The sequence below is a fragment of the Nonomuraea sp. NPDC005650 genome (genome assembly GCF_040605375.1).
Lineage (GTDB): Bacteria > Actinomycetota > Actinomycetes > Streptosporangiales > Streptosporangiaceae > Nonomuraea.
Map to the genome: position 1 here is coordinate 1 of NZ_JBEXCR010000054.1, position 90,157 is coordinate 90,157.

The window sequence follows — 90,157 nt, forward strand, 5'->3', positions numbered from 1 at the left end:
GCCGACAGATCCAAACAAGGACACCATGGTCTGCTCTCACGCGGGTCAAGCCGAGGCTCGAAGCGGCACACCCTCATCCTCACAGTTCTCACGGACGAGCCGAGTCGAAAGCTTGTGCAGATGGTCCCGGCGCCGGTCGGCGATCCGGGCGTACACCTTCGCCACCCGCAGCCGGGCCTTGGCCCGGTTCTTCGATCCCTTCTCCTTGCGAGCGAGCGCCCGCTGGGCCTTGGCCAGCTTGCGCCGATCGCGGCGCTCGTGACGCGGGTTGACGATCTTCTCACCGGTCGAGAGCGTGGCCAGCGCCGTGACGCCCGCATCCACGCCCACGTTCTGCTCGACCGGCGCCAGCGGCGCGATCTTCTCCTCGACCAGGACGGAGACGAACCACCGCCCGGCCGCGTCCCGGGAGACGGTGACCGTGGACGGCTCGGCCCCCTCGGGAAGCGGACGCGACCACACGATGTCCAGCGGCGCGTCCATCTTCGCCAGCGTCAACCGGCCCTCGCGCCAGCGGAACGCCGAGCGGGTGTACTCCGCCGACAGCCGCGACTTCTTGCGCGACTTGAACGTGGGGTACTTGGCGCGTTTGGCAAAGAAGTTCGCGAACGCCGCCTGCAGATGCCGCAGCGCCTGCTGCAACGGCACCGACGACACCTCCGACAGGAAGTCGTACTCGCCACCGCGCTTCCACGCCGTCAGCGCGGCCGACGACTCCACGTAGGAGACCCGGCGCCCTTCCAGCGCGTAGGCGCGGGTGCGCTCTTCCAGCGCCTTGTTGTAGACCAGACGCACACAACCGAACGTCCGGGCAAGCTCTTCAGCCTGCTCGGGGGTCGGGTTGAAGCGGTACTTGTAGGCCCGCTTCACGGTCTGCGCCACGCCTCACATTCTCACACGATCAGGCAATTCTCGCCCGGATGTTCGATACAGCGGTCCGCCTGGCAACCAATCGCCTCACCCTGCCCTGCTCCGCAGGAGTCCAATTCCTCCTCCGCCTGAAGGCGGAGGTCTCCTTGGAGGTACCCGATGACGGTCACGGAGCTCACCGCCGCACTCGCCGCCGGCACGCGTGCCGCGCAGGGCATGGACGCCCGCTGGGTCCCCGTACGCGCGGGGATCCTCAACGTGTGGCGCTACTACGACGAGGTGTTCGAGTTCCACCGGGGCCGGCTGCTGCTGCGCGGGCCCAACGGCAGCGGCAAGTCCAAGGTGCTGGAGCTGCTGCTCCCGTACGTGCTCGACGCCAGTCTCAAGCCGAGCAGGCTGTCCACGTTCGGCGGCACCGAGCGCACCATGCACTGGAACCTCATGGGCGACGGCGCCACCGGCACCACCCGGGTCGGCTACGTGTGGCTGGAGTTCCGGCACGCCGACGGGCGCTGGTTCACCTGCGGCGCCCGGCTCCAGGCCACCGTCCACACCAAGAACGTCACCGCCGCGTACTTCACGACCGAGGCCCGAGTCGACGCCCCCGACGGCATCCGGCTCACCGGCGAAGGCGGCCAGCCCCTGACCAGGGCGCAGCTCGCCGAGGAGCTCGGCAGCTCGGGCAAGGTCCACGAGTCCGCCGACGCCTACCGCTCCGTCGTGCGCCAGACGCTCTACCGGGCGCTCAACGAGCAGCGCTACGACTCGCTCCTCACCGCCCTGCGCCAGCTGCGCACCCCCAAGCTCTCCGAACGCCTCGACCCCGGCCTGCTGTCCGACCTGCTGTCGAGCGCCCTGCCGCCGCTCGGCGAGGGGGAGATCCACGAGATCGCCGAGGGGTTCGAGCGGCTCGACCGGCAGCGCGAGGAGCTGCGCCTGCTCGACCGCGACGTGGAGGAGGCCGACCGGCTGGCGGGCCGCCAGCGCGGCTACGCCCAGCGCGTCCTGCGCGCCGCCGCGGCCGCGGTGACGTCCGCGGGGCACGCCCTCGACGCGCTGGCGGCCGAGGCCAAGGCCAAGCGCGAGGCGCTCAAGGAGGCCGAGGGCGAGCTGAACGCCACGACCGTGCGGCTCGGGGAGGAGGAGGCGCAGGAGCTGGCGTTGGCCGCGCAGATCGACGGGCTCAAGGAGAGCGAGGCGTACCGGGCGGGCTCCGAGCTGCACCGGCTCCGCACGGAGGCCCAGGCCGCCCACGAGACGGCCGCCCGGCTGCGCGACCAGGCGGGGGCGGCGGCCCGCTCCGCCGCGGCCAAGCAGGAGCTGTCGGCGCGGGCCGAAGCCGTCGCCCGCACCGCCGCCGCCCTGTCGGAACGTTCCAGGATCGAGGCCCGCCACGCCGCCGAACGCGCGGGGCTGCTGGCCGCCCACGAGGAGTCCGAGCGGGCGGGCTCTCCCCAGGAGGCCGAGGAGGGCGATCACGGCGGCGCGTCCCCGGAGGGCGGACGGCCCGGGCCGGGGCCCGCCGCCGACGGTGCGGAAGCCGTGCACCGGGCGCGGGAGCTGCTGCGGGCCGCGGTCACCAGCCGCGCCGCCCAGATCCGGGAGGTACGCGCCGGAGCCGTCGAGCACCAGGAGGCGATCAACCGGCGCACCGCCGCCGAGCAGGACCGCGACCGCGCCCGCGACGACCTCGCCACCGCCCAGACCGCCCACGACGAGGCCGAGCGGCTGCGCGACGAGCGGGCCGCCAACCTGTCCGCCGCCCTGGGCGAATGGGCGGCCGGCTGCGCGCAGCTCAAGCTCGGCGCGGACGAGCTGGCGGGCGCGGTGGAGCGGTTCGAGCAGGCCGACGAGCTGGTCGGCGCCGCGCGTACGGTGGCGGCCGTCAAGCTGGCCGCCCGCGAGCAGCACCTGACCGGCCTGCGCGACAAGCTGCTGGCCGAGCGCTCCGAGCTGACCCGCGAACGCGAGCGCCTCAACGACCGGGCCGTCCTCGACCCGCGCGCCACGCACGCCCGCGACATGGCCGCCAGGCAGGGACGCCCGGGCGCCCCGCTGTGGCGGGCCGTGGCGTTCAGGTCGGGCCTCGACCCCGTCGCCCAGGCGGGCGTGGAGGCGGCGCTGGAGGCGGCGGGCCTGCTGGACCTGTGGCTGCGCCCGGACGGCGGGTTCGACGCGGGGGAGCACGACGCGTTCGCCGTGGCCGCGCTGGCCAAGCCCGCGCCCGGCTACAGCCTGGCCCACGTGCTGCTCACGGAGGCGGACTCCCCGGTGAAGGCCGACAAGGTGCTGGCGGGCATCGCGTTCGCGCCCAGCGCGATCGGCGTCGACCACCCCGCGGTCGTCGGCGCCGACGGCACCTGGCGGCTCGGCCCCGCCGCGGGCCGCTGGGTCAAGCCCGAGCCCTCCTACATCGGCGCCACCGCCCGCGAGCGCGCTCGGCGCCGCCGCGTCGCCGAGCTGGACGACCGGCTCGGCGAGCTGGCCGGCACGGTCGCCGAGTGCGACCACCTGCTCGCCGTGGTCGACGCCGACCGCGACAGCCTGGCCGCCGAGCTGCGGCGCAGGCCCGGCAGGCGGCGGTACGCCGACGCCCTCGACGCGCTCGACGGGGCGGTGAAGAAGGTCGCGCTGCTCGAAGACCAGCTCAGGGCCTACGAGCAGCGCCTGCACGACCGGGAGAAGGAGGTCGGCGGGTCGTTGCGGCGGCTCACCGAGCTGGCGGCCGGCCACGCCCTGCCCACCGCGCTGCCCGCGCTCGACAACCTCGAAGAGGCCCTGCGCACCGCCGAGACGGCCGGCACCGCCTGGCACGACCGCCGCGCCGACGCCCGCGCCGCCGCGGAGCGCGCCGAGCACGTCGCCGAGACCGCGGGCGAGTACCAGGACCTCGCCGTCCGGGCCGTCGAACGCGCCGAGGACGCCGCCGCGGGCGCCGTCACGCTGGCGGAGAAGCTCGCGGCCGTCGAGTCCACGGTCGGCGCCGAGCACCTGCGCGTGCTGGAGCGGCTGCAGGAGACGCAGGCCGCGTACCAGACCTGCCGCCGCCTCATCCGCTCGGTCAACGACGACCTGGCCCGGCTGCACGCCCGGCTCGGCGAGCTCAGGGGCGAGCTGGGCACGGCCGAGGAGAAGCACGCCGAGGCGGGGCGGGCGAGGGACGAGGTGTCCGAACGGTTCCGCGCCCTGACGGCCGGGCACCTGGCGGAGGACGCGCGGGTGACGGCCGAGCTGGCGCGCGACGCCGGGGTGCGGGCCGTGCTGGTGTCGGCGAAGGCCGTGGCCGAGCAGCTCGCGGCGGTGCCGTACGAGCAGAAGAACGTCAAGGAGGCCGAGGCGCGGCTGCAGGACGCCTTCCACCACGCCAGGGAGATCCTCGCCGACCGGGCGGACCTGGAGCTGACGCCCGACGAGGACGTGCAGCTGCTGACCGCCGCCGTCGGCGGCGTCCGGGCGGGGGCCGCCGCGCTCAGCGAGGCGCTGCGCGAGGAGCGCGACGAGCGGCGCTCGGACATCACGGAGGCGGAGCGGGACCTGTTCGACCGGACGCTGGCCGGTGACACGCGGCGGCACCTCGCCGACCGGATCAGGCAGGCGACCGCGCTGGTGGAGGGCATGAACCAGCGCCTCGAACGCGTCCGCACCGCCTCCCGGGTGGCCGTCCGGCTGGTGTGGCAGGTCGATCCCACCCAGTCGCCCGGCACCCGGGCCGCCCGCGACCTGCTGCTGCGTGACCCGGCCGGGCTGGACGAGGCCGACAGGGAGGCCCTGTACGTCTTCTTCAGGGACCGGGTGGAGGAGGCGCGGGCCGACAACTCGTCGGCGAGCTGGGAGGACCAGCTCATGAAGGTGCTCGACTACACGGCCTGGCACCGGTTCGTGGTCAAGCTGGACCGCGGCGACGGGCAGGGCTGGCAGGACCTCACCAGGAAGCTGCACGGGGCCCTGTCAGGAGGGGAGAAGGCGATCGCGCTGCACCTGCCGCTGTTCGCCGCCGTGGCCGCGCACTACCAGAGCGATCCGGGCTGCCCTCGGTTCATCCTGCTGGACGAGGTGTTCGTGGGGGTGGACAAGACGAACCGGGGGCAGGTGTTCGACCTGCTGGTGAACCTGGGGCTGGACCTGGTGCTCACGTCCGACCACGAGTGGTGCGAGTACCGCGAGCTCGACGGGATCGCCGTCCACCAGCTCATCACCGGCGACGGGGACGATGCCGTGACGACCGCCCGCTTCGTGTGGAACGGCTACCGGACGGTCCCGACGGAATGACCGCTACCCGGGCCCACCCGTCGTGAGCTCCGCGGCCCAGGGCGGGTTGGCGCCCGCGACCGAGCACGTCAGCGCCGCCACCCTGGCCGCGAACTCGGCCGCCGCCACCGCCGTCGCCAGGTCCAGGCCGTCCAGGCGGCCCCCCAGGAGCCCCTCGGCGGCGAGGCCGTGCAGGAGGCCCGCGGTGAAGGAGTCGCCCGCGCCGACCGTGTCCACCACGGTCACCCGCGGCGCCGGCACCGACGCCCGCTCGCCGTCCAGGGACACCAGCGCGCCCGCCGCGCCCTTCGTGACGACGATCAGGCGGGCGCCGGCGGCGTGCCAGGCGTCGCAGGCACGTTCCACCGGCACGCCGGGCTGCAGGAAGTCCAGGTCGTCCGCGCTGAGCTTGAGGATGTCGGTCCACTCGCACCAGCGAGACACCGGGTAGTCGGCCCTGGAGGCGAGGCTGGGGCGGACGTTCGGGTCGATCGAGATCGTGGCGCGCCCGGCGGCCTCCCGCGCGAACGCCTCCACCGCCGCCCGGCCCGGCTCCTTGGCCAGGGCGAGCGATCCGGTGTGCAGGCAGGCGACCGGGCCGAGGCGGTCCAGGTCCAGCTCGTACGGGGTCCACTGCCAGTCGGCGGTGCCGTCGGCGTAGAAGGTGTACTCGGCCTGGCCGCCGGTGTCGAGAGCGGCGACGGCGAGCGTGCTGGGCTCCTTGGCGTCGACGGAGGCCGAGAGGTCGACGCCCGAGGCGGTGAGGCGGCGGCGGAACAGCTCGCCGAACACGTCGCCGGAGATGCGGCCGAGGAAGCGGGCGGGGGTTCCGAGCCGGGCCAGCGCCACCGCCGTGTTCGCGGGCCCGCCACCTGGCAGCACCCGCAACCCCAGCTCCAGCGCCTCCCCACCATGTTCGGCCGGGGGGCGGTCGCCGGGGGAGCGGGCGGTGAAACCGTCGGCGACGCACTCGCCCAGGACAGCGATCATCGGGCCTGCCTTTCAGGCACGTTGCCGATTTGTTACGGCATGGGGGCATTGACGTTTCTCGGATGGGAGTCCATCATCACAGCACAGCGGATGTCAACGTTGACATATGTCAACGATGACATCGGGTCCCCCCTGATAGGAACCGCCAATGAACGCAAAGATTTCGGCCGGACTCCTGGTCACCGCCCTTCTCGTCACCGGATGTGGCGGGGGCGGAGGCGGCGGGCAGAGCGCCTCCGCGACGCCCAAGGTCGGCCTCATCACCAAGACCGAGACCAACCCGTTCTTCGTGAAGATGAAGGAGGGCGCCCAGAAGTCGGCCCAGGCCAACGGCATGGAGCTGATGACCGCGGCCGGCAAGTTCGACGGCGACAACGCCTCTCAGATCACTGCCATCGAGAACATGGTCGCCGCCGGGGTGAAGGGCATCCTCATCACGCCGAGCGACACCAAGGCCATCGTGCCCGCCGTCAAGAAGGCCCGCGACGCGGGCGTGCTCGTCATCGCCCTGGACACACCGACGGACCCGCAGGACGCCACGGACGCGCTGTTCGCCACCGACAACCTCAAGGCCGGCGAGCTGATCGGCCAGTACGCCAAGGCCGCCATGGCCGGGAAGCCCGCCAAGATCGCCACCCTCGACCTGGCCCCCGGCATCACCGTCGGCCAGCTCAGGCACGACGGCTTCCTGAAGGGGTACGGGATCGCGGAGGGCGACCCGTCCGTCGTCTGCTCCCAGGACACCAGGGGCGACCAGGCGAAGGGACAGACCGCCATGGAGAACTGCCTGCAGAAGGCCCCCGACATCAACCTCGTCTACACGATCAACGAGCCCGCGGCGCTGGGCGCGTACACGGCGCTGAAGGCCAAGGGCCGCGAGAAGGACGTGCTGATCGTCTCCGTGGACGGCGGCTGCACCGGCACCAAGGCCGTGAAGTCGGGCGAGATCGCCGCCACGAGCCAGCAGTACCCGCTGAAGATGGCCGAGGACGGCGTCAAGGCGGTGTCGGAGTTCGCCAAGACCGGCAAGAAGGCCTCCGGCTACACCGACACCGGCGTCACCCTGATCACCGACAAGCCCGCGTCCGGCGTCGAGGCCAAGGACACGGTCTTCGGCCTGGCGAACTGCTGGGGCTGACATGGCGGTCATGGAAGCGACGCTGCCGCGCCGCCTGATCTCGACCCCCGTCGCGGGTCCGCTGGCCGCGCTCGTCCTGGCCTGCGCGTTCTTCGCGCTCAGGACCGACCAGTTCCTCACCGGCCCGAACTTCTCGCTGATCATCCAGCAGGTCATGGTGGTCGGCACGCTGGCCATCGGCCAGACGCTGATCATCCTGACCGCGGGCATCGACCTGTCCAACGGCGCGATCATGGCGTTCGGCGGCATCGTGATGACCAAGCTGGCCGTGGACAGCGGCCTGCCGCCGGTCCCCGCGATCGTCGCCGGGCTCGCCGTCTGCGCGGGGTTCGGGCTGGTCAACGGGTTGCTGGTGACCCGGATCTCGCTGCCGCCGTTCATCGTGACGCTCGGCATGCTGAACGTGGTCTTCGCCCTGACCCACATCTACTCCAACGAGCAGACGGTCACGGACCTGCCGCCGCTGCTGACGTTCCTCGGCCAGACGTTCCAGGTCGGGCAGACGAACGTCACCTACGGCTCGCTGCTGACGATCCTGCTGTTCCTGCTGTTCGCGTACCTGCTCGGCTCCACGGCGTGGGGCCGCCACGTGTACGCGCTCGGCAACAGCCCCGAGGTGGCCCGCCTGACCGGCATCAGGACGAGCCGCCTGACCATCGGCGTCTACACGCTGGCCGGCTTCGTGTACGGCATCGCCGCCCTGCTGCTGGTCTCGCGTACCGGAGTGGGCGACCCGCAGGCCGGCCAGACCGACAACCTGGACAGCATCACCGCGGTCGTCCTGGGCGGGACGAGCCTGTTCGGCGGCCGCGGCCTGGTGATCGGCACGCTCGTCGGAGCGCTCATCGTCGGGGTGTTCCGCAACGGGCTGCAGCTGATGGGCGTACCGTCGATCTACCAGACGCTCATCACCGGCGTCCTGGTGATCCTCGCCGTCGCCGTCGACCAGCTCTCCCGCAGGAGGAACCGATGACGACCCCCGTCCTCCAGACCCCCGTTCTTCAGGCTCGGGGCCTGGTGAAGCGGTACGGCCACGTGACCGCGCTCGACGGCGCCGACTTCGAGCTGCTGCCCGGCGAGGTGCTCGCCGTCATCGGCGACAACGGCGCCGGCAAGACCAGCCTCATCAAGGCGCTCACGGGCGCGCTCCAGCCCGACACCGGCGAGATCCTGCTCGACGGCGAGCCGGTGCGCTTCCGCGACCCGCTGGAGGCGCGCAGGAAGGGCATCGAGACCGTCTACCAGGACCTCGCGGTCGCGGCCTCGCTCGACATCGCCACGAACATGTTCCTCGGCCGCGAGCTGCGCAAGCCCGGCATCCTCGGCAGCGTCTTCCGCCTGCTCGACAAGAAGCGCATGCGCGAGGAGTCCGCCCGGCACATGGCCGACCTCAAGATCGGGCTGCGCTCGCTCACCCAGCCCGTCGAGTCGCTGTCCGGCGGCCAGCGGCAGGGCGTGGCCGTGGCCCGGGCGGTGGCGTGGGCCACGCACGTCGTGGTCATGGACGAGCCCACGGCCGCGCTCGGCGTCAAGGAGTCCGGCCAGGTGCTCGACATGATCAAACGGGTCCGCGACGGGGGCACGCCGGTCGTGCTGATCAGCCACAACATGCCGCACGTGTTCGAGATCGCCGACCGCATCCATGTCCAGCGGCTCGGCCGCCGGGTCGCCCAGATCAAGCCGGGCGACCACAGCATGGCCGAGGTGGTGGCCATCATGACCGGCGCCCTCCAGGTCTCGGAGGGCAAGGCCGTGGTGGCGGATCAGGGCGCGGCGGAGGCGATCGGGTTGTCCTGATGGGCGGCCACTAACATGGGCGCAATGCGGCGTCCGACGATGACAGATGTGGCGCGTGAGGTCGGCGTCACGGCGAAGACGGTCTCGCGGGTGCTCAACGACGACGGCCCGGTCGCCGTCGAAACCCGCGAGCGCGTCATGGCGGCCGTCAGGAAGCTGGGCTACCAGCCCAACCTGATGGCCCGCAACATGCGGGTCGGCGCGCGCGACGCCGCGATCGGCCTGGTCATCCCCGAGATGGGCAACCCGTTCTTCGGCACGGTCGCGGGCGGCATCGAGAGCGCCGTCCGCGCCCGCGGCCTCACCCTCATTGTCGGAAACTCCAGCGAGACCGCCGACCTGGAGCAGTCGCTGATCGCGACGTTCCTGGCCCGCAGGGTGAGCGCGCTCATGGTGGTCCCCTCGGCCACCAGCGACCACCGCCACCTGCGCAACGAACGCGTGGCGGGCCTGCCCATCGTCTTCCTCGACCGGCCCGCCGTCGGCCTGACCGCCGACAGCGTGGTCAGCGCCAACCGGGAGGGCGCCAGGGCCGGCGTCGCCCACCTGATCGCCCACGGCCACCGCCGGATCGGCTTCGTCGGCGACGTGCCCGCCGCCCTCTACACCCGCCGCGAGCGGTTCCAGGGCTACCGCGACGCGCTCGAAGGCGCGGGCCTGCCGTTCGACCGGAGCCTGGCGGAGACGGGCCACGACCAGGAGGCGGCGGCCCGGGCGACGATGCGGCTTTTAGACCTCGACGATCCGCCGACGGCCCTGTTCGCGGGCAACAACCTGGCCGCCACGGGCGCGGTGGTGGCGCTGTCGCGGGCCCGCCGCAGGGATGTGGCGCTGGTGGGCTTCGACGACCTGCCCCTGGCCGAGTGCCTGGACCCGCCGCTGACGGTCGTGGCCCAGGACCCGGCGCGGATGGGGGCCGCGGCGGCCGAGCTGGTGCTGGCGCGGCTCGACGGCGACCGCTCCAAGGCCCGCAGGACGATGGTGCCCACCCGGCTCGTCGTCCGTGGCTCGGGCGAGCTGCCCGCCGCCCGGGGCTAGCGGGGGTAGACGCCGCCGTCCAGGCTGAGGACCTGGCTGGTCAGGTAGCCGTTGCGCAGGACGGCCAGGGCCAGGTCGGCGACCTCCTCCGGACGCCCGAAGCGGCCGACCGGGACACGGCCCGGGCTCGCCGTGGCCGGGAGCATCGCGGTCTCCTCGATCAGGGCGGGCGCCAGCGCGTTGACGGTCACGCCCTGCGCGGCCACGCGGGCGGCCAGGAAGTGGATCAGGCCGTGCAGGCCCGCCTTGGACGCGGCGTAGTGCGGGCCGACGCTGCCGCCGGTGAAGGCCGCGATCGACGACATGAACAGCACCCGCCCGAACCCCCGCTCCGCCATCCCCGGCAGCGCGTGCTGCGCCAGCAGGAACGGGGCGCGCAGGTTGACCGCCATCGTGTGCTCCCACGTCACCGCGTCCACCGCCGTGTACTCCTGCTGGATGGCGTAGCCGGCGTTGGAGATCAGCAGGTCGACGGGGCCGAGCGCGTCGGCCGTGGCGCGCAGCAGGGCGACCGGGACCTGCGGGTCGGCCAGGTCGCCCGGGAGCGCGATCGCGTCCACGCCGGCGGCCCGCCCCCGCGCCACCAGGTCGTCGGCGTGCTCGGAGCGGCTGCCGTACGTGAAGGCGGTCCTGACTCCGGCGGCGATGAGGCGGCGTCCGATCGCCTGCCCGATGCCGCCCGACGCGCCGGTCAGCAGGGCCACCCGGCCAGTGAGTTGGGTCATGTCACCCAGTCTTCCTCGTGACAGAGGAGCTGACGGCAGGTTGGAATGGGGCGTTTCCGTACGTCTTCCACTGTGTGCTCACGCGTAACTCGCGGTCCACCTGGCCGGTCTACGGTGCGCGCATGAGAATGCGCAGGTTACTCGCGAGTGTGCTGGCCGGAGTCGTCGCCGGCGGTACCGTCGCCGTCGTGCTGACCCAGACGACCCCCGCCACGGCCGACCGCCGCGGCGCCGCACCCATCGTGATCGGCCACCGGGGCGCGAGCGCCCACCGGCCTGAGCACACGCTCCTTTCGTACGAGACCGCCATCGCCATGGGCGCCGACTACATCGAGCCCGACCTCGTCTCGACCAAGGACCACGTGCTGGTGGCCAGGCACGAGAACGAGATCTCCGGCACGACCGACGTGGCCGCGCACCCGGAGTTCGCCGGCCGGCGCACCACCAAGACCGTGGACGGCCGGCCGGTCACCGGCTGGTTCACCGAGGACTTCACGCTGGCCGAGCTGAAGACGCTGCGCGCCAAGGAGCGCGTCCCCGACCTGCGGCCGGACAACACCGCGTTCGACGGGCTGCCGGAGATCCCGACGTTCGAGGAGGTCGTGCAGCTGGCCCAGCAGCACGGCGTCGGCGTCTACCCCGAGACCAAGCACCCGACGTACTTCGACTCCATCGGCCTGTCGCTGGAGGAGCCGCTGCTGGAGGTGCTGAACCGGTACCGCGTGCGCAAGGCGTACATCCAGTCCTTCGAGACCGCGAACCTGCGTGACCTGCGCTCCAAGACCCGCCTGCCGCTGATCCAGCTGATCACGTTCGGCGGCGCGCCGTACGACTGGGTCGCCTCCGGCAGCACCCGCACCTACGACGACATGGTCAAGCCGGACGGGCTGCGCGAGGTGGCCGCGTACGCGAACGGGATCGGGGTGGACACGCGGCGCGTGGTGCCCCAGGACGCCTCGGGCAAGACCCTCGAACCCACCACGCTGGTCTCCGACGCGCACCGGCGCCGGCTGCAGGTGCACGTCTGGACGGTACGGAACGAGAACTCCCAGCTGCCCGCCGACTACCGGCTCGGCAACCCGGCCAGCCCCGTCTACCCCCGGGCCACCGGGAACGTGATGGGGTGGCTGTCGAAGCTCGTCGACCTGGGCATCGACGGGGCCTTCTGCGACGACCCCGCCATGGGCAGGGCCGTGGTGAGCGGGCGGTCGGCGTAGGGACGCGAAGGGCGCCGGCCCTATTCCCCACCGGATCAGTGGGTACATTGGTCCGGTGAGGAACGACCAGCACGGCCTGGCGATGACCGGGGCCGGCGCCGCCGCGGTGCGGCACTACGACCGCGCGATCGACGAACTGCTGCACTTCCGGGTGGAGGTCGTCGCCGAGACCAAGGCGGCGCTGGCCGACTCGCCCGACTTCCCGATGGGCAACGTGCTGAGCGCGTACCTCGGGCTGCTCAGCACCGAGGCGGAGGACGCGCGGAAGGCGCGGGCGCGGTTCGGCGCGTTCCAGGACAGGACCGGCTCGGCCTCGCTGCTGCCCCGCGAGCGCGCCCACGTGGCGGCCGTGCGGGCGCTGCTCGACGGCGACTGGCTGACCTGCGGGCGGCTGCTCGCCGAGATCACCGTGGAGCACCCGCGCGACGCCCTGGCGCTGGCGGCCGGGCACCAGGTCGACTTCTTCACCGGCGACGCGCGCTCGCTGCGCGACCGGATCGGTGGGGCGCTGAACGCCTGGCGGGAGGACGACCGGCACTTCGGCCACGTGCTGGGGATGTACGCGTTCGGGCTGGAGGAGGCGGGGCACTACGACCGGTCGGAGGAGGTCGGCCTGCGGGCGGTCGAGCTGAACGCGCGCGACGTGTGGGGCATCCACGCGGTGGTGCACACGTACGAGATGCAGGGGCGGTTCGGGGAGGGGGTGCGCTACCTCGACGCGCGGCTGCCCGACTGGTCGACCGGCACGTTCTTCAACATCCACAACTGGTGGCACTACTGCCTGTACGCGCTGGAGTCCGGCGACGAGGCGCGGGCGCTGGCGATCTACGACGCGGTGCTCGCGGGCGGGGAGTCCTGCATGGAGCTGCTGGACGCCGCCGCCCTGCTCTGGCGCCTCCACCTGGAGGGCTCCGAGCAGCACGAGCGCTGGCGCGCGCTGGCCGACGCGTGGCCGGACAGGGTGGCCGAGCCGTTCTACGCGTTCAACGACATGCACGCGGTCATGTCGTACGTGGGTGCCGGGCTGATCGGGGAGGCGGAGAAGCTGGTCGCGGCGCGCGAGGCGTACGTGCTGGAGCCGCGTCCGGGCGTCACCAACGTGGACATGACCCTCCGGGTGGGCCTGCCGGTGTGCCGCTCGCTGGTGGCCTTCGGGCGGGGCGACTACGCCGCGGTCGTGGATCTGCTCTACCCGATCAGGCACCGGGTCAACGAGTTCGGCGGCAGCCACGCGCAGCGGGACGCCGTGCAGAGGACCTTGCTGGAGGCGGCCCTGCGGGCGGGGCGGGGGGACGTGGCGCGGGTGCTGGTGAGCGAGCGCGTCAACGTCCGGCCGTGCAGCCCGTACAACTGGCTCAAGCAGGCGGCTCTCGCCGACACCCTGGGTGAGCGGGGCGCCGCCGCGGCCGCCCGCCTGCACGCCGGCGAACTGGCCGTGAACGGCGGCCGGCCCTAGCCGTCTGATGGATGGTCCCGGCCTGTGGGCTGGGCTTGGGCGGTGGGCAGCCTCGGCCGGGGAACTGTCGGCGGCGGCGGGTAGTGTTTCCAGCCATGGATCGGCAACTCACCCTGATGGTCGTACACGCCCACCCCGACGACGAGTGCCTGAGCACCGGCGGCATCCTGGCCCGATACACCGACGAAGGCGTCCGCACGGTCCTGGTCACCTGCACCAACGGCGAGCAGGGCGACGACCAGGGCGGCGTGAAGCCCGGCGAGGACGGCCACGACGACGCGGCGGTGGCCGAGCGGCGCCTGGCCGAGCTGCGCGAGTCGGTGTCCCACCTGGGCATCGACCACCTGGAGCTGCTCGGCTACCGCGACTCCGGGATGGAGGGCTGGGAGTCCAACGCCCACCCCGACGCCTTCGCCAACGTGCCGGTCGAGACGGCCGCGGCCAAGCTCGCCGCGTTGATGGAGCACTACCGGCCCCAGGTCGTGGTGACCTACGACGAGACCGGCGGCGGCGGTTACGGTCACCCCGACCACGTCCAGACCCACCGCGTCACGGTGGCGGCGGTCGAGCAGACCGACATTCCCGACAAGTTCTACTACACGGCCATGCCTCGCTCCGGCATCAAGCAGATGTTCGAGATGATGCGCGCCAACGGCGTCGACCTCGGCGGCTTCGAGCCGTCCGACGACTTCGGCACCCCCGACGAGCGGGTCACCAGCGTCGTCGACATCGCGCCGTTCGTCGAGCGCAAGCTCAAGGCGCTGCGGGCGCACGAGAGCCAGGGCGAAAACATCTTCCTGCTCCGCATGCCGGAGGAGGTGCAGCAGCAGGCGTTCTCGCACGAGGCGTTCGAGCGGAAGCTGTGCAAGGTGGACGCGCCCGACCACGAGGACGACCTGTTCGCGGGACTGCGTGACGCCTAGCGTCCCAGAACATTATTCTATGCCCTATGGGCACCCTCGTCGGCTACCGGCTCAAAGACTCCGTCGCCACCATCACCATGGACGACGGCAAGGTGAACGCGATCTCGATCCAGCTGCTGACCGAGCTCGGCGCCGCCCTCGACCGGGCGGCCGCCGACTCGGCGGTCGTGCTGCTGGAGGGCCGGGAGGGGGTCTTCTCGGCCGGGTTCGACCTGAGGGTGCTCGCGGCGGGCGGTGACGGGGCGCTGGCGATGGTGCGGGGCGGGTTCGAGCTGGCGGCGCGGCTGCTGTCGTTCCCGACGCCGGTGGTGGCCGCCTGCACGGGGCACGCGGTGGCGATGGGTGCGTTCCTGCTGCTGTCGGCCGACTACCGGGTGGGCGCGGCCGGGCCGTACCGGCTGGTGGCCAACGAGGTGGCGATGGGCATCACGATGCCGTACGCGGCGATCGAGATCGTCCGGCAACGGCTCACGCCCGCGTGCTTCACGCGGGCGGTGCTGCTGGCCGAGACCTTCTCGCCCGACGACGCGGTGGCGGCCGGGTTCCTGGACCGGGTGGTGGAGCCCGCCCGCGTGTCCGAGGCCGCCCGCGAGACGGCCGAGGCGCTGACCGCCCTGGACCTGAAGGCACACGCGGCGAGCAAGGCACGCGCCCGGCGGCAGACGCTGGAGGCGATCCGGTCGGGGATCGCGAAGGAACTCGGCACGGGGGCGACCTGGCCCCCGGCCTAGCTCGGGGTCGGCTTGCTCGGGGGCGGCCTGGCCCCGGCACTGGCTCGGGGCTGGCTTGCTCGGGGGGAGCTCGCGCCTGGCCTGGCTCGGGGGCGAGGTCGCGCAGTCGGCTGCGTGAGGTGACATTGGGCACGCCGGCGCACGAGCGCTGCACGGGCGGCCCGGCGGACGGGCGTCGGGGGCCTCGGAGGTGCGGAGGGATCAGCGGGCGGTCCGGGTCTCCAAGGTGACGGCGCGGCCGAGGAAGGCAAGGAGCCGCCGGTGAGCGGTGACGCCGTCTGGGCATCGCGCTCCTGCTCCAGCGCCGTCCTCTGCCCCACCACGGCGGCGAGCCGACGGCGCCTTGTCCACGGTCGGCCCCCGGGTGCCCGCGCCGGGCCCGCCATGACGGATCGGCCGCCCCGCTGCGCCCGCGCTGTGTCCGGCGTGACGGATCGGCCGCTCCCTGCGCCCGCGCCCTGCCCGCCGTGACGGACCAGTCGCCCCCGCGCCCGCGCTGGGACCGGTGTCGCGGCTCGGCCACGGATCAGGCGGACGTCGACTGCGAATGCTCTCAATGGGCGTCATTGAGGCGACATCGCGGTGACGGCATGCGTTCATCTGAAGGCATCTTGTGCTTGCGCAACCATTGGGCGGGGGTTTCCACAATGGCTCGGTCAGCGCCTGTGAGCTGGTGCTGACCGAGCTGGAGGAGGTGGAAATCCCGTGACGTTCATGGCAGACCGGGTCGCCGGCACGCCCCCCGATCGCCCGCGCGGGAGCGCCCGGTGGTATCGGCGGCTGTATGTGTGGGTCTTCGCCGCGATGGTCGCCGGCGCCGTGACCGGGCTGATCGCGCCCGATGTCGGCAAGCAGGTGAAGCCGCTCGGCGACGGGTTCGTGGAGCTGCTGACGATGCTTCTGGGGCCGATCGTGTTCTGCATGGTCGTGGGCGGGATCGCCTCGATCGTGGATCTGCGCCGGGTCGGCAGGGTCGCCGTGCGGTCCATCGTGTACTTCGAGGCCGTCACGACCTGCGCTCTCGTGCTCGGCCTGGTCGTGGTGAACCTCGTACGGCCGGGCGCGGGCATGGAGGTGGCGGCGAACTCGCTCATGATCGGCGACGAGGTCGCCGGGAAGGTCGAGGCGGGCAAGGACCTGCACGGCTGGGACTACGTCCTGCAGCTGATCCCGGGCAACGCGGTGGACAGCTTCGCGCAAGGGGCGATCCTGCAGATCCTGGTCCTGGCGGTCCTGTTCGGCGTGGCGCTGTCGCTGCTCGGGCCCAGGGCCGCGCCGATCGTGCGCGGCATCGACCTGCTGTCCGACGTGCTGTTCACCGTGGTCCGCCTGGTGACGTACGCCGCGCCGATCGGCGTGTTCGCGGCGATGGCGTACACCACCGGCACCTACGGGGCGGCCACGGTCGGCTCGCTGCTGAAGCTGATCGCGACGTTCTACGGAACGTCCCTCGTCTTCATGGTCGTGGTGCTGGGCGGCATCCTCCTGCTGCTGCGGATCCACCCGGTGCGCACGTTCCGGTACTTCCGGGATGAGATCCTGCTCGCGCTGGGCTCCTCGTCGTCCGAGGTCGCGATCCCGGGCATCGTCCGCAAGCTGGAGAATCTCGGCATCTCGAAAGGCACCGCCGGGATGAGCGTGAGCGCGGGATATTCGTTCAACCTCGACGGCACCTGCATCTACCTGACGCTGTCGAGCATGTTCATCGCCCAGGCTCTCGGCATCCATCTCACCTTCGGCCAGCAGCTGGTGCTGCTGGCGGTGATGCTGCTGTCGTCGAAGGGCACGGCGGGTGTCACCGGCGGCGGGTTCGTCATGCTCGCCACCACCCTTTCCTCCCTTTCGCTCATCCCGGTCTCCGGCATCATGCTCGTCTTCGGTATCGACCGGTTCATGTCCGAATGCCGCGCGGTCGTGAACTCCTTCGGCAACGCCGTCGCCGGCCTGGCCATCGGCCGCTGGGAGAAGGAGCTCGACCCCGTCGCGGCGCGCGCCATCATGGCAGGCGAACGACCTGGTCACGTCATCGCCCGGCAGGACGCGGACGGCGGTTCGAGGCCCGCCGATCCCGCCGCGGTGCCGGAAGCGACGATGCACCGATGACCGTCTCGTCCCTGCACCAGCTCCGGGTGCTCGTCACCGTCGCCCGTACCGGCAGCTTCTCCGCCGCCGCCCGCGAGCTCGGCCTGACCCAGCCGACCCTGTCCACCCACCTGAAGCGCCTGGAGGCGGAGACCGGCGCGATCCTCATCGATCGCGGCGGCAAGAAGCTCCGGCTCACCCCCGCCGGGCAGGTGCTGGTGGACTACGGCCGGCGCATTCTCGCCCTCGCCGACGAAGCCTCCGATCACCTCCTCCGGGAGAGCTGCCGCCCGCCGGCCGGAATCCTCGCCATCGGCGGCACCGTGACCGCCGGTGAGCACGTGCTCCCCAGCCTGCTGACCGAGTACACCGGTCGCTATCCCGGCATGGAGGTGCAGCTCGTCATCCACAACACCGCCGAGATCACTCGTCGCGTCGTCGACGGCGAGCTCCCGCTGGCCGTCATCGCGGGCGACACGGACCACGGGGCCTTGGAGATCACCACGGTCGCCCACGACCCGCAGATCCTGATCGCGGCCGGTACGCACCCGCTGGCCGGCGCCGAAGCCTCCCCGCAACTGCTGCGCGGCAGCCGGATGCTGCTGCGCGAGCCCGGGTCGACGACCCGGCTCTACCAGGAACGGATGGTGCAACGCTGGCGCATCCCCGGCCTGCACGTGAGCACCATCGCCAGCACGAGCGCCATCGTCGGCGCCGTCGCGCACGGGCTCGGGATCTCCCTGGTGCCCGAGGTCACCGTGCAGGACGCGCTGGCCACCGGCCGCCTGGTCGGCCTGCGCATCGAACCCGGGCCCGAACCGCGGCGACTCGGCCTCATCCGCCGCCGCGACCGGCCGTTGACCGTCCCCGAGGAACTGTTCGTCGACCTCGTCACAGAAAGGACCGGCACATGACCGGCACCGTCATCGTCAACGGCCGCCGCTATCGCATCCCGGCCGAGCCCACCGTCGTGTTCACCGTCGACGGCGGCGACCCGGACTACTTCACCGGCGCGCTCGAACGGGGCCTGATGCCACGACTGCGACGCATGCTCGACGAGGGCGGGGAGTTCCGCCGCGGCGCCTCCGAGATGCCCTCCCTGACCAACCCGAACAACCTGTCCATCGTCACCGGCGTCTCTCCGGCCATCCACGGCATACCCGGCAACTACTGCCGGCTCGAGAACGGCGAGCTGCAACTGCTCAACAGCCCGGAGTTCCTGCGCGCCCCCAGCATCCACGCCGTCCTCCAGCAGGCGGGCGTGCTGACCCTGATGGTCACCACCAAGGACAAACTCCGCCTGCTGCTCGGCAACGGCGGCGTCCCCAGCGTCAGCGTCGAACGCGCGGCGTCGACCGGCCTGCCCGAATACGGCATCGACGACCTCCAGGCCCTGGTCGGGGCGCCGGCGCCGGGCATCTACGACCCCGAGGCCAGCCACTACGCCATGCGTCTCGCGCTGGCCGTCTACCGCGCCCGGCCCGACCTCCGGCTGCTGTACGTCTCCCTCACCGACCGGGTCCAGCACGCCGCCGCCCCCGGAGACCCGCTCGCCGACCGGTTCTTCGCCGCTTTCGACACCCTGCTCGGCGAGTATCTCGACGAGGGCTTCACCGTGGGCATCACCGCCGACCACGGCATGAACGCCAAGCACGACCACGAGGGCAACCCTCGCGTCCACTACCTCGGTGACGTGCTCGCCGCGGCCGGCGTCCCCTTCGACGAGATCGTCCTGCCCATCACCGACCCGTACACCCGGCACCACGGAGCCCTCGGCTCGTTCGCGTGGATCTACCTGCCCGCCCAGGCGCGCCCCCTCGCCCACGAGGTGCTCGCCGCCCTGCCCGGCATCGAGGAGATCTGGGGACGCGAGGATTCCGCCACGCTGTACGAGAACCCCGTCGACCGCATCGGCGACCTCGCCGTCACCGCGTCCGCCGACACCGCCCTCGGCAGCCACGCGCACGCCCATGACCTCACCGGGCTCCACGGACACCTGCGCTCCCACGGCGGCCGCCACGAACAGCCCGTTCCGATCATCGTCAGCAGGCCGCCCACCGGCGACCACGTGGAGCGCTACCGGGCCGACACCCTCCGCAGCCGGGACCTGCACGCCCTGCTCCTCGACGACACCGCCGTCACCGGGCCGCGATAACCGCAGGTCGACGCGCTCTACGATGGCTGGTCATGGGAACGGACTGGGTGCCCGCGGCGGTACGCGACGGTGCCGACCCCGCCGAACTCGAACACCTCGTCCGCACGCACGCCGCCCTCCACGCGCGGGGCGAGCACGCACGCGACGGCGTGGACCAGCGGCTGCGCGACCTGCTGATCATCGACACCGACGAGGACGGCGCCTGGCCGAGCCACCGGGTGGCCGTCATCGGCCGCAACCCCCTGTTCCCGCCCGAGTGGCGGCAGGCCGCCTGGTCGACCCTCCTGCCGGACGGGCTTCAGGAGTGGTCGGTCCGATGGCGGCACTGGTACGACTCCGTCATGGCCGGCCGATACCGCCACTACCTCCACCGGCTGCGCACCTGGGAGGTGAGCCAGGAGCTCGCCCAGGCCCAGGCCGACCTGGTCGCGACGGCACGCGCCACCGAGGGCCGTACGAACGCCTGGGCCCGCAGGCCCGATTTCCGCCGCGCCCGCGACCTCGTGTCCGCCCTCCCGCTGCCGCCTCTCGTACCTGCCCCCGGCCCGCCCCCGGGCACGGATGCCGAGGACCGGGAGACCCCCGGGCAGGCGGCCCGCGAGGAGACGGTGGCCGGGCACCGCGCGGAGCTGGAGCGCGCCGCCCGCGAGTTCGGTCGTACGGTGCCGAGCCGGTTCAGACGCAACCCCCGCTGGTCGCCCGGCGTGGCGGAGCTCATGCCCGACACCTGGCTGGAGGAGTTCTTCGCCTGGCTGGACCCGGTGGTCCGGTCAGGCCGGGGCGTGTACCTATGGTTCTGACCACCTGCCCGGCGGGCGCCGCCGGGCACTGCCGCGGCGGAGAAATTCAGCACTCCCGCATCGCGGCGCGGGTCTGCGCGGTGGACATGGGCGGGGCAGGCAGGGGCCGGGCGGCGACGGCGCGCAGGCCGTCCAGGGCCAGGGCGAGGTGCCGCCGCCAGGCTCCCGGCGCCACCTTGCCGGTGGCCCGGACGGTCGCGGCCACCCCCCAGATCACGAAGGCCAGGTCAGCCAGCGTCACGTCGCCCCGCAGGCCGCCGGATCGCTGGGCGCGTTCGAGGATCTCGCGCATCAGGCCGTGCCCGCGATCCCCGTCCACCGCGGCGGTCCGCGCGGCGAGGTCGTTGTAGCCGAGGTCGGCCGCCTGCAGCTCGCACACCCCGGTCAGGAACGCGACGAACCCCTCCCACGCGTCGTCCATCGCCAGCGCCTGCTCGGCCAGCTCGGCCACGGTCGCCACCCGGTCCGCGAAGACCGCCTCCACCAGGGCCTCCCGCGTGGAGAACCGGTTGTAGAGCGTCCCGATGCTCACCCCGGCCGTGCGTGCGATCTCTTCGAGCGGCACGTCCAGCCCCCGGTCCGCGAACAGCTGCCGGGCCGCTCGCAGGAGGCGCTCGCGGTTCTGTACGGCGTCCTTGCGCATGTCCGCCAGCTTAGCTAACTTGAGGCACACCTTAACTTAGGGAGTACCTCAACTTATGGCCCGCACCATCGTGATCACCGGCGGCACCAGCGGCATCGGCAAAGCCCTCGCCCGCCGCCACACCGAGCTCGGCGACCACGTCATCGCCGTCGGCAGCAGCGAGGAAGGCGGGCGGCGCCTGCGCGAGGAGGCGCCCGGGGCCCGCTTCGTCAGGTCCGACCTCAGCTCCCTGAGCCAGACCCGCGACCTCGTGGAACGGCTCAGCTCCGAGCACCCGGCGATCGACGCGCTCGTGCTGGCCGCGTTCCGGTTCAACCTCGCCCGAACGGAGACCGGCGAAGGGTTCGAGCACACCTTCGCCCTCTACGTGCTCAACCGCTGGCTCATGGCCGAAGGGCTGCGCGGTCCGCTGGAGAACGCGCCGGCACCCGTGATCGTCAACCTGTGCGGCGCCGGGCAGGGCGGCCGGATCCACTGGGACGACCTCCAGCTGAAGAGCGGATACCGGGCCCTCACCGCGACCATGCAGGGCGCCAGGGCCGGCGAGCTGCTGGGGGCGGCCTACCGCTCGGAACGCACGAAGTACGTGCTCTACAACCCGGTATACGTGGCGACCGCCCTGCACGAACCCTTCAGACAACCGCTGCGCGGCCTCGTGCGCCTGGCGTCAGCGATCTTCGCCCAACCGGTCGCCAAAGCCGTACCGCCCATCGCCGCGCTCATCGACCACCCGCCGGCCGAGCCCCTCACGACCTGGAAGAAGGGCAAACCCATCGACCTCACCGTGGACCCGGACGAAGCGCGGCGACTTGAGGAGACCATCCGCACCCTGACCCACTCCGCGCTCTCATGAGGTCAGGAAGGCCACCAGCTCTTTCGCGACCCGCTCCGGCGCGTCGCGGGGCAGCCAGTGGCCGGCATCGGGCACGAGGGCGAACCGGGCGTCCGGGATGAGGGCCGCCGCCGCGCGCACGTCGCCGGGCGGGACCAGCGTGTCCCTGTCCCCGCACAGCAGCAGGGCCGGGCGGGCCAGGCGGGTCAGCTCGTCGCCGAAGCAGGTACGCGGGCCGTTCCAGCCAACCTCGTCGCGCTGGAACGCCGACCACGCGGCACCGGCGTCCGGGCTGGTCAGCGCCTCCCGTACCTTGGTCAGGAGGCCGTCGGTCACCGCGTCCGGGCGGTGGAGCACCGCCCGGAGGCCGGCGCCGAGCAGCCGGTCGCTGCGCCGCATGAGGGCGTTGGACAGGGCCGGCGCGTACGGGGTGTGCACGGCGACGTAGCCCGCCCGGCCGCCCGCCACGGCCGGGCTCACCCCGTACGGCGCGCAGAGCGCCAGCCTGGCGACCCGGTCCGGCCGGTCGAGCGCCACCCGCAGGGCGATGCCCCCGCCGAGGGACAGCCCGGCGATCGCGACCGGGCCGGTGGCGCAGGTGTCGAGGAACTCCTGGAGCCAGGCCGCGTACCCGATCAAGGTGGGTTCGGCGGCACCCAGCCGGGTGCCGCCGAAACCGGGCAGGTCGGGCGCGGTCACCCGGGCGTGCGCGGCGAGCGCCGCCCAGACCGGCCCCCAGGTGAGGCGGGCGCTGTCCAGCCCGCCGCCGTGCAGGAGCACCAGATCGGGGCCGGAGCCCGCGCGATGGGCCCGGACGGGCGAGCCGGACACCGTGAACACCGTCTCGTCATGCCGCATCGGTCCATCTTGCCCGGTACGCCGCCGGCTCGCAGCCGCGACCTCACGCCGGCGACCGGCTCGCCCGCCGCCCGTGCAGCCGTTTTCAGGCCGGGCGAAGGAGGGCGGACGCCGCCTCCACGCTCGCGACGACGTCGAGAACACCCCAGCGGACCGGCCAGGCGAAGCGGCGGTCGACGGTCCAGGCCAGGACGGCGTCGAGGTCGTCCAGGCGGTCCCCGTCGGCGACCACCAGGGCGGCGGCGGGGCCGACGGCGGGGTCGGCGATGGCGCACCACGAGGAGTCCGCCAGGGGGAAGGCGTCCGACCGGAACATCCCGTGCAGCGTCCCGCAATCGTCGTCGAGCGGGCTCCGCTCGCCGTCGAAGTGACGGCCGAACACGAAGTCGCCCAGCACCGCACCGGTGAAGGCGCCGGCGAAGCGGAGCGTCCGCGCGCCGATCAGCGCGAGCACCCCGTCCGCGCCCCACAGCACCGCCTCCGTACCTTCTGGGGCCTCGATCGACCCGACCTGGGCAGGTTCGTCCCCCAGCGACCACACCTCCGCCCGCCCTTCGGCGGTCAGGCACGCGCCGAAGTCCCCGGTGTCGTCCCAGGCCCAGGGGCGCTCCTGGCCGTCGTGGAAGTACCGGCCGACGCGCTTGGTGGTGGCGACGGGCAGGTGGTACCGGTGACGGCCGCGCGCGTCGTAGACGTCGACGCCGCCGCCGTCCTCCACCACGACCGCCAGCCGGGCCTCGGACCCGCGCATGCCCCAGTGCAGCGACCCCTCGGCCTGGCTCACGCGATCGCCCACCGGCTGCCCGGTGTCGGCGTCGAAGACGGTCAGCAGGCGCGGGCGGCCCGGCGTCAGCGCCGCGGCGTACCGGTCGTCCGGGCTCCACGCGACCGGGCCGGCGGTCAGCGCCAGCCAGCGCATCCGCCCGCCCGGGAGGTCGACCACGGCGGCCCAGGTGTCGTTGTCCCCGAGCAGCCGCCCGCCGTCGCGGGACCAGCGCACCCGGCGGAAGGAGAAATAGTCGTTCTTGAGGCGGTTCTTCGCCTCTTCCGGCAGCGGCTCGGTCAGCATGGCCGGCTCGGGGCCGGTGTTGTGGCGGCGGTAGTCGTTGTAGAAGACCCTGCCCTCGTCCAGCGCCGCGACGCAGCCCATCATCTCGTGCTCGCTGCTCATCGAGATGTAGGCCCGCCGGCCGTCGGGGTCCAGGGCGAAGATGGCCGCGGCGTCGTACCCGTCCGTCACGTCCGCGCTCCCGTACGGATTCGTACGCGCGCCGAACGGGTCCCACACCCCGACGTTGTTCGTGCAGAACGCCGCGGCGACCCGGGTGCCGTCCGCCGACCACTGCACGGTGTCGCGGCGGCCGGGCCAGCCGACGCCGTACATGATGTCGACCGTGTTGACCAGGCGCCCCGTGGCCAGCTCCCACACCTGCAGGGGGCCGGTGCCGTCGTAGTCGCCCTCCGCCGAGCCCCGGCCCGTGGCGAGGTAGCGGCCGCACGGGCTGAGCGCGTAGTCCTGGAAGCCGCCCCCGAACATGGTGTACGGGTGACGCAGCCGCGCCCCGCGCTCGCGCAGGCGCTCGGTGGCCAGCCGGTGCGCATCGGTGACGCCGTGCAGCTCCTCCACCTCGGCCAGCAGGGCGCGCAGCGCGAGCAGGTCCCGCTCCGGCTCGAACGCCGGCCAGTCGGCCTCCTCCAGCAGCGCGAGCAGGGCCGCGGGGTCGTCCCGCACCGCTTCCAGACCGGCACGCCCGGGAAAGCCCCCGGACCCCGTACGCGCGGGCGTCGGGGTCAGCAGCTCCGCCATCGGCAACACCGGCACGCCCAGCAGCTCCGCCGCGCGGACGCCGTCGTTCGGGAAACCGGGGTCGCCCCCGTCGAACACGACGTCCACGGCGCGCGACACCTCGTCCACGACGCTCGCCCCGGCCCCCTGAACCAGCGCCGTCAGCTGCGCGACGGACTCGGTACGGAAGCTGCCCGCCACGACGACGGTTTTGCCGCGAAGATCCATAGCTGGGGAGGATAGACGAACCCGGCCCCGTCCTCATACAGGATCGCGACGGAGCGCCTTGCGGGCGACGTACAGGATCCGGTCGTGCTCGTCCTCGTCGGCCCGCTCCCGAGCCGACGTCCCCACCAGCCCGTGGGTGGCCACGACGCGCAGTCCGGCCTGCTCGGCCGCCTCGCGGACCGTCCGTTCTGAGTGGTGCCGCTGCACGTGCCGCATCGACACCCGCTCCCAGCCCGCGCCGTTCCGCTCGAAGAGGTCGAACTGGGTGATCACGACCGCGTCGGGCTCGATCCGCGGGGACACCGCGAACCAGGCCGCGTACCGGTCGCCCCGGTCGGCGACCGCGGGGACGCCGAACGTGCGCCGGTAGTAGCCGATGGTGTTCAGGTCGAAGACCAGCACCCCGTCCTCGGCGAGCTGGTCGCGCGCCGCCGCCAGCGAGCGCCGCAACTGCTCCGTGCCGGTCAGGTACGTCATCGGCACGTCCACGCAGGCGACCACGTCGAACCCGGTCAGCCCGGGAGGGGGCGTCTCCAGCCGGCCCACCAGGAACCCGATCCCCTCGGCCCCGGGCCGGCGCCGGGCCAGCGCCACCATCGCGGGCGACAGGTCGTAGCCGGTCACCTCGAACCCCCGCTCGCCGAAGGCCACGCTGCTGCGGCCGGTCCCGCACCCCGCGTCCAGCAGCCGCCGCCCGCCCGACCCGTACCGATGCGCCGCCTCCACGAAGCGGTCCACCAGGCCGGAGGTGTCCATCCGCGCGTTCAGCTCGTCGTACCTGGCCGCGACGCTCTCGTACGCGGCCAGCGTCTCGTCCACATGCGACATGCGCGCCTCCTGTTCGCGGGTGTCCCGTCGGCCGCGCGTCGCGTCAGGTGCCGTGCCGGGTGGTGAGGCCCGGCACGGCCGACGGGAGATGGACTACCAGACGAACCATGCCTGCCGGTTGATCCGGCGGCCGGTGACGCGGCGCAGCAGCTTCCTCATGGTGCTCACCTCCTTTCCTGACGACCGTCTTGGTGGTCAGGCCTGGCGCGGGGTCCGGCGGAGCTGGAACGAGGGAGGGGTGATGATGCCCGCGACATGGGGGTGTCCGCGGCCGCCGCGTACCTCCAGTCGGGCGTCCTCGGTCACGGCGGCGAGCAGGTCGGTGGCCAGGGTCCGGGCGACGACGGCGCCGGCGCAGGTGAACGGGCCGCCCCCGAAGGGCAGGTAGGGGCCGCGGGGACCGGGGCCGTCCCACCTGCCGGGCCGGAACCGGGTGGCCTGCGGCCAGTGCCGCTCGTCGCGGTGCAGCAGGTAGGCGCAGACCGACACGCTGTCCCCCGGCTCCAGCCGTACCCCGCCGACCTGGTGGGGGCGGCGGACGGGGCGGCCCATCAGCCACGCCACCGGCCACAGCCGCAGCGACTCCCGTACGGCCGGCTCCGCGGGCACGGCCGCCAGGTCGACGCCGTGGGCCGCGGCCGCCAGCAGCGTCCAGGCGACCACATGACCCACCGGCGCCACCGAGGTCCGGAACAGCAGCAGGTACACCTGGGCGAGCTGCGGGGCGGGCGTGCCGGGCGGGGTAACCTCGAGGACGGCGTCCAGCAGGTCGCCGGGTCCGCCGGGCCCCGGGCCGGCCCGGCGGGCGCGCACCTCGCCGGCCAGCGCCCGCACCACGCGCGCCCACAGCGCCCGCCGCGTTAGGCGCGCCAGCCGGCCGCCGGGGCGGATCAGGACATCCTGCCGCACCACCTGCGCCATCAGCTCCCGCAGGGCCGGCGGGCTGTCCGGCCGCAGCAGCGCCTCCGCCAGGAACCGGTACGCGGCGGCGCGCCCGGCCGCGGGCCACTCGCTGACCTCCCCCATCTCCGCCACCACGGCGGGCAGCCGCTCCCGGTGGGCGGTCAGGTGGGCGCGTAACGTCGCGCGGGCCGCCCGCCCGATCGCGACCTGCGTCTCCCTCGGCCCCAGCCGGCCGCCGCGGACGTGGAAGAAATCGGACACGTCGTCGTAGTGGCCCTCCTCGTCGTGCAGCACCCGCAGGGCCTCCGCCGGGTCGGCCACGCACAGTGACCCGTCGTCCGGCAGCCGGAACACCGGGCCCCGCACGCGGGCCGCGTGCTCGACGAACCCCAGCGGGTCCCGGCGGTACCACCGCGCCGCCCCACCCGCCCACGCCGGTTCCGCAACCGTCGTCATCCCACCTGCCCCAAACCAGGAATAGTGCTGGTTATTAAGTTAACAATGGGAGGTATCTGTGCTGAATTTACATAGTCAGTGGAATCTCGGCAATGCGGATATTGAAAGCTGATTTCCTTGCTGACGGTACCCGCTTCGCTTCTGTTTGTGCACGGGAGTGGTGCCGCTGGTCGCGAGGCGGAAGGAATGGCGTGAACACTCTTTCTCGCGCATACTCGCCGTCGTCATGTGCTCTGGTTGCGTAGTCATTCAGAAGAATTACGTCGTGCCGGGCAGGGCCGCGGCGGACGCCGAGAAAGCGCGGGTGAAATGGGCGCGGGGGCGGTTGAGGCCGTACCACCGCCGGGCACCGCCTACCGTGGGTGCATGCGCCTGACCGCCTTCACCGACATCTCCCTGCGCATCGTGATGCGGCTGGCCGTGGCGGATCCCGACGACCTGCTCACGACGCGGGTCGCCGCCGAGCTGCTCGCCGTCCCGTACACCCACGCCGCCAAGGCAGTGGCGAGGCTGAGCGAGCTGGGTGTGGTGGAGGCCAGGCGCGGCCGGGGCGGCGGGTTGCAGCTCACCTGGCGCTCACCGGCGACACCCGCCGGGTCCTGGTGCTGCACGCCGACCGTTCCCCGGCCGCCCACGCCCTGCGCGCGGACATGGAACGCCTGGCCGACACCCTCCCCGGCGGGGAGCGCGTCTTCTGGTACGAGGAGGGCCACGCCGACGCCGGGAGAATGGACCTGGACGGGGTGGACATCCCGGCGGGCGCGGTCGTCTACATGTGCGGCCCCCTGCCGTTCATGCGCGCGGCACGCGGCGAGCTCATCGCGGCCGGGGTCGCGCCCCGCGACATCCACTACGAGGTCTTCGGCCCGGACCTCTGGCTCGGCGCGGCCTGAAAGCGGGGCGGCTCGGAGGCCGCCCCGCCGATCCTCGGACAGGGCTCAATGGCCGACGCTCTGGTAGTGGTCGAGCTGACGCCGCCAGACGAGGTACGCCAGCGCGATCAGGACCACTCCCAGCAGCGGGGCGGCCAGGGCCCAAGGGGTGTCGAGCTTGCCCAGCACGACGCCCGCGGGCACGTACGCCACGAAGGCGACCGGCAGCACGAAGGTGAGCACCCACTCCACCACGCCACCGAAGATCCTCATCGGGTACGAGCCGAACTTGCTGAAGACGTCGTCGACGAAGACCCGCAGGGCGAAGGTGTCGATCATGCGCAGCGACAGGGAGCAGAGCGCGAGGAAGAAGGCGGCCTCGATGAGGGCGCCGCCGACGATCGCCATCAGGCAGAAGGCGATCAGCCAGGGGCTCCACCGGACCTGCGCGTTCTGGCCGGCCACGGCGAGCAGCGTCAAGCCCACGAGCAGGTCGCCGAACTGGGCGATGCCCATCCTGTTGCCCATGAGCTGGACGAGGGGGTTGAGCGGGCGCAGCAGGAAGCGGTCGAACTCGCCGTTCTGGACGAGCCACTGGATGTCGTTCACGCTCATCAGGGGGATCATGGCCAGGGCGTGGGCGGTCAGGCGCAGGCCGTACAGGAAGGCGATCTCCGCCAGCCCCCAGCCGGCCAGCGACGGGAAGGTGTGCATCACCACCCAGACGAAGGCGAACCCCGTGCCCTGCCAGATCGCGCCGCTGAGGATGCCGATCACGGTGTTCATGCGGTACTGCATGGCGCCGCGGGCGGAGGCGCGCTGGAGCAGGACGTACAGCCGCAGGCCGCGCAGGATCTCAGCCACCCTGGATCACCACCCTTCTGTGGGCTCGGGACCAGGTCAGCCTGAGCAGGCCCCACAGCCCCGCGATCCAGGCGAGCTCGACCACGACGGGACCCGAGACCTCGGAGATGTGGCCGACGTAGACCGCCGCGGGCACGTAGCCCATGTACTTGAAGGGCAGGAGGTCGGCCACCGTGCCGAGGAGGCCGGGGAAGAAGGCGAGGGGCACCATCGTCCCGGCGAAGAACTGGCTGACGAGCCGGTAGAGCAGCGAGATGGCCCCGATCTCCATGGTCCAGAAGCCGATCAGGCTGATGAGCAGCGCCAGCTGTACGGCGATCACGTATCCGAGCCCCAGGGTGATCACATAACCCGTGCCGTTGACCGGCACGGTGATCGAGCCGACCAGCAGGACCACGGGGACGACCGGGGCGAGCAGCAGCAGCCCGCCCACGGTGTTCCCGACCTGGAAGGCGGCCATCTGCCGCAGGTAGCCGACCGGGCGGGCCAGGTCGAAGAAGACCATGCCGGAACGGATGCGTTGATGGATGATGCGGGCGACGATGGTGTGGGTGGCGAAGGCCTGCAGGTTGGCCAGGGTCAGGTAGGCCAGCAGCGCCTCCAGCGTGAGCCCGGCGGCCGTGGGGCGCGAGCCGTATACCGAGGTCCAGATCATGCGCAGCAGGAACACCTGGGCGACCAGCGTCACGCAGGTCATGAAGAGGTTGCTGCGGTAGGCCAGGGCGAGGCGGAAGCCGATGCGCGTCATCGGGTGTAGATCCCCTTGATCACGCTCTCCAGGTCGGGTTCCTCGATCGACAGGTCGCGGATGGTGTGCTCGGCGGAGATCGAGGCGATCACGCCCGGCAGATCGTCGTGGATCTCGAAGACGTGGCGTCCCTCGGCGTCCCGCGACACCCCGCGGACCTCCTCCGGCCCGGATTCGAGCAGGACCACCAGCCGCCGGGGCTGGTTCACCAGCGCGTCGATGGGGCCGTCGAAGAGCACCCGGCCGTGGTCGATGAGGATGATCCGCTTGCACAGCGCCTCGACGTCGGCCAGATCGTGCGTGGTCAGGACGACGGTGGTGCGGCCGGCGCGGTTGGTCTCCACGATGAACTCGCGTACGGCCTCCTTGGCCAGCACGTCCAGCCCGACGGTCGGCTCGTCGAGATAGAGCAGCGGAGGTTCGTACAGCACGGCCGCGGCCAGGTCGCCCCGCATCCGCTGGCCCAGGCTGAGCTGGCGCACCGGGGTGTCGAGGAACTCGTCGAGCCCGAGCAGGTCGCGCAACTTCTTGAGGGACGTCTCGAAGCGCGCGGCGGGTACATCGTAGAGCGCGCCGACCAGTCGTAACGACTCGATCAGCGGCAGGTCCCACCACAGCTGGCTGCGCTGGCCGAAGACCACGCCGACGTTGCGCGCGTTGGCCGAGCGGTCACGCCAGGGCACCAGGCCGTTGACCCGCACGGTGCCGCTCGTCGGGGTGAGGATGCCGGTGAGGACCTTGATGGTGGTGGACTTGCCCGCGCCGTTCGGTCCGAGGTAGCCGATGACCTCGCCCTCGTCGATGGCGAAGCTGACGTCGTCGACGGCGGTCTTGTCGTCGTACTGGCGCGTGACCAGCGTGCGTAACGCCCCGAAGGGGCCGGGAAAGGTGCGTGGCCTGCGGAATACCTTGGTTAACCCCTCGACCCGGATCATGCAAGGATACTTTCCGCGGGGCACGCGTGCTGCAACTTATTTTCATGATCAGGGGATCTCCGGGCCCGGCGCAGGGGCGTCGCGACCGGGCCCGAGCTCGACGCGCCCCTAGCCGGAGGTGGCCGCGACCCAGATGGTCCACCCCTGGCGGCAGGTGTCGGAGGGGAACTTGTTGTCACAGCCCATGACGGTGAAGCTGACCCGCTTGCCCGCACCGGGGTAGACCACGAGCCGGCCGCGCGTACGCGGTTGGTCCTTCAGCTTCAGCTCGCCCCTCAGCCCGCCGCTGAGCGTCACCTTGTAGTAGTCGTAGTTGAAGGGCGTGGACGGCCCCCAGCGGAAGACCAGGCCGTTCCTGCCGTTGATCTTGGCGGAGTAGGCCGCGACCATCATCTTGGGGCCCTGGTCCGGCGACCAGGCGATCTGGCCGTCGTCGAAGTTCTGTCTGCGGCCGTTGCGGTTCGGCACGCCCCGCTCCTCGTCGGTGGCGCAGCCGATGATGGCGCTCTCGCCGCCGAGCGAGCGCCAGTAGTCGCCGATCAGTCCGTACGGCTGGATCTCGCACGAGCTCGCGGAGGCCGGCTGGGCGACGAAGGCCGACCCGGCCACGACCATCGCGGCGGTCGCCGTCACGCGAAATGTCTTGTTCATGCCTTGAAGGTAGGCAGGACCGGGCAGGGGGGCATGAGTATGGCCTACTCATTTGTCGAGGTACGCGCCACGTGGACGGCGCCCGCGTGGTCTTGGACAGCGCCCACGACGTCGGCCTGCTCGGTGCGACCGGCCGGGGGGCGGCCGAGCAGCACGGGCTGGAGGGCGCGGTCGATCTGCAGACCATCACCTTCTCCAAGGCGCTGGGCAGCCTCGGGGGCGCGGTGGCCGGCCCCGAGGAGATCATCGCCTACCTGCGGCACTACGCGCGGTCCATGGTGTTCACGGCCGCGTTGTCCCCGGCGTGCGCCGCGGCCGCGCTCGCCGCTCTGGAGATCATCGCCGCGGAGCCGGAGCGCCGTCACCGCCTGCGGACGGCGGCACGGCGGTTGAGCGGGGAGCTGGCCGCGATGGGCTACGCGGTCGTCCCCTCCGATCGGCCGGTCATCGCGGTGCCGGTCGGCGACGACCTCCTGTGCTTCCGGCTGTGGCGGGAGCTGTTCGACGAAGGCGTCTTCACCACCGCCATGATCTCGCCCGGCGTCCCGCCCGGCCAGGCGCTCATCCGGGTCAGCATCACCGCCGCCCACACCGAGGCCCAGGGGGAACGCATCGTGTCGGCGTTCGCCACGGCCGGAAGCCGCCTGCGGCTCTAGCGGCAGGTGCCGGACCTCAGGGGCGCGTCAGCGACTCCTCCGTCCCGGCCGCGGCGGCGTAGCCGGCGAGCATGGCGAACGCGACATCTCGTACGGCGTCGTCGGAGGGCAGGAAATCGCTTCCGTGCAGCCGCGCGCCCGGCCCGCCGTCCACCCCGACGAACATCATCAGCCCGGGAAGCGCCGCCGCGAGGTAGGAGAAGTCGTCCGCGCCGTAGGAGATCATCGGCAGGGAGACGCTCAGCCCGAGCTCGGGGAGCAGCGCGCCCGCCCGGACGGCGAGTGCCGGGTCGTTGTCCAGGACGGGCTCGCCACGGGTGATCTCCACCCGCGCGGTGCACCCGTGCGCCCGGGCGACCAGCTCGGCGACCTCCACCAGGCGCCGGTGCACCTGGTCGCGGGTCGCTTCGCGCATGGTCCTGACGGTGCCGGCGGCGCACGCCTCGTCGGGGACGACGTTCGGCGCGTTCCCCGCCAGGAGCGTGGACACGCCGAGCACCGCGGAGCTCGTCGGGTCGACGTCCCGGCTGACCACCCGCTGCAGGGCGACCACCACGTGCGCGAGCGCGACCACGGGGTCGTCGGTCAGATGGGGGTAGGCCGCGTGCCCGCCGCGCCCGCGCACCACGACGCGGAACTCGTCGGCGGCGGCGTTCACCGCGCCGGGCGTGGCCGCGACGTGGCCCCGCGCCAGGGTCGGCTGCACGTGCGCGCCCACGATCGAGGTGATCCGGTGGTCGCGCAACAGCGTGGACTCGGCGATGTCCCGCGCGCCGGACGGGTAGGTCTCCTCACGCGGCTGGAGCACGGCGACCAGCGGCGCCGATCCCTCGGTGGCGTGGACCGCGCGGGACAGCGCGACCAGGGCGGCCAGGTGCACGTCGTGCCCGCAGGCGTGCATGCGGCCCGCGCGGGCCGAAGCCCACGGCACGCCGGTCTGCTCGGTGACCGCGAGCGCGTCGAGCTCGGCCCGCACGCCCACCGCGGGTCCGGGGCCGCCGATGCGCACCAGCGCGCCGGTGCCGCCGGCCGCGTCGACCTCGCCGCCGGGCAGTTCGGCCAGGACCAGGTCACGGGTCGGGCCTTCCATCCCTGACAGGTCGGGGGCCGCGTGCAGCCTGCGCCGCAGCTCGACGGCGCGGGGGAGCTCACGTTCGAGCGCGGCACGGATGCGGGCGAGCGGGACGGCGCCCCCGGCGGGGGCGGCGGGGGTGGCGGTGTGTTCGATCACGCGGAGGACCTCAGGCCGTAGACGCGCAGCGCGTTGTCCGAGCCGATCATGGTGGCCACCCGGATCGCGTCGGACTCGGTCCATTCTCCCGCCTCCACCCATCCGCGCAACGCCCTGCCGAGCCCACGCCGGAAAAGGCGGGCGCCGAGCAGGTGGAGCTCGGCCGGTCCCCACGCGTCGGAGGAGAAGAGGATCTTGGCGAACGGCGCCAGCTCCAGCGACTCGGCGATCAGCGCGTCCGAGCGGCTGCCCGTGTAGTTGATCCCGAGCCCGACGTCGAAGTAGACGTGCGGGAAGACCTGCGCCAGATATCCGGCGTTGCGGTGGTACGGGTAGCAGTGCAGCAGGGCGATGTCGACGCCATGGGGTTCCACCAGCTTCAGCCAGCGCGTGAGCAGGAGCGGGTCGCATCGGTGCAGCTCGACGTCCGGGTCGCCGTAGCCGGCGTGGAGCTGCAGCGGGAGCCCGCGCTCGACCCCGGTCCACAGTCCGAAGCGGAGCAGCACGGGATCGTCCACACGGGGGTCCGCTCCCGTCTCCGTCCGGGCCAGCCACCGGCCGGCCGCGTCGATGACCTCCTTGTCGGAGGGGACCGCCGGGTCGAAGTCGAAGCCGTGCCGGTAGGCGACGATGCTCTTGAGCCCGACGGCCGCCGCGCTCCGCGCCGCCAGGGCGGCGCGGAACCGGTCGGGGAAGCTCGCCGCCGCGACGCCGTCGGCGGCGACCTCTTCCATGACCCGCTCGAGGCGGACGATCTCGTGGGCCGGCCTGCCGGACGCCTTCGCCATCTGGGCGGGATCGAGGACGTCGTCGCCCCGGTAGCCCGTCTCGACCAGCCACCTGCCGATGCCGCTGGCCACCAGCAGGCGCCGGTTGACCTCGGCCGGTCCGAGCTCGGCACGGCGGGTCAGGTAGTCGTCGGGGTGCGCGTGCGCGGGCAGGCCGAGCACCGGCGCGCACCATCTGCGGATCGCGAAGCCGACCTGGGAGTCGAACTGCGTCATGAACGACGGGATCGCGCGGTCCGACTCGGTCACCAGGGTCTCGAACTCGGGGCGGGCGAGCTCGCTCGCCGACGCGCCGTGGACGTGGTGATCGACGAGCGGCAGCCCGGCGATGACGGACTCCAGCCCGCCGTGCCCGCCCGCCTCGACAGAGCCGTGCCCGCCCGCCTCGACCGAGCCGTGTCCGCCCGCCTCGACCGAGCCGTGTCCGCCGGTCTCGACGGAGCCGTGTCCGCCCGCCTGAGTGGAGCTGTGCCTGTTCGCCTCAGTAGACACGGGTCACCCTTTCGCACAGATCGCCGTCCGTCAGCTCCGAGACGGCGGCCAGCTCGGCCCGCCGCACGGCCAGGAACGTGCCGAGCAACTCGTCGGGGAACCAGCCGCGGGCGACAGGGTCGGCCTCCAGCGCGGTGAGGGCCTCGCCCAGGCTCGCCGGCAGCGACGGCTCCGCGGCGAGGTCCGCCTCCGTGGCCGTTTCCGGCCAGACCCGCGCGGGCTCCTCCGCCGCCAGGCCGGCCAGGCCCGCTCTGATGAGGACACCCAGCACCAGCCAGGGGTTCGCGGTGGCGTCCGCCGCCCGGTACTCCAGGTGAAGCTGCCCGGCCGGATCGGCGCCGCCGATCTCCACCGTCGGGGCCACGCGCAGCAGCGCCTCGCGGTTGCGCTCGGCGAGGAACGCCCCGCCCGCGCTCCAGCGGTGCGGGGTCAGCCGCAGGTAGGAGGAGGGGTTCGGCGCGGTGACCGCCACCACCGCCGCCGCGTGGCGCAGGATGCCCGCCGCGAACCTGGCGGCGGTGGCGGACAGCCGGCCGGGGGCGTTCGCGTCGTACATGACGGTGTCTCCGCCCGCGTCGCGCAGCGAGAAGTGCACGTGCACGCCGTTGCCCACACTGGCCGGGTCGGCGATGGGCGCGAAGGTGACGGGCAGGCCGCGCCGCCGGGCGAGGTCGCGTACGAGCTCGCGCAGCAGGATCGCCCGGTCGGCCGAGACCATGCCGGGCGCGGGCCGCATGGTGATCTCGAACTGGCCCGGGCCGTACTCGGGCAGCCAGGTCTCGGGGTCGAGGCCCGCCTGCTCCATCGTGGTCACGAGCTCGGTGCCGAACGGCTCGGCCGCGCGCAGGCGCTGGAACGAGAACGGCGGATGCTCGGGCCGGTCGCCCAGCATGAACTCGTGCTCGAAGGAGGCGTACACCTCGAGACCGGTGGAGGTGCGCAGCTCGTCGAGCGCGCTCGAGAGGAAGTCGCGCGGGCAGCCCGGCCACGGGCTGCCGTCCATGCCCGTCTGGCCCGCCAGATAGACGCGCGTGCCGGGGACGTCGCCGTCGGCGGGGATGTCCAGCGAGGCCGCGGGGTCGGGTATCAACCTCAGGTCCCCGACCGACCCGAAGGCGTGGCCGGGGGCGAGCCCGCCGAAGCAGTCGAGCGCGAGGTCGGCGGGCACCCACCCGACTCCGGTGCGCAGCGTCTGGGCAAGCCGTGACGCGGGCACGGCCCGGCCGCGGACCTGCGCGGCGAGGTCGCAGGTGGCGACGAAAACGGTCTCACTCGTCATCGGCCCGCCGCCTCCGCACGGGTACGCGCCTCCTCGACGAGCGAGGCGAAACCGCGGCCGAGCGCCGTGTACTCGTTGGCGACCACCATGCCGCCCGCCCCGTGGGCGACGGCGAACTCCTGCTCCAGCGGGTGCCAGGCGGGCAGGATCCAGTCCTTCGACGCCGCGGCGCAGGCGTCGGCGATGCGCCGCAGGTCGGCGAAGTCCTCCGCGGAGCGGCTGTAGCAGCCTCGGCCGCGGCGGATCGCGAGGTCGGAGGGGCCGGGGAAGACCCCGTCGACGACGTCGAGGGCGACGATCTCCTCGATCTCGTCGAGGGCCGTGGCGTCCTCGATCATCGCGTAGCAGCGGGTCCTGGCGTCCTGCTCGGCGATCCATTCGGGAGTCAGCGCGCCGTAGCCGAGCGCTCGCTCCGCGGCGAGGCTGCGGTCTCCGGCCGGCGGGAACTTCGCGTACCCGCAGACCTCCCGGGCGTGCTCGGCGCCGAGCACGTGCGGAATGATCACGCCGTCGGCCCCGAAGTCGAGCGGGCGCTGCACCGACTCGCGGGTGGGCGCCTTGACCTTGACCAGGACCTCCTGGCCACGTGAGCGCAGGATCGGGATGACGACGTTCAGTCCCGCGTCGTCGATCGCGCCGTGCTCGGCGTCGATGACGACGAAGGCGGTCCCGTACGAGCTGCCGATCTCGGCGGCGGTGATGCTGCCGCTGGCCAGCCAGGCTCCCAGCCTGGGTGGCGTCGCGGCGGTCGTCAGGCGGTCAGACATGGAGTTTCCTGAGTTCGTAGAGGTCGTTGCGGCGGTTGGCGAGCGACGGGACCCGGACGCGGACGTCGTCCTGGTAGCCGAAGTCCAGATCGGCGACGGCCAGGGTGCCCGGCCGGTCCGGGGCACAGGCCAGCACGGTCCCCCAAGGGTCGATGATCATGCTGTGGCCGAAGCTGTGCCCGTTCGGGGCGTACGGCCCTATCTGGCCGGCCGCGACCACGAAGCACTGGTTCTCCACCGCGCGGGCGCGCAGCAGGAGCTCCCAGTGGGCGGCACCCGTGTGGTGGGTGAACGCGGCGGGAAGGGCGAGCAGCCGCGCGCCCGCGAGCGCGTAGATCCGGAAGAGCTCGGGGAAGCGGAGGTCGTAGCAGATGGCCGTGCCGGTCGGCACGCCGTCGATGTCGCTCAGCAGGAGATCGTCCCCCGGGCGGACGGTGTCGGACTCGCGGTAGCTGAACCCGTTGTCGAGCTCGACGTCGAACAGGTGCGTCTTGCGGTAGACGCCCACGCGCTCGCCGTCGGGGGCGAACAGCTGCGCGGTGTTCGCCATGCGGTCCGTGCCGGGCGACCGCTCGTGCACGGAGCCGGCCAGGATCCACATGTCGTGCGCGACGGCCTTGGCGGCCATGCGCGCGGCGAAGTCGCCGTCCAGCGGCGCCGCCACGGCGGCGGCGTCCTCCGCGGGGCCCATGAAGTCCACGGCCTCGGGAAGTACGGCGAGGCGGGCGCCCTGCCGGGCGGCGGCGTCCAGCACGTCCTCGGCGGCCAGCAGGTTCGCCTCCGGGTCAGGGCCTGAGCCGAGCTGGCAGGCGGCGACCCGCAGCGGAGCCGGCGTACTCATGGGTGGGATTCCTCCTGATAGGCGGTTTCGGGTTCGGTGACGGATCGGCCGTGCTCGGCCAGGACGCGGTCCGCGCCGGTCATCTCGGTCAGGGGGACGCCCTCGCTGAATCGGGCCAGGTAGCCGGGCTCGCCCGCTTCTCTGGCGGCGACCAGCGGGGCAAGCCTGCGGGCGAGCTCCACCGGCAGGACCAGGACGCCGTCGTCGTCGCCCAGCACGATGTCTCCGGGGTTGACCCGTTGTCCGCCGATGGTCACCGGGACGTTGACGGAGCCGGGAGCCCCGATGACGCGGGTGGTCAGCGGTGAGACGGCGCGGCAGAAGACGGGCAGCGGGCCGGAGCGCAGCTCGGCGGTGTCGGTGACGGCTCCGTCGACCACCACGCCGGCCGCCGACCGGAGGGCGAGCATCGCGGCGACGATGGCGCCGACGCTCGCCTGGCGGGTGTTCTCGCCCGTGTCCACGACCAGGACGTCGCCCGGCCGTACCAGATCCACGGCCGCGTGGACCGGGGTGGAGTCGGGGCAGCTGATCCGGACGGGCAGCGCCGTTCCGACGAGCTTGACGCCGGGACGCAGGGGGAACAGCCCCGGCAGCGCCCCGGTGGAGATCTCATGGCCGAAGGACGCCGTGCCCAGCGGACGCAGAGCCTCGGCCAGCCCGGCGTCGAGTGCCGCGCCCGGCGGGCCGATCAGGATGGTCATGGCGCGTCCGCGAATCGGGTCGTGTGCGACAGGAAGGCCCGCAGGCGCGGGTTGGCGCTCTCCTTCATGACCTGGTGGGGAGTGCCGGACTCGACGATGCGGCCGTCGGCCATGAAGACGATCCGGTGCGCGATGTCCATGGCGAAGTCCATCTCGTGCGTGACGATGACCATGGTCTGGCCGTCCTCGCTGAGCTGCCGCATCACGGCGAGCACGTCGCCGACCAGTTCCGGGTCCAGGGCCGAGGTCGGCTCGTCGAAGAGCATCACCCGGGGCTCCATCGCCAGCGCGCGGGCGATGGCGACCCGCTGCTGCTGCCCGCCGGAGAGCTTCGCCGGATAGGCGTCGCGTTTGTCCGACAGGCCCACGCGGGCGAGGAGCTCCTCCGCCTGCCGTCGCGCGTCCGCGGGCGCCATCCGGCGGACGTGGACGGGGGCGTGCACGATGTTCTGCAGCACGGTCATGTGGGGGAAGAGGTTGAACTGCTGGAAGACCATGCCGAACTGGCGGCGCTGCCGGGTCACGTCGGCCGGGCGCCGCTCCCGTAGGGAGCCGCGGTGGAGCTCGTAGCCCAGGATCTCGCCGTCGAGCGCGATCTCGCCGCCGCTGATGGGTTCGAGCTGGTTGAGGGTACGGAGCAGGGTCGACTTGCCGCTGCCCGACGGGCCGATGATCACGACGACCTCGCCGGCGTGGATGTCGAGGTCGATGTCGACCAGGACGGTGTGCTCCCCGAAGTCCTTCCGCAGCCCGCGGACGGTGACCAGTGGGGCGGCCGCGGTGGTGGACGGCGGCGGCGTGGGAGTGCTCATGGGCGGTGCCCTCTTCCGAACCGGCGTTCCACCCAGGTCTGACCGAGGTACAGCACGCTCGTCACGGCGAGATACCAGATGCAGGCCACGACCAGCAGGGGGATCGTCTTGTAGTTCTGGTTGTAGACGGCCTGCACGGAGTAGAGCAGGTCGCTCATGGCGATCACCGACACCAGGGAGGTGCCTTTGAGCATGTTGATGACCTGGTTGCCGGTTGGGGGGACGATCGAGCGCATGGCCTGCGGCAGGACGATGTGGGAGAAGATCCGCGTCCGGCTCAGGCCCAGGGTCTGGGCGGCCTCGGACTGGCCCCGCGGCACGGAGAGCAGCCCGCCGCGGACGATCTCGCACATGTAGGCCGCCTCGCTGAGGGCGAGGCCCAGAAGCGAGGCCACGAACGGCGTGATCAGGTCGTTGGTCTGCCAGCTCGCGAGCTCCGGCCCGAACGGGACCGCGATGCTGATCTTCGGGATGAAGATCGACAGGTTGTACCAGAGGATCAGCTGTACCAGCACGGGGGTGCCGCGGAAGAACCAGACGTACGCGTCGGCCGGGACGCGCAGGACCGGGGTGCGCGACATCCGCAGCAGGGCCAGGACGACGCCGCCGGCGGTGCCGAGGACCATCGCGAGGACGGTGAGCTCCAGCGTCATGGCCAGCCCGTGCAGGACGGTCGGGAAGGTGAGATAGCGGCCCACCACCGCCCATTCGACGGTGGGGTTGGTGATGACCCCGTACGCCATCCGGGCGGCGATCACCACGACGACGGCGGTCAGGATCCACAGGCCGGGCCGGGGGCGGCGCACCGCCGCGCCCGCGTCGGTCCGTCCTGGTGCCCACGCCGCCGTTCCGGGTGGGGCGTCCGCGTTCACATGCGCGTTCATGGCTCAGCTCGCGGCGGTGCCGAGGTTGACGCCGATGTCGGGCAGTTCGTTGCCGGACAGGTTCCACCTGCCCATGATTTTGCTGAGCGTTCCGTCCGACTGGAGCTTCTTGAGGCTGTCGAGCAGGACGTCGGTCAGCTTCGAGTTCTTCGGGAAGAACGAGCCCTGGCGCAGCTTGTCGAAGCCGTTGGCCTTTCCGGTGCCGGCCAGTTCGAGAGCGCCTCCGGTCTTGCCCATGAAGTAGGTGAGGCTGGCCTGCGAGGAGAAGTAGGCCTCGATCCGCTTGGACTGGACGGCCAGGATCGCGCCGTTGACGTCCTGGAAGGACTGCACCTTCACCGGGCTCTTGCCGGAGGAGACGCAGGTCGCCGAGTACTTCTGGATGACGGTCTCGGCCGAGCCGCCTCCGAGGACGCCGATCGAGTGGCCGCAGGTGGACTCGAGGGAGTCGATCTTGGCGGGGTTGCCCTTGGGGACGGCGAACACCACGAACTCCTGGATCCAGTCCACGAAGTCGAAGGACTTGGCCGTGTCGGCGTTGTCGGCGTAAGGGCCGAGCCCGAAGTCGTAGCGGCCGCTCTGGATGCCGGTGATCGCCTGCGAGAACGCGGGGACGATCTCGGTCTTGACCTTGACCCCGAGGAGCCCGGAGAGCGCCTCTGCCAGGTCGACGGACGCTCCTTCCAGGGTCTTCCCGTCGTCCTTGTAGTTGATGTACGGCGGGAAGGTGACCATCGTCGCGTTGAGGGTGCCCTTGTCCAGGATCTCCTTCGGCAGCGCGTCGCGCAGCTTCTGGTCCAGGGCGACCTGCGAGGTGGACGCGGCCGCGCTCGCCTGGGGTGCCGCATCGCCGGAACCGGCGCCGCAGGCGCTGAGGGTGAGTGCCGATATGACGATGAGCGCGGCGCCACCTGCGCGTCTGTGCATGCGCGGCATGAAGATCTCCTTGGGGTACGTGCAGCGTGCTTGTGCGTCGGAGGAAGGGGGAGGACGACGCGGTCAATGAAACATACAATTCGGAACGACAGTCAATAGGATGATATGAAATTAACGTTACGAAGTGCTCGGTCGCGACCTGGGCGGACGCCCCAGGCCGGTGCTCCGCGTGACCTGCGCCGATGTGGTGGCGGCAACGCCTGCTCGCCGGTCGCGGGGTGAGAGGATGATCGTCCAGAGAGGAGGGACCATGCTCACCACACCTGAGCCGTCCACGGTCGCAGCCCAGTTGCGCGAGGTGCTCCCCAAGCTGCCCAAGGCCGAGCAGCGGGTCGCGCGGGCGCTGCTCGCGGGCTATCCGACGGTCGGCCTCGAGCCTCTCGCGGCCGTCGCCAAGCTCGCCCGGACCAGCGCGGCCACCGTGTTACGGCTGGCCTACCGGCTGGGGTTCGAGGGTTATCCGGAGCTGCAGCAGGCGCTGAAACGCGAGACCCAGCAGCGTTACGCCTCCCCACTCGCCCAGTACGGGGCCGCGGAGGCCGGCGACCAGGAGTCCGTCGGCGTGATGGCCCGGTCCAGGAGCGTCCTCGTGGACGCGACGACGATGACCTTCGACCAGCTCCCCGAGGGCGAGCTGGCCAGGGCGGCCGAGCTGATCTCCGACCGGAGCAGGCGCGTCTCGGCGGCGGGCGGGCGGTTCAGCGACATGCTCGCCCGCTACCTGGTCGCCCACCTGCACCAGTTGCGGCCGAACAACGCGCACGTCGGCGGGGCGACCTCCGACCACGCCGCCTACCTGCTCGACGTCGGCCGCCGCGACGTCCTGGTGCTGTTCGACTACCGGCGATACCAACGGGAGACCATCATGCTCGCCCGTCAGGCCGCCGCCAAGGACGCCAAGATCATTCTGCTCACCGACCCCTGGCTCTCCCCGGCCGCGGCCGTCGCCGACGTCGTGCTGCCGGCCCAGGTCACCTCCCCCTCGCCGTTCGACTCACTGACGCCGGCCCTCGCCGTGATCGAGACCTTGGTCGCGGCGGTCGTGGAGCAGCTCGGCGAGAGCGGCAGGGAACGGGTCGCCCAATACGACCAGCTCGCCGGCGACGTGCTGCGCGACGACGGCGACTGGGCCGGAGCGTCGGCCACGTGAGAACCGGCGGTCCGCCCTCGGCGCCCGAGATCCGGTGGCGCGGTACGCGAGCCTCACCCGGGCCCGTCGGCGGCGATCCCGGGAAAACGGGTTGCGGGGCGTCGGCCTGATCGTCTTACCTGAACGCCGTGATGACGTCGACAGCGGACTCGTACTTCGTCTGCGCCACCCCGCGCACCGGCAGCTCCCTGCTCCTCGGCCTGCTGGAGTCCACCGGGGTGGCGGGCCGCCCCCAGGCGTACTTCCGGGAGCCCGGCGAGCCGATGTGGGCCGGGCGCTGGGGGCTCCCGAGCACCGCCGGCTACGACGAGTACGTGCGGGCGGCGCTGGCCGCCGGGCGGACGGACAACGGCGTGTTCGGCGCCAAGCTCATGTGGGGGACGCTGGACCTGGTGGTCGACCGGCTCGGCGCGGTGCACCCCGGCCTGGCGGGTCACGACGTGGAGCTGCTGGAGCGGGCCTTCGGCCGCACGCGGTTCGTGTACCTGTGGCGTGACGACGTCCTGGCCCAGGCGGTGTCCTGGCTGCGCGCCGAGCAGACCCGCCTCTGGGAGGCAGACGGCGAGGCCGAGCCAGGCGGGCACGCGCCCGGCTACGACGCCGCCGGCATCGAGGAGCTGGTCGAGCGGATCGGCGAGCACAACGCGGCCTGGGAGCGGTGGTTCGCCTCCTGCGGCGTACAGCCCCACCGGGTGCGGTACGAGGACCTCGACGCGGACCAGACGGGCGTGACGCGCGGGATCCTCGCCTTCCTGGGGCTCGACCTGCCGGAGGGACGCAAGATCGCGCCCAGCCACCGGCGCCAGTCCGACGAGCTGAACGCCGCCTGGATCGAGCGCTACAGCCGCGAGTCGGCCCGATCATGACCGGCCCGCAACCCGCAGAGGCCCGCGCTCTCCGGGTTGCGGGGCTTGCCTGAGGCGGGGTCAGCCGAGCCAGCCGGGCGCCACCAGGAAGGCCCAGGCCGCCAGGGGACCCACCACGACGATCGCCGCACCGTAGGCCAGGAGCTTGCGGTAGAAGGCGTCCCGCTCCATGCCCCTGACGTTGGCCACCAGCAGCGCGCCCGTCGTCGAGAACGGGCTGACGTCCACGATGGCCGACGACACCGACAGCGCCGCGACCATCGCGACCGGCCCGAGGGTGCCCTGGTTCAGCAGGGGCACGGCCAGCGGGACCAGCGCGCCCAGGATGCCCACCGTCGAGGCGAACGCCGACACCACGCCCCCGACATAGCAGATGAGCAGCGCGACCAGCAGCGGGATGCCGATCGCCGCCACCGCCGAGCCCACGTAGTCGACGGTGCCGATTTCCTGGAGCACGCCCACGTACGTGACGACGCCGCAGATCAGCAGCACGGTCGGCCAGGCCACCCGCTCGACGGCGCCCTTGTTCGTCTTGGGAGAGGTGAGGGACAGGACGACGGCCACGGTGATGGCGGTCAGGCCGACGTCCAGCTTGAACACCAGCACCGCCAGGCAGAGGGCGACGATGCCGGTCAGGGTCAACGCCTGGTGCGGGGTGAGGCGCAGGCCGCCGGAGCCGGCGTCGGCCTCCACGGAGACGGACGTGGAGATGGCGGTGGCGGTGGCAGACCCGTCCGAGGCAGGGGCAGGGGCAGGGGAAGGGGAAGGGGAGCGGGCGGGCGCGCCGGCCCGGGAGACGGCGCCGCGGTTGACCAGGTGGCGGCCGCCGAAGATGAAGAACACGACCACGGCCGCCGCCGCGTTGAAGGCGAAGCTCGACAGGAACAGCACCAGGTTGTCGCCGGGCAGCTTGGCGTCCCTGGTCACGCCGTTCACGATCCCGCCCAGCACGCTGATCGGCGAGAACGCCCCCGCCTGCGTGCCGTGCGCCACCATGAGCCCGATGAGCATCGGATGGATCCGGTAGTCGGCCGCGAACCCGAACGCGATCGGCGCCAGGATCGCCGCCACCGCAGGGGCGGGCGCGCCCACGGCCGTCAGCAGCGCCGAGATGGCGAACACCACGATCGGGATGGCGGCCAGCCGGCCGCGCACCAGGTGCACGGCGGCCCGTACGAGCCAGTCGACCGTGCCGTTGTTGGTGGCGATCGCGAACAGCAGCGTCACCCCGACGAGGATCACGAACAGGCTGCCGGGGAAGGCCCCCAGGATGTCGTCCGTGCTCATCCCGGCGGCCAGCGTGCCGACGAGGAAGGCGCCGACCAGGGCCAGCGCGCCCAGGTTCACGGGGAAGACGGTCGCGACGACGAACATGACGATGAGGGCGAGAATGGACAGGAGCTCTGCGGACACTGAGTACTCCGATCTCCCCCGAGCGTTATGGCAGGTCGACCACCTGGTGAAGGAGCTCGACCGGGTGGCGGGCAGCGCGTCCGGCACCGTGGGCGATCTGCTGCCGGCAGGAGACCCCCGTGGCCGCCAGCAGGGTGTCGGGCGAGGATGCGGCGATCGCCGGGAAGAGCCGGAGGCCGCCGATCTTCATGGACAGGTCGTAGTGCTCGCTCTCGAAGCCGAACGAACCGGCCATTCCACAGCAGCCGGCGTCGATCTCCTCCACCTCCGCTCCCGGGATCCTGGACAGCAGCTCGCGCGTCGCCCCGGTGCCGACGACGGCCTTCTCGTGGCAGTGGCCGTGCAGGAGGATCCGGCGCCCGCTCAGCCTGCCGTTCAGCGGCAGCGAGCCGTCGTCGACGGCCTCCGTCAGCAGCTCCGGGACGAGCCTGGCCCGCGCCGCCACCGCCGCCACCCGGGGGTCGCCGGGGAGCAGGGCGGCGTACTCGTCCTTGAGCGTGAGCAGGCAGGACGGCTCCAGCCCGACGATCGGCGCGTCCGAGCCGGCGAGCCTGCCGACCATGGCCTCGGCCATCGCGCGGGCGCGGTCCAGCAGCCCCTTGGAGATGCTCGACCGGCCGCAGCAGCCGTCGGACTCCAGCCGTACCCGATAGCCGGCGCGCTCCAGCAGCTCGACGGCGGCCCGCCCGATGCCGGGCTCGGTGTAGGCGGTGAAGGAGTCCGCGAGCAGGATCACCTCCCGCCGTCCGGAAGAGGCGGGCCGGCGGGCGAACCAGCGGAGCAGGTTGTCGCGGCGGAAGCGGGGCAGGGGCCGCCGCGTGCTCAGCCCGAGCGGCCCGCGCAGGGGAGCGGCCAGCCAGTTCGACAGGGGCGCGGTCGCCGACCCGAGCCGGTTGAGCGTCCTGATCGCCCCGAACAGCCGCGACCGCGCCGGCACGCCGTGGGTCTCCTGGTACTGGTGCAGGAACTCGCTCTTCATCGCCGCCATGTCCACGCCCAGCGGGCACTCCGACTGGCAGGCCTTGCACTCCAGGCACAGGTCGAGGATCCCGTGCAGCCGCTCGTCGCCGAGCGCCCGCCGGGGGTCCTCCGAGGACAGGGCCTTGACCAGGGCGTTGGCCCGGCCGCGGGTGGAGTGCTCCTCCTCGCGGGTGGCCATGTACGACGGGCACATGACGCCCGTGTCGTCCTTGCGGCAGACCCCGACGTTCATGCACCGGTCGGCGGCGGCGTGCAGGCCGTCCGCGAACGCCAGCGTGGTGCGGAGCGGGCGGGGCGCGGGCATCGCGGGGTCGCGCAGGTGCTCCGTCATCGGGGGCGCGTCCACGATCTTGCCGGGGTTCAGCAGCCCGCGCGGGTCGAAGGCGTGCTTGATCCGCCGCATCGCCTCGTAGACCGCGTCGCCGAACAGCCGCCGGTTGAACTCGGAGCGGGCCAGCCCGTCGCCGTGCTCGCTGGAGTTCACGCCGCCGTGCCGGGCGGCCAGCTCGGCGATCTCCTCGGCGACCGCGCGCATGGTGCCGATCTCCCCGGGCACCCGCAGGTCCACGAACGGCCGGATGTGCAGGCAGCCGACCGAGCAGTGGCCGTAGAAGCCCGCCGAGAGCCCGTGCCGGGAGAGGATCTCCGTGAACTCCTCGACGTACGGCAGCAGCCGCTCGGGCGGCACGGCCGTGTCCTCCACGAACGCCAGCGGCCTGCGGCTGCCCACGCTGGAGGCCATCAGCAGCCCGAGCCCCGCCTTGCGGACCTTGAGCACGGCCGCCTGCTGCCCGGCCGTGACGGCCCGCAGGGTGTGGTAGCCGTGGCCGTTCGCCTTCCAGGTGGCGGCGAGCTTGTCCACCCGGTCGGCCACCTCGGCCGGGCTGTCGCCGAAGAACTCGACGAACAGCAGAGCCTCGGGGTCGCCGGACAGGATGTCGCCGAGCCCGGCGTAGTCCACCCGCTGCCTGGACAGGTCGAGGATGGCCTTGTCGATCAGCTCGACCGAGGCGGCCTCGAAGGAGAGCGCGTCCGCGGTGGCAGCGATGGCCGACGGCGTGGAGGTGAAGTGGCCGACGGCGATGGCCTTGGACCGCGGCCGGTCCACCAGCCCCACCGTGGCCTCGGTCACGACGGCCAGCGTGCCCTCGGAGCCGACGACCAGCTTGGTGAGGTCGGGCAGGTCCCGGGCGGCCAGGTCCAGGCGGTAGCCGCCCGAGTGCCGCCAGAACCGCGGGAACCCGGCCAGGTCCACCCCCTGGATCGCCTCGGCGACGGCCGCGCCCAGTCTGGCGTCGGAGCGCAGGTCGGGCGTGGTGGCGTCGGCGAGCACCACGCGCAGCGACTCGACGTGGTCCACGGTGGATCCATAGAGCACGGAGTGGCTGCCCGCCGAGTTGTTGCCGATCATGCCGCCGATCGTGGCCCGGTTGCTGGTCGAGGTGTCGGGCCCGAACATCAGCCCGTGCCCGCGGGCCGCCCGGTTGAGCTGGTCCTGCACGACGCCCGGCTGCACGCGGGCGGTCCTGCCGTCGATCTCCAGGATGCGGTTCATGTGGCGGGAGAAGTCGACGATCACCGCGGCCCCGACCGTCTGCCCGGCCAGGCTGGTGCCCGCCCCGCGCGGCAGCACCGGTGCCCCCAGCTCGCCGCAGGCCGCGACCAGCGCCTGGACGTCGCCGGCGTGCCGGGGGAAGGCGACGGCGAGCGGCTCGATGGCGTACATGCTGGCGTCGGAGGCGTACAGATGCCTGGTGTACGGATCGTCCCTGACGTCCCCTTCGAGCAGCCGGGACAGGGTCCGGGCCAGGGTCATTCGGCTCCCTCCAGGTAGGCCAGCGCGGCGCGCGTCCCGCCCTCCTTGATCGGCACGCCGGCCGCGCTCAGCCCCATCTCGACGCCGCTCAGCGTGCCCGCCAGCGCCAGGTCGTTGAAGTGGCCGAGGTGCCCGATCCGGAACACGCGCCCCGCGAGCCGCCCGAGCCCGGTGCCGAGCGACATGTCGTACCGGTCGAGGATGAGCTTCCTGACCGCGTCGGCGTCGTGCCCGTCCGGCATCACCACCGCGGTCAGCGAGCTCGAATGTTCCCGCTCGTCGGCGCAGAGCACCTCGAGCCCCCACGCCCGCACGGCGCGCCGCGTCGCCTCGGCGTGCCGGTCGTGGCGGCGGAAGACCTCGGCCAGCCCCTCCTCCTCCAGCAGCATGACCAGCGCCTCGCGCAGCCCGTAGAGCAGGTTGGTCGGCGGCGTGTACGGGTAGAAGCCGCCGCGGTTGGCCGCGATGATCGGCTCCCAGTCCCAATACGAGCGCGGCAGCCGCCCCCGGTGGGCCAGCGCCTTCGGGCTGACCGCGTTGAGCCCGATGCCGGGCGGCAGCATGAGCCCCTTCTGCGAGCAGCCGACGGTCACGTCCACGCCCCACTCGTCGTGGCGGTAGTCCATCGAGCCCAGCGACGAGATCGTGTCCACCAGCAGCAGCGGGGAGTGCCCGGTCCGGTCGACGGCCGCGCGGATCTCCGGGATCCGGCTGCGCACGCCGGTCGAGGTCTCGTTGTGCACGACCATGACGGCGGCGTGCCCGGCGGTGAGGTGGCCGGCGACGGCGTCGGGGTCGGCGCCGTGCCGCCAGTCGCCGGGCACCAGGTCGACGACCAGCCCCAGCCGGGCGGCCATCTCGCACCACAGCGTGGAGAAGTGCCCGGTCTCGAACGCCAGCACCCGGTCACCGGGCGAGAGGGTGTTGACCAGCGCCGCCTCCCACGCGCCCGTCCCCGACGACGGGTAGACGATCACGTGGTGGCGGGTCCTGAAGACCGCCCTCAGCCGCTCCAGCACCTCGCCGGCCAGGCGGGCGAAGGCGGGGCCGCGGTGATCGACGGTGGGCTGGGCGATGGCGCGCAGCACCCGGTCGGGAACGTTGGTCGGTCCTGGGATCTGCAGGAAATGACGGCCCACGTCTTTATGCTCCTTGTGCCGTGTCACGGCACGGCGTGCCGTGTTGCGGTTCACTAACATTAAAATCGGTCCGCAGAGGAGTCAATGGATGCAGAACGTGATCAACGCCCTCCGGGTGCTCGAAGAGGTGGCCGCCCGCCAGCCCGCCGGAGTCGGGGAGCTGGCCCGGGTGCTCGGCCTGCCGAAGAGCACGGTGCAGCGCTCGCTGCGGACGCTGCACGAGGCCGGGTGGATCAGGCCCGCCGCGGGGGAGATCACGCGCTGGCAGGTGACGAGCAAGGCGCTGCAGGTCGGCCGCAGGACGGAGCTGGGCCTGCGGGACGCGGCGATGCCGGTCATGGAGCAGCTGAGGCAGCGCACAGGGGAGACGATCCACCTGATGGTGCCGGAGGGCGACGCGGTCGTCCTGATCGAGCGGCTGGAGACCGACAAGCCGCTGCGCATCGTGCTGCCGCTCGGCATCAGGCTGCCGCTGCACGCCTCGGCCAACGGCAAGGCCGTGCTCGCGCACCGGTCCACCCCGCCGCCCGAGCTCGCCTCGTACACCGACACCACGATCACCGACCCCGAGGCGCTGGGCGCCGAGCTGGCGGCGGTCCGCGCGCGGGGTTACGCGGACAACCGCGGTGAGTGGCGCTCCGACATCGCGGCCGTCGCCGCCGCCGTGCTGGGCCCGGACGGCCCCGTCGCCAGTCTCAGCGTCTCCACCCCCGCCAGCCGCATGCCGGAGGAGCTCCGCGAGGAGTACGGCAAGCTCGTCACCCGGGCGGCGCGCACTCTGACGGAGTCTCTGACCTGACGGTTGCCGAACGGCAACTTGCCAGCTGAGTGTCCAGAAACTTTCTGGAAATGTGGCACCGGATGCTGGCCTGACCCCTGCGGTGATCAGCCCGAATCTAGCAGTTTGCACCCTCTTGACACGCCGAAACCTGGACCCATAAGTTGCCGCAATATTAACGGGAATTCTTTGAAAGTTTCGGCAGCGGGCCGGCGATGAGCCGAAAGGGTGGCATGAGGGGCCAGGTACCTATGGACAAGTGGCGGGACGAGCGGCTGTCTGCCGCCGAGCGGGCCGGGGCGCTCATCCCGCTCATGACGCTGGAGGAGAAGGTCGCCCAGCTCGTCGGCGTCTGGGTCGGCGCCGACGCCTCAGGGGGAGGCGTCGCCCCGCACCAGGCCGACATGGCGGGGGTGGAGTGGAGCGACGTCATCGCCCACGGGCTGGGCCAGCTGACCCGCCCGTTCGGCACCGCGCCGGTCGACCCCGTCGCCGGCGCTCGCTCGCTGGCCGCCTCGCAGGCCCAGATCGTGTCCGCCGGCAGGTTCGGGATCCCGGCCCAGGTCCACGAGGAGTGCCTGACCGGCTTCGCCGCCTGGCGGGCGACGGTGTACCCGGCGCCGCTGAGCTGGGGCGCCTCCTTCGACCCCGAGCTGATCGAGGAGGTGGCCGGGCGGATCGGCCGGTCCCTGCGGGCCGCCGGCGTCCACCAGGGCCTGGCCCCGGTCCTCGACGTCACCCGCGACTACCGCTGGGGCCGCACCGAGGAGACCATCGGCGAAGACCCCTACCTGGTCGGCACGGTCGGCGCGGCCTACGTGCGCGGGATCGAGGGCGCGGGCGTCGTCGCCACCCTGAAGCACTTCGCCGGCTACTCCGCCTCCCGGGGAGGCCGCAACCACGCGCCCGTCCACATGGGGGGCAGGGAGCTGGCGGACGTGGTCCTGCCGCCGTTCGAGATGGCGCTGCGCCTGGGCGGCGCCCGGTCGGTGATGAACTCCTACGCCGAGATCGACGGCCTTCCCGCCGCGGCGGACGAGGGCCTGCTGACCCGCCTGCTGCGCGAGGAGTGGGGGTTCGCGGGCACGGTGGTCGCCGACTACTTCTCCATCCGGTTCCTGCACAAGCTGCACGGCGTCGCGGCGGAGGCCGCGGGCGCGGCCGGGCTCGCGCTGCGGGCCGGGATCGACGTCGAGCTGCCCACGGTGGACACCTTCGGCGCCCCCCTGATCGAGGCCGTGAAGTCCGGACAGGTCGACGAGGCGCTGATCGACCGCGCGCTGACCCGGGTGCTGGCGCAGAAGGCCGAGCTCGGGCTGCTCGACGAGGACTGGAAGCCCCTGCCCGGCGAGGCCGCCGACGTGCGGCTCGACGACGAGGAGAGCCAGGAGCTCGCCCTGCGCCTGGCGCGCGAGTCGATCGTCCTGGTGCGCAACACCGGTGTCCTGCCCCTGGCCCCCGGCCGGCGGGTGGCGCTCGTGGGCCCGGTGGCCGACGACCCGATGGCGATGCTCGGCTGCTACGCCTTCCCCGCGCACGTGGGCCCGCATCCCGAGCACGGGCTCGGGCTCGACCTCCCGTCGCTGCGCGAGGCGCTCGGCGCGCTGGTCCCCGATCTCACGTACGAGCCGGGCTGCGGGATCACCGGCGACGACACCTCCGGCTTCGCGGCGGCCGTCGCCGCGGCGGCCGAGAGCGACGTGTGCGTGCTCGCCGTCGGCGACCGGGCGGGGCTGTTCGGGCGCGGCACCTCCGGCGAGGGCTGCGACGCGACCGACCTGCGCCTGCCGGGCGTGCAGTCCGAGCTGGTCCGGGCGGTGCTCGCGACCGGCACCCCGGTGGTCCTGGTGCTGCTGGCCGGGCGGCCTTACGCGCTGGGCCCGGAGTTCGACGCGGCCGCGGCGGTCGTCTACGGATTCTTCCCCGGCCAGCGCGGCGGCCAGGCGCTCGCGGAGGTGCTCACCGGCGCCGTCAACCCGTCCGGCCGCCTGCCGGTCAGCGTGCCGCGCGACGCCGGAGGCCTGCCCGCCACCTATCTGTCGCCGCGGCTGGGCCGCCGTACGGAGGTGTCGTCGGTGGACCCGACGCCCGCGTACCCGTTCGGGCACGGGCTGAGCTACACCACCTTCGAGTGGGAGCCGCTCGACACCGGCGCTGTCGGCTGGCCGGTGGACGGCGAGGTCACCGTCGGGGTGAGCGTCCGCAACACCGGAGCGCGCGCCGGCGCCGAGGTCGTCCAGCTCTACCTGCACGACCCGGTCGCGCAGACCACCAGGCCGGTCGTGCGGCTGCTCGGCTACGCCCGCGTCCCGCTGGAGGCCGGGCAGGCCGCCCGCGTGGAGTTCACCGTCCCGGCCGACGCCGCGTCGTTCACCGGCGTGCGCGGCCGGCGCATCGTCGAGCCCGGCGACGTCGAGCTGCGCTTCGGGCGCTCCAGCGGGGAGGCGACGACGGACGCCGCGGCGACCGTGCCGCTGCGCCTCACGGGCGCCGAGCGCGAGGTCGGGCACGACAGGAACCTGCTGGTCACGGCTCGTATCACACGGGAAGGAGCGGGATGAGCACGACGTCGTTGGACAATCCGCCGCGGGGCGCGCGGGCGGAGAAGCCGGCGCCCGGCCGGCGCAGGCGGGCCAAACCGGGCACGTGGCGGCACGCGATCCGCCGCGACTGGCAGCTGTACTCGCTGGCGATCCTGCCGCTGCTGTTCTTCGCGATCTTCCGGTACCTGCCGATGCTCGGCAACGTGATCGCCTTCCGCAAGTTCGAGCCCGGCGGCAGCATCTTCGGCGAGACCTGGGTGGGCCTGCGGTACGTGAAGATGTTCCTGAGCGACCCGTCGTTCTGGACCGTGTTCGCCAACACGCTCATCCTCGGCGCGCTGACCCTGCTGTTCTGCTTCCCGCTGCCGATCGTGCTGGCGCTGCTGCTCAACGAGGTGCGCAACCGGCGCCTGAAGCGGTTCCTGCAGTCGGTGTCCTACCTGCCGCACTTCCTGTCGATGGTCATCGTGGCCGGCATCATCATGCAGATGCTGGCCATCGACGGGCCGATCAACCAGATCGTGAAGACGTTCGGCGGGGAGCCCACCGCGTTCATCCAGAAACCGGAGTGGTTCCGCACGATCTTCGTCTCGTCGGAGATCTGGCAGACCGTCGGCTGGGGGACCATCCTCTACCTGGCCGCGCTGACCACCATCGACGAGCAGCTCTACGAGGCGGCCCGGATGGACGGCGCCGGCCGGTGGCGGCAGATCTGGCACGTCACGCTGCCGGGCATCCGGCCGACGGCGATCACGCTGCTGATCCTCAACATCGGCACGTTCATGGCCGTGGGCTTCGAGAAGGTCCTGCTGCTGTACAACCCGCTGACGTATCCGACCGCCGACGTGATCTCCACCTACCTGTACCGCATGGGCGTGGAGTCCAGCAACCTGAGCTACGCCGCCGCGATCGGCCTGTTCGAGGCCCTGGTCGGGGTCGTGCTGATCCTCTCGGCGAACCTGATCTCCCGCCGCACAGTAGGGACGAGCCTGTGGTGACCATCGAGAAGACCCGTGGCTACCGCACGTTCCAGGCGGTCAACGCCGTCATCCTGACCGGCGTCGTGATCGTGACGCTCTATCCCTTCCTCAACATCCTCGCCCGCTCGCTCAGCGAGGAGCGCTACATCGTCGGCGGGCAGGTCAACCTCATCCCGCGCGGGTTCAACATCGAGACCTACAAGCTTGTGGTGTCGGACTCGATGTTCTGGACGAACTACGGCAACACGATTGTCTACACCGTCGTCGCCACGGCCATCTCCATGCTGCTGACGACGTGCTACGCGTACGTGCTGTCCAAGAAGAACCTCAAGGGCCGCACGTTCCTGATCTGGGTCGCCGTCTTCACCATGATCTTCTCCGGCGGCCTGATCCCCAACTACGTGCTGGTCAACGGCCTCGGGCTGACCAACTCCATCTGGGCCATCGTCCTGCCGAACGCCATCAGCGTCTTCAACCTCCTGGTCATGAAGGCGTTCTTCGAGGGCCTGCCGCACGAGCTGGAGGAGGCCGCCGCCATCGACGGCCTGAACACCTACGGCGTCCTGTGGCGGGTGGTGCTGCCGCTGTCGAAGGCGGTCCTCGCCACGATGGTGCTGTTCTACGCGGTCTCGTTCTGGAACTCGTGGTTCGGGGCGTTCCTCTACCTGAACAAGACCGAGTTGTTCCCCGTGACCATCTACCTGCGCAACCTCATCGCGGGCGCCACGGGCGCCGAGTCCGCGGGTGCGTCGATGAGCGAGGCGTCGGCCGCGGCGGCCAACATCCAGTCGGTGACGATCATGCTCACCGTCCTTCCCATTTTGGCGGTCTACCCCTTCGTACAGAGGTACTTCGTCTCGGGCGTCATGCTCGGCGCGGTCAAGGGCTGACCCCTGTCCTCCCGAAAGGATCCCCCCATGCAGCACATCTCCCGCCGGCAGGCGCTCCTCGGGCTGGGTGCGCTCACATTCGTCGTCGCCGGCTGCGGTGAGGACGAGGCTCCGAAGAAGGCCGCCGACGTGTCCGCGAACAAGGCGGGCGCGATGGCCAACTACGGCGCCGGCCAGCAGTTCAAGGCCACCGAGCCGGTCTCGTTCGACGCGCTCTACAACAACCACCCGTTCTACCCGGACAAGAGCGACTGGCTGTTCTGGCAGGAGCTGACCAAGCGGACCAACGTGACGATCAAGCCGGTGGAGGTGCCGCTCAGCGACTACGAGAAGAAGCGCGGCCTGCTGGTGGGCTCCGGCCAGGCCCCGCTCATCATCCCGAAGACCTACCACCCGGCCGAGGAGGCGTTCGTCTCCTCCGGCGCGATCCTGCCGGTCAGCGACTACTTCGACCTGATGCCCAACTTCAAGGACAAGGTCGCCAAGTGGAAGATGGAGCCGGAGCTGGACACGCTGCGCCAGGCCGACGGTCGCATCTACCTGCTGCCGGGCCTCCACGAGGAGATCTGGATCGACTACTCCCTGGCCGTGCGGACCGACATCCTCGAGAAGCACAAGCTGGAGGTCCCGAAGACCTGGGATGATCTCTACACCCTGCTCAAGGCGCTGAAGAAGGAATACCCGGACCTCTACCCGATGACCGACCGGTTCGGCGTCCCCACGCCCGGCGGCAACCTGTTCAAGCTCGTCGCCCAGGCCTACGGCGCCAAGGGCGGCTGGCAGTACCAGCACGCGACCTTCGACACCACGGCCGGCAAGTTCGTCTACACCGGCGCGATGCCGCAGTACAAGCAGATGCTGGAGTACCTGAACAAGCTGGTGAAGGAGAAGCTGCTCGACCCGGAGAGCTTCACCCAGCAGGACGAGCAGGCCAAGCAGAAGTTCAACTCCGGCAAGTCGTTCGTGATCAGCGCGAACGCGCAGTCGATCGTCAACGACTATCGCCCGACGCTGAGCAAGCTCGTCCCCGGCGCCAAGGTCGCCAAGATCCCGGTGCCCGTGGGCCCGGTCGGCGAGTACAAGATCGACACCCGGCTCGAGAACGGCATCATGATCTCCAAGAAGGCGCTGGAGAACAAGAACTTCGTCGCCATGATGCAGTTCATCGACTGGCTCTGGTACTCCGACCAGGGCGAGGAGTTCGCCAAGTGGGGCGTCGAGGGCACGACGTACACCAAGGACGCCTCAGGCGCCTACAAGATCGCCAAGGACGTCGACTTCGTCGGCCTCAACCCCGGCGCGCCCAAGCACCTGCAGAAGGACTTCGGCTTCTCCAACGGCGTGTTCGCCTACGGCGGCACCACCAAGCTGCTGAACTCCACCTTCTCCGAGGAGGAGGTGGCCTTCCAGGACGTGATGAACACCAGGAAGGACTGGCCGGTCGAGCCGCCGCACCCGTTCAACGACGAGGAGCGCGAGCAGGCCACGCTGTGGGAGACGCCGCTGAAGGACTACGTCACCCAGCAGACGCTCAAGTTCGTGCTCGGCGAGCGTGACCTGAGCGAGTGGGACGCCTACGTCAAGGAGCTGGAGGGCAAGAACATGACCTCCTACATCAACCTCGTCAACTCCGCCTACGAGCGGTTCAAGAAGGACCACGGCTGATGCGGGTGCCCGTCGCGGACGGGCGCGCGGACCTGGATCCCAGGCTGGACCGGCACGAGGTTACGCTGGTCGGGCTCACGCCGGTGGTGGATCGCACGCCGCCGTGGCGGGACGGCGGAGGGCCGCCCGGCCTGGGAGAGGAGAGCCGATGAGCGAGGTGTCTGCGCGGCGGCGGTTCGGCGAGGGGCCGCTCTCGCGGGCCGCCACGCTGATCTACAGCCTGGCGGTGGTCGAGGGCCTGTTCCTGGTCACGGCCGCCCCGGGCCTGCTCGCGCTGACCCTGCTCGGCGGCGACGCCGCCAACGTGCCGCTGGTGGCGGCCTGCGCGCTGCCGCTCGGCCCCGCGCTGTCCGCCGCCCTCTACGCGCTGCGCCACCGCGGCCGGGACCTGACGGACCTGCATCCGGCGGCGGCGTTCTGGCGCGGTTACCGGGCCAACGTGCGCGGCGTGCTGAAGATCTGGGTCCCGTGGCTCGCGGCGCTGGCCGTCGTGGGGACGAACCTGGCGAACTTCGCCGCCGCCGGCGTGCCGGGGTGGTGGGCGGTGCTGCTCGTGCTCGTCGCGCTGGCGGCGATGTTGTGGGTCGCCAACGCCCTGGTGATCACGTCGCTGTTCGCGTTCCGGGCGGTGGACGTGGCGCGGCTGGCGTCGTACTTCCTCATGCGCCACCCGAAGGCCGCCCTGGGCAACGCCTCCCTGCTGGTCGTCGCGGGCGGCGTCACGATGCTCGCCACCGAGCTGGCGCCCGCGCTGCTGGCCTCGGCGTTCGCCGCGGCGCTGCTGTGGCACAGCCGCCCGGTGATCGCCGAGGTCGAGCGGGACTTCACCGCCTGAGGCGAAGCAGCCGGCGCCCGCCCGGGGCGGGCGCCGGGGCGCTTCAGTGGATGCGCCGTCCGCGCGCGTCGGGCACGCCCGACTTGCGGAAGAAGTAGGCGTTGATCTGGTCGCGCCACTCCTCGGCGCAGCGGACCTGCTCGTCGAGCCGCTCCCTGACGCGGGCGTACACGTCCGGGGCCACCGCGCCGGTGTCCGCGAGCTTCTCCCAGAGCAGCCGGATCTCGGCCGCCTCCTCGGCGCCCGCGAAGTGTGTGTCATAGATGTGCTGGATGACCGTCGAGCCGCTGTGCAGCACGTGCCCGTACGGCACGTGGTGGAAGAACAGCAGCAGCTCGTCGGGGCAGTGGTCGAGCGATTCGTACAGGTCCGACCACGGCTGCGGATATTGGCCGGTGAAGCCGGTGCCGGTGGCGCGCGTGCGGTCGACGCCCACGCCGTCGCGGTCGGCGAAGTGGTACGTGCCCCACGGCGTGTACTCGTACCCGTCCACGTCCGGGCCGTAGTGGTGGCCGGGGCGGACCATGAAGCCGACGCCGAGCGGGGCGGTGTAGCGCTCGTACGTGCGCCACGACCCGTCCATCATGGCGTGCAGGGTGCTCCGCAGCGGCTCGCCGGGCCACCCGAACGTGAGGTCCATCCACTCGTCGAGGACGGCGGCCGGGTCGAGGCGCGGGTCCCAGGCCAGGCGGCCGAACGCGTACAGGTTGGCCTGGGCGAGTGGGTGGCCGGTCCAGTAGCGGTCGTCGCCTGCGTTGGAGACCGCGACCAGGTCGCCCGCCTCGGCGACGTTCTCGAACGCGAGGATCTCGCTCCACATGGGGGCCAGGTAGCAGACGTGCCGCTGCTGGCCGGTGTACTCCTGCGTCACCTGCAGCTCCACCGCCAGGCGGGTGCCCTGCAGGTCCAGGATCACCGGGGAGACCGGCTCGCGCGTCTGGAAGTCCATGGGGCCGTGCTTGACCTGCAGGATCGCGTTGTCGTCGAACCGGCCGTCGAGCGGGGCGAAGTGGTCGTACGCGGCGCGGGCCCGGTCGGTCGAGCGGTCGCGCCAGTCCTGCCGGTGGTTGTAGACGAAGGCCCGCCAGTGCACGACCCCGCCGAAGGGGGCCAGGGCGTCGGCCAGCATGTTCGCGCCGTCGGCGTGGGTGCGCCCGTACGCGAACGGGCCCGGCTGCCCTTCTGAGTCGGCTTTCACGACATATCCGCCGAAGTCTGGAATTGCCGCGTAGACATGCCCGGTGGTCTCCGCCCACCACCGCCGGACATCCTCCTCCAGCGGGTCGGCGGTGGCGAGGCCGCCCAGCTGAATGGGGGAGGCGAAGTTGACCGACAGGTGCACCCGGATCCCGTACGGGCGCAGCTCGGCCGCGATCGCGGCCACCTCGCCGAGCCGGTCGGTCAGCAGGTGGGCCTCGGTGGCGTGCACGTTCACGTTGTTGATCGCGACCGCGTTGACGCCGGTGGCGGCCAGCAGCCGCGCGTAGGCCCGCACCCGGGTCAGGTCTTCGCGCGGCGCGCCGTTGTCCCAGAAGATCGACCCGCCCGAGTAACCGCGCTCGACCTGGCCCATCACCGGGTGCACGTCGATGTTGTCCCAGTGGTCGAGCATGCGCCTGCGCATCGCGGGCCGGTGGTGCTCCGTCTCCCGGTCGGGCCCGAACGCGGCCTCGCCGAGCCGTACGACGTGGAAGAACCCGTAGAGCAGCCCGGCCGGGTCGCCGCCGGCCACGGTCGTCACGCCGTCCCGCCGCGCGATCGCGTACCCGTCCGCGCCCTCGGCCTCGTCCAGGCTCAGCACGAGGTCGTAGGGGCCCGTGACGCCGCCGCCGTACCGGGCGCCGGCCTGCGCGACCTCGTCCCGGATGGTCTCGGCGAGCGGCCCGTCGGCCCGCACGAGCGTACGGCGGGAACCGATCGCCCGGAACGCCTCCAGCGGCAGCCACGCGGCGTGGACGTCGGTCAGTTCAGGAATGGTCACGAGGCTCCTTCGGTAGGGCACCGAGGGATGAATCTATCGAAATGGCGCTGGTTACGGGTGATCAGGGGTGGCGCCTGTCAGGCCCCGTGGGGGGCCGACAGGGTCGCGCCGATGTTGCCGACGCGGCCCTGCCCGTCGAAGTCGACGGCCGCCTCGAAGCCCGGGCCCGTGATCATGAGCCGGTCCCCGTCGAAGGTGGCCCCGAGCCCGCGGCGGACGGCGTAGCCGTGCACCGCGCGCCGGTGGTCCGTCAGCAGCGGCAGGGTGAGCGCCTGCTGGAGGACTCGCATGACGCGGACCGGCTCCGGCGGCGGCAACTGGAAGTCCGGGTGCTCGACCAGGAACGCGGCCCGGGTGCCGCCGCCCGCGTCGCCGGTGTAGGACGTCCAGTGGCCGCTCACCGCCTTGGCGGCCTCGGCGAGGATCGCCGCGGCGAAGTGCGGCTCGGCGGGGGAGCCGGGCAGCGCGGCGAACGGCACCTCCGCGGAGGCCAGCTCCGGGAGGCCGGACCGCTGCCCGAAGTCCCGCAGCGTCCCCGACAGGGCCGTCAGCGGCTCCGGGAAGCCGGACGGGTTCGCCCAGGCCCACAGCCACGACTGCGGTCCCGGGGCGGCGCTGCCGAGCAGGTGGAAGCGGGTGCAGGTGATCGTGCGGCTCCCCGTGAACTGGAAGCGCTGCTCCCGCAGGTCGACGCTCCAGTTGTGCTCACCGAGGACCTCTTCGAGGTGGATCTGGTGCTCCAGCGAGAGGATGGCCGCGTCGTCGAGCAGGTTCGTGAAGGTGAGGGATTCCGGCATCCCGGCAGATTAGGGGGTTCGCGGGGATGCGTCTAATCGGCCGCCCGCCCCGGCGCGCGGGGCGGGCGGCCGGATTTCTAGCGGACCTTCACCTGCGAGGCCGTGGTCCCTCCACCGGGTGCCTCCCAGCCCGCCACCACCGCCGGGTTTCCGGCCAGGGCTCGCGTCAGGGGCACCGTGACGGTGGAGACGCCCTTGCGGGGCACCGTGACGACGCGGCTGCCCGCCGTCCCCTGGGCGTCGCGGACGAACAGGTGCGCCTTGCCGGACGCGTTCGCCCGCAACGTCACCTTCACCCCGTCCTGGCCGGCGGCGGCGGAGACGGCCCGGCCGCTCTGCGCCTCTTCAGCCGCCGGGCCGCCGCCGAGCGGGACGTTGACGCGGACCGCCTGCTCAAGCGACTGCGGGGAGTCCAGGCTGGACAGGGCGGTGTCGGGGATCACCGGGTCGGGGACCGGCCGGTCCGCGGGCGGCTGGTAACCGGTCAGGGTGGCCACGCCCCACCGGTACGGGTCGCCCTGCACGCCGCCCCACGTCGACCAGCCGATCCGGGTCTGGCCGGTCTTGTCCTGGGTGTCGGAGTCGTACACGAGGATGTTGAGCCCGAGGTGTGCGGGGTCGACGGAGCCGGGGAGGAGCGCCAGGGGGATCGACATCTCCACGGTGTATCCGCCCGAGGCGACCTTCGAGGCCACCCGCATGCCGGGCGCGGTCTGCTCACCGGGGCCCTGGCGGTTGTCGGCGTCCCGCAGAAAGCACGGCGGTCCCTCGGCCGTTACGGGCAGCACCGCGGCCTTGAAGGTGGTCGAGGTGTTCTCGGACGTGCCGCGCGGGTCGAGCGTGACCTCCACCGAGTCGGTACGCCAGTGCCGCTTGCAGTCGGCGGTGGCCAGCCGGGTGCCGAGCACGTCGTCCTGCACCTGCACCAGCAGGTAGAGGGTGTCGTCGTGCCAGGCGAGCCGGGCCGTGCCGGAGCAGTCGGCCGCGGAGGAGCAGGCCGTGCCCTCCCACAGGCGCGAGATGTCGACGGCGGGCCCCGGATACTCGCCGTCGCCCGCCACGCCGTCCACGGTGGGCGTCGCCTGCGGGACGGCGGTGGCCGGCACCAGTTCGAGCGCCGGCCGGCTCACGACGGCGCCGTCGACGCTGATGGTGTAGGCGTAGTCGCCGCCCTGGTTGGACGTCTTCAGCGATGGGTCGGAGTTCGTGACGGTGAACGGCACCGTCGTCGAGGCCCCGGCGGCCAGGTTCTGGTAGGACGCCTCCGCGCGGTCCGCGGTGAACCCGGCGGGCAGGTCCACGCGCACGGTCCCCGATCTGGCGGCGTCGCTGACGTTGGTCACCACGACGCCGACCTGCCGGGAGCCGCCGGAGGGCAGGGTGAGCACGGGGGTGACGATGCCGCGCAGCTGCGGCACGCCGACCTCGGAGGTCCACTTCTCGTACTGGGCGACCTGGGGGAGGAGCTGCTGGCCGGCCCGTACGGGCGGGCTGACCTCGACCTGCCGGTCGGTGTACCCGCGGCCCCGCTCGGTGGTCAGCGTGGCCGAGACACGCGCCCGCCCGGTGCCCGCGGCGGTGGCGGGGGTGACGGTGAACGTGGCGGTCCCGGCGCGCCCTGCGGTGAGCCTGCCCAGCTCGCCCGAGCCGCTGACCTGCCAGCCCGCGGGCACGCCCAGCGTCACCGACGAGCGGCCCAGCGGCTCACGGGACGGCGCGGTCGCGCTGACCTTGACGGTGAATGGCGTCCCGGGCCGGACGTCGAACGTGCTCGTGCGCAGCCCGAACAGGGTCCCCAGCGGGACCGTCCCGCTCGCCCTGGTCAGCGCCCCGTCGAGGATCGCCGTGGGTGCCGCCGCCGCCGCGCCGCCCGGCTCGGGGAACGGCACCCGCGAGTCCACCTGGGTGAAGAAGTCGCAGCCGAGCTGGGCGGGGTCCGAGGGCACGTCGGGGAAGACGGCCCAGCCCTGGGAGGCGTACGAGCGCTGCGCCTCGCGCTCGATCGCGGCCCACGTCCTGCCCTGGGCCTGGGAGGCGCGCCCGCTCCACACGCCGTACACGTTCTGGGCGGGGTTGTTCGGGCGGAAGGTGGAGGCGCAGGCCGGGCCGTTCTGGGAGGTGCCGCGCCCGCCGCCGAGCAGCAGCCGGGCCGGCGCGAAGGGGCGCAGCCCCTCACGGGTGATCTGCTCGGGGAACACCTTGGGGTCGGCCGCCGCGTAGAACGCCTGCACGGCCAGCCGCGCCGCCTGCTGGTGGTTGCCGTGGTTGCCGGGGGAGGGCGCCGGGTCCATGGTCAGGATGACCTCGGGCCTGGTCTGGCGGACCACCCGCACGACCTTCTCCAGGGTGTCCGCGCCCCAGATCTGGTCGGTCAGCGGGGCGCTCACCGTGTAGTAGAAGTCGACGTCGTCGAGGTTGAACACCTCGCCCACGCCCGCCTTGCCGACCGCGGTCCGCTCCTCGGACTCGCGCAGCAGGCCGAGCGCCGGGCCCTCCTCGGGCCCGACCGCGTTGCCGCCGCCCTCGCCCCGGGTGACGGTGACGACGCCGGTGCGCACGCGGTGGTCCTCGTTCCACTGGCCGAGCGTGGACAGGCTGAACGCCTCGTCGTCGGGGTGCGCCCCGACGAACAGCGCGTCGAGGTCGACAGGAGCGGCAGCGGTGGAGGCTGCGGAGGGAACGGCGGGTAAGAGGGCGAGCGCGACCGTGGCGGCCAGCACCAGTGACAGGCGTTTACGCATGGGACCTCCGGAACAAGTTACTCGCGGACCGCCCCCTGGAGCAGCCCGCGGACGAAGTGGCGCTGGAGGAACAGGTAGAAGATCACGACCGGGGTCGCGACGATGACGGAGCCGGCGGCCAGCAGGGTGAAGCCGGAGGTGTACTGGCCCTGGAAGAAGGCCAGCCCCAGCGGCGCGGTACGCAGCGACTCGCTGGTCACCATGATCAGCGGGATGAGGAACTCGTTCCACGTCCACATGAAGACCAGCACGGTCAGCGTGACGACGGCGGGCCGGGCCGGCGGCACCAGCACCTGCCACAGGATGCGCCACGTCGAGGCGCCGTCGATGCGGGCGGCCTCGACGATGGCCCGGTTGGAGGCCCGGAAATAGGCCCGCATCCAGAACGTGCCGAACGCCACCGACAGCGCCACCTGCGGCAGCGCCACCGACCAGAACGTGTCGATCAGGCCGAGCGAGCGCAGGTCGAAGTAGAGCGGCACGGCGATGGCCTCGCTCGGCATCATGATCCCGAGCATGAACAGGTAGAACAGCACCGACTGGCCGCGGAAGCGCATGGTGCCGAACGCGTACCCGCTCAGGATCGACAGCACCACGCTCACGACCACGACGAACGACGACACCGCCAGGCTGGTGCGCAGGTACGTGCCGAACCGCCCGACCTCCCAGGCCGCCGCGAAGTTCCCCAGCCCGGACGTGCCGCCGCTGTCGGCGGGGCCGAGCGCGGCGGACAGGATCGTCACGATGGGGAAGAGCGCGAAGGCGGCGAACACCGACAGGATCACGTAGTTGGCCACCCGCTCGCCCCGCGAGATCACGACACCCTCCTGTCGGCGAACCGGTTGATCCCGAACGAGATCACGAAGATGACCACGGTGAGCGTGACGCCGATGGCCGCGGCCGAGCCGATCTGGCTGAGCCCGAAGGCGCGGTGGTAGACCTCGTACGACGGCACCGACGTCGAGTCGCCGGGCCCGCCGCGCGTCGTGACGTAGACCAGGTCGAACGTGCGCAGCGCGGCGATCACGGTCAGTGTCAGCGCGACGGCGATCTCCCCGCGCACCGACGGCAGCGTGACCGCGAAGAACTCCCTGACCGCGCCCGCCCCGTCCAGCCGCGCCGCCTCGTACAGCTCGCCGGGGATGCGGCTCATGCCGGCCAGCAGCAGCACGGTCACCAGCCCGCTCTCGAACCACGTGCCCACGACCCCGACCGCGGGCAGCGCGAACGTGTAGTCGCCCAGCCAGCCCCGCGTCAGCGAGTCGAGCCCGAGCGCGCTCAGCAGCGAGTTGAGCGTGCCGTCGGGCGCGTAGACCCGCCGCCAGGCCACGGCCACCACGACCATGGCCACCACCTGCGGCAGGAACACGACGGTGCGGAAGAAGCCGAGGCCGCGCACCTTGGCGTGGTTGAGGATGGCGGCCAGCCCCAGCCCGATGACCAGCGGCGCGGCCGCGTAGAACACGACCAGCACCAGCGCGTGGCCGAAGGCCGCCCGCAGCCCCTCGTCGGCGACGATCGCGAGGTAGTTGTCCAGGCCGACCCAGCGGCCGAGCGACAGGCCGTCCCACTCGTACAGCGACAGCTGCACCGCGCGCCCGATCGGATAGAGCAGGAACGCCGCGTAGACGGCGAACGCCGGCAGCAGGTAGAGGTAGGCGACGCGGCGCGGCTCCCCGGGAGGCCCCGCGCTCTTTGCTGCCATGCTCACCCGTTGCTCTCGACGAAGGTCTTGTAGTCCTTCTCCAGCGTGGCCAGGAACTCCTGCGGGGTCTGCTTCTCGGCCAGCAGGTCCTGCAGCGCCGCGCCCAGCGTGTCGGCGAACGTCGGGGTGGCGTAGTCGAGGTACGGCACCAGCCCCTCCTTCGCCGTGACCGTGCCGAACGCGGTGAAGACGTCCTGCTGCGGCCCCGCCGGGACGCTCTGCTGCGCGGTGTCGGCGACGGGCAGGTTGCCGGTGGTGGTGAGCACCTTCATCGCGTCGGCGTTGGTGATGAAGTCGATGTACGCCGCCGCGGCGTCCGGGTTGGGGCTCTTGGCGGTGATCGCGAACGGCAGCCCGGTCCCGCCGGTCGCGACGGGCGGCGCGCCGGCCGCGGTGCCCGGCGGCAGCATGAAGCCCAGGTCCTGGCCCAGCGCCTTCTGCAGGTCGGCGAGCAGCCAGGTGCCCCCGATCAGGAAGACGCCCTCGCCCTTGCCGTACGCCTGCCACGCCGGGTCGTAGCCCTGGCCGTTGAAGCCCTTGTTGAAGTAGCCCTTGTCGACCCAGCCGACGAGCTCCTCGGCGGCCTTGGTGTTCTCGGGCGTGTTCCACGAGGCGCCCTTGCGGCCGAAGGCCAGCGTGCTGATCTGGTCGGCGGGCACGCCGCGGCTCTGCACGGTGCCGAAGACGTGGATGGCCGGCCACTTGTCGAGGTTGCCCAGCTGCATCGGCACCTCGCCGGCGGTCTTGGCCTTGGCCAGCGCGGCGTCGAAGTCGGCCCACGTCGCGGGCGGCTGCAGGCCGAGCTTGGTCAGCTTGGCCTTGTTGTAGAAGATGCCGACGACCTCGCCGACCTGCGGCAGGCCGTACAGGTTGCCCTCGCCAAAAGTCTTGCCGTCGGCGCTGTAGCTGGAGTAGCGCAGCACCGACTGCGGGTAGCGCTTCTTCCACCCGTACGCCTCGGCGTAGGCGTCCAGCGGACGCAGCTGCCCGGCCTTGACGAACGCGCCCATCGAGGAGCGGCCGTTGTTGGCCTCCACGATGTCGGGCGGCTCGTTGCCGCTCAGGGCCAGGCGCAGGGTCGTGTTGAGGTCGTCGAAGGAGCGGCTCACCCGGTTGATCTTGATGTTCGGGTATTTCGCCTGGAAGGCGTCGTTGAGCTGCTTCATCTGGGCGGCCTGCCCGCCGCGTACCTCCTGGTCCCAGATTGTGAGGGTGACGTTGCCGAGCGCCGCGGCGTCGGTGCGCACGGCGGAGGCGGAGGGTTGCGCGGAGGTGGCTGAGGGCGGGGCGGAGGATCCGGGGGCGCACGCGGTCACGGCGAGGGCGCTGGCGGCGAGCACGGCGAGCGCTCGGAGCGGGGGGTTCATGGTGTTACTCCTTATGCGCGGGCACGCGAGGCGTGTCGGGGTCCTCGTCCTCGGGTGGGCTCGGCCGCGTGCTGGGAATCTTGGGGCCGACGTCGGCGTACCGGGCGATGGTGGCGGCCGCGCGGCGCACGGCGCCCACCGGGACGGCGGGCACCAGCTTGTCGAGGAAGGCGTAGCGGCGGGCCAGCGAGTTGCCGTAGGCGCCGCTGTGGTCGGCCGAGTCGCGTACCTCGTGCCACCAGTCGGCGATGTCGCCCCAGCCGGGCGCGGCGAGCGAGCCGCCGAACTGCTGCACCGCCAGCGCCGCGCACAGCTGCGCGAACGCCAGGCGGTCGGACAGCCGCCAGCGCGACAGCGTGCCGAGCACGAACCCCGCGCCGAACACGTCGCCGGCGCCGGTCGGGTCGAGCGCCGTCACCCGCGGCGCGGGCACGAACGCCTCCTCGCCGTTCACGGAGTCGATGGCCATGGCGCCGTTGGCCCCGTCGGTCACCACCGCCACGGGGACCTTGTCGGCGATCGCGTAGAGCGCGTCGCGCGGGGTGTCGGCGCCGGTGTAGGCCATCGCCTCGACCGCGTTGGGCATGAACGCGTGGCAGAGCGCGAGCTGGTCCAGCAGGGAGGCCGACCAGGAGCCCGACGGGTCCCAGCCGACGTCGGCGAAGATGAGCGAGCCGTCGCGGCGCGCCAGCTCGGCCCAGTTGCACGGGCTGTCCGGCGAGTCGAGCGGATCGTCGGTGGACAGCGTCACGATCACCGCCTTCGACCGCGGCGGATTGCCGATCATCTCCGCGGCCGGCAGGGGCGAGGGGTGGCCGTGCGTCACCATGCTGCGGTCGCGGTCGACCGCCATGGAGACCGTCACCGGCGAGTGCCAGTGCTCGAACCGCCGTGACCTGGACAGGTCCACCGACTCCTGCTCCTCCAGCGTGCGCCAGCAGAAGTCGCCGTAGTCGTCGTCGCCGAACGCGGCGGCCAGCGAGGTACGCAGGCCCAGCCGGCTGGTCGCGATGGCGAGGTTGGCGATGCCGCCGGGGCACGAGCCCATGCCCTCGGCCCAGATCTCGGTTCCGGCCGCGGGCATCGCGGGCAGACCGGTGAAGATGATGTCCAGAAAGACCGTGCCCGCCAGGAAGACGTCGAACTGCGGCCCCTCCGGGGTGCGCTCGGCGGCGAGAGGGTCGTACGCCTGATTAGACACGGGAATGAGTCCTCCCCGACACACATCGAGATGTGGCGAATCTTGCATGTTTGCTCGCGCACTTCAAGTCTTTTTCTGGGAGTTTTTGGTCAAAGCTGCTTACTTCTGCGCGATTTTGCCTGATATGCTCGCGCTGTGCTTCCGCGCCTCAGGCATGCCGAGATCATGCGCCGGGTCCGACTTTCGGGCGCCACCAGCGTGAGCGATCTGGCCAGCCAGCTTGGCGTGAGCCCGTCCACCATCCGCAGGGACCTCGAGGTGCTCGACCGCGACGGCACGCTGCGGCGCGTCCGCGGCGGCGCCCTGCTCCTGGACGGCGGGCTCCTGGATGGCGGGGTCAGCGTCGACGCCGACGCCGACCGGCCGTTCGCCGAGGTGGCCGCGGTCGACGAGCAGGACAAGGAGGCGGTCGCGGTCCGCGCCGCCGAGCTGGTCCGCGACGGCGACGTGGTCCTGCTCGACATCGGCACGACGACGATGCGGCTGGCCCGGCGGCTGCGCGGGCGCCGCGTCACCGTGGTCACCTCCAGCCTCGCCGTGCTCGACGCGCTGCGCTCCGACCCCGCGGTCGAGCTGCTGCTGCTCGGCGGCATGGTGCGCCGGCCGTACCACTCGCTGGTCGGGGTGCTGACCGAGGCGGCGCTGAGCCAGGTGGTCGCCGACCGGGTGTTCCTGGGCGCCAGCGGCGTGCGCCCCGACGGGCAGCTCGTGGACACCACGCTCGCCGAGGTGCCGCTGAAGCGCGCCATGATCGCGGCGGCGGGGCAGGTGGTGCTGCTCGTCGACCGGCACAAGTTCCCGGGCACCGGCGCGCTGCGCGTGTGCGGGCCCGACGACATCGACGTGATCGTCACCAATGAGGGCGCCGACGAGGCGACGCTGCGCAACTGCGCCGCCGCCGGGGCCGAGGTCCTGCTCACGTGAAAGGGTATCGATGAGACTGGCCGTTCTCGGGGGCGGCGGCTTCCGGGTCCCGCTCGTGTACGGCGCGCTGCTGCGCGAGACCGCGAAGCCGCGGGTGGAGCAGGTGGTCCTCTACGACGTGTCGCAGGACCGGCTGGAGGCCATCCGGCACGTGCTGGACCAGCTCGCCGCCGGCCATGACGACCCGCCGGAGATCCTGACCACCACCGACCTGGACACCGCGCTGCGCGACTCCACGTTCGTCTTCTCCGCCATCCGGGTCGGCGGCCTGGCCGGGCGCACCGCCGACGAGCGGGTCGCGCTCGACCTGGGCCTGCTCGGCCAGGAGACGACCGGGCCCGGCGGCATCTCCTACGGCCTGCGCACCATCCCGGTCGCGGTCCACGTGGCCGAGCGGGTGGCCGCGCTCGCGCCCCAGGCGTGGGTCATCAACTTCACCAACCCCGCCGGCATGATCACCGAGGCCATGCGCCACGTGCTCGGCGAGCGCGTGATCGGCATCTGCGACTCGCCGATCGGCCTGATCCGCCGGGCCGCCGTCGCGCTCGGGCTCGACCCGGCGCGCGTGTCGCCCGACTACGTGGGCCTCAACCATCTCGGCTGGCTGCGCGGCCTCACCTACCAGGGGCGCGACGTGCTGCCCGACCTGCTGGCCGACGACGAGGCGCTGCGGCAGGTCGAGGAGGCGCGCATCTTCGGCGCCGACTGGGTGCGCACGCTGGGCGCGCTCCCCAACGAATACCTGTACTACTACTACTTCACCCGGGAGTCCGTGGCCGCGATCTCCGGGCAGAGCCGCGGGGAGTCCCTGTTGCGGCAGCAGGACGACTTCTACACCGCCGTGCGGGCGCGTCCCGAGGAGGCGCTGGCGGAGTGGGTCAGGGCCCGCAGGCTGCGCGACGAGTCGTACATGGCCGAGGCCCGCGAGCCCACCGCCGCGGGCGCGCGCGACGCCGCCGACCTGGAGGCCGGCGGCTACGAGGGCATCGCCCTGGCCCTCATGGCCGCCATCGCCCGCGGCGAGCCCACCTCCATGATCCTCAACGTGCGCAACGGCGCCGCGGTGCCCGGCCTGCCCGCGGACGCGGTCGTCGAGATCCCGTGCGCGGTGGACGGGGCGGGCGTCCGGCCGCTGGCCACCCGCCCCCTGCCCGGCCGCTTCCTCGGTCTCGTGCAGCAGGTCAAGGCGGTGGAGCAGGCCGCCATCGAGGCCGCCACGTCCGGCTCGGCCCGGCTGGCGGTCGAGGCGTTCGCGCTGCACCCGCTGGTCGACTCGGTAGTGACGGCGCGCAAGCTGCTCGACGGCTACCGGGCGCGCATCCCCGAGCTGGCCGCCGTCATCCCGGGCTCCTCCGACGCGAGCTGACCCCGCGCGCGCCGTTGTTCACGCGGCCTCGCCCGCCGGGGTGCCGGCCGCTTCGAAGAGCCGCAGCTCGCGCCCGGGGCGGCACACGAGCTGCAGCCCCACCGGCAGGCCGTCCACCGTGCCCGCGGGCACGGTGAGCGCGGGCAGGCCCAGCACGTTCCACGGACTGGTCATGGCCAGCAGGGCCGGCCGCACGGCGACCGTCCGGCCGTCCACCGCCGTCTCGCGCTCCAGGAGCGGCGGGGCGGTGATCGGCACGGTGGGCAGCGCCAGCACGTCGTGCCGCTCGAACAGCGCCGCCGCGGCCTCGGCGAGCCGGGACCGCGCGGCCACGGCCTCGACGTACCGCCAGCCGGGCACCTCGGCGGCCACGCGCAGGCGCTCGAGCAGCTCGGGGTCGAACAGCTCCGGCGCCCGCGCCAGCCGGGCGGCGTGCACGGCCGCGGCCTCGCAGCTCTGGATCACCGTGTACGTCTCGTGCAGCTCCTCGCCCAGCCCCGCCCGCAGCCGCACCTCGTCCAGCTTCGAGCGGCCCAGGCGCGACTCCGCGGCCGAGCGCGCCGCGTCCGCCACGCGCGGATCCCCGGTGAACAGCCCGGACGGATCGAGCCAGGCCACCCGGGCGGCGCCGGCGTCCTCGCGCAACTGGGCGGAGGCCAGGCAGCGGTAGGCCAGCAGGCAGTCCCCCGCGTCACCGGCCAGGACGCCGACGTGGTCGAAGCTCCGCGACAGGGGGAACACGCCTTCTGCCGGGATCGCCCCGTACCCGGGCTTGAACCCGGCGATCCCGCACAGGGCCGCCGGGATGCGGACGGATCCGCCCGTGTCGGTGCCGAGCGCGAGCGGCACCAGGCCCGCAGCCACGGCCGCCGCGCTGCCGCCGCTGGAACCGCCCGACATGCGCGCCGGGTCCCAGGGGTTGCGGGAGGGGCCGTTGGCCGAGCGGTCGCCCGTGGGGCCGTACGCGAACTCGTGGGTGGTCGTCTTGCCCACGATGACGGCGCCCGCGCGGCGCAGCCGGGTGACGGATTCGGCGTCCGCGTTCGCCACATGCCCGGCGAAATGCCGCGAACCCATCGTTGCGGGCAGCCCCGCCACCTTGATGAGGTCCTTCACACCCACCGGCACGCCGTGCAGCGGACCCCGGTCGGTGCCCGCGGCCAGCTCGGCGTCCGCCCGCCGCGCCGCCGCCAGCGCCCCGTCGGCGTCCACGGTGACGAACGCGCCGAGCGCGGGGTCCCGTTCGGCGATGGCCGCGAGCGCCTGTTCGACGAGCCCGGCGGAGGTGGTCCGGCCTTCGCGCAGGTCCTGGGCGAGGGTCGTGATGGTACGGCCGGTGAAGGGGCCGGGGGAGAGCGGCATGAGATCCTTTCGAACGGTCGTCGGCTGACGGATCCCACCCAACACCACACACTTCGGACATTCCAGGTCGGGTCACCCCGCACGGGCTAAGATCAACGGATGCCTCAAGCCAAGTCGGCCGCGCGCCGCGGGTGGCGCTGGGCGCGGGCGGCCCTCGCCGTCGTCGTGAGCGCGTGCGCGCTGGCCGGCGTCGTACGGCTGACCGTCCCCGCGGTCGCGGGCACGGCCGGCGAGCCGCCGGGGGTGCGGCGGCAACTGGCGTTCCTGCGTGCCGCCCTGGACGCGGGCGCGGGCGACGAGGCGCAGGCGCTGTTCCCCGAGGGGTACTTCTTCTCGTACGCCCTGTACGGCCTCACCTGGGTCGAGCTCGGCCTGCGGGAGCCCGCGGGCGAACGGTCGCTGGCGCTGCGCGAGGCGCGCTGGGCGCTGGACCGGCTGGACTCGCCCTCCGGGCGGGCTCCGTTCAGCCCCGGCCTCACCCCTCCCTACGGCGTCTTCTACCGGGGATGGTCCAACTGGCTGCGCGGCGGGACGCTGAGCCTGCAGCCTGCGGGGCTGCGCGACCCGGCCGAGGTGCGCCGGTTCGCCGAGGACTCCGCCGCGATCGGGGCGGCGTTCGATGCCGGGGCCTCGCCGTTCCTGGCGGCCTACCCCGGCCAGGCCTGGCCGGTGGACTCGACCGTGGCGATCGCGTCGCTGCGGCTGCACGACGCGCTGCTCCCGCCCCGGTTCGGCGGGACCGTCGAACGGTGGCTGCGGGAGATCAGGGGGCGGCTCGACCCGCGTACGGGGCTGCTGCCGCACCGCGCCGACCCCCGCGACGGCGAGCCGGCCGAGGTGGCGAGGGGCAGCTCGCAGAGCATGATCCAGCGGTTCCTGGTGGACGTGGATCCGGCCTTCGCCGCCGAGCAGTACGCGCGCTTCCGCGACCTGTACGTCGCCACCCCGCTCGGGCTCGGCCCGGCCGTGCGCGAGTACCCGCAGGGCACGGACGGCCCGGCCGACGTGGACTCCGGGCCGCTCCCGCTCGGGGTGAGCCTGTCGGCGACCGTGGTCACCCTCGGCGCGGCCCAGGCGCACGGCGACGCGCCGCTGGCCTCGGCGCTGGCCTCATACGGGGAGCTGGCCGGGCTGCCCGTCGACACCCCCTGGACCAAGCGGTACGCCTTCGGGCTGCTGCCCGTCGGGGACGCGTTCCTGGCCTGGGCGAAGACGGCCCGGCCGTGGGTGTCGCGGCCGCCGGCCCCGCCGCCCGCGACCGTCTCGTGGTGGTGGCGGACGCCGCTGCTGGTGCTCCTCACCGCGGTCGCCGCCGCCCCCTGGCTCCCGGCCCTGCGCCGCCGCCTCCGTTCCCGGCGCCCGTGACCTCGCCGCCCGTTCGTGGCCGAGGTTCCCTGGGCGGGTGGGCTCCGTCGTGGCCGAGCTTCCTGAAGTGACCTGTGGCCCGGGCGGTGGTCCACCGCCCGGGCCACAGGTCCCTGGGAGGCCGGGCCTGGTGGTGGTCCGGCGGATGGTGTCGCGGCCGGTGAGCCGCGTCGGTGTACCGCACCCGGCGGTGGGTGTGCCAGGTGTGGTGGGCGCCGCGCGCTCCGCCGGTGGGCGGCGTGCGCGACGGGCGCCTGCCCCGCACGGCGAAGGGATGGGCCGTGCACGGGCTGAGCTGAGCCGGCCGGGCCGGGATGGCCGGGCTGAGCCGGTCGGGCCGGGCCGGGATGGTCCGGGATGGCCGGGATCGGATGGCCGGGCCGGGTCAGCGGGCGGTGCCGAGGCGGGCCGAGAGGCGGTGGGCCAGGCGGTCGAGCGAGACGTTGATCAGGATGAAGATGGCCGCGATGAGGATCGCCGCCGGGATGGTGTTCTTGAAGTTGGCGGCGATGCCGTTCAACCCCCGGTTCACCAGCTCGTCGTAGCCCACGATGAGCCCCAGCGCCGAGTCCTTCAGCAGCACCACGAACTGGCTGACGATGGCCGGCATCATGACCCGGAACGCCTGCGGCAGCAGGACGAGCCGCATCACCTGCCCCTTGCGCATGCCGACGGCGTACGCCGCCTCCGACTGGCCCCGGGGCAGGCTCTGCACCCCGGCCCGGATGATCTCCGCGATCACCGAGCCGTTGTAGAGCGTGAGCCCGAAGACTACGGCGGCGAAGGCCGAGATGTTCACGCCGATGAGCATGAACGAGCCGAAGAAGGCGAAGAAGATCAGCAGCAGCAGCGGGACGGACCTGAAGAACTCCACCACCGCGGCCGCGGGCACCCTGATCCACCGGTGGTCGGACATGCGGGCGGTGGCGAAGACGAGGCCGAACAGGCCCGCCAGCACCACCCCCGCCACCGCCGCGCCGATGGTCCCGGCCAGCCCCGGCAGGATGAACGTGGCCCAGACGTCCCCGCGCAGCAGCGGCGTCCACTTGTCGGCCGCCCACTCGCCCTTCTCGTCGAAGCGCACGTAGATCACGTACGCCAGCGCCAGCAGCACGAGCGCGACGCCCCCCGCCAGCAGCCGGTTGCGCCGGATCCCGCGCGGGCCGGGCACCTCGTACAGGTTCGCGTAGCTCATCGCGCCACCGCCATCCGCCGCGCCAGCCAGCCGAACAGCAGCCCCATCGGCAGGCACAGCAGCACGAACCCGGCGGCGAAGCCGAGGAAGATCTCAAGGACCTGGTCGCCGTACGTCTCGATCATCTCCCGCATCCGCACGGACGCCTCGCCCACGCCGACGACGAGCGCGATCGTGGTGTTCTTGGTCAGCGCGATCATGATGCTGCCCAGCGGCGCCACCACGGCGCGGAACGCCTGCGGCAGCGTGATCAACCCCAGCGTCTTCGTGAAGCCCAGCCCGAGCGACCGGGCCGCCTCCGCCTGCCCGACCGGCACGGTGTTGAGCCCCGAGCGCAGGGCCTCACAGACGAACGCCGAGGTGTAGGCGGTCAGCCCGATGACGGCGAGCCAGAAGTTGTTGGTCGCGATGTCGTCCGACAGCTCGACACCGAGTTGCGCCCCGATGCCCAGACCGGTGAACATCAGCACCAGGGTGAGCGGCGTGTTGCGCATCATGGTCACGTAGAAGTTGGCGGCGCCCCGCAGGGAGGTCAGCGGGGCCACCCGCATGGCGGTCAGCAGCGTCCCCAGCACGATGGAGCCGAGAGCGCTGACCGCCGTCAGGCGAATCGTCATCCAGAACGCGGCGAAGATCGTGTCGCGTTCGAACAGCAGCGCTTCCATGGATCAGTAGCGCTCCAGCTGCGGGGCCTGGGGGAGGGCGAAGCCGGAGGCGCCGACGCTGACCTGCAGCGCCTTCGTCCAGCTGCCGTCGGAGAACATCTTCTCCAGCGCGTCGTTGACCGCCTTGCGCCCGGCCGTGTCGTCCTTCTTCAGCCCGATGCCGTACTTCTCGGTGCTGAACGACTTGCCGACCACCTTGAGCTTGCCCTGGTGCTGGGCGGCGTAGCCGGCGAGGATGACGTTGTCGGTGGTGAGCGCGTCGATCTGGCCGCCGAGGACGCGGTCCACGCATGCCGAGTACGTCCGCTCCTCCTGCAGCTGCACCTCCTTGGCGTACTCCGTCTTGACCTTCTGCGCCGGGGTCGAGCCGGCGACCGAGCAGAGCTTCTTGCCGTTCAGCGCCTCGGGCCCGGTCAGCGCCGTGTCGTCGGCCCTGACCAGCAGGTCCTGCCCGGCCACGAAGTACGGCCCGGCGAAGGACACCTTCTGCTTCCTGGCGTCGGTGATCGAGTACGTGGCGATCACCATGTCCACCTGGCCCTGCTCGATGAACGCCTCACGGTTGGCCGACACGGTCTCCTTGAACGTGACGTCCTTGGCCTCCACACCGAGCTGCTTGGCCACGTACTTGCCGACCTCGATGTCGAAGCCGGCGAAGCTGCCGTCAGGCGTGCGCAAGCCCAGCCCCGGCTGGTCGGCCTTCACACCGATGACCAGCTTCTTGTCGTTCTTGGCCTTGTCCACGAGGGAGGCGTTGCTGGCCTCGGCGCTGCCGCAGGCCGTGGCGCCGGCAGCGAGCGCGATCACGGTGAACGTCGCATAAAGGGATCTGCCGAACATGACGGCTCCTTAGTGAGTGAGAATCTTGGCGAGGAAGGACTGGGCGCGCTCGCTGTTCGGGGCTCCGAAGAACGCGTCGGGGGTGTTCTGCTCGACGATCTCGCCCTCGGCCATGAAGACGACCCGGTCGGCCGCGCGCCGGGCGAAGCCCATCTCGTGGGTGACGACCACCATGGTCATGCCCTCGCGGGCCAGCGAGGTCATGACGTCGAGCACCTCGTTGACCATCTCGGGGTCGAGTGCCGAGGTGGGCTCGTCGAAGAGGATCGCCTTGGGGTCCATGGCCAGCGCGCGGGCGATGGCCACCCGCTGCTGCTGCCCGCCGGAGAGCTGGGCGGGGAACTTGGCGGCCTGGCCGCCGATGCCGACCCGGTCGAGCAGTTCCTGGGCCCTGCGCACGGCCTCCGCCTTCGGCCGCTTCAGCACGTGGACCTGCCCGAGGACGACGTTGTCCAGGACGGTCTTGTGCGCGAAGAGGTTGAAGGACTGGAACACCATGCCCACCTCGGCGCGAAGTTTGGCCAGCGCCTTGCCCTCAGCGGGCAGCGGCGTCCCATCCAGGGTGATCGTGCCGGAGTCGATGGTCTCCAAGCGGTTGATCGCCCGGCACAGGGTGGACTTCCCGGCGCCGGACGGGCCGATGATCACGACGACCTCGCCCTGCCTGACGTTCAGGTTGACGTCCCTGAGCACATGATGGTCGCCGTAGCGCTTGTTGACCTGGTCCAGGACGATCAGGTCGGCCTCGGTCATGCGTCACGCTCCTTGTCTCGGTCAGCGATGGCGTAACCGTAGGAGTCGTATGTGTCACCGAAAGGCTTGTGCGCGTTCTGCTCAGTGATTGCCTGATCTGAATTCGATCAGGGCCGGTGGTCGCCGGGCCTGGAGGAGTCGGACGTCGCGCCGGAGACGCCGATGGTGTCCTTGTAGGCGCGGTCCCACTGCCCGTCGCGCAGCCAGCGGGCGATCAGCCCGTTGAGGTAGTCGCGGAAGGCGACGTCGTCCTTGCGCACGCCCATCCCGTACGGCTCGCGCCCGAACGGCTTGAGCACCAGCCGGAACTGGTCCGGATGCTGGTCGAGCAGGCCGAGCAGGATCGTGTCGTCGGTGCTGATCGCGTCGACGCGCCCGTTCGCGAGCGCGGGCACGCAGATGCTGTAGGCGTCGACGATCTCCAGGGTGGCGCGGGGCACCAGGGAGCGCAGCCGCTCGACGGACGTCGAGCCCGTGGCGGTGCACACGGTCTTGCCGTCCAGGTCCGGCACGCCGTTGATGGTGGTGTCGGCGGCCCTGACGAGCAGGTCCTGCCCGGCGTAGTAGTACGGGTCGGTGAAGGCGACGAGCTGCGCGCGGACCGGGGTGATCGAGTACGTGGCGATGACGAGGTCCACCACGTTCTGGGAGATGAAGTTCTCGCGCTCGCGCGAGACGGTCTCCACGAAGCGGATGTTGCGCTCGCTGCCGGTGAGGTCCTTCGCGATGAGCCTGGCGATCTCCGCGTCGAAGCCGGTGATCCGCCCGCCGGTGGGATCCTTGTAGCCGAACATCGGCTGGTCGAACTTGGTGCCCACGACCAGGATGCCCCGATCCCTGATCCGCGCCATCGTGGAGCCCTCGGGGAAGGGGTTGCCGCCGCCGCACCCGGCGGCGGCGAGGCAGAGCAGGACCGTGAGCAGCCCCCTGAGCGTTCTCATCGCACCCGGTACCGGTGCTGGGGACGCCCGGTCGGCCCGTACTTCGGCCGCCCTTCGAGCAGCCCGCGATCGGCCAGATGCTCCAGGTAGCGGCGGGCGGTGGCGCGGCTGACGCCGATCATCCCGGCCAGCTCGTTCGCCGACACGTCCTCCGGGACGGCGGCCAGCGCGTCCAGCACGGCCTGCTCGGTCGCCGCCGAGATGGACTTCGGCCGGACGCCCTGGTCGAGGTGGAGCGTGCGGAAGATGCGGTCGATCTCCTGCTGCTCGGCGAACCGGTCGCCCGACTCCAGCTGCTCGGCCGTGGCCGCGTAGCGCAGCAGCGTCTGCTCCAATGTGCCCGCCCTCGTCGGCTTGACCAGGTAGTAGAGGGCGCCGCGCTGCATGGCCGCGCGTACCGTGGCCGACTCCTTGCGACCCGAGATCACGATGATGTCGATGGGCGGCTGCTCGGGCCGGCGCAGCCGGTGCGCGACCTCGAGTCCGGGCAGGTCAGGCAGGTGCAGGTCGAGCAGCACCAGCCGGGGCGCGAAGCGGCCGGCGGCGGCGAGCGCCGCCTGCCCGGTGTGCGCGATCCCGACGACCCTGAACCCGAGTACTCTGTTCACCTGCGCGTGCAGGGCCGCCGTGACGACCGGGTCGTCGTCCACGATGAGAACGGTGATGTCCCGTGACTCAGGCACCGCCACTCCTCGTCCAGGTGCAGTTCTTACAAATTAGAGTGAGCTTAGGCGGCTTTTGTTACAAAAGCTCAAGTTTTGCGCGTTCTGCTCACCGTGATCCGCCGCCGATGCCCTCTTCCTCTTACTCTGTAGCCCAACCGACAGGGGGAGAGGACGGACGCCGGTGAGATGGGTGCTCGCGGTGACTGCCCTGTGGACGCTGCTCGGCCTGTTGCCCCTGGCGCTGCTGACCTCCTCCAGTATCTCCCTGTCCGAGGACACTGTGCGCGACGAGGTCGACGACCGGGTCAGGATCACCGCCTCGGTGAGCCGGGTCGTGGTGGAGCAGCAGATGGGCTCGCTGGAGCAGCTCGTCACCGCGTTCGCGCAGCGGCCCGCGGTGCGCGACACGGTGGAGCACGCCACGGCCGCGGCCATGCGCGACCACCTCGGCGAGCTCAAGCAGCTGCGCGACGGCATCAGCGGGCTGATCCTGGTCTCGTCGGACGGGCGGATGCTCGGCGCGGAGCCGAAGACCGTGCTGCCCCAGGACATCGGCGCCGCCGACTGGTACCGCGCCGTGCGCGACCGGCGGGCGGCCCACATCTCCCAGGCGTACACGCCCACGATGGTCGACGTGTCCAGGGCCGTCGCGGTGGCCGCGCCGGTCCTGAGCGCCGACGGCAGGCGCATGCTCGGCATCCTCGCCGTCGTCTACAGCCTGGACGCCATCCAGGAGTTCGCCAAGGAGGCCGCCGAGGCGCAGGACATCCGGCTGCTGATCACCGACCGGGCCGGCGTGCTCGTCGCCGACCCCGGCAGGAAGCTGCTCGCGCTCACCTCGCTGCGCGAGGACCCGCGGGTGGACGCCGCGCTCGCCGGACGCACCTGGAACGGCCCGTTCCAGGCCATCGACGGCACCGTGCTGTCGGCCTCCGAGCCGATCCCGGGCATCGGCTGGACGGTCACCGCCGAGGTGTCCGCCTCCGAGGCGCTGGCCTCGGCCGAGCGGCTCAGGACGAACGTCATGACCGTCGCGGCCCTGCTGGCGCTGCTCATCCTCATCGGCCTGGGCCTGCAGATCCACTCCACGCGCGGCCGCCGCCGCGCGCAGGCCACGCTGGCCAGGTACGCGGCCGAGCTGGCCGCGGCCAGGGACGAGGCGGTCAGCGCCTCCAGCGCGAAGTCCGAGTTCCTGGCCAAGATCAGCCATGAGATCCGCACCCCGATCAACGGCGTGCTCGGCATGAACTCCCTGCTCTTGGGCACCCGCCTGGACGACGAGCAGCGCCACTACGCGAGCACGGCCCAGGGGTCGGCCCAGAACGTGCTGCGCCTGCTCGACGACTTCCTCGACCTGTCCAGGATCGAGGCGGGCCACCTCCAGGTCGACGCGGTGCCGTTCGACCTGCCCCGGCTGTGCGACGAGGTCGTCGCGCCGTTCGCGCCGCACGCGTACGAGCAGGGGCTCTGGCTCACCCTGCGGCTCGACGACGGCGTGCCCCGCCAGGTGGCGGGGGATCCGGCTCGGCTGCGCCAGATCCTCACGAACCTGGTGGGCAACGCGCTGAAGTTCACCGTCCAGGGCGGGGTCGACCTGCACGTCGCCCTGGAGGAGGGCGAGCCCGGAGACGCGCGGGCGGTGCTCAGGTTCTCGGTCGCCGACACCGGGATCGGGGTGGGGCCCGACGACCGGGAGCGGGTGTTCGGCGTCTTCCGGCAGGTCGACTCGCCGATCACGCGCAGGACCGGCGGCAGCGGCCTGGGGCTGGCCATCGGCCGGCAGCTCACCGAGCTCATGGGCGGGGAGATCGGGCTCGACAGCGTGGAGGGCGTGGGCAGCCGGTTCTGGGTGCGGCTGCCGGTGGACGTGCTCACCTGGTCGGAGCCGTCGGTCGAGGCCCTGCAGGGCAGGCGCGCACTCGTCGCCGACCCGCGGCCCGAGGACCGCGCGCTGGTCGCCCGGTTCCTGGCGGGCGCGGGACTCGACGTGGCGGAGACCGGCGACTCCGCCCTGGAGCTGCTGCGGGCCGCCGCGGCGGACGGGCGGCCGTACGACCTCGCGGTCGTCGCCCTCGACCTCGGCGCCGAGGCCGAGTCGACCGCGCAGGTGATCCTCACGGACCCGCTGCTCCAGGCCACCAGCGTGGTCGTGGTCGTCACGCCCGGCCGGGCGGGCTTCGCCTGGCCCGGCGCCGTGGGGGAGCGGGCCGTGCAGTCGATCACCCGGCCGCTGAGCCGCCGCCGCCTGCTGGCCGCTGTGGAGAACGCCCTGGTCACCGCCGAGTGCCCCGGCGAACCGCGCGAAGGCGTGGAGCTCACGGGCCGGGACGGCGGCGCGCGGATCCTGGTGGCGGAGGACGATGAGGTCAGCCGCCAGGTGGCGATGCTCGTGCTGCGTCAGGCGGGGCACGAGGTCGAGGTGGTCGACGACGGGGAGCAGGCCGTACGCGCCGTGCTGACCGGGGGCTACGACCTGGTGTTCATGGACTGCCAGCTGCCCGTGCTCGACGGGCTGGCCGCGACCGAGGAGATCCGGCGGCGCGAGGACGCGCACACCCCGATCATCGCGATGACCGCGGCGGCGATGCCTGACGACCGGATCCGCTGCCTGGCGGCCGGGATGGACGACCACCTGGCCAAGCCCGTGGACTGGCCGCGCGTGCTCGCCAGCATTCCGGAGTGGGCCGCGTACTCCGGGCTCCCGCCCGAGCTGGCGGGCCTGTCGCCGGAGGCGCTCGCCGACGTGGCGGAGGCGTACCTGGCCACCGCGGCGCGGACGTTCGAGGAGCTGCGGCAGGCGGCGCAGGCCGGCGACGTGGCGGAGGTGGCCGCGCTCGCGCACCGGCTCAAGGGCAGCTGCGCGACGGTCGGGGCGGTCCGCGAGGCCGAGCTGTGCCTGCGCGTCGAGGACCGGGCGCGTACGGGCGTCGTCGATCGCGAGCCGCTCGACGAGCTCGGCGCGCTTCTCAAAGTCACTCCGGCGTGGATGAACATTCCGTAGCCGCCTGTTAACACCTGTGATATTTGTCGACGTTAGTGTCGCACTGTTACTAATCGTGTTTGTTTGTAGTGATAGGAGGGGCGATGGCTGATTTGTCTGGTGAACCCAGCCCAACGACCACCCCCGGCCCGACGGCCAGCCCGACGTCCTCCCCGAAGCCGACGTCTTCCCCTTCCCCGACGGGCTCCCCGACCTCGACCCCGACGGGCTCCCCGACCCCGACCCCCACGGGCTCCCCGACCCCGACGGGGTCGCCGACCCCGACGCCTTCCGGCTCGCCGACGCCGACCCCGTCTGGGACGCCCACCCCGACCCCGTCTGGGACCCCCACACCGACCCCGACGGGCTCGCCGACCCCCACCCCGACCCCCTCGGGCACGCCCACTCCCGCGCCCACCTGGTTCCCCACCCCGACGCCCACCTGGTCGGTCACCCCTCCCGAGCCGTCCCCCACGCCCACCCCCACCCCGTCCCAGCCCCCGAACGCCCCCGGCGACGGGTTGAAGATCGAGTGGAGCTCGATCCGCCGCCTGGCCAAGCTCTTCGACAAGACCGGCGACGACGTCGTGGCGCTCCACAGCGGCTGCACCTCGTTGGCCGGCACCTCCGACCTGGTCGGCGGCGACGATGACGGGCGCGCGTTCGCCGAGTGGTACAACGACGGCTACGACTCGCTCACCGACGCGATGAGCCGCATCGCCGAGCGGAACTTCAGCTCGGCGGGCGACTTCCGCGACTTCGAGAAGTTCTGGGACTTCCTGGAGCAGGAGCTCATCAACACCCTTCCCAAGATCCCCGACCTCGCCGAGCCGCCGATCCCGCAGGCTCCGCCGCGCAAGGAAGGCGCCTGATGTTCGACCCCTTCCAGGCGCTGGCCTGGTTCGCCGGCGTGCACGTGCCCGTGGCCGACGTGAGCAACCTGCGGGACCGTGCCAAGGCGCTGCGCGCGCTGGCCACGTCCATCGGGAAGGTCGCCCACGAGACCGGCGTCGGCGTCGCCGAGGCGCGCAAGGCGAACGACAGCCGCTCCGTCGACCGCTTCGCCGACGTGTGGCCGAAGGAGCTCGCCCCCCGCTACGCCGCGCTCCAGGAGGAGCTGCTGGACCTGGCGGCGGGCTGCGAGGAGTACGCCGACGCCGTGGAGGAGCACCGCGAGCAGCTGCGGATCATCGGCACGTACCTCGCCGCCATGGCCTTCACGATGATGTTCGGCTTCGTCTACCCGGCGGCCAGGGTCGCGGCCGAGAAGGCGTTCAAGTGGCTGGTGTCCAGGGCCAGGCTGGAGCGCACGATCTTCCAGAAGATCACCAAGATGATCCTGGAGATGCGGATGGGCAAGCGCCGCGTCGGCAACTACCTCGTCCGCGAGGGGCTCGACGCGCTGGCCGACTCCGTCCTGTGGACCGTGCTCAAGACCGGCGTGCACGCGGGCAGCTCGGCGGCCACGGGGCAGCCGATGGGCAACCTCGGGGAGTACGCCGCCAAGCACTTCGCCGCCGAGATGGCCTACAACGGCGGCATCAAGGCGCTGAGCGACGTGCGCAGGTTCTTCCCCGCCACGAAGGTCACCGAGACGCTGCTGGGCTCGGGCCCGACGGGCAAGTTCGTCCGCCGCACGCTCTCGGCCGCCACCATCTATCCCCTGGTCGCCAGCGGCTCGATGACGTCGCAGGGCGCCCTGCGCTCGGCGCTGGCGCACGCGCCCAGGGCCTTCATCTTCAAGCGTTGAGATCTTCGAGCGTTGAGCGAGTGAGGAACACGATGACGACACCCCGTACCGGAGACCCGGAGCTCGACCGCGCGCTGGCCGAGATGGCCGCGCGGACGGCTGAGTTCGAGGAGGTGAGCCGGCTGCTGGAGGAGACCCGGGGGCGCGGCGAGAGCGCCGGCGGGCAGGTCGTGGTCGAGCTCAAGCCGACCGGCTCGCTGGCCTCGCTGCGCATCGACCCGCGGGCGATGCGGCTGGGCTCGCAGGCGCTGACGGACGCCATCGTGGAGGCGTTCCGGCAGGCTGAGGAGGACGTGACCGGCCAGTCGTACGACCTGGCCAGGACCGTCTTCGACACCTGACCGGCCGCGCGGTTGGCGCGGTATGGGGTGAATGGCAAGCTTGGTCCGTGCGTGTGATGTTGCTCGGGCCGTTCGAGGTGCGTGACGGGGAGGAGCGCCGGGTCGAGATCTCCGGCGCCAGGTTGTGCGCGCTGGTCGCCAGGCTCGCGCTGGAGCCGGGCCGGGTCGTGTCGTTCGAGGTGCTCACCGCCGCCATCTGGGGCGAGCGCCCGCCGACCGGCAGCGCCAACGCCCTGCAGTCGCTGGTCTCCCGCACCCGGCGGCTGGTCGGCCACGCCGCGATCGAGTCGCATCCGGCCGGCTACCGGCTCGCGATCGACGCCGACGACGTGGACGTCTCCCGGTTCGAGCGGCTGGCCGGCACGGGGAGCCTCGCCGCGCTGCGCCAGGCCGAGGGGCTGTGGCGGGGGCCGGCGCTGGCGGACCTGGCCGGGCTGCCGTTCGCGGACAACGCCGCCGTACGGCTGGACGAGCTGCGCCTGTCCGCCGCCGAGGACCGGCTGGAGCTGGAGCTGGGCGCGGGCAACGACGTGCTGGCGGAGCTGGGCCCGCTGGCGGCCGCGCACCCGCTGCGCGAACGCCTGCAGGGCCTGCTCATGCGGGCCCTGTACGCGGCCGGCCGCCAGGCCGACGCTCTCGACGCCTACGAGCGGACCCGGCGGACGCTGTCGGAGGAGCTGGGCGTCGACCCGTCCGCCGGGCTGGCCGAGCTGCACCTGTCGATACTCCGCCACGACCCGCAGCACCAGGACCGCCGCCGTGCCCGCAGGTCGAACCTGCGCGCCCAGGTGACCAGCTTCGTCGGCCGCGAACAGGAGCTGGCCCAGCTCGCCAAGGCGCTGGAGACCGGCCGGCTCGTCACCGTCGTCGGCCCAGGGGGAGCGGGCAAGACCAGGCTCGCCGTCGAGGTCGCACAGCGCTCGGCCGACCTGGCGCCCGACGGCGTCTGGCTGGCCGAGCTGGCGCCCGTCACCGACCCCCACGACGTCGCCAACGCGGTGCTCACGGCGGTCGGCGGCAGGGACGGCGCCTGGTTCGAGGCCGGGGCGGGCGGCGCCGCCGAGCGGCTGACGGAGGTCTTCGCCCAGCAAGGCGCGCTGCTCCTGCTCGACAACTGCGAGCACGTCGTGTCGGCCGTCGCCGAGCTGGTGGACCGGCTGCTGGGCGCCTGCCCCGACCTGCGCGTCCTGGCCACCAGCCGGGAGTCGCTGGCCGTGGCGGGCGAGAGTCTCTACCCCATCCCACCCCTGGAGTGGCCCGCCGGCCCGGGGAAGGGCATGGCCGAGGACGCCCGCGACTACTCCGCGGTCCGCCTCTTCACCGAACGAGCCGTGTCGGTACGCCCCGATTTCACCCTGGACGAGACCACCGCCGGGGCGGTCGTCGAGATCTGCCGGCGGCTGGACGGCATGCCGCTGGCCATCGAGCTGGCCGCGGCCAGGATGCGCGCGCTGAGCGTGGAGCAGATCGCGGCCAAGCTCGACGACCGCTTCCGCCTGCTCAGCAGCGGCAGCCGGACGGCCCTGCCCCGGCACCGCACCCTGCAGGCGGTGGTCGACTGGAGCTGGGACCCGCTGCCGGGCGAGGAGCGGGAGCTGGCCATGGTGCTGGCGGCGTTCCCCGGCGGGGCCACGCTGGAGGCGCTGGAGGCGGTCAGCGGGCTCGACCCGCTCGACGCGCTCACGGCGCTGGTGGACAAGTCGCTGGTCGAGCTGTCCGGCGGGCGCTACCGCATGCAGGAGACGGTCAGGTCGTACGGGACGGCCAGGCTGGCGGAGTCCGGGCAGGACGCGGCCGTGCGGGACGGGCACGCGCGCTATTTCCTGCGCCTGGCCGAGGCGGCCGACCCCGAGCTGCGCGGCGCCGGCCAGCTCGGGTGGCTGGCCAGGCTGCGGGCCGAGCACGACAACTTCCTGGCCGCGCTGCGGTTCGCGGCCGATACGGGGGACGCCGAGCTGGGCGTGCGGCTGCCGGCCGCCCTCTGGTGGTTCTGGTTCCTGTGGGGCCTGCGGGTCGAGAGCGTGCACTGGACGCGTGGCGTCCTCGACCTGCCGGGCGAGGTGCCGGAGGAGCTCCGGCCCGTACGGCTGGCGTTCCAGGGGCTCGTCCACCAGCAGCTCGGCGACCCGGTGGCGGCCCAGGAGGCGATCCAGGAGGCGCTGGACCTCGGCGACCGGCTGGGCGGGCCCCCCGGCGTGCTGCTGCTCTGCGCGCCGATGGTGCTGGGAGACCTGCCGGTGGCCGCCCGGGCCGCCGAACGGTCGCTGCCGGGCCTCACCGGATGGGAACGGGCGTTCGCGCTGATGACGCTGTCCATGGCGGCCGAGAGCAAGGGGGACGTCGGCGGGGCCTTCACCCTCGTCGACGAGACGCGGCGGGAGATGGAGGCCCTCGGCGAGCGGTGGGGGCTGTCCTCCGCGCTGCGCGTGCTGGCCGAGCACCACGACCGCGAGGGCGATCTCACCGCCGGGATCGAGGCCAGGTCGCGGGCGCTGCGCCTGGCCGGTGAGCTGGGCGTCGTAGAGGACCAGGCCGCCATCCTGGCCAAGATCGCGCTCTCGTACGCGCGGTCGGGCGAGCACGACCGGGCGCGGTCGTACATGGACGCGTGCTGGGACTGCGTGGAGCGGTTGCGGCGGCCGGAGGGCGTCGAGTACGTCCGGCTGTCGCATGTCGAGGTGCTGCTCAGGAGCGGTGCCCTGGAGGAGGCGCGGCGCGAGCTGCCGGCGCTCGAAGATCAATCCTGCCCTCCCGAGGTTCGGGCCTGGGCCGCCTGCTACCGCGCGATGGCCGCGCTGCTCGACGGCGACCGGCCGGGCGCGGGGCAGCCGCTGGACACGGCGCTGGACACCGCGATGGACACGGCGATGGAGCTGGGTGACCTGCCGATCCTGGCCGCCGCCGCGCACGTGCGGGCGGCCGCGCTGGCCGACGACGAGCCGGCGCGGGCGGCGTACCTGCTGGGGGCGGCGACCGCACTGCTCGGGACGGAGGACCGCAGCGGGTTCGGCGACCTGCTGCGGCCCGCGGAACGGGCGCGGGCGGCGCTGGGGGACGCGGCGTTCGCCGCGGCGTACGAGCGCGGCGCCACGCTCACCCGCGACGCCGCGATCAGCGCCGTCCGCCCCGCGTGAATCCCGGGCGCTTGTAGCTCTCCGGATACGGGAAACTACTTCTCGTGTCGGGAAGAGGTCCCGGGTGCTTGGAGGCTTGCGTGGTCCACGTCAGCACGCGCGACAATGTGGGGCTCCTGACCGATTTCCGCGACCTGGTCGACGATTTCCTGACGGCCTTCCTGGCCGGTAAGCAGGGCGGCGAGTACGGCCCGCACCTGGAGATCCCGCTGCGCCTCATCCAGGACTTCCTGGCCGGGGGCGGCAAACGCCTGCGGCCCATGTACTGCTACTGCGGCTGGCTCGCCGCGGAGGGCGACCCCGCGGACCCGCGCATCGTGCAGATCGCCGCGGCCGAAGAGCTCGTCCACCGAAGCGCGGGCGATCATCGCCGTCGACGAGGCCGTCGACCTGATCACCCGGCGCCGCGACCAGGCCCTGGGCTCCCTGCGCACCGCGCCTTTCCCGCCCCACGTCGTCGACCTGCTGCGGCAGCTGGCACTGCGGGCCGTACGGTGGCCCGACTGATCATGGCCCGGAACGCGGCCCCATCGGTGACCCCGCCGGGCGAGACCTCTCAGGTGGAGCAAGAGCAGTCACAGCAGTTGCAGCAGTCGCAACAGGAGCAGTCCAGGTCCCGCAGGAAACAGCCGTCCTTGCGGCGGCGGCCGATCGTTCTGCTCCATCGGGGCTGCCAGCGGCCGCAGGTCAGGATCGTCAGGGCCCCGGCCGCCGACTTCCGGATCCAGCCGGGCCGCTCGTACGAGTCGCGGAACGCCCGTTCCACCGCCCGGCGCACCTCGGTGCCGAGCAGCGTGTCCACCAGGTGGCGCTCCTCGAACTCCACCTCCCGCAGGGCCAGGGCGAGGCCATGGACGGCGTCGTCGCAGAGCCGCCGCGCCTCCCGCTCGCCGGTGCCCGTGGCGGTGAGCGGGTTGAACGCGCCGCGCGCGGCGTCCGCGGCCCGGTCCTCGACCGCGTCCAGCAGGTGCGCGATCCGGCCGAAGAACCTGCCCGCCTCGGCCAGCGCGGCGGCGTTGCCCGGCCGCCCGGCGAGCACCGCCGTGTGCGCGAACGCCGCCGCCACCGCCTCCTCCGTCGGCGCGGTCAGCTCCAGCACCCTCCCGCCGCCCTGAGCGGCGACCCGGCGCTCCAGGTCGAGCTGCCGGTCCACGGTCGAGACCAGCACCGCCGTGTCGAACCCGACCCCGGCCCCCAGCCGCGCCCCACCCGCCTCCCACCGCGCCGCCAGCCCCCGCCGGGCCGCCCCGAGCGCCGTCCCAAGGGCGGCCCCGAAAGCGGTCCCCACGGCGGTCCCGAAAGTGGCCCCGGAAGCGGTCCCGGAAGCGGCCCCGAGAGCGGTCCCGGGAACGGCATCGCCGTCGGCCACGTGGTCGCGCAGCCTGCCCGCGCCCAGCGCCAGCGAGACCGCCGCCGCCAGTCGCGCCCCGGACGCCCGCGCGTCCACCACCTCGGCGGCGCGGAACCCGCGTAACGCGCACGGCCCTGCCATCCGGCGGAGCCCGGCCGACGGGAGCTGGGCCTCGGTCAGGACCGAGATGATCAGCGTGTCGTAGTTGGTGGCCAGCCGCGCCGCCTGGCCCTGCCCATCCCGCAACGTCAGGCACAGCCCGCACAGGTGCGCCTGCCAGGCCGCGCGCAGCGACGGGCACCCGTGCTCGCCACAGGGGCGGATGATCCCGAACAAATACGACCTCGCAGGATTCGTTGATGATCGAGGGAATCGTACGAGTTTTGGATGCGCAATGCCCGGCGGCACCGGAGAACCAGGCATTTCCGTGCGGTCCGCACCGAAACCGAGGAGGTACATTGTGCCCGACCAGGCCGGAGGCGTCCCCGTTCGTCGCCGGCCTGGTCTTTTACGGTTTTCCGCCATCGAAGTCGGCGGCTCGCCCCCATACCCGCCGGGCCCGGCGCTGCCTAGCGTGGGGCGGCGTGATCAGTCTGAAGGGTTTGAGCAAGCGGTACGGCGACCGCCCGGCGGTCGACGACCTGACACTGGAGCTGAAACCGGGCACGGTGACCGGTTTCCTCGGCCCGAACGGGGCGGGGAAGTCGACCACGATGCGCCTGATCCTCGGCCTCGACCGGCCCACCTCCGGCACCGCGCTGATCGGCGGCGTGCCGTACCACCGCATCAGGAACCCGCTGCGCACGGTCGGCGCGCTCCTCGACGCCCGCGCGCTGCACCCGGGGCGCAGCGGCCACGCGCACCTGGTGGCGCTGGCCCGAGCCAACGGCCTCCCCCGGCGGCGGGTGGGCGAGGTGCTGGAGACGGTCGGCATGGCCGGGGCGGCACGCAAGCGAGCCGGGGCGCTGTCGCTGGGCATGAGCCAGCGGCTCGGCATCGCGGCGGCGCTGCTGGGGGATCCGGAGGTGCTGATGTTCGACGAACCGGTCAACGGGCTCGACCCGGACGGGGTGCGCTGGGTACGCGGGCTCATGCGCTCGCTGGCCGGGGAGGGCCGGACGGTGTTCGTCTCCAGCCACCTCATGACCGAGATGCAGCTCACCGCCGACCACCTCGTCGTGATCGGCAAGGGCCGGCTCATCGCGGACGCGCCGCTGTCCGACGTCATCGCGGGCAGCTCCCTGACGGCCGTGCTCGTTCGCACCCCGCACGCCGGCGATCTCGCGATACGGCTGCGCGCCGCCGGGATCGCGGTGGACCGGCACGGCGAGAACGAGCTGGAGACCACCGGCGCCACCCTCGAAACGGTCGGCGACCTGGCCTACGAGGCCGGGATCAGGCTGCACGGGCTGCGCGCCAGGGAGGCCTCCCTCGAACAGGCCTACCAGGAGCTGACGGCGGGAAGCGTCGAGTACGGGGCGGGATCATGAGGACGTTGTGGCAGGCGATCAGGGCCGAATGGGCGAAGTTGTGGTCTGTCAGGTCCACGTGGTGGTGCCTGGCCGGCGCCGCGGCGCTCATGGTGGTGACCGCGCTCACGCTGGGCGGCGCGAGCGCCACCGACGCCCTGCGCGAGGGGCGGACCGGCGCGCGGGTGACCGCGAGCGAGCCGGTGGTGTCGGCGACGCCGTTCGTCCAGTTCGCGCTGGTGGCGCTGGCGATGCTGGCGATCACCTCGGAGTACTCGTCCGGGAGCATCCGGGCCACGTTGCAGGCCACGCCCGTCCGAGGGGTGGTGCTGGCGGCGAAGGCGCTGGTGGTGGCGCCGGTGATGGCCGTGGCGGGTGTGCTGTCGGGGGCGGTGGCGACGGCGGTCGTCCAGGGGGTGCTGTCCGGCGACCTGTTCGGCGGGCTCGTCGTGTCGCCGATCGGCGAGGTCGTGCCGGACCTGCTCGGGGCCGGGGCGTTCTTCGCGCTGGTGTCGGTGATGACGCTCGGCGTCGGCGCGGCGATGCGCAGCGCGGCGGGCACGCTGACCGTGGTGTTCATGCTGCTCATGGGGCTGCCGTTGATGTTGCTGATGACGGGGAGCCAGGTGGCGCTGGACGCCTCGCTGCGGATGCCGACGTTCGCCGGGCTGGCGTTCATGGGGAGCGCGGACAACCTGGCCGGCGGGCCGATGCCGTACTCGGCGGGGGAGGGGCTGGCCTGGCTCGTCGCCTGGACGGCGGCGGCCCTGGCGATCGGCTACGCGGTGCTGCGCCGCCGTGACGCCTAGCGCGGTGTCCATGATGCGGGGGCGCGGGGCTCGGGGGCGCGTGATTCAGGAGCTGGGCCTAGAATTCACGCCCGTGTCAGGCAGCAGGGCGGCGCGGGTGCTGGCCGGGGTCGTTCTCGGGATGGTCCTCGGCCTCGTCGAGCTGGCCTTCCTGTGCGTGGCGTGGCCCGCGAGCCTGGTCCCCGCCGCCCGGCCCGCCGCCGTACGGGGGCTGGACAGGCTGATGGCGCTGGAGCGGGCCAGGCTGTCCGGCTGGCTCGGGCACGAGGCGACGCGGCGGGAGGGCGGGTTCGGGTTCCTCGCGGCGCGCGCCGTCCTGGGGGTCCTGGGCGGGTACCTGTGCGCGGCGGGCCTGTTCCTCAGCGGGCTTCTGCTGGCCGGCGGCCTGTGGGAGCTCGCCTGGGGGCCGGCCCACCCGGTGCCGGTGAAACTGCCCGGCGTCAGGATCGTCACCAGCAGCGGCGTGCTCGGCCTGACCGGCGGCGCCGTGCTGCTCGTCCTGGTCGCCCTCGCGGCCCTGGCCGTCGGATCGCTCGAACGGCGGCTGGCCGACCACTTCCTCGGCCCCGGCAGCCACGAGCTGATGCGCCGCCGGATCGCCGAGCTGACCGCCACCCGTTCCGGCATCGTCCGGGCCGTGGACGACGAGCGGCGCAGGATCGAACGCGACCTCCACGACGGCGTCCAGCAGCGCGGCGTCGCGCTCGCCATGCTGCTGGGCCGCGCCCGGCACAGCGCCGACGCCGGGAGGACCACCGAACTGGTCGCCCAGGCCTACACCGAGTCGCGCCAGCTCCTCGACGAGCTGCGCAGCGTGGCCTGGCGCATCTACCCGACCGCGCTGGACGAGCTGGGGCTGCGCGCCGCGCTGGCGGGCGTCGCCGAGCGGTCGAGCGTGCCGGTGACCGTGCACGACGGGCTGGCCGGGCGGCCGGTGTCGGAGGTGGAGACCGCGCTCTACTTCGTGGCCCGTGAGGCGATCACCAACGCGGTCAAGCACGCCGGGGCGCGTGACATCCTGGTCGTGCTGACGGAGGACGAGCGGACGGTGGGCGTGGCGATCTCGGACGACGGCACGGGCGGGGCCGACCCCGCGGGCGGCGGGCTGTCGGGGCTGGCCCGGCGCGTGCTGGCGCTCGACGGGGAGTTCACCGTCCGGAGCCCGCCGGGCGGCCCCACCAAGATCGCCGCCACGCTCCCGAAGATCCCGCCCGGCGACCCCTCCGAAGCGGCTTCCGGCGGCTCTCCCGGGACGTCTCGGGGCTCTTCCGGGACGTCCGGGGGCGCTTCCAGGACGTCTGGAGACGTCTCCGAGGAGGCGCCGAGCGGGCCCGGGCCCAGGCCCGGGTCCGGGGCGGGGGCGGGGGCGGGCTCGTGCGGGTGATCCTGGCCGACGACTCCGTGCTGCTGCGCGAAGGGCTCACCCGGCTGCTCGACGACGCCGGCCACGAGGTGGTCGCCGCCGTCGGCGACGCCCCCGCGCTGCTGGCCGCCGTCGAGCGGCACCGCCCCGACGTGGCCGTGATCGACGTACGCATGCCGCCCGGCCACAAGGACGAGGGCCTGCGGGCGGCCCTGGAGATCCGCGAACGCCACCCCGGCGTCGGCGTGCTGGTCCTGTCGCAGTACGTCGAGCAGCACTACGCGGCCAGGCTCCTGGCCGGCTCCACGCGGGGCCTCGGCTACCTCCTCAAGGACCGGGTCTCGGAGGTGGCCGACTTCCTCGACTCGCTCGAACGCGTACGCGCCGGCGGAGCCGCGTTCGACCCCGAGGTGGTGCGGCAGCTCATGGCCCGCACCACCCACGCAGACCCGCTGAGCGACCTGAGCCCGCGCGAGGGCGAGGTGCTGCGGCACCTCGCCCAGGGCTTCGTGAACGCGGCCATCGCCGAGCGCCTGCACGTCTCGCTCAGCACGGTCGAGAAGCACGTCAACGCCATCGTGGACAAGCTCGGCCTGCCCCGCGACCCCGACTACAGCCGCCGCGTCCTGGCCATCCTCCGCTACCTGGACACGTGACTCCCAGGCGGCGCGGGACTCACGCCTGACGGGTGAACGGCGAGTCGACCGTGCCCCCGGACATCAGCCGCTCCAGGGTCTCGCGCATGGCCTGGGAGTCGTTCAGGTGCGGGAACGGCTCCCCGTCCGGGACGTCCACGCCCAGGAACCGGCAGAGCGGCTCCCACCCCTCGCGCACGTCGAACACCAGCAGCCGCTCGGCGGGCAGGCTCTCCTTGACCGTGGCGATGTGACGCTCGAACACCGCCACCGCCTCGTCCTCGTCCGGCAGCCCCTCTCTGAGACTCCTCCGGCCCTCGAACACGGACGAGGTGATCAGGTCCATCACCGGGCTGAGCCGCATCATCCCGCCGAAGACGGCCGCCGCCGCCTCGGGCAGGTTCTCCGGGAGCTCCCGCCCCGGGCCCATGGAGACGAGCGCCTGCATGCTCCGGTACCACGCGTGCGGGTCGCGTACGGTCAGGACGACCTTCGCGTCCGGGTACGCCTCCGCCTGCTCCCTCCAGAAGAAGGACGCCGGCCAGTCCTGCGCCGAGCGGAAGCCGTCGAAGACGTGTTCCCAGTCCACCTGCGCGCCTTCGGCCAGGGGCAGCCATCTGTCGACGCGGGACGGGTCGCTGATGATCGTGAACATGTGGTGGCACGGTCCGAACCCGAGCCGTTCGAGTGCCGCTTTCATCGAGCTCGTTCCGGTACGCGGGAACCCCGCGCCGATCACCGTGAGCACATTGCCTCCATGGGGTGTTGGCCGGCTACTTACCGAAGGTCCGCAGAAAGCCTCGGTCTTCAGGCCGGGGATGAATGCGGTCCCCCTTTGGGGGATGCCCCGCCGTAGGCAGCCCGGAGCCCGGAGCGCGGACCTGGAACCTCAGGTGGGGTGGCGCTGCTGTTCGATATACGCCTTGATGATCGATAGTGGCGCTCCGCCACAGGACGCGGCGAAGTAGCTGGGTGACCAGAAGTGGCCGTGCGTTATGGCGCGGTTGACCCGGCCGGTGAACTCCTTGCGCAGGTAGTGCGAGAAGACGCCTTTCAACGAGTTGACGAATTTGCTGATCGCAACCTTGGGCGGGTAGTGGATGAGCAGGTGGACGTGGTCGTGTTCGCCGTTGAACTCGCGGGCGGGCGTTCGCCGAAAGGCTGGGCGGAATCTGCCGGGCCGTGTGGAACACCGGTCTCGAACAACGGCGGGAATACCGGCGACGCGGGCAGTGGA

General features: G+C 72.4%; 79 protein-coding genes and 3 pseudogenes. 39 read left to right on the top strand and 43 right to left on the bottom strand.

Annotated elements, in window-relative coordinates; translation table 11 throughout:
• Positions 1–84: 84 nt before the first annotated feature.
• Positions 85–882, bottom strand: a pseudogene (locus tag ABZS69_RS56265) (transposase); the annotation flags it as partial.
• 147 nt (positions 883–1,029) lie between these two features.
• Between ABZS69_RS56265 and ABZS69_RS56270 the strand changes: the two are divergent.
• On the top strand, positions 1,030–5,139 hold the full coding sequence (locus ABZS69_RS56270; RefSeq protein ID WP_355389773.1) for a TIGR02680 family protein: 4,110 nt from the start codon (positions 1,030–1,032) through the stop codon (positions 5,137–5,139).
• A 3-nt stretch (positions 5,140–5,142) separates the two neighbouring features.
• Here ABZS69_RS56270 and ABZS69_RS56275 read toward each other — a convergent pair whose 3' ends face one another.
• Entirely contained in the window at positions 5,143–6,108 is a 966-nt protein-coding gene (locus ABZS69_RS56275; protein WP_355389775.1) for a carbohydrate kinase, read from the bottom strand.
• A 148-nt stretch (positions 6,109–6,256) separates the two neighbouring features.
• On the opposite strand from ABZS69_RS56275, the gene ABZS69_RS56280 reads away from it, so the two are divergent.
• From ABZS69_RS56280 to ABZS69_RS56295, 4 genes are read left to right on the top strand one after another with little or no spacing between them, the layout of a single operon-like run.
• Complete coding sequence (locus ABZS69_RS56280; protein WP_355389777.1) at positions 6,257–7,246, top strand: sugar ABC transporter substrate-binding protein; 990 nt, start codon at positions 6,257–6,259, stop codon at positions 7,244–7,246.
• 10 nt (positions 7,247–7,256) lie between these two features.
• Positions 7,257–8,219, top strand: a complete 963-nt coding sequence (locus ABZS69_RS56285) for an ABC transporter permease (protein WP_355389779.1) — start codon at positions 7,257–7,259, stop codon at positions 8,217–8,219.
• Positions 8,216–9,043 (top strand): ATP-binding cassette domain-containing protein, encoded by an 828-nt coding sequence (locus ABZS69_RS56290; RefSeq protein ID WP_355389781.1) that lies wholly within the window; start codon positions 8,216–8,218, stop codon positions 9,041–9,043. The genes ABZS69_RS56285 and ABZS69_RS56290 overlap by 4 nt, the downstream gene beginning before the upstream one ends.
• A gap of 24 nt (positions 9,044–9,067) precedes the next feature.
• Positions 9,068–10,081, top strand: a complete 1,014-nt coding sequence (locus ABZS69_RS56295) for a LacI family DNA-binding transcriptional regulator (RefSeq protein WP_355389783.1) — start codon at positions 9,068–9,070, stop codon at positions 10,079–10,081.
• On the opposite strand, the gene ABZS69_RS56300 is transcribed toward ABZS69_RS56295, so the two are convergent.
• Positions 10,078–10,806, bottom strand: a complete 729-nt coding sequence (locus ABZS69_RS56300) for an SDR family NAD(P)-dependent oxidoreductase (protein WP_355389785.1) — start codon at positions 10,804–10,806, stop codon at positions 10,078–10,080. The genes ABZS69_RS56295 and ABZS69_RS56300 overlap by 4 nt on opposite strands.
• Before the next feature lie 122 nt (positions 10,807–10,928).
• On the opposite strand from ABZS69_RS56300, the gene ABZS69_RS56305 reads away from it, so the two are divergent.
• The 8 genes from ABZS69_RS56305 (at position 10,929) to ABZS69_RS56340 (ending at position 20,170) form a co-directional block, all read left to right on the top strand.
• A complete protein-coding gene (locus ABZS69_RS56305) occupies positions 10,929–12,023 on the top strand; it encodes a glycerophosphodiester phosphodiesterase (RefSeq protein WP_355389787.1) in 1,095 nt (364 codons plus the stop codon).
• 55 nt (positions 12,024–12,078) lie between these two features.
• A complete protein-coding gene (locus ABZS69_RS56310; protein WP_355389789.1) occupies positions 12,079–13,479 on the top strand; it encodes a tetratricopeptide repeat protein in 1,401 nt (466 codons plus the stop codon).
• A 95-nt stretch (positions 13,480–13,574) separates the two neighbouring features.
• Complete coding sequence (locus ABZS69_RS56315; RefSeq protein WP_355389791.1) at positions 13,575–14,402, top strand: PIG-L family deacetylase; 828 nt, start codon at positions 13,575–13,577, stop codon at positions 14,400–14,402.
• A gap of 26 nt (positions 14,403–14,428) precedes the next feature.
• Positions 14,429–15,133, top strand: a complete 705-nt coding sequence (locus tag ABZS69_RS56320; RefSeq protein WP_355389793.1) for a crotonase/enoyl-CoA hydratase family protein — start codon at positions 14,429–14,431, stop codon at positions 15,131–15,133.
• Between the two features lie 714 nt (positions 15,134–15,847).
• Positions 15,848–17,236: a cation:dicarboxylase symporter family transporter gene (locus tag ABZS69_RS56325; RefSeq protein ID WP_355389917.1), complete on the top strand. Its 1,389-nt coding sequence runs from the start codon at positions 15,848–15,850 to the stop codon at positions 17,234–17,236.
• Positions 17,233–18,129: a LysR family transcriptional regulator gene (locus ABZS69_RS56330; RefSeq protein WP_355389795.1), complete on the top strand. Its 897-nt coding sequence runs from the start codon at positions 17,233–17,235 to the stop codon at positions 18,127–18,129. Before ABZS69_RS56325 ends, ABZS69_RS56330 begins: the two co-directional genes overlap by 4 nt.
• Positions 18,126–19,370, top strand: a complete 1,245-nt coding sequence (locus ABZS69_RS56335) for an alkaline phosphatase family protein (RefSeq protein WP_355389797.1) — start codon at positions 18,126–18,128, stop codon at positions 19,368–19,370. The genes ABZS69_RS56330 and ABZS69_RS56335 overlap by 4 nt, the downstream gene beginning before the upstream one ends.
• Positions 19,371–19,402: 32 nt before the next feature.
• On the top strand, positions 19,403–20,170 hold the full coding sequence (locus tag ABZS69_RS56340) for a hypothetical protein (RefSeq protein ID WP_355389799.1): 768 nt from the start codon (positions 19,403–19,405) through the stop codon (positions 20,168–20,170).
• 46 nt (positions 20,171–20,216) lie between these two features.
• Here ABZS69_RS56340 and ABZS69_RS56345 read toward each other — a convergent pair whose 3' ends face one another.
• Positions 20,217–20,813 carry a helix-turn-helix domain-containing protein gene (locus ABZS69_RS56345; RefSeq protein ID WP_355389801.1) on the bottom strand — a complete coding sequence of 199 codons (597 nt, stop codon included), beginning with the start codon at positions 20,811–20,813 and terminating at the stop codon, positions 20,217–20,219.
• Positions 20,814–20,868: 55 nt separating this feature from the next.
• On the opposite strand from ABZS69_RS56345, the gene ABZS69_RS56350 reads away from it, so the two are divergent.
• Positions 20,869–21,666: an SDR family NAD(P)-dependent oxidoreductase gene (locus tag ABZS69_RS56350; RefSeq protein ID WP_355389803.1), complete on the top strand. Its 798-nt coding sequence runs from the start codon at positions 20,869–20,871 to the stop codon at positions 21,664–21,666.
• Here ABZS69_RS56350 and ABZS69_RS56355 read toward each other — a convergent pair.
• From ABZS69_RS56355 to ABZS69_RS56370, 4 genes are all read right to left on the bottom strand, one after another.
• Positions 21,661–22,503, bottom strand: a complete 843-nt coding sequence (locus tag ABZS69_RS56355) for an alpha/beta fold hydrolase (RefSeq protein WP_355389805.1) — start codon at positions 22,501–22,503, stop codon at positions 21,661–21,663. The two genes, ABZS69_RS56350 and ABZS69_RS56355, sit on opposite strands and share 6 nt — an antisense overlap.
• A gap of 85 nt (positions 22,504–22,588) precedes the next feature.
• Complete coding sequence (locus ABZS69_RS56360; RefSeq protein ID WP_355389807.1) at positions 22,589–24,517, bottom strand: hypothetical protein; 1,929 nt, start codon at positions 24,515–24,517, stop codon at positions 22,589–22,591.
• 33 nt (positions 24,518–24,550) lie between these two features.
• On the bottom strand, positions 24,551–25,345 hold the full coding sequence (locus tag ABZS69_RS56365) for a class I SAM-dependent methyltransferase (protein ID WP_355389808.1): 795 nt from the start codon (positions 25,343–25,345) through the stop codon (positions 24,551–24,553).
• A gap of 195 nt (positions 25,346–25,540) precedes the next feature.
• Complete coding sequence (locus ABZS69_RS56370; protein ID WP_355389810.1) at positions 25,541–26,704, bottom strand: cytochrome P450; 1,164 nt, start codon at positions 26,702–26,704, stop codon at positions 25,541–25,543.
• Positions 26,705–27,070: 366 nt separating this feature from the next.
• On the opposite strand from ABZS69_RS56370, the pseudogene ABZS69_RS56375 reads away from it, so the two are divergent.
• Positions 27,071–27,274 (top strand): annotated as a pseudogene (locus ABZS69_RS56375) (Rrf2 family transcriptional regulator); the annotation flags it as partial.
• Positions 27,274–27,597 carry a hypothetical protein gene (locus tag ABZS69_RS56380; protein ID WP_355389919.1) on the top strand — a complete coding sequence of 108 codons (324 nt, stop codon included), beginning with the start codon at positions 27,274–27,276 and terminating at the stop codon, positions 27,595–27,597. The pseudogene ABZS69_RS56375 and the gene ABZS69_RS56380, both read left to right, overlap by 1 nt.
• Before the next feature lie 45 nt (positions 27,598–27,642).
• On the opposite strand, the gene ABZS69_RS56385 is transcribed toward ABZS69_RS56380, so the two are convergent.
• The 4 genes from ABZS69_RS56385 to ABZS69_RS56400 form a co-directional block, all read right to left on the bottom strand.
• Positions 27,643–28,440 (bottom strand): ABC-2 family transporter protein, encoded by a 798-nt coding sequence (locus tag ABZS69_RS56385; protein ID WP_355389812.1) that lies wholly within the window; start codon positions 28,438–28,440, stop codon positions 27,643–27,645.
• Positions 28,433–29,188 carry an ABC-2 family transporter protein gene (locus ABZS69_RS56390; RefSeq protein ID WP_355389814.1) on the bottom strand — a complete coding sequence of 252 codons (756 nt, stop codon included), beginning with the start codon at positions 29,186–29,188 and terminating at the stop codon, positions 28,433–28,435. Before ABZS69_RS56390 ends, ABZS69_RS56385 begins: the two co-directional genes overlap by 8 nt.
• Entirely contained in the window at positions 29,185–30,123 is a 939-nt protein-coding gene (locus ABZS69_RS56395) for an ATP-binding cassette domain-containing protein (RefSeq protein WP_355389816.1), read from the bottom strand. Before ABZS69_RS56395 ends, ABZS69_RS56390 begins: the two co-directional genes overlap by 4 nt.
• A gap of 108 nt (positions 30,124–30,231) precedes the next feature.
• Complete coding sequence (locus ABZS69_RS56400) at positions 30,232–30,774, bottom strand: hypothetical protein (RefSeq protein WP_355389818.1); 543 nt, start codon at positions 30,772–30,774, stop codon at positions 30,232–30,234.
• A gap of 71 nt (positions 30,775–30,845) precedes the next feature.
• Between ABZS69_RS56400 and ABZS69_RS56405 the strand changes: the two genes are divergently transcribed.
• Positions 30,846–31,430: an aminotransferase class I/II-fold pyridoxal phosphate-dependent enzyme gene (locus ABZS69_RS56405; protein ID WP_355389820.1), complete on the top strand. Its 585-nt coding sequence runs from the start codon at positions 30,846–30,848 to the stop codon at positions 31,428–31,430.
• 16 nt (positions 31,431–31,446) lie between these two features.
• Here the strand turns inward: ABZS69_RS56405 and ABZS69_RS56410 are convergent, their stop codons facing one another.
• The 9 genes from ABZS69_RS56410 to ABZS69_RS56450 are packed head-to-tail and all read right to left on the bottom strand — an operon-like array spanning position 31,447 to position 40,164.
• Entirely contained in the window at positions 31,447–32,661 is a 1,215-nt protein-coding gene (locus ABZS69_RS56410; protein ID WP_355389822.1) for an amidohydrolase, read from the bottom strand.
• Entirely contained in the window at positions 32,658–33,941 is a 1,284-nt protein-coding gene (locus ABZS69_RS56415) for an amidohydrolase family protein (RefSeq protein WP_355389824.1), read from the bottom strand. Before ABZS69_RS56415 ends, ABZS69_RS56410 begins: the two co-directional genes overlap by 4 nt.
• Complete coding sequence (locus tag ABZS69_RS56420) at positions 33,931–35,220, bottom strand: glutamine synthetase family protein (protein ID WP_355389826.1); 1,290 nt, start codon at positions 35,218–35,220, stop codon at positions 33,931–33,933. The genes ABZS69_RS56415 and ABZS69_RS56420 overlap by 11 nt, the downstream gene beginning before the upstream one ends.
• On the bottom strand, positions 35,217–35,987 hold the full coding sequence (locus ABZS69_RS56425) for an aldolase/citrate lyase family protein (RefSeq protein WP_355389828.1): 771 nt from the start codon (positions 35,985–35,987) through the stop codon (positions 35,217–35,219). The genes ABZS69_RS56420 and ABZS69_RS56425 overlap by 4 nt, the downstream gene beginning before the upstream one ends.
• Positions 35,980–36,828: a carbon-nitrogen hydrolase family protein gene (locus tag ABZS69_RS56430; protein ID WP_355389830.1), complete on the bottom strand. Its 849-nt coding sequence runs from the start codon at positions 36,826–36,828 to the stop codon at positions 35,980–35,982. The genes ABZS69_RS56425 and ABZS69_RS56430 overlap by 8 nt, the downstream gene beginning before the upstream one ends.
• Positions 36,825–37,532 carry an RraA family protein gene (locus tag ABZS69_RS56435; protein WP_355389832.1) on the bottom strand — a complete coding sequence of 236 codons (708 nt, stop codon included), beginning with the start codon at positions 37,530–37,532 and terminating at the stop codon, positions 36,825–36,827. The genes ABZS69_RS56430 and ABZS69_RS56435 overlap by 4 nt, the downstream gene beginning before the upstream one ends.
• Positions 37,529–38,344, bottom strand: a complete 816-nt coding sequence (locus tag ABZS69_RS56440; protein WP_355389834.1) for an amino acid ABC transporter ATP-binding protein — start codon at positions 38,342–38,344, stop codon at positions 37,529–37,531. The genes ABZS69_RS56435 and ABZS69_RS56440 overlap by 4 nt, the downstream gene beginning before the upstream one ends.
• A complete protein-coding gene (locus tag ABZS69_RS56445; protein ID WP_355389836.1) occupies positions 38,341–39,228 on the bottom strand; it encodes an amino acid ABC transporter permease in 888 nt (295 codons plus the stop codon). The genes ABZS69_RS56440 and ABZS69_RS56445 overlap by 4 nt, the downstream gene beginning before the upstream one ends.
• Positions 39,229–39,231: 3 nt before the next feature.
• Entirely contained in the window at positions 39,232–40,164 is a 933-nt protein-coding gene (locus tag ABZS69_RS56450) for an ABC transporter substrate-binding protein (protein WP_355389838.1), read from the bottom strand.
• 250 nt (positions 40,165–40,414) lie between these two features.
• Between ABZS69_RS56450 and ABZS69_RS56455 the strand changes: the two genes are divergently transcribed.
• On the top strand, positions 40,415–41,314 hold the full coding sequence (locus tag ABZS69_RS56455; RefSeq protein ID WP_355389840.1) for a MurR/RpiR family transcriptional regulator: 900 nt from the start codon (positions 40,415–40,417) through the stop codon (positions 41,312–41,314).
• 131 nt (positions 41,315–41,445) lie between these two features.
• Complete coding sequence (locus ABZS69_RS56460) at positions 41,446–42,180, top strand: Stf0 family sulfotransferase (protein WP_355389921.1); 735 nt, start codon at positions 41,446–41,448, stop codon at positions 42,178–42,180.
• Between the two features lie 60 nt (positions 42,181–42,240).
• On the opposite strand, the gene ABZS69_RS56465 is transcribed toward ABZS69_RS56460, so the two are convergent.
• From ABZS69_RS56465 to ABZS69_RS56475, 3 genes are read right to left on the bottom strand one after another with little or no spacing between them, the layout of a single operon-like run.
• Positions 42,241–43,593, bottom strand: coding sequence for an SLC13 family permease (locus tag ABZS69_RS56465; protein ID WP_355389842.1), 1,353 nt, complete (start codon positions 43,591–43,593; stop codon positions 42,241–42,243).
• Positions 43,594–43,618: 25 nt separating this feature from the next.
• Positions 43,619–46,390, bottom strand: a complete 2,772-nt coding sequence (locus ABZS69_RS56470) for an FAD-linked oxidase C-terminal domain-containing protein (RefSeq protein WP_355389844.1) — start codon at positions 46,388–46,390, stop codon at positions 43,619–43,621.
• Complete coding sequence (locus tag ABZS69_RS56475; RefSeq protein ID WP_355389846.1) at positions 46,387–47,529, bottom strand: aminotransferase class V-fold PLP-dependent enzyme; 1,143 nt, start codon at positions 47,527–47,529, stop codon at positions 46,387–46,389. Before ABZS69_RS56475 ends, ABZS69_RS56470 begins: the two co-directional genes overlap by 4 nt.
• An 88-nt stretch (positions 47,530–47,617) precedes the next feature.
• On the opposite strand from ABZS69_RS56475, the gene ABZS69_RS56480 reads away from it, so the two are divergent.
• The 7 genes from ABZS69_RS56480 (at position 47,618) to ABZS69_RS56510 (ending at position 55,220) form a co-directional block, all read left to right on the top strand.
• Positions 47,618–48,328: an IclR family transcriptional regulator gene (locus ABZS69_RS56480; RefSeq protein ID WP_355389848.1), complete on the top strand. Its 711-nt coding sequence runs from the start codon at positions 47,618–47,620 to the stop codon at positions 48,326–48,328.
• A 230-nt stretch (positions 48,329–48,558) separates the two neighbouring features.
• Complete coding sequence (locus tag ABZS69_RS56485; protein ID WP_355389850.1) at positions 48,559–50,868, top strand: glycoside hydrolase family 3 N-terminal domain-containing protein; 2,310 nt, start codon at positions 48,559–48,561, stop codon at positions 50,866–50,868.
• On the top strand, positions 50,865–51,848 hold the full coding sequence (locus tag ABZS69_RS56490; RefSeq protein ID WP_355389851.1) for an ABC transporter permease subunit: 984 nt from the start codon (positions 50,865–50,867) through the stop codon (positions 51,846–51,848). The genes ABZS69_RS56485 and ABZS69_RS56490 overlap by 4 nt, the downstream gene beginning before the upstream one ends.
• Complete coding sequence (locus tag ABZS69_RS56495; RefSeq protein ID WP_355389853.1) at positions 51,845–52,720, top strand: carbohydrate ABC transporter permease; 876 nt, start codon at positions 51,845–51,847, stop codon at positions 52,718–52,720. Before ABZS69_RS56490 ends, ABZS69_RS56495 begins: the two co-directional genes overlap by 4 nt.
• A 27-nt stretch (positions 52,721–52,747) precedes the next feature.
• Entirely contained in the window at positions 52,748–54,385 is a 1,638-nt protein-coding gene (locus ABZS69_RS56500) for an extracellular solute-binding protein (protein ID WP_355389855.1), read from the top strand.
• Positions 54,385–54,537, top strand: coding sequence for a hypothetical protein (locus tag ABZS69_RS56505; RefSeq protein ID WP_355389856.1), 153 nt, complete (start codon positions 54,385–54,387; stop codon positions 54,535–54,537). The genes ABZS69_RS56500 and ABZS69_RS56505 overlap by 1 nt, the downstream gene beginning before the upstream one ends.
• Complete coding sequence (locus ABZS69_RS56510) at positions 54,534–55,220, top strand: hypothetical protein (RefSeq protein WP_355389858.1); 687 nt, start codon at positions 54,534–54,536, stop codon at positions 55,218–55,220. Before ABZS69_RS56505 ends, ABZS69_RS56510 begins: the two co-directional genes overlap by 4 nt.
• Before the next feature lie 43 nt (positions 55,221–55,263).
• Here ABZS69_RS56510 and ABZS69_RS56515 read toward each other — a convergent pair whose 3' ends face one another.
• The 7 genes from ABZS69_RS56515 to ABZS69_RS56545 form a co-directional block, all read right to left on the bottom strand.
• Positions 55,264–57,201, bottom strand: coding sequence for an alpha-glucuronidase (locus ABZS69_RS56515; protein ID WP_355389860.1), 1,938 nt, complete (start codon positions 57,199–57,201; stop codon positions 55,264–55,266).
• Positions 57,202–57,278: 77 nt separating this feature from the next.
• On the bottom strand, positions 57,279–57,998 hold the full coding sequence (locus ABZS69_RS56520; RefSeq protein ID WP_355389862.1) for a DUF6882 domain-containing protein: 720 nt from the start codon (positions 57,996–57,998) through the stop codon (positions 57,279–57,281).
• A 77-nt stretch (positions 57,999–58,075) separates the two neighbouring features.
• Positions 58,076–60,739 (bottom strand): sugar-binding protein, encoded by a 2,664-nt coding sequence (locus ABZS69_RS56525; RefSeq protein WP_355389864.1) that lies wholly within the window; start codon positions 60,737–60,739, stop codon positions 58,076–58,078.
• A 17-nt stretch (positions 60,740–60,756) separates the two neighbouring features.
• Positions 60,757–61,557 (bottom strand): carbohydrate ABC transporter permease, encoded by an 801-nt coding sequence (locus ABZS69_RS56530; protein ID WP_355389866.1) that lies wholly within the window; start codon positions 61,555–61,557, stop codon positions 60,757–60,759.
• Positions 61,554–62,444, bottom strand: coding sequence for a sugar ABC transporter permease (locus ABZS69_RS56535; protein WP_355389868.1), 891 nt, complete (start codon positions 62,442–62,444; stop codon positions 61,554–61,556). The genes ABZS69_RS56530 and ABZS69_RS56535 overlap by 4 nt, the downstream gene beginning before the upstream one ends.
• A gap of 2 nt (positions 62,445–62,446) precedes the next feature.
• Entirely contained in the window at positions 62,447–63,811 is a 1,365-nt protein-coding gene (locus ABZS69_RS56540; protein ID WP_355389870.1) for an extracellular solute-binding protein, read from the bottom strand.
• 4 nt (positions 63,812–63,815) lie between these two features.
• On the bottom strand, positions 63,816–65,012 hold the full coding sequence (locus ABZS69_RS56545) for a carbohydrate kinase family protein (protein WP_355389872.1): 1,197 nt from the start codon (positions 65,010–65,012) through the stop codon (positions 63,816–63,818).
• A gap of 135 nt (positions 65,013–65,147) precedes the next feature.
• On the opposite strand from ABZS69_RS56545, the gene ABZS69_RS56550 reads away from it, so the two are divergent.
• Both ABZS69_RS56550 and ABZS69_RS56555 read left to right on the top strand, forming a co-directional pair.
• Positions 65,148–65,936: a DeoR/GlpR family DNA-binding transcription regulator gene (locus tag ABZS69_RS56550; protein WP_355389874.1), complete on the top strand. Its 789-nt coding sequence runs from the start codon at positions 65,148–65,150 to the stop codon at positions 65,934–65,936.
• Between the two features lie 10 nt (positions 65,937–65,946).
• Complete coding sequence (locus ABZS69_RS56555) at positions 65,947–67,302, top strand: 6-phospho-beta-glucosidase (RefSeq protein WP_355389876.1); 1,356 nt, start codon at positions 65,947–65,949, stop codon at positions 67,300–67,302.
• A gap of 18 nt (positions 67,303–67,320) precedes the next feature.
• On the opposite strand, the gene ABZS69_RS56560 is transcribed toward ABZS69_RS56555, so the two are convergent.
• Positions 67,321–68,664, bottom strand: a complete 1,344-nt coding sequence (locus ABZS69_RS56560; RefSeq protein WP_355389878.1) for an amidase — start codon at positions 68,662–68,664, stop codon at positions 67,321–67,323.
• Positions 68,665–68,763: 99 nt separating this feature from the next.
• Here ABZS69_RS56560 and ABZS69_RS56565 point away from each other — a divergent pair, with 99 nt between their 5' ends.
• The gene (locus ABZS69_RS56565) at positions 68,764–70,029 is read left to right on the top strand and encodes a hypothetical protein (protein WP_355389880.1); all 1,266 of its coding nucleotides are present in this window, start codon (positions 68,764–68,766) and stop codon (positions 70,027–70,029) included.
• 385 nt (positions 70,030–70,414) lie between these two features.
• Here ABZS69_RS56565 and ABZS69_RS56570 read toward each other — a convergent pair whose 3' ends face one another.
• From ABZS69_RS56570 to ABZS69_RS56595, 6 genes are all read right to left on the bottom strand, one after another.
• Complete coding sequence (locus tag ABZS69_RS56570) at positions 70,415–71,224, bottom strand: amino acid ABC transporter permease (protein ID WP_355389882.1); 810 nt, start codon at positions 71,222–71,224, stop codon at positions 70,415–70,417.
• Complete coding sequence (locus ABZS69_RS56575) at positions 71,221–71,889, bottom strand: amino acid ABC transporter permease (protein ID WP_355389884.1); 669 nt, start codon at positions 71,887–71,889, stop codon at positions 71,221–71,223. The genes ABZS69_RS56570 and ABZS69_RS56575 overlap by 4 nt, the downstream gene beginning before the upstream one ends.
• Positions 71,890–71,892: 3 nt before the next feature.
• Positions 71,893–72,729 carry a glutamate ABC transporter substrate-binding protein gene (locus tag ABZS69_RS56580; RefSeq protein ID WP_355389886.1) on the bottom strand — a complete coding sequence of 279 codons (837 nt, stop codon included), beginning with the start codon at positions 72,727–72,729 and terminating at the stop codon, positions 71,893–71,895.
• 9 nt (positions 72,730–72,738) lie between these two features.
• Positions 72,739–73,482, bottom strand: a complete 744-nt coding sequence (locus ABZS69_RS56585) for an amino acid ABC transporter ATP-binding protein (protein ID WP_355389888.1) — start codon at positions 73,480–73,482, stop codon at positions 72,739–72,741.
• Positions 73,483–73,589: 107 nt separating this feature from the next.
• A complete protein-coding gene (locus ABZS69_RS56590; RefSeq protein WP_355389890.1) occupies positions 73,590–74,423 on the bottom strand; it encodes a glutamate ABC transporter substrate-binding protein in 834 nt (277 codons plus the stop codon).
• Positions 74,420–75,106: a response regulator gene (locus ABZS69_RS56595; protein WP_355389892.1), complete on the bottom strand. Its 687-nt coding sequence runs from the start codon at positions 75,104–75,106 to the stop codon at positions 74,420–74,422. The genes ABZS69_RS56590 and ABZS69_RS56595 overlap by 4 nt, the downstream gene beginning before the upstream one ends.
• Positions 75,107–75,269: 163 nt before the next feature.
• Between ABZS69_RS56595 and ABZS69_RS56600 the strand changes: the two genes are divergently transcribed.
• The gene (locus ABZS69_RS56600; RefSeq protein WP_355389893.1) at positions 75,270–78,089 is read left to right on the top strand and encodes a response regulator; all 2,820 of its coding nucleotides are present in this window, start codon (positions 75,270–75,272) and stop codon (positions 78,087–78,089) included.
• A 49-nt stretch (positions 78,090–78,138) separates the two neighbouring features.
• Here the strand turns inward: ABZS69_RS56600 and ABZS69_RS56605 are convergent, their stop codons facing one another.
• Positions 78,139–78,627: a hypothetical protein gene (locus ABZS69_RS56605; protein ID WP_355389895.1), complete on the bottom strand. Its 489-nt coding sequence runs from the start codon at positions 78,625–78,627 to the stop codon at positions 78,139–78,141.
• Here ABZS69_RS56605 and ABZS69_RS56610 point away from each other — a divergent pair.
• Genes ABZS69_RS56610 through ABZS69_RS56625 form a run of 4 tightly spaced genes read left to right on the top strand, consistent with a single transcriptional unit; the run spans position 78,590 to position 83,293 of the window.
• Positions 78,590–78,940 carry a hypothetical protein gene (locus ABZS69_RS56610; RefSeq protein ID WP_355389897.1) on the top strand — a complete coding sequence of 117 codons (351 nt, stop codon included), beginning with the start codon at positions 78,590–78,592 and terminating at the stop codon, positions 78,938–78,940. The two genes, ABZS69_RS56605 and ABZS69_RS56610, sit on opposite strands and share 38 nt — an antisense overlap.
• Positions 78,940–79,818: a hypothetical protein gene (locus tag ABZS69_RS56615; protein ID WP_355389899.1), complete on the top strand. Its 879-nt coding sequence runs from the start codon at positions 78,940–78,942 to the stop codon at positions 79,816–79,818. Before ABZS69_RS56610 ends, ABZS69_RS56615 begins: the two co-directional genes overlap by 1 nt.
• A 32-nt stretch (positions 79,819–79,850) precedes the next feature.
• On the top strand, positions 79,851–80,159 hold the full coding sequence (locus ABZS69_RS56620; RefSeq protein WP_355389901.1) for a YbaB/EbfC family nucleoid-associated protein: 309 nt from the start codon (positions 79,851–79,853) through the stop codon (positions 80,157–80,159).
• A 56-nt stretch (positions 80,160–80,215) separates the two neighbouring features.
• Positions 80,216–83,293: a BTAD domain-containing putative transcriptional regulator gene (locus ABZS69_RS56625; RefSeq protein WP_355389923.1), complete on the top strand. Its 3,078-nt coding sequence runs from the start codon at positions 80,216–80,218 to the stop codon at positions 83,291–83,293.
• A gap of 35 nt (positions 83,294–83,328) precedes the next feature.
• Here ABZS69_RS56625 and ABZS69_RS56630 read toward each other — a convergent pair whose 3' ends face one another.
• Entirely contained in the window at positions 83,329–83,661 is a 333-nt protein-coding gene (locus ABZS69_RS56630; RefSeq protein ID WP_355389903.1) for a hypothetical protein, read from the bottom strand.
• A 188-nt stretch (positions 83,662–83,849) separates the two neighbouring features.
• Positions 83,850–84,980: a DUF5685 family protein gene (locus tag ABZS69_RS56635; RefSeq protein WP_355389905.1), complete on the bottom strand. Its 1,131-nt coding sequence runs from the start codon at positions 84,978–84,980 to the stop codon at positions 83,850–83,852.
• A gap of 248 nt (positions 84,981–85,228) precedes the next feature.
• Between ABZS69_RS56635 and ABZS69_RS56640 the strand changes: the two genes are divergently transcribed.
• The 4 genes from ABZS69_RS56640 (at position 85,229) to ABZS69_RS56655 (ending at position 88,941) form a co-directional block, all read left to right on the top strand.
• A complete protein-coding gene (locus ABZS69_RS56640; protein ID WP_355389907.1) occupies positions 85,229–86,134 on the top strand; it encodes an ATP-binding cassette domain-containing protein in 906 nt (301 codons plus the stop codon).
• Positions 86,131–86,922, top strand: a complete 792-nt coding sequence (locus ABZS69_RS56645) for an ABC transporter permease subunit (protein ID WP_355389909.1) — start codon at positions 86,131–86,133, stop codon at positions 86,920–86,922. The genes ABZS69_RS56640 and ABZS69_RS56645 overlap by 4 nt, the downstream gene beginning before the upstream one ends.
• A 73-nt stretch (positions 86,923–86,995) precedes the next feature.
• Positions 86,996–88,306: a histidine kinase gene (locus ABZS69_RS56650; protein WP_355389911.1), complete on the top strand. Its 1,311-nt coding sequence runs from the start codon at positions 86,996–86,998 to the stop codon at positions 88,304–88,306.
• Positions 88,297–88,941: a response regulator transcription factor gene (locus ABZS69_RS56655; RefSeq protein WP_355389913.1), complete on the top strand. Its 645-nt coding sequence runs from the start codon at positions 88,297–88,299 to the stop codon at positions 88,939–88,941. The genes ABZS69_RS56650 and ABZS69_RS56655 overlap by 10 nt, the downstream gene beginning before the upstream one ends.
• 19 nt (positions 88,942–88,960) lie before the next feature.
• Here the strand turns inward: ABZS69_RS56655 and ABZS69_RS56660 are convergent, their stop codons facing one another.
• Complete coding sequence (locus tag ABZS69_RS56660) at positions 88,961–89,668, bottom strand: sulfotransferase family protein (protein ID WP_355389915.1); 708 nt, start codon at positions 89,666–89,668, stop codon at positions 88,961–88,963.
• Between the two features lie 141 nt (positions 89,669–89,809).
• A pseudogene (tnpA, locus tag ABZS69_RS56665) lies at positions 89,810–90,058 on the bottom strand (IS200/IS605 family transposase); the annotation flags it as partial.
• 44 nt (positions 90,059–90,102) lie between these two features.
• On the opposite strand from tnpA, the gene ABZS69_RS56670 reads away from it, so the two are divergent.
• A partial coding sequence (locus ABZS69_RS56670) for a hypothetical protein (RefSeq protein WP_355389925.1) occupies positions 90,103–90,157 on the top strand: 55 nt, incomplete at its 3' end.

Bases quoted from the DNA above. Each gene is read 5' to 3' on its own strand.
- ABZS69_RS56270 (WP_355389773.1), top strand. From the start codon at position 1,030: ATGACGGTCACGGAGCTCACCGCCGCACTCGCCGCCGGCACGCGTGCC.
- ABZS69_RS56275 (WP_355389775.1), bottom strand. From the start codon at position 6,108: ATGATCGCTGTCCTGGGCGAGTGCGTCGCCGACGGTTTCACCGCCCGC.
- ABZS69_RS56280 (WP_355389777.1), top strand. From the start codon at position 6,257: ATGAACGCAAAGATTTCGGCCGGACTCCTGGTCACCGCCCTTCTCGTC.
- ABZS69_RS56285 (WP_355389779.1), top strand. From the start codon at position 7,257: ATGGAAGCGACGCTGCCGCGCCGCCTGATCTCGACCCCCGTCGCGGGT.
- ABZS69_RS56290 (WP_355389781.1), top strand. From the start codon at position 8,216: ATGACGACCCCCGTCCTCCAGACCCCCGTTCTTCAGGCTCGGGGCCTG.
- ABZS69_RS56295 (WP_355389783.1), top strand. From the start codon at position 9,068: ATGCGGCGTCCGACGATGACAGATGTGGCGCGTGAGGTCGGCGTCACG.
- ABZS69_RS56300 (WP_355389785.1), bottom strand. From the start codon at position 10,806: ATGACCCAACTCACTGGCCGGGTGGCCCTGCTGACCGGCGCGTCGGGC.
- ABZS69_RS56305 (WP_355389787.1), top strand. From the start codon at position 10,929: ATGAGAATGCGCAGGTTACTCGCGAGTGTGCTGGCCGGAGTCGTCGCC.
- ABZS69_RS56315 (WP_355389791.1), top strand. From the start codon at position 13,575: ATGGATCGGCAACTCACCCTGATGGTCGTACACGCCCACCCCGACGAC.
- ABZS69_RS56320 (WP_355389793.1), top strand. From the start codon at position 14,429: ATGGGCACCCTCGTCGGCTACCGGCTCAAAGACTCCGTCGCCACCATC.
- ABZS69_RS56325 (WP_355389917.1), top strand. From the start codon at position 15,848: ATGGCAGACCGGGTCGCCGGCACGCCCCCCGATCGCCCGCGCGGGAGC.
- ABZS69_RS56330 (WP_355389795.1), top strand. From the start codon at position 17,233: ATGACCGTCTCGTCCCTGCACCAGCTCCGGGTGCTCGTCACCGTCGCC.
- ABZS69_RS56335 (WP_355389797.1), top strand. From the start codon at position 18,126: ATGACCGGCACCGTCATCGTCAACGGCCGCCGCTATCGCATCCCGGCC.
- ABZS69_RS56340 (WP_355389799.1), top strand. From the start codon at position 19,403: ATGGGAACGGACTGGGTGCCCGCGGCGGTACGCGACGGTGCCGACCCC.
- ABZS69_RS56345 (WP_355389801.1), bottom strand. From the start codon at position 20,813: ATGCGCAAGGACGCCGTACAGAACCGCGAGCGCCTCCTGCGAGCGGCC.
- ABZS69_RS56350 (WP_355389803.1), top strand. From the start codon at position 20,869: ATGGCCCGCACCATCGTGATCACCGGCGGCACCAGCGGCATCGGCAAA.
- ABZS69_RS56355 (WP_355389805.1), bottom strand. From the start codon at position 22,503: ATGCGGCATGACGAGACGGTGTTCACGGTGTCCGGCTCGCCCGTCCGG.
- ABZS69_RS56360 (WP_355389807.1), bottom strand. From the start codon at position 24,517: ATGGATCTTCGCGGCAAAACCGTCGTCGTGGCGGGCAGCTTCCGTACC.
- ABZS69_RS56365 (WP_355389808.1), bottom strand. From the start codon at position 25,345: ATGTCGCATGTGGACGAGACGCTGGCCGCGTACGAGAGCGTCGCGGCC.
- ABZS69_RS56370 (WP_355389810.1), bottom strand. From the start codon at position 26,704: ATGACGACGGTTGCGGAACCGGCGTGGGCGGGTGGGGCGGCGCGGTGG.
- ABZS69_RS56390 (WP_355389814.1), bottom strand. From the start codon at position 29,188: ATGACGCGCATCGGCTTCCGCCTCGCCCTGGCCTACCGCAGCAACCTC.
- ABZS69_RS56395 (WP_355389816.1), bottom strand. From the start codon at position 30,123: ATGATCCGGGTCGAGGGGTTAACCAAGGTATTCCGCAGGCCACGCACC.
- ABZS69_RS56400 (WP_355389818.1), bottom strand. From the start codon at position 30,774: ATGAACAAGACATTTCGCGTGACGGCGACCGCCGCGATGGTCGTGGCC.
- ABZS69_RS56420 (WP_355389826.1), bottom strand. From the start codon at position 35,220: ATGACGAGTGAGACCGTTTTCGTCGCCACCTGCGACCTCGCCGCGCAG.
- ABZS69_RS56425 (WP_355389828.1), bottom strand. From the start codon at position 35,987: ATGTCTGACCGCCTGACGACCGCCGCGACGCCACCCAGGCTGGGAGCC.
- ABZS69_RS56430 (WP_355389830.1), bottom strand. From the start codon at position 36,828: ATGAGTACGCCGGCTCCGCTGCGGGTCGCCGCCTGCCAGCTCGGCTCA.
- ABZS69_RS56435 (WP_355389832.1), bottom strand. From the start codon at position 37,532: ATGACCATCCTGATCGGCCCGCCGGGCGCGGCACTCGACGCCGGGCTG.
- ABZS69_RS56440 (WP_355389834.1), bottom strand. From the start codon at position 38,344: ATGAGCACTCCCACGCCGCCGCCGTCCACCACCGCGGCCGCCCCACTG.
- ABZS69_RS56445 (WP_355389836.1), bottom strand. From the start codon at position 39,228: ATGAACGCGCATGTGAACGCGGACGCCCCACCCGGAACGGCGGCGTGG.
- ABZS69_RS56450 (WP_355389838.1), bottom strand. From the start codon at position 40,164: ATGCCGCGCATGCACAGACGCGCAGGTGGCGCCGCGCTCATCGTCATA.
- ABZS69_RS56455 (WP_355389840.1), top strand. From the start codon at position 40,415: ATGCTCACCACACCTGAGCCGTCCACGGTCGCAGCCCAGTTGCGCGAG.
- ABZS69_RS56460 (WP_355389921.1), top strand. From the start codon at position 41,446: ATGACGTCGACAGCGGACTCGTACTTCGTCTGCGCCACCCCGCGCACC.
- ABZS69_RS56470 (WP_355389844.1), bottom strand. From the start codon at position 46,390: ATGACCCTGGCCCGGACCCTGTCCCGGCTGCTCGAAGGGGACGTCAGG.
- ABZS69_RS56480 (WP_355389848.1), top strand. From the start codon at position 47,618: ATGCAGAACGTGATCAACGCCCTCCGGGTGCTCGAAGAGGTGGCCGCC.
- ABZS69_RS56485 (WP_355389850.1), top strand. From the start codon at position 48,559: ATGGACAAGTGGCGGGACGAGCGGCTGTCTGCCGCCGAGCGGGCCGGG.
- ABZS69_RS56490 (WP_355389851.1), top strand. From the start codon at position 50,865: ATGAGCACGACGTCGTTGGACAATCCGCCGCGGGGCGCGCGGGCGGAG.
- ABZS69_RS56500 (WP_355389855.1), top strand. From the start codon at position 52,748: ATGCAGCACATCTCCCGCCGGCAGGCGCTCCTCGGGCTGGGTGCGCTC.
- ABZS69_RS56505 (WP_355389856.1), top strand. From the start codon at position 54,385: ATGCGGGTGCCCGTCGCGGACGGGCGCGCGGACCTGGATCCCAGGCTG.
- ABZS69_RS56510 (WP_355389858.1), top strand. From the start codon at position 54,534: ATGAGCGAGGTGTCTGCGCGGCGGCGGTTCGGCGAGGGGCCGCTCTCG.
- ABZS69_RS56520 (WP_355389862.1), bottom strand. From the start codon at position 57,998: ATGCCGGAATCCCTCACCTTCACGAACCTGCTCGACGACGCGGCCATC.
- ABZS69_RS56525 (WP_355389864.1), bottom strand. From the start codon at position 60,739: ATGCGTAAACGCCTGTCACTGGTGCTGGCCGCCACGGTCGCGCTCGCC.
- ABZS69_RS56535 (WP_355389868.1), bottom strand. From the start codon at position 62,444: ATGGCAGCAAAGAGCGCGGGGCCTCCCGGGGAGCCGCGCCGCGTCGCC.
- ABZS69_RS56540 (WP_355389870.1), bottom strand. From the start codon at position 63,811: ATGAACCCCCCGCTCCGAGCGCTCGCCGTGCTCGCCGCCAGCGCCCTC.
- ABZS69_RS56555 (WP_355389876.1), top strand. From the start codon at position 65,947: ATGAGACTGGCCGTTCTCGGGGGCGGCGGCTTCCGGGTCCCGCTCGTG.
- ABZS69_RS56560 (WP_355389878.1), bottom strand. From the start codon at position 68,664: ATGCCGCTCTCCCCCGGCCCCTTCACCGGCCGTACCATCACGACCCTC.
- ABZS69_RS56565 (WP_355389880.1), top strand. From the start codon at position 68,764: ATGCCTCAAGCCAAGTCGGCCGCGCGCCGCGGGTGGCGCTGGGCGCGG.
- ABZS69_RS56570 (WP_355389882.1), bottom strand. From the start codon at position 71,224: ATGAGCTACGCGAACCTGTACGAGGTGCCCGGCCCGCGCGGGATCCGG.
- ABZS69_RS56575 (WP_355389884.1), bottom strand. From the start codon at position 71,889: ATGGAAGCGCTGCTGTTCGAACGCGACACGATCTTCGCCGCGTTCTGG.
- ABZS69_RS56580 (WP_355389886.1), bottom strand. From the start codon at position 72,729: ATGTTCGGCAGATCCCTTTATGCGACGTTCACCGTGATCGCGCTCGCT.
- ABZS69_RS56585 (WP_355389888.1), bottom strand. From the start codon at position 73,482: ATGACCGAGGCCGACCTGATCGTCCTGGACCAGGTCAACAAGCGCTAC.
- ABZS69_RS56590 (WP_355389890.1), bottom strand. From the start codon at position 74,423: ATGAGAACGCTCAGGGGGCTGCTCACGGTCCTGCTCTGCCTCGCCGCC.
- ABZS69_RS56615 (WP_355389899.1), top strand. From the start codon at position 78,940: ATGTTCGACCCCTTCCAGGCGCTGGCCTGGTTCGCCGGCGTGCACGTG.
- ABZS69_RS56620 (WP_355389901.1), top strand. From the start codon at position 79,851: ATGACGACACCCCGTACCGGAGACCCGGAGCTCGACCGCGCGCTGGCC.
- ABZS69_RS56625 (WP_355389923.1), top strand. From the start codon at position 80,216: ATGTTGCTCGGGCCGTTCGAGGTGCGTGACGGGGAGGAGCGCCGGGTC.
- ABZS69_RS56630 (WP_355389903.1), bottom strand. From the start codon at position 83,661: ATGATCGCCCGCGCTTCGGTGGACGAGCTCTTCGGCCGCGGCGATCTG.
- ABZS69_RS56645 (WP_355389909.1), top strand. From the start codon at position 86,131: ATGAGGACGTTGTGGCAGGCGATCAGGGCCGAATGGGCGAAGTTGTGG.